The sequence below is a fragment of the Enterobacter cloacae complex sp. IR5384 genome, assembly GCF_049237265.1.
Taxonomy (GTDB): domain Bacteria; phylum Pseudomonadota; class Gammaproteobacteria; order Enterobacterales; family Enterobacteriaceae; genus Enterobacter; species Enterobacter cloacae.
On record NZ_JBMKHJ010000010.1, the window covers coordinates 1 to 114732 of the forward strand.

Genomic DNA, 114732 nt, shown 5'->3' on the forward strand with positions numbered 1-114732 from the left:
TGCAGATAGAACCGGCCGTAACAGGGCGTTCGTGGTTTACGGGACAGGACACCGTAACCCACGCAGACCGGTTGTCCGGTAGCCTCAAGCTCACTGATTTTCATCCACTTTTTATCTCCATCCAGCCGGAAGCTGATGCAGCCCCTGACCCTGCCGGTGAAGCTCCAGCCCAGCTGGCTGACATGCCGGAACCAGTCTGTCCGGAAGCCTGCATCCGTAATGATGGTGACGGCTTTATCTTTCGGGATGGCATCATGCAGGCGGTCAAGGAAGCGGCATTGTACATCGCTGTTCTGCGCCAGCTCTGCGGGGACAACCTCACTCATAAGCGGCAGTGAGCGACCATTACAGACCAGGCTTGCCTGCAGAAGATACCAGTTCCTGTCATGCCAGCCTGTCCAGTCGACAGCAATCACACAGAAGGGCATCAGGGAGGTGATGGTATGTGTGAGCAGATGCTGAATACGGGGAATATCCCGGTGAAGGGCGGTATTACCCAGGGCACGGTCAACACGTTTAATTTTATTTTTGACGTGCGCCCTGCCGGGAAGAGAGCGACCAAGGCTGGTCAGGGTCAGATCCGCACCGTGCGTGAGGGCAACGGCCATGGAAACAAGGACATTAATCCGGAAGCTGTGAACGTCCGGTAAAGACGCGGAGAAAAATTTCTGGCAGACTGTCTGTAAAGGCACGATGAGGTCTCTTCTGATTTGTTAGCGCAACCAGTAGATCACACTTCATCGTGCTTTTCATTTTTCTGGGGAACCCTCAGCCCACAGGGAGAGGGTACAAACCCTAAAAACGGTAACGCCGTTACCGTTTTGCTTTTACCTACGGCTTCGCAACAAACCCAATCGCTTCGTACACCGCTTTCAGGGTTTCTGACGCGCGCGCGCTGGCTTTTTCAGCGCCCTCTTTCATCACCTTCTGCAGGAAGGCTTCATCGTTACGGTAGCGGTGATAACGCTCCTGCAGCTCGGTCAGCATACCGGAAACGGCATCCGCCACTTCGCCTTTCAGGTGGCCGTACATCTTGCCTTCAAAGTGCTGCTCCAGCTCAGGAATGCTCTGGCCGGTCACACCGGAGAGGATATCCAGCAGGTTGGAGACCCCCGCTTTGTTCTGCACATCGTAGCGCACAACAGGCGGCTCGTCGGAGTCGGTCACGGCACGCTTGAGCTTTTTAACCACCGATTTCGGATCTTCCAGCAGGCCGATAACGTTGTTGCGGTTATCGTCAGACTTGGACATCTTTTTGGTCGGCTCCAGCAGCGACATCACGCGTGCACCGGATTTTGGAATAAATGGCTCTGGCACTTTGAACACTTCGCCATACAGGGCGTTAAAGCGCTGGGCGATATCACGGCTCAGCTCCAGGTGTTGCTTCTGGTCTTCACCCACCGGCACCTGGTTAGTCTGATACAGCAGAATGTCAGCCGCCATCAGCACCGGATAGTCAAACAGACCGGCGTTAATGTTCTCGGAATAGCGCGCGGATTTATCCTTAAACTGCGTCATACGGCTCAGTTCACCAAAGTAGGTGTAGCAGTTCAGCGCCCAGCCAAGCTGTGCATGTTCCGGCACGTGAGACTGAACGAAGATGGTGCTCTTTTCAGGATCGATCCCGCAGGCCAGATAGAGCGCCAGGGTGTCCAGCGTGGCTTTACGCAGCTTCTCAGGATCCTGACGGGCGGTAATAGCATGCAGATCCACAATGCAGTAAATGCAATGGTAGTCATCCTGCATGCTAACCCACTGACGTAACGCACCCATGTAGTTACCAATGGTCAATTCACCTGACGGCTGGGCGCCACTAAAAACGATGGGCTTAGTCATTTTTCAATTCCTGATGTTCACTGTATGAAAGCCCGAGTGCGGGCAACAAATCTTTGAAGCGATCGAACACGACGTCCGGCTCACTCAGGGTAATGGCCTCACCGTAGTTGTAGCCATAGGTTAACCCCACGGAGGGACAACCCGCCGCTCTGGCAGCCAGAATATCATTGCGTGAATCACCGACAAAGAGCAGCTCAGCAGGTGTTAAGGATAATTTTTCTGCCACCAGCAACAGCGGTTCCGGGTGCGGCTTTTTATTCTGTACGTCATCACCGCCCACAATCACGGTGAAGTATTTCGCGATATCCAGCGCGTCCAGCAATGGCGCAACAAACGGCGTCGGCTTATTGGTAACCAGCCCCAGCGGAATGCCTTTCGCATGCAGCGCGCTCAGCGTTTCCTTCACGTCCGGGAACAGGAAGCTGCCTTCTTCAACGGTTTCTGCGTAGAAACGGTCAAACAGTTTGCGCAGAATCCGTAGCTGTTCTTCCTGCGGGATATCCGCGTGATCAACGCTCGGTTTACCCTGTGCGGAACGTTGTGACGCACGCTCCTGCCGAGCCCACGTCAGGGCGCGCTCCATCAGGACATCTGCGCCATTACCAATCCACGTCACGACGCGATCTTCGCCCGCGACGGGCAGTTCAAGGGCGTACAGCGCCTGGTCGACGGCGATCGTTAAGCCCGGCGCGCTGTCAACCAGCGTGCCATCGAGGTCAAATGCAATACCCCGGGTTGCCTGCAATTTATCCATGACTTACCTTCGCCAGCTCGCGGCGCATTTCATCTATAACTTTCTTGTAATCCGGTTGGTCGAAAATTGCCGAACCGGCAACGAACATATCCGCGCCCGCAGCCGCAATTTCACCAATGTTATTCACCTTCACGCCACCATCCACTTCCAGACGGATGTCATAACCTGACTCATCAATACGACGGCGCACTTCACGCAGTTTATCGAGCGTATGAGGAATGAATGACTGCCCGCCAAAGCCCGGGTTAACGGACATCAGCAAGATAACGTCCAGCTTATCCATCACATAGTCGAGATAGCTCAGCGGCGTTGCCGGGTTAAAGACCAGGCCCGCTTTACAGCCGTTTTCTTTAATCAGCTGCAGCGTGCGGTCAACATGTTCAGACGCTTCCGGGTGGAAAGTAATGATGCTGGCGCCCGCCGCGGCAAAATCAGGCACGATGCGGTCAACCGGTTTCACCATCAGATGGACGTCAATGGGCGCGGTAATACCGTAGTTACGCAGCGCCTTGAGCACCATGGGGCCAATGGTCAGGTTAGGAACGTAGTGGTTATCCATAACGTCGAAATGGACGACATCCGCACCCGCGGCGAGCGCGTTAGCAGTGTCCTCACCCAGGCGGGCAAAATCGGCCGACAGAATTGAGGGAGCAATCAAAAACTGTTTCATCCGCATCTCCTTGAAATGTGTTTACCGGCGGGCAAAACGGCTCAGGGGCGATAAAGAGCCAGGAGTTCGTCCACCTTTTTACGTGTGCCGCCGTTGCTGCTAATGCTACGCCGCACTTTGACCTGAAAATGCTTCGCGGCTTTGTACCATTCGCGCGTATCAGGGGTATCGTGATTCGAAATTAACACCGGAATTCTTTTGCTGACCAGCTTTTCCGCCATCTCCGCCAGACGGGCCTGCTCGGCCGGACTGAAGCTGTTGGTGTGATAGGCGGTAAAATTCGCCGTCGCAGACAGCGGGGCGTACGGCGGATCGCAGTAAACCACCGAGTCTACGCCCGCCAGTTCCATACACTCTTCATATGAGAGGCAGTGGAATTCTGCATTCTGCGCTTTTTCAGCAAAGTGATACAGCTCGTCCTGCGGGAAGTAAGGGCGCTTATAGCGGCCAAACGGCACGTTGAATTCCCCACGCAGATTATACCGGCACAGGCCGTTGTAACCATGGCGGTTGAGATAGAGGAACAACAGTGCCCGACGGAACGGATCCTGGCTCTGGTTAAACTCAGTGCGCAGCTGGTAGTAAACATCCGGATGATTGTTCTCGGGCGTAAACAGCTTGCGCGCCTCTTCCACATACTCATCGGTACGCAGTTTGACGATGTTATAGAGGCTGATGAGATCGCTGTTGATATCCGCCAGGATATAACGAGAAAAATCGGTGTTCAGGAACACCGATCCTGCGCCCACAAAGGGTTCGATAAGACACTCGCCTTTAGGCAGGTGCTTTTTGATATCATCAAGCAGGGGGTATTTCCCCCCTGCCCATTTCAGAAAAGCGCGATTTTTTTTCATGCTGACTAACTGATTACACCTTCTCCGGCTGTGGAGAAAGCTCCGACAGCATCCTGCGCTTTAAACATTACTTAAGATCGGCCTGAACCTGATGAATGGGCTTCGCCCACGGGTTTTTCGCCTGAACGTCTGCTGGCAGTGTCGCCACGGCACGTTTCGCTTCATCTTTAGAAGCATACACACCGCTCACCAGCACATACCACGGCTGCCCGTTACGGGTCGTCTGATAAACCACGTAGTTTTTCAGATTCGATTTCTTCGCCCAACCGTTGAGGTTGTCATAGTTGGACGAACTGCTCAGCTGCAGCGTGTAGTTACTGGATGGCGCAGATTTCAGTGAACCGACGTTACCCGTCGTTTTACCGGCTGTGCCAGCCGATGCTGTGGCGGTTGCAGCTGGAGCCGTTGTCGCCGCAGGTGCAGTGGTGGTGGCCGTGGCTTTCGGTGCAGTCTGCGTCACTGGCGCTTTTGCAGGCTCGCTTGCCGCAGCGGTTTCAGTCCGTTTCGGCTGCACCGGGGTTGCTTTGACTTCTGGTGCTTTTACCACAGCCTGAGGTTTTGTTTCACGCTTAGGTTCAATGACCGCCTGCTTACGTTCCTGACGTGGTGCAGTCTGAGTCTGACGCGGCTTGCTTTCGGTTGCTGCGGTTTGTGGCTGAGCGTTGCCACCGCGAACAGGCGCAACGGTTGCAGGTTCAGTTGGCAGCGTAGAGTTCACCACGACGTTATCCACCTGCTGCTGGTTTTGCGGCTGCATCAGCGCGTTGTTCAGATCGCCCTGAACTTCTACACGCTGCTGGCCTTCTGGCGTGGCAGGTGCCTGATTCTGAGCGGGGGTAGAAGAGACTGGCGGCAGGGAAACATCCTGCGCCGTCGTTGTGTTACTGGCGGTCTGCTCTGCGGAGGTGGTCCCCGGCGCTGGCTGTGCACCATTTGCCTGATCTGCCGCATCGTTACCGGAGAGGTTGATGCTCTTCTCAGTGGAAGCCGTTTGCTCGCCAGAATTCGTGGAAGGCGCTTTCAGCGCGGAGCCAATGCCGACAATCAGCAGCACAAGCACCAGAACGCCCAGTCCCATCATGATGTACTGGCGGGAGGCCGGTTTCTGCGCGGCCGCTTTTTTACGTTTACGCGGGCGACGCTCTACTGGCTCTTCGTCCATTGAATCTTCTTCGGACTCATAATCCTCTTCTTCTCGCTCATCACGCGCATTGCGGCTACGTGAAGGGCGACGATCGTCTGCATCCAGATCAACATCGTCAAAGTTGATCTGCGGCTCGTTATCACGTTCTGAAGATTGACGAGAACGACCAGTACGACGATCGCTGGGATCGGGTTTCAGCTCGTCTTCTGGTTTGAATTCATCCATTTAACACCCCACTCAAAGGCTTATGCCTACGACTTTGCATTTCGCCTGAAGCTAAACGACCACCGGTAACAGTGGCCTGACCTTTCTAGTTGTTACGCCTGCTGACAATCAGCGATAGCGCCAAGAACGACATCGTGCGGCACTCCGCCGCGCACTTCACTCTTCCCTATTGCAAGCGGGAGTACAAGACGCATCTCACCTGCCAATACTTTTTTATCGCGCATCATGTGGGGTAAATACGCTTGCGCCGACATCTCCTGCGGCCCGGTTACCGGCAAGCCAGCACGTTCCAGCAGTGCGATGATACGTGCCGTCTCTTCCGGTTTGAACTGACCCAGACGTTCGGAGGTACGGGCAGCCATCACCATGCCAGCAGCGACAGCTTCACCGTGGAGCCAGTTTCCGTAACCCATTTCGGCTTCAATCGCGTGGCCAAACGTATGCCCAAGATTCAGTAAAGCACGTAAGCCCGTTTCACGCTCGTCTGCTGCAACAACTTCTGCTTTCAGCTCACAACAACGGCGAATGCAGTATGCCAGTTTAGCCTCATCCAGGCGCAGCAGCGCATCCATATTCTCTTCCAGCCAGTTAAAGAACTCACCGTCGAGAATAATGCCGTATTTGATCACTTCAGCCAGGCCAGAGGCCAGTTCGCGTGCTGGCAGGGTTTTCAGACAGTCGAGATCCACCACCACCGAAGCAGGCTGGTAGAACGCGCCAATCATGTTTTTGCCGAGCGGATGGTTGACCGCGGTTTTGCCGCCAACGGAAGAGTCGACCTGAGACAGTAAGGTGGTCGGAATCTGAATAAAACGGACACCACGTTGATAGCTTGCTGCCGCAAAGCCCGTCAGATCGCCCACAACACCGCCGCCGAGAGCAAGCAGTGTCGTATCGCGACCATGGGGTTTTTGCAGCAATGCGGTAAAGACGGTATCCAGTACCGTCAGGCTTTTATACTGCTCGCCATCGGGCAGAATTACACTGTCGACTTTCACGCCCGCCTGCTCAAGCAGGTGGCGAACGCGGTCAAGATAAAGCGGAGCCAGCGTCTCATTGGTGACCAGCATCGCCTGATCACCCGCTTTCAGTGGTAAAAAGGAAGCTGGGTCGTTAAACAAACCAGCCGCGATGGTGATAGGGTAACTACGTTCCCCGAGAGTAACTGTAATCCTCTCCATGACGCGACATCCACCTTTAATGCTTTTACCCGCAGGCGAGTGTATATAAAGCCAGAATCAGTTGCTTTCCAGCATATGAATAATCTGGTTTGCAACCACTTTAGCGCTCTGATCATCAGTACGAATGGTCACATCAGCAATCTCTTCGTACAGAGGATTGCGTTCATCGGCCAACGCTTCCAGAACTTCGCGTGGTGGCGTTTCAACCTGCAGCAGCGGGCGCTTTTTATCGCGCTGCGTACGTGCCAGCTGTTTTTCAATGGTCGTCTCAAGATAGACCACTACGCCACGGGCGGAGAGACGGTTGCGGGTTTCGCGAGATTTTACAGAACCGCCGCCGGTCGCCAGCACGATGCCCTGTTTTTCCGTGAGTTCGTTGATCACTTTTTCTTCTCGGTCACGGAAACCTTCTTCGCCTTCTACATCGAAGACCCAGCCCACATCAGCTCCGGTTCGTTTCTCAATCTCTTGATCAGAATCGTAAAATTCCATATTGAGTTGTTGAGCTAACTGACGCCCAATAGTGCTTTTGCCGGCACCCATAGGCCCAACCAGAAAGATATTGCGTTTCTCTGCCATTTTTTCGGTACTACTAAGACTATTCGTTAATGGTAATCCCCGCTTCGCAGACACCCGGCGTAGCAGGACATGAACTGAAACCTCATATGCAATAGAGCGAGAGTCAGACTAAAAATTATCTCAATACTCCGGCTTGTTTGGCAACTGATTAAATCACCGCACCAGACGCATAAGACAACAAGACGTCAGTCCAACTCAAATCGGTACTCCTTGTATGCTAATTCATGCCCCACGTCAAACATCTGCAACAAACTGAATGCAAAATCATTGCGGGGATCGTTACCCGTCAGTGAATAGCCACCAGACGTGGTGTTATAAACACCACTAATTCACGCCGTTCGTTGTCTTTACCGTCATGACGAAAAAGCTGCCCAAGCCAGGGGATTTTACCGAGCCCGGGTACGCTATCACTTCCGGTTTTATTCTTTTGCGAGAAAATACCGCCCAGCGCCAGCGTTTCTCCACTTTTTACCTCCACCTGAGTCTCTATTTCTTGTTTGTCGATAGCCAGCGTTTCGCCATCAGCCTGTTGCAACACCTGCCCCGGCATATTTTCACTGATATGTAATTTCAGGCGCACGCGCCCGCCCGGTAGCACCACTGGGGTGACCTCCATACCTAATACCGCCTCTTTGAACTCCACAGAGGTGGCCCCACTCTCCCCGCTGGAGACCTGGTATGGGATCTCACTGCCCTGTTTGATACTGGCTGGCTGCATGTGCGAGGCCAGCAGTCGCGGGCTGGCGATGATATCGACCTGCTGTTTTTGCTCCAGTGCTGACAGCTCCAGATCCAGCAGCCTGCCGTTAATACGCCCGATGTTAAACCCCACATGGCTGGTGGCGCTGGCCACGGACAAATCACTGCCAAGGGTTGTCATTTGCCCAATCTTGCCCGCTTCGCTGGCCTCGGCAAGATTCCATTTCACCCCCAGCTCCCGCAGACTTTTTTCGTTGATGGTGACGATATGCGCCGCCAGTTCGACCTGCTCGACGGGAATATCCATCTGTGTTGCCCAGCGCTGTAGCGTCTCCAGTACGGCTTTATTATCCCTGACCAGCAGCCGGTTGGTGCGTTTATCAAGAGACAGACTGCCCTTCGGACTGAGCAGTTTTTCCGCTGCGTTTTGCAACTCCCCGGCATCAGCGTATGAAAACGAAATGCTTTGCGAGAGCAGCGGAGCCTCAAGCTGCCTGCGGGCCCGGTCCTGTGCGTTACGCTCCTGCTGTTCGCGCTGCCAGGCCGCCGTATGGACATAGAAAATGCCACCCTCCTCGCGCAGAACCAGCCCTGCGCTGGCGATCACCGTCTGTAAGGCCTGTCGCCACGGAACATGCGTCAGACTGAGCGATAAAGTGCCGCTTACGTCGGGTGACACCACCAGATTACGATTCTCCTGCGCCACCAGCGCCTGCAGGACCTGAACCACAGGAACGTCATCCACCACCAGCGTGACCGGCTTCGGTGCGGCGGCCAGCGGAGTGACGATCGTCAGTAACAGCAGCGTTATCCTTAAATTCATATTTTTTCGTTCCTTCTCGTTGCCACGTCCATTGCGCTGGCTCACAGGTTTCACCCACGTCTACGACGAGTTGCGTCTCATTCATTGCGCTGACCCGCCAGCCCGCCGGTAAACGTTCCTCTAAGTGCAGGCGATACCAGCGCTGTTTCCCGTCCTGCAACAGGCCAACCCCGCCGACCATGCCGCGATAGTGCCACTGCGTCAGCTCGCCAACGGCACAGGGATCGTCGGGCGGATGAAACGGATCGCGCATCCCGGTGAGTAACAGCACTGAGCAAACCAGCAGGTAGCGCAGGCTATTTCGCATGGTCTAGCTCCAGTTGCACTCGCAGACGTAACGCCGCGCCCTGAGGCGCAAGCGTAAAGGCGGCAATCCGGACATCTTGCTGCGCCAGCCGGGCGAAAACCGTCAGGATTGCTGGCCACTCGGCATCCAGCGCCAGCTCCCCACCGACCGGAAGGGGGTTCCAGTGCACCAGCGTTGCGCCATCAGCCTGAAAATCCAGCGGGGAAAAGCGCACCACCGGGCGGGCGTCAGGCTCAGGTGTCCGGCGCGGCGCGTTGCTGGCGACAGGCCAGAGCGTCGCATGGCGCTGGACGGCGTCGGTCATTTGCTTCTGAAGCGCAGCAAGCTGTGAATTAAGCGGCCTCAGGAACAGGCCCCATGCGGTTCCCCACAACAAGGCAACGCCCAGCCCACTGCACAGGAGCCGGTACCGGCGACGGCTCTCACACCAGCGTTCAAATATTCTGTTCACACGTTACCCCTGGCCTGTGAGCTGAAAAGTGAACATCCAGCGCCCGTGATTATCCTGCCGTATCTCCCCTTCTGACCCTGGGGTAAAACCCGCTATTTGTCGCAGAGCATCACCCATTGCCGACAGGGCGGGCAGTGCTGAGGCATAGCCGTTAATCATCAAAGAGGGCGGTTGGTAACGAAGCTCAGTGAACCAGGCCTGAGCCGGAATGGCATCGGAGAGTGACGCCAGCACCGGGTGCCACGCCATACGCTGTGGCTGGCGCGTGGGAGCGGGTGTGGCAAGAGGTAGACGAGAAGACAGCGCGCGCTGCACGGTCTGCATGCCCGCCAGTTCAGCCTGCAGGGCGTGCAGTTTCAGGTGGGCGTGCATGCTCAGACTGAAGACCGTTGCCAGCGTCAGAATACAGGTGGCCGCAGACAGCCCTCCCCAGAACCGCACGCGGCGCGCGCGTCGTTGCTGTCGCCACGGAAGAAGATTGGTCATGCTCATTCAGGCACCTCGCTCATGGCCAGCGCCAGCGCGACGGTATAATCGGCACCGCACTCCGGCAGCGGGGGCTGACAGCGAGAGACGAACTCCCACGGGTCGCGCTGGCTATCAAAGAGCGCGATATCGTCCGGCGCGAGAGCCAGCAGTGCCGCCAGTTCAGCCACGCTTTTGGCCTCGGTAGCGAAGCGGCGCCCCCACTGGTGGCGCATTGCCCACAACCACTGATGTTCGTCTCGCCACGCGACACACTGCGCCGGTGCCACCGCAGGAAGAAAATTTGCCAGCGCGCTGGCATCCGGAGTAATCGTCACCAGCCGTAAATGCAGCGTTTTCGCGAGCGTCAGTAGTGTTTCAACCTCTTTGTTTTGCGCAGCGGTGACATGAAATGTGTTGCTGAACGTGTCCTGTGCGTAATCGAAGCACAGCGCATCAGGGGACATCTCCAGCTCACGCGAGAGCGCAGCCCCTAGCCAGGAGAGCTGTTCGCTGTCGCGCAGGGCGATAGCCGGGCGGGGTAACGATCTTTGCAGGGTACGCGCCGCCGGAAATGAGAGAAACACCCGGTGCTGATGCGGCAACGTACGCCGCCAGCCGCGTAATGCGTCAACCAATTGTTCTGGCTGACAAATTTTCCCGTCGAGGATGATGCCTTCCGTCAGCGGTATCGCCCACCAGCGGCGCAGACACCAGCTGAGACGCTCACGAACCAGTGCGACAATCAGCACCCTATCTTGTTGAATATGAACGCCCGTTTGCCATGTTTTGAAAGCCATGCTTCACGATCTCCTTATCGCCCGTCGCCGTGACGGCTATATCAATGAATCAGGCTTGCCTTTATACTACCGCGCGATTGTTTAGAAACTGCCCAAGTGAAACCAGATGGGAAATCTCCGGTGAAGTTCGTAAAGTATTTATTAATCCTTGCAGTGTGTTGCATTCTGCTGGGAGCAGGCTCGATTTATGGTTTGTACAAATATATTGAGCCGCAGCTACCTGATGTCGCTACGCTTCGTGATGTGCGGCTCCAGATCCCAATGCAGGTCTACAGCGCCGACGGCGAGCTGATGGCGCAGTACGGCGAAAAACGCCGTATCCCGCTGACCTTAAACCAAATTCCCCCTGTGATGGTGAAGGCCTTCATCGCCACAGAGGACAGCCGTTTTTACGAGCACCACGGCGTTGACCCGGTGGGGATTTTCCGTGCCGCAAGCGTTGCGCTGTTCTCCGGGCATGCCTCTCAGGGGGCAAGTACCATTACGCAGCAGCTGGCGCGTAACTTCTTCCTCAGCCCTGAAAAGACGCTGATACGTAAGATAAAAGAGGTGTTCCTCGCGATCCGTATTGAGCAGTTGCTGAGTAAAGACGAAATCCTTGAGCTTTACCTCAACAAGATCTATCTCGGTTATCGCGCCTATGGCGTGGGTGCTGCGGCACAGGTGTACTTCGGCAAGCCCGTGGAGCAACTGACCTTAAGCGAAATGGCGACCATTGCCGGCCTGCCTAAAGCCCCGTCCACGTTTAACCCGCTCTACTCGCTCGATCGCGCCACCGCACGTCGCAATGTCGTTCTGTCACGTATGCTGAGCGAAGGCTACATCAGCCAGAGTGAATATGAGCAGGCACGCAACGATGTCATCGACGCCAACTACCATGCGCCGGAGATCGCCTTCTCTGCCCCGTATCTGACCGAAATGGTTCGCCAGGAAATGGTCAGCCGTTATGGGGATAAGGCCTATGAAGATGGTTATCGCGTATACACCACGGTTACCCGTAAAGGGCAGCAGGCGGCACAGGATGCGGTGAGAAATAACGTGATGGACTACGATATGCGTCACGGCTATCGCGGCCCGTCCAACGTGCTGTGGAAGGTGGGCGAAAGCGCCTGGGACAGTAAAAAAATCACCAGTACGCTGAAAGCGCTGCCTACCTACGGCCCGCTGCTGCCTGCGGTGGTGACGCAGGCCACGCCTCAGGAAGCCGTTGCAACGCTTGCGGATGGCACCTCAGTCTCCTTGCGTATGGACGGGATCCGCTGGGCGCGTCCGTACCGCTCTGACACCTTACAGGGACCAACACCACGTAAAGTGACCGATGTCGTACAAACCGGACAACAAATCTGGGTCCGTCAGGTGGGCGATGCCTGGTGGCTGGCGCAGGTGCCAGACGTCAACTCCGCGCTGGTCTCCATTAACCCGCAAAACGGTGCCGTGCTGGCGCTGGTGGGTGGGTTTGATTTCAACCAGAGCAAATTCAACCGCGCGACGCAGGCGCTGCGTCAGGTCGGTTCGAATATCAAACCGTTCCTCTACACGGCGGCGATGGATAAAGGCTTAACGCTTGCCAGTATCCTCAATGACGTGCCGATCTCTCGCTGGGATGCCGGTGCCGGTTCCGACTGGCAGCCGAAGAACTCGCCGGCGGAATACGCAGGTCCTATTCGCCTTCGTCAGGGGCTGGGTCAGTCGAAAAACGTGGTGATGGTGCGTGCAATGCGTGCGATGGGCGTCGATTACGCGGCAGAGTATCTGCAACGTTTTGGCTTCCCGGCACAGAACATCGTGCGCACCGAATCGCTGGCGTTAGGCTCGGCATCGTTCACGCCGCTGCAAGTGGCGCGGGGGTATTCGGTCATGGCCAACGGCGGCTTCCTGATCGACCCGTACTTCATCAGTAAAATCGAAAACGACCAGGGCGGTGTGCTGTTCGAAGCGAAACCGAAAATTGCCTGTGCGGAGTGCGATATCCCGGTGATTTACGGCAATACGCCGAAGTCTGACGTGCTTGAAAACAAGGACATGGAAGATGTCGCCGTGTCGCAGGAGCAGCCGAACGGCGTGGTGCCGCAGCCACAGCTGGAACAGGCAAACCAGGCGCTGGTGGCGCAGAGCGGTGCGCAGGAGTATGCCCCACATGTGATCAACACCCCGCTGTCATTCCTGATCAAGAGCGCGTTGAATACCAACATCTTCGGTGAACCGGGCTGGCAGGGTACCGGCTGGCGTGCCGGGCGTGATTTACAGCGCCACGATATCGGTGGTAAAACCGGGACCACCAACAGCTCGAAAGATGCCTGGTTCTCCGGTTACGGCCCGGGCGTGGTGACCTCGGTCTGGATCGGTTTTGACGATCACCGCCGCGATTTAGGCCGCACCACGGCGTCTGGCGCGATCAAAGATCAGATTTCCGGCTACGAAGGTGGGGCCAAAAGTGCGCAACCGGCCTGGGATGCCTATATGAAATCCGTTCTTGAGGGCGTGCCGGAGCAGCCACTGACGCCACCGCCGGGCGTGGTCACGGTCAATATCGACCGCAGCACCGGGCAGTTAGCCAACGGTGGCAATAGCCGTGAGGAGTATTTCATCGAAGGTACGCAGCCAACCACGCAGGCGGTACATGAGGTGGGTACAGAGATTATTGATAACGGCGAGACGCACGAGCTGTTCTGACAACAAAGCAAAACGGCAACCTCGGGTTGCCGTTTTTGTGTTTGCTCCCTCTCCCGTGGAAGAGGGTTGGGGCATCAGGCCACTACAGCCGCCCCTGCCCCTTCAGCCATTCCCGCACCAGGAACAGCGCGCTCACGTTACGCGCCTCATTGAAGTCAGGATCTTCCAGCAAATCCATCAGGTGCGCCAGTGGCCAGCGAACCTGGGGCAGCGGCTCCGGCTCGTCACCTTCCAGCGATTCAGGGTAGAGATCTTCAGCCACCACAATGTTCATTTTGCTGGAAAAATAGGAGGGAGCCATGCTCAGCTTTTTCAGGAACGATAGCTCTTTCGCGCCAAACCCAACCTCTTCTTTCAGCTCGCGGTTTGCTGCTTCAAAGACCGTTTCACCCGGGTCAATAAGCCCTTTCGAGAAACCCAGTTCATAAGATTCCGTGCCCACTGCATACTCGCGGATCAAAATCAGATGGTCATCAACAATGGGGATGATCATCACCGCTTCACGCGATGAGGGGCGCATACGTTCATAAACGCGACGCACGCCGTTGCTGAACTCCAGGTCCACACTTTCGACATTAAACAGCCGGGATTTCGCGACAGTTTCAACACTCAGAATGGTGGGTTTTTGTAGTGGTTTGCTCATCTTGACGGGTCTTTGAAGTGTGAACTGACTTTATTGTGCGATACGCCGCACGGTTTCGGCAATGTCAATTGTTCTTTATTTACATTTGTGCAACCTGACAGGAATCAATCCTCAAATCAAAACAAATGTCAAGAGGTTGAAATGTTTCCAGGAATTTGCTGATATCGCGCCATGACAGGCTTTGCTATCATCATCGGTCACTGGGATGCGCTGCAGAATGCTCAAGTTCGACTCCATGCTTGCCGATAGCCAACCACAGACTCTCATTCATTGTTAAAGGTGCACTGACTACACCTGTAAGAAGATAAAGTAAGATGGGGAAAGCATGAGCACCATTTTGATCGTTCTCGCTGCTATGCTGGCCGGCGCTTTAGTTGCAGGGTGGGTATACAGGCGTCGCGTACAGCGTCGTTTCAGGCTGCCCTTTTTAACGGCCTTTGCCGGTGCCACAACGCGTAAACTCACGCAAGAAGAGCGCGATGCTGTTGAGAACTATCTCGAAACCCTCAACCGTTCCCAGTTAACGCCCGGGCCAACGGGGGCTACGGCTGCGCCGGTCACCCTCAATCTGAACGCACAAAGCGACACCGTGCTCTGCGTGACGCGCTCCATCACCCGTTATGGCATCACGACTGACGATCCCAATAAATGGCGTTACTACCTCGACTCCGTTGAAGTGCATCTGCCTCCCTCCTGGGAGCAGTACATTAATGACGAAAACAGCGTTGAGCTTATCCATACCGATTCGCTGCCGCTGGTCATCTCCCTGAACGGCCATACGCTGAATGAATATATTCATGAAGCACCGCGCTTTGCGCTGGAACGCGCGAGTTCAAAGCAGGCCTCCATTCGCGGTGAAGAGACCGAGCAAATTGAACTGCTGAACATTCGTCAGGAGACTCATGAAGAGCATGCCCTGAGTCGTCCGGATGGCATTCGCGAGGCGGTCCTGATTGTGGCCGCCTTCCTGCTCTTTTTCTTCTGTCTGCTGACGCCGGATGTGTTTGTCCCGTGGCTCGCGGGCGGTGCGCTGCTGCTGTTGGCCGCCGGGCTGTGGGGGCTGTTTGCGCCTCCAGCCAAAACCTCTTTGCGTGAAATTCACTGCCTGCGCGGCACCCCTAAGCGCTGGGGCCTGTTCGGTGAGAACGATCAGGAACATATCAACAATATCTCCCTCGGGATTATTGACCTTATCTATCCGCGCCACTGGCAGCCATGGATTGCACAGGATTTGGGGCATAAAACCGATATTGATATCTACCTTGACCGCCATGTTGTGCGTCAGGGGCGCTTCCTCTCCCTGCACGATGAAGTGAAAAACTTCCCGCTTCAGCACTGGCTACGCAGTACGGTTATCGCCGGGGGCGCGGCGCTGGTCTTTGCTCTGTTGCTGCTGTTCGTGCCGCTGGATATGCCCATCAAATTCACCCTGTCGTGGATCAAAGGGGCACAAACCGTAGAGGCCACCAGCGTTAAGCAGCTGGATGACGCTGGCGTGCGGGTGGGTGATACGCTCCGTCTGAAGGGTACCGGAATGTGTAACATCCACACCCCAGGGGCCTGGAATACCCGTCAGAACTCGCCGTTCATGCCGTTCGACTGCTCGCAAATCGTCTGGAACGATGCGCCGCCGTTGCCGCTGCCAGAATCGGATGTCGTCAATAAAGCCACTGCGCTCACCCAGACGCTCAACCGCCAGCTGCACCCGAAAACCGATGATGATTCACGCGTCAGCCCTGCCCTGCGTTCTGCCATTCAGAAATCCGGAATGGTACTGCTGGATGACTTTGGCGAAATCGTATTGAAAACGCAGGATTTATGTTCAGCACAGGATGAGTGCGTTCGCCTTAAAAATGCGCTCGTGAACCTGGGTAACAGCAAAGACTGGGACTCGCTGGTGAAGCGCGCCGAAGCGGGTCGTCTGGACGGGGTGAACGTGCTACTGCGCCCGGTGAGTGCCGAATCGCTGGATAACCTGGTGGCGACCTCTACCGCGCCGTTTGTGATGCGTGAAACCACCCGTGCGGCCCAGGCGCTGAATAGCCCGGCGCCTGGCGGTTTTGTGATTGTCAGCGATGAAGGCAGCGACCTGGTCGATCAGCCTTATCCGCAGATTGCCCTGTACGACTACCCGGCTCAGGAACAATGGGGGCAGTTCCAGCGTCTGGCGCAGATGCTGATGCAAACGCCATTCAGTGCCGAAGGGATTGTGACCAGTATCTTTACCGATGCCAACGGTACGCGCCATATCGGCCTGCACCGGATGCCTGACAGCGCGGGTTTATGGCGTTATATCGGTACATCACTGCTGATGATCGCCATGCTGGTGTCTATTTTCTGGAACGGCATTATGGCCCTGCGCCGTTACCAGCGTTCGCGCACCCGGCTTGCTGAGATCCAGCAATACTACGAAAATTGCCTTAATCCTAAGCTGGTCCCCTCCTCTGAGAGCCTGATCGGATAACATCGCTGCGCGACAAGTTGTGCTACCCTGTCGCGCACGTTTCTTCTGGCTGGAGTTCCCCTATGCATCTTGATATCGCCTGGCAGGAGGTTGATACCGTCCTGCTGGATATGGACGGCACGCTGCTCGATCTCGCCTTCGATAATTACTTCTGGCAAAAGCTGGTCCCGGAGACCTATGGCGAACAGCAGGGTATCTCCCCGGCAGAAGCGCAGGAATTCATTCGTTCGCAATATAGCGCGGTGCAACATACGCTAAACTGGTACTGTCTGGACTACTGGAGCGAACGACTCGGTTTGGATATTTGTGCCATGACCACCGCCCAGGGCCCGCGCGCCGTACTGCGTGAGGACACCGTGCCCTTCCTGGATGCGCTGAAAGCAAGCGGCAAGCGCCGTATTTTGCTGACCAACGCCCATCCGCATAATCTGGCCGTGAAGCTGGAACATACGGGTCTTGCGTCACACCTTGATTTATTACTTTCCACCCACACATTTGGTTATCCGAAAGAGGATCAGCGGTTGTGGCATGCGGTGAAGGAAGAGACCGGTTTACAGCCGGAACGCACGCTGTTCATTGATGACAGCGAGCCCATTCTGGATTCCGCCGCGGCGTTTGGCATTCGCTACTGCCTGGGCGTGACCAATCCTGACTCCGGCCTGGCGGACAAAAGCTATCTGCGGCATCCGGGGCTGGGTGACTATCGTCAGATGATCCCCTCACTGACCGTGAAGGAGACGCCATGAAAGAAAAACCCTCAGATGGGGTAAGACTGGATAAATGGCTGTGGGCAGCCCGTTTTTATAAAACGCGCGCCCTTGCCCGCGAGATGATTGACGGTGGAAAGGTACATTACAACGGCCAGCGTAGCAAGCCGAGTAAGCTGGTTGAACTGAATGCCACCTTAACGCTGCGTCAGGGCAACGATGAACGAACGGTGGTGATTAAAGCCATTACCGAACAACGACGGCCCGCATCTGAAGCCGTACAGCTTTATGAAGAGACGGCTGAGAGCATTGAAAAGCGCGAGAAGACCGCGCTGGCGCGCAAAATGAATGCGCTGACCATGCCCCACCCGGACCGGCGACCGGATAAAAAAGAGCGCCGCGATCTGATGAAATTTAAACACGGTGAGACCGAGTAACCCTCACCTGCACGAGAGACTATTATGGCCCAACACGACCAATTACACCGCTATCTGTTTGAACAATTCGCCGTGCGTGGCGAGCTGGTCACCGTATCCGAAACCTGGAAACAGATTCTGGAAAACCACAACTACCCGCTGCCGGTGAAAACCCTGTTGGGCGAACTGCTGGTTGCCACCAGCCTGCTGACCGCCACGCTGAAGTTTGCCGGTGATATCACCGTGCAGCTGCAGGGTGATGGCCCGATGTCGCTGGCCGTGATCAACGGTAACAATCAGCAGCAGATGCGCGGCGTCGCGCGCGTTCAGGGCGACGTTCCTGAAAATGCCGACCTGAAAACGCTGGTGGGCAATGGCTACCTGGTGATCACCATCTCCCCGGAAGAAGGTGAACGCTATCAGGGCGTGGTCGGTCTGGAAGGCGATACCCTGGCCGCCTGCCTGGAAGATTACTTCATGCGTTCAGAACAGCTGCCAACTCGCCTGTTTATCCGTACCGGTGAAGTAGACGGGCAACCCGCTGCAGGCGGTATGCTGCTGCAGGTTCTGCCCGCACAGGATGCGCAGACCAATGATTTTGAGCACCTGGCGACGCTGACCGAAACCATCAAGGCGGAAGAGCTGTTCAACCTGTCGGCGACCGATGTGCTGTGGCGTCTGTATCATGAAGAAGAGGTAACGGTTTACGATCCGCAGGCCGTGGAGTTTAAGTGTACCTGTTCACGTGAACGCTGCGCTGGCGCACTGAAAACCCTGCCGGATGAAGAGATCGACAGCATTATGGCTGAAGACGGTGAAATCGATATGCACTGTGACTACTGCGGTACGCACTATGTGTTCAACTCGATGGATATCGCTGAAATCCGCAACAACGCCTCTCCGGCGGATCCGCAGGTTCACTGATCATAAAGCAACGGCTCCACAAGGAGCCGTTTTGTTAACGCACCAGTGCATTATCGTAGTTTATCTCTACGCGTTCACCGAAGATCTCAATATCCGCCCACGGCTTCACAACGGGTTTCACCTTCCCCTGCTGCACTGCGCGTTCCAGCTCTTCCCGTGATAAACCATCAGGCATTTTCCAGGTATCGCCTGCCAGCTTCCAGCCGGTACCGGTTTGCGTGTACACCACAATCGTGCGGTCGCTAAACTGATAAATCACCGCTTCAGGCTTGCCGTCGCCGTTCAGATCCAGCGACATCAGTAAACAGGTTTTCCGCTCGCGGCTGCAGGAATCAAATCGGTACTGGTTATTCAGCATCGCCTGCCATAACCCCTTGTCGGGGCGAGACGTACCCGGTGCGAGTGTGAACTGCTTCTCAAGCATCCCGGCTGTCATCTTCCCTGCTCCGTCCCGGTTTCCGCTGAGAAGGCCGTACAGCTCACGCTGGCGCTTTGGCTCAGCCATAAACTGCCGATCGTATTGCAGCGTCTGCATGGCCTCGCGTCCCTTACGCCCGCTGTTGCTGAGCATATACAGGCTGACCTGATCCGCGTTGATGCGTCCGTCGTGGTAGCGCGCCATATGGCTTTCAACGCTGATACGCCACGGATCAAGCACCGGCGTATGAATCAGGATCAGGAGAATAAGCGCAAGTGACCCCGTTAGCGGGATAACGGACGCCTGCAGCTTTTGTGCCTGGCGGCGACAGAAGACAACGCTTATGCAAAATCCTACCGCCCAGACCAGCGCCACCAGCGTAATGAGTACGCCATACAGACGCTCCGGCGACCAGCCATATTGCGAAATGCGCAGCCATAACGCCCACCCTGCTAACACCGGATAGGCGGGAACGATAGCGATGGCGAGACGAACCATCCCGTTGAGAAGCGCATAGTAAGGTAGCGTCTGACGCTGCGGATGCCAGACAATCGTCACCAGAAAAAGGAGCAGTAGCGCTAAGGCGGTCAGCAGGCCCGCCGCGGATATCCGTGCTGAAATGGCCTCAAAGCCCATCACGGGCAATGCGCCAATAAACAGCAGTGCTAAGGCCGCCATCAGAGGCAACAGGCCGGTGGCGATCAGGGTAAGCAGGTTCTGTAATGCGCGCATCAAGCGCACCTGCATACGCGCCAGCACGGCGACACTGGCAGAAACCACGCCAATCGCCACTGAAATAAACCAGTCAGACTGGAAGAAAAGGCGATCAAAAAACTGAATGCCAATGAGTTTGAAGAGTTCAGCCCAGAGGAAAAGCACCAGCCAGAAGAGGCCGTTGGAGATAAAAATAGTGAGTATAGTCAGCGCGTTGTGCCAGTGCTTATCGTAAAAATCACTGTAGAACGAGGCCGTCGTCGCAGGCGACAGACACCTTTGCAGCCATGGCAACATCAATAGCATCATCAACAGAAGATGAAAGCCCCAGACAAGCACGGCCTCTTTAATTTCCCAGTGTTCAAGCCCGGACACGCTCCACTTAAGCCAGGCGCCCATACCGGCGACAACAGCGCCAACGATCGCGAGCGCCAGCCAGAGTAACGGTTTTCTGAATGACGTCACGGAAAGCGCGACAGTGGCGGTCATCGCCACCGTTGCAGGCATCACGCACAAAGACCACACCGTATCGGATGGCAATTTCGCATACGCGATGTACTCGCTAATCCCGTAGCAAATCAGCCCCTGTAGAGCGCCCACCAGCACGATGGCCAGGCGCGTTGAAGGGGATAACGTTTCACTGTTTTCCATCTCTCATCCCTTTTCCAGAAAAGCGTATTGTTTCATCAATCCGCGGACGACATGAATCGTTTTCATACTGTAACCCTTACGTAATTTTCTTACGTGTATGCGATTACATTCACATTCTTTCCGATAAAATCACCAGCCATTAACCTTTTCGGAACATTTTCCCCAACAAAAAAGCGATTCCTGCGATAATCCGCCTGCCCTGTGACTGGAGTCGCAGCGTTTTCCGTTAGTAAGGGTTTTGACCAGATACGTAAATCTATGAGCCCCGTCGCGGTTAACAACCTCAGAAAAACCCTACAATTTCAGGCAGTACATATTGGCTAAGGAGCAGTGATATGCGTGTTACTGGTTTAACCCCGCAAGATCTCAAGGCTTATGGTATTCACGACGTCCAGGAAATCGTCTACAACCCCGATTACGATACGCTGTATCAGGAAGAGCTCAATCCAGCACTGGAAGGATACGAGCGAGGTGTGTTGACTAACCTTGGTGCTATCGCCGTCGATACCGGTATCTTTACCGGTCGTTCGCCGAAAGATAAGTATATCGTCCGAGACGAAACCACCCGCGATACGCTGTGGTGGGCTGACAAAGGCAAAGGGAAGAACGATAACAAACCGCTCTCCCCGGAAACCTGGCAGCATCTGAAAGGGCTCGTCACCCAACAACTTTCCGGCAAGCGTCTGTTCATTGTCGACGCTTTCTGCGGCGCTAACGCCGACACCCGTCTTTCCGTGCGTTTTATCACCGAAGTGGCCTGGCAGGCACATTTCGTGAAAAACATGTTTATTCGTCCAACCGACGAAGAGCTGCAGACGTTCAAACCCGATTTCATCGTGATGAACGGTGCCAAATGCACCAACCCACAGTGGCAAGAGCAGGGCCTGAACTCCGAGAACTTTATCGCCTTTAACCTGACCGAGCGTATCCAGCTGATTGGCGGTACCTGGTACGGCGGCGAGATGAAGAAAGGCATGTTCTCGGTCATGAACTACCTGCTGCCGCTGCGCGGTATCGCCTCTATGCACTGCTCAGCGAACGTCGGTGAAAAAGGGGATGTGGCGGTGTTCTTTGGCCTGTCCGGCACCGGTAAAACCACCCTGTCTACCGATCCAAAACGTCGTCTGATTGGGGATGACGAGCACGGCTGGGATGACGACGGCGTGTTTAACTTCGAAGGCGGTTGCTACGCGAAGACCATTCGTCTGTCTGAAGAAGCTGAGCCGGATATCTTCCATGCCATCCGCCGCGATGCGCTGCTGGAAAACGTCACCGTACGTGCCGACGGCTCTATCGACTTCGACGACGCATCCAAAACCGAAAACACCCGCGTTTCCTACCCGATCTACCACATCGACAACATTGTGAAGCCGGTGTCGAAAGCGGGTCATGCGACGAAGGTGATTTTCCTGACGGCGGATGCGTTCGGCGTGCTGCCGCCGGTTTCCCGCCTGACCGCCAGCCAGACGCAGTATCACTTCCTCTCCGGTTTTACCGCCAAACTGGCGGGCACCGAGCGGGGCGTGACGGAGCCAACCCCAACGTTCTCCGCCTGCTTCGGCGCGGCCTTCCTGTCGCTGCACCCGACGCAGTACGCAGAAGTGCTGGTAAAACGCATGCAGGCCTCCGGGGCGCAGGCGTACCTGGTTAACACCGGCTGGAACGGTACCGGCAAGCGTATCTCCATCAAAGATACCCGCGCCATTATCGACGCCATTCTGGATGGTTCTCTGGATAACGCTGAAACCTTCACCCTGCCGATGTTTGATCTGGCTATTCCAACGGCGCTGCCGGGCGTGGATACGCATATCCTTGACCCGCGTAACACCTATGGATCCCCGGAACAGTGGCGTGAGAAAGCGGAAACGCTGGCGAAGCTGTTTATTGAGAACTTCGAGAAGTATACCGATACCCCGGCGGGTGAAGCGCTGGTGAGTGCGGGACCGAAGCTGTAGGTAAAAGCAAAAAGGCAACGAAAGTTGCCTTTTTTAATGGTTTCTCCCTCTCCCCGTGGGAGAGGGCCGGGGTGAGGGCATCAGGCCGCACCCCGATTACCCCTCTTTCACTTGCCCCCGCGTCACCGGCACCGGCAACCAGGCGCGAATGCTCAACCCACCCCGCTCGCTGGTACCAATCTCCAGCAACCCGTTATGGTTATCAACAATACGCTGCACAATCGCCAGGCCTAAACCGGTTCCGCTGGTGCTGCGCGCGCTGTCGCCGCGCACAAACGGCTGGAACAGATGCTTACGCTGCTCGGGCTTGATACCCGGACCGTCATCTTCCACCTGGAACCAGGCGCGGTTGAGTTCCGATCCGCTGCTGACTTTAATCCAGCCATTACCGTAGCGGGCCGCATTCACCACCATGTTTGCCACCGCGCGCTTGATGGAGAGCGGGTGCATACGAACCTGAATTTCACCGGCCTGAAGGTCGGTATCAATCTCACGCTCGTAGCCGCTTTCAGCCGCCACCACTTCGCCCAGCACCGCGTTCAGGTCAGCCATCTCCATCGGCATCTCCTGCCCGGTACGCAGGTAGTCAATGAACTGCTCAATGATGGCGTTACACTCTTCGATATCCTTGTTGATGGACTCGGCGAGATAACCGTCCTCTTCGCCCATCATCTCCGTCGCCAGTCGGATACGCGTGAGTGGCGTACGCAGATCATGGCTGACGCCCGCCATCAGCAGCGTACGGTCATCCGCCAGCTGTTTGACGCCAGCCGCCATATGATTAAACGCGCGCGTCACCGAACGCACCTCCGATGCGCCATATTCACGCAGCGGCGGCGGAATGATCCCTTTACCGACCTGGAGCGCAGCGTGTTCCAGGTCGACCAGCGGTCGGTTCTGTATACGGATAAACAGCCACGCGCCGCCTATCGCCAGCAGCATGATGGCAAGGGTGTAGCGGAACAGCGGCGAGAAGTCGCCCTGGTGGATTTCTGTCAGCGGAACGCGCACCCAGATATTGGGCGACAGCCAGGTTTTCAGCCAGACGACCGGCGAGCTTTTGTTGACCTCAACACGCACCTCCGTCGGGCCACCCAGCTGCTGCGCCATCTGCTGGCTGAGGAATTCATAGTGCTGCGCCCAGCGCAGACCCGCGTCTTCCGCCGCTTCATTCGAATAGAGCGAAATGCCCAGTTCACGGTAGATTTCACGGCGAAACGCCGGAGGAACCACTAACTGCGTGCCGTCCTCCAGCTGCAGTTTATCGGTCATCAGCATACGCACTTCGTACGCCAGGACCTTATTAAACTGCTGAAGGCTCGGCAGGATCGCAAAGTTCAGCACCACCAGGTAGGTTGTCACCAGGCTGACAAACAGCAAGGTGACAATCAAAAGCAGGGTACGGGCAAACGAGCTTCGCGGTGAGAAGCGCATTCGCCTCATGCTTTAGCGCCGTCCGGGACGAACACGTAGCCCAGACCCCATACGGTCTGAATATAACGAGGATGCGCCGGATCTTCTTCCACCATGCGGCGCAGACGAGAGATCTGCACGTCGATAGAACGTTCCATTGCCGAGTATTCACGGCCGCGCGCCAGGTTCATCAGCTTGTCACGGGAGAGCGGCTCACGCGGGTGGCTGACCAGCGCTTTCAGTACCGCGAACTCACCGCTGGTGAGCGGCATTGGCTCGTCTTCACGGAACATCTCACGCGTACCGAGGTTCAGCTTGAACTTCCCGAACGCAATCACCGCTTCTTCCTGCGACGGTGCGCCTGGCAGTTCGTTCGCCTGACGGCGCAGCACGGCACGAATACGCGCCAGCAGTTCACGCGGGTTAAACGGTTTAGGAATGTAGTCGTCAGCGCCAATTTCGAGGCCCACGATACGGTCAACCTCTTCCCCTTTCGCCGTCACCATAATGATTGGCATAGGGTTGCTCTGGCTGCGCAGGCGACGGCAGATAGAGAGCCCGTCTTCGCCCGGCAGCATCAGGTCGAGGACCATCAGATGGAAGGATTCACGGGTCAGCAGGCGGTCCATCTGCTCAGCGTTCGCGACGCTACGAACCTGGAAGCCCTGCTCGGTCAGATAACGTTCCAGCAGCGCACGCAGGCGCATGTCGTCATCCACGACCAGAATTTTGTAGTTCTCTTGCATTGTGTGTACTCCCAAAGGTTCGGATAGTCTAATAACAGCGTATTCTAAAAAAGTGCACGGGTTCGACCAGCGAATTCTGGTATAAATTCTAGTCGAAATTGTTACAAAGCATATTTAACAGCAGCTTATCTGCACAATTCATCACATAAATGATTATTAACGCTGTCTGATAGACTACGTGATACGTAATGTGCGCAATGTTTGCAATGAAGTCGAGTCTGAAGGTCACAGTATGAAAACGCCCCTGATCACCCGCGAAGGGTACGAAAAACTCAAAAAAGAGATGGATTATCTGTGGCGCGAAGAGCGTCCGGAAGTGACCAAAAAAGTTACCTGGGCGGCAAGCCTGGGCGACCGCAGCGAAAATGCTGACTACCAGTACAACAAAAAGCGGCTGCGTGAGATCGACCGTCGGGTACGCTATCTGACCAAATGTCTCGAGAATCTTAAAATTGTCGATTATTCACCGCAGCAGGAGGGCAAAGTCTTCTTCGGCGCGTGGGTAGAGATCGAGAATGATGATGGCAATACCCTGCGCTTTCGCATTGTCGGGTACGACGAAATTTTTGGCCGTAAGGATTACATCTCCATCGACTCGCCGATGGCCCGCGCGCTGCTGAAAAAGGAGGTGGGTGATTTAGCCGTCGTCCAGACGCCTGCCGGAGAAGCGAGCTGGTACGTCAATGAGATCACCTACGTAAAATAGTCCGAGAGCGCCCTCCACGGCTGGCATTTTACCGTGTCAGCCCGTATAACTATCCCCTGATTTTTGACCCACAAGATGATAAAGCCATGATGAAAGATTCGCTCTGCCGCATTATTGCGGGTGAACTTCAGGCCAGAGCCGAACAGGTAGAAGCTGCCGTTCGCCTGCTTGATGAAGGGAACACCGTGCCGTTTATTGCACGTTATCGTAAGGAAGTCACCGGCGGTCTGGATGACACGCAGCTGCGTAACCTGGAGACCCGTCTGGGCTACCTCCGTGAACTGGAAGACCGCCGTCAGGCAATCCTCAAATCCATCGGCGAACAGGGCAAACTGACCAGCGATCTGGAAAAGGCCATTAACGGCACCCTGAGCAAAACTGAACTCGAAGACCTCTATCTGCCCTACAAACCGAAGCGCCGTACGCGCGGGCAGATTGCAATTGAAGCAGGTCTGGAGCCGCTGGCCGAGCTGCTGTGGAACGAACCGTCACACGACCCGGAAACCGAAGCGGCCAAATTTATCGACGCTGACAAAGGCGTGGCAGACACCAAAGCGGCCCTTGATGGCGCACGCTACATTCTGATGGAGCGCTTCTCCGAGGATGCCGCCCTGCTCTCCCGTGTGCGTGATTATCTGTGGAAGAACGCCCACATCGTCTCTACCGTGGTGGCAGGCAAAGAAGAGGAAGGCGCGAAATTCCGCGACTACTTCGATCACCACGAACCGATTTCAACTGTGCCTTCTCACCGTGCGCTGGCCATGTTCCGCGGCCGTAATGAAGGCGTGCTGCAGCTCTCTCTCAACGCAGACCCGCAGTTTGATGAGCCGCCAAAAGAGAGCCACTGCGAGCAGATCATCACCGATCACCTCGGCCTGCGCCTGAATAACGCCCCGGCGGACAGCTGGCGTAAAGGCGTGGTGAGCTGGACATGGCGCATTAAGGTGCTGATGCACCTCGAAACCGAACTGATGGGCACCGTGCGCGAGCGTGCGGAAGACGAAGCAATCAACGTCTTTGCCCGTAACCTGCATGATCTGCTGATGGCCGCACCTGCTGGCCTGCGTGCGACCATGGGTCTCGATCCGGGTCTGCGTACCGGCGTAAAAGTGGCGGTGGTTGACGGTACCGGCAAGCTGGTGGCAACCGACACCATTTACCCGCATACCGGTCAGGCGGCGAAGGCTGCTGTAGTGGTGGCCGCACTGTGCGAGAAATATAACGTTGAGCTGGTGGCTATCGGCAACGGTACGGCCTCCCGCGAAACCGAACGTTTCTACCTCGACGTGCAGAAACAGTTCCCGAAAGTGACGGCGCAGAAAGTGATCGTCAGCGAGGCCGGGGCGTCCGTCTATTCTGCGTCAGAGCTGGCGGCCCAGGAGTTCCCGGACCTGGACGTCTCCCTGCGTGGTGCGGTCTCTATCGCCCGTCGTCTGCAGGATCCGCTGGCGGAACTGGTGAAGATCGACCCGAAATCCATCGGTGTGGGCCAGTATCAGCACGACGTGAGCCAGACGCAGCTGGCGCGTAAGCTGGATGCGGTGGTGGAAGATTGCGTAAACGCCGTGGGCGTGGACCTGAACACCGCCTCCGTTCCTCTGCTGACCCGCGTGGCAGGCTTAACCCGCATGATGGCGCAGAACATCGTTGCCTGGCGTGATGAGAACGGTCAGTTCCAGAACCGCCAGCAGTTGCTGAAGGTAAGCCGTCTGGGGCCGAAAGCGTTTGAGCAGTGTGCGGGCTTCCTGCGCATCAACCACGGCGATAACCCGCTGGATGCCTCAACCGTTCACCCGGAAGCCTACCCGGTGGTTGAGCGCATTCTGGCAGCGACTCAGCAGGCACTCAAAGACCTGATGGGCGACAGCAACGCGCTGCGCAACCTGAAAGCGGTCGATTTCACCGACGAGCAGTTCGGCGTGCCGACCGTGACCGACATCATCAAAGAGCTGGAAAAACCGGGCCGCGATCCGCGTCCTGAGTTCAAAACCGCGACCTTTGCCGACGGCATCGAGACCATGAACGACCTGCTGCCGGGCATGGTGCTGGAAGGCGCCGTCACCAACGTCACTAACTTTGGCGCTTTTGTCGATATCGGCGTGCATCAGGATGGCCTGGTGCATATCTCATCGCTCGCCGATAAGTTCGTTGAAGATCCGCATACGGTGGTCAAAGCGGGCGATATCGTGAAGGTGAAAGTGCTGGAAGTGGACCTGCAGCGCAAGCGAATCGCCCTGACCATGCGTCTGGACGAGCAGCCAGGTGAAACCAATGCGCGCCGCGGCAGTAACGGCGGTAGCCGTGAGCAGCAGCGCCCTGCCGCCAAAGGCGCGAAGCCGCGTGGGCGTGATGCGCAGCCTGCGGGTAACAGCGCAATGATGGATGCGCTGGCGGCCGCGATGGGTAAGAAACGCTAAGGTTGTAAATGCCCCTCACCCTAACCCTCTCCCTGTGGGAGAGGGCCGGGGTGAGGGGACAAATTATATCGCAAGAGATGAAACCGATTGCATATCCATATTTAAACCACCATTTATCACTCCGTTAACAAATACATTTATTATTCCCTGCCCCGTAATTCAGCAAATATTGAGCAAGGTCAAACAGGCCGTAAATTAATACGCTTAACAACATTCCGTCACAGTTTTCATATTGCTGATAAAAACTATTCTCATTATCATCCCATAGTAGATAATTTAACCTTCCGTGGAATCAGGCATTATGCAATTCACTCCAGACAGTGCATGGAAAATTACCGGTTTTACCCGCGAAATTAGCCCGGCCTATCGGCAAAAGCTACTGTCGCTGGGCATGCTCCCCGGCTCGTCATTCCAGGTGGTGCGCGTGGCCCCGTTAGGTGATCCCGTTCATATCGAAACCCGGCGCGTGAATCTGGTACTGCGTAAAAAAGACCTCGCATTAATTGAAGTCGAAGCCTTATCCCAATAACAAGCCAGCGGTTTCAGTGAGTCGAAAACAATGAAAAAATTAACTATTGGCTTAATTGGCAATCCTAATTCCGGCAAGACAACGTTATTTAACCAGCTCACCGGTGCACGCCAGCGTGTGGGTAACTGGGCGGGCGTAACGGTTGAACGTAAAGAAGGCCAGTTCACCACGACAGACAATCAGGTCACCCTGGTGGATCTGCCCGGCACCTACTCCTTAACCACCATTTCGTCACAAACCTCGCTCGATGAGCAGATTGCCTGTCACTATATTCTGAGTGGCGATGCGGACCTGTTAATCAACGTGGTCGATGCATCTAACCTGGAGCGTAACCTCTATCTGACGCTGCAGTTGCTTGAGCTGGGGATCCCCTGCATTGTGGCGCTCAACATGCTCGACATCGCAGAGAAACAAAAGCTGCGTATCGACGTCGACGCCCTCTCCGCGCGTCTGGGCTGCCCGGTAGTGCCGCTGGTTTCTACCCGTGCCCGCGGAATTGACGCACTGAAGCTGGCCATTGACCGCCACGCGGGCAACGCCGACGTTGAGCTGGTGCACTATGCGCAACCGCTTCTGCGCGAAGCCGGTCTGCTGGCGCAGGAGATGGACAACAGCATGCCCGCCAGACAGCGCCTGTGGCTCGGCCTGCAGATGCTGGAAGGCGATATCTACAGCCGCGCCTATGCGGGCCATGCCGCAGACAAACTGGACGTGGCGCTGGCGCGTCTGAGCGATGAGCTCGATGACCCAGCCCTGCACATCGCCGACGCGCGCTATCAGGCCATCGCCGCCATTTGCGACGTGGTCAGTAATGCCCTGACGGCTGAGCCAAGCCGCTTTACGGCCGCCGTGGACAAGATTGTGCTTAACCGCTTCCTCGGTTTGCCGATCTTTTTACTGGTCATGTACCTGATGTTCCTGCTCGCCATTAACATCGGTGGCGCGCTACAGCCTATTTTCGATGCTGGTTCTGTGGCGATATTTGTCCACGGTATTCAGTGGCTGGGCTACACCCTGCACTTCCCGGAATGGCTGACCATTTTCCTCGCCCAGGGGATCGGTGGTGGTATCAACACCGTTCTGCCGCTGGTGCCGCAAATCGGCATGATGTACCTGTTCCTCTCGTTCCTTGAGGACTCCGGTTACATGGCGCGTGCGGCTTTCGTGATGGATCGTCTGATGCAGGCCCTGGGTCTGCCGGGTAAATCCTTCGTCCCGCTGATTGTCGGCTTCGGCTGTAACGTGCCGTCGGTAATGGGTGCGCGCACGCTTGATGCCCCCCGCGAACGTCTGATGACCATCATGATGGCGCCATTTATGTCCTGCGGGGCGCGACTGGCTATCTTTGCGGTCTTTGCCGCGGCCTTCTTTGGTCAGGAAGGGGCACTGGCGGTCTTCTCGCTGTATGTGCTGGGCATCGTGATGGCGATCCTGACCGGGCTCATGCTTAAACACACCATCATGCGCGGGGAAGCGTCGCCGTTTGTGATGGAACTGCCGGTGTATCACGTGCCGCATCTGAAAAGCCTGGCGATCCAGACCTGGCAGCGCCTGAAAGGTTTTGTGCTGCGCGCCGGTAAAGTGATTGTCATCGTCAGCATCTTCCTGAGCGCGCTGAACAGTTTCACCCTGAGCGGGCAGGCGGCGGATAACATCAACGACTCCGCCCTCGCCTCCGTGAGCCGCATCATTACCCCGGTGTTTAAACCGATTGGCGTGCATGAAGACAACTGGCAGGCGACCGTTGGCCTGTTCACCGGCGCGATGGCAAAAGAGGTGGTGGTCGGCACCCTGAACACGCTTTACACCGCTGAGAATATCCAGCAAGAAGAGTTTAACCCGGCGGCGTTCCACCTCGGTGATGAACTGCTCGGCGCGGTGGAAGAGACCTGGCAGAGCCTGAAAGACACTTTCAGCCTGAGCGTACTGGCGAACCCGATTGAAGCCAGCAAAGGCGACGGCGAAATGGCCACCGGTGCCATGGGCGTGATGAGCGAGAAATTTGGCAGCGCGTCAGCAGCCTACAGCTACCTCATCTTTGTCCTGCTCTATATTCCGTGCATCTCGGTGATGGGGGCGATAGCCCGTGAGTCCAGCCGCGGCTGGATGGGGTTCTCCATCCTGTGGGGCTTAAACATCGCCTACTCGCTGGCGACGCTCTTTTACCAGACCGTTAACTTCAGCCAGCATCCGCGCTACAGCCTGGTCTGCATCCTGGCGGTTGTGCTGTTTAACGTGCTCGTTCTCGGTCTGCTACGCCGGGCACGCAGCCGCGTCGATATCAACCTGCTGGCAAACCGTAAAACCGCCGCGACCTGCTGCAACAGCCCGGCGGGCGACTGTCACTAGGGGGAGCCATGGCATCGTTGATTCAGGTTCGTGATTTACTGGCGTTGCAGGGGCGTATGGAGGCAAAACAGCTGAGCCTCAGCCTGCATACGCCGCAGCCGATGATCGATGCCATGCTGGAAAGACTGGAAGCGATGGGGAAAGCCATACGTATTCAGGAAGAGCCGGACGGTTGTCTGTCCGGCAGTTGTAAACATTGCCCGGAAGGGAAAGCCTGTCTCAGGGAGTGGTGGGCACTTCGTGACTGAAGGCGATCAACGCTGAACAAAACTCGGCAGGATGCGAGATAAACGGCGCATGGGCCGCTTTGGCGATTGTCAGCGATTGACTCTCTGGCCACAGTTCATCCAGCAGTGGCACCACTTTGCGTGGAACCAGCCCATCCAGATAACCATAAATGCGCAGGTGCGGCACCGCCAGCGCGGTCAGTGGCTCACGCAGGTCGACCGTTTTCAGTAATTCGAGTCCCCCGTTCAGTACCTCCACATCCGGCATCGGCAGCGACAGCACGGTCTGCTTCAGCAGACGAGCATCCTTACGGGCGCTCTCTGTCCCCATCGTCTGCAGGGCCAGGAAGCGTTCTACCGTTCGCTGGTAATCTTCGCTCAACTGCCGCTGGAAGTTGCTCAGTACGTCCGGCTTAATACCCGGCCACTCCTCCTGCGCACTGAAGTTCGGCGACGAGGCCACCGTTATCAGCGCCTGCACGCGTTCAGGATTCGTTAATGCAACCTCACTTGCCACCAGCCCGCCCAGACTCCAGCCGAGCCAGATAGCCTGTTGCGGTGCGGCGGCCAGAACCTGCTGCGCCATTTCGTCAAGCGACATCGCCCCATAGCCGCGGCTGCGGCCAAAACCGGGTAAATCCACCAGATGCAGCGTGAAATGCGAGGCAAGTTCCTCATTTACGCAATGCCATACTTCCGCATTCAGTCCCCATCCGTGCAGCAGCACAAGATGGCGATTTCCCGTCCCTACGGTCTGCCACCACAGCGTCTTCATCAGTTACTGTTCTCTTTTTTACATGGAGGTTGTCTATGCTAACAGTGCCCGGCTTGTGCTGGCTATGTCGAATGCCACTTGCGCTGAGCGCGTGGGGAGTCTGTTCCGTCTGCACGCGTTCGCTGGCAAGCCGCATCACGACCTGCCCGCAGTGCGGTTTACCGGCGTACAGTCCACAGTTTCCCTGCGGTCGCTGCCTGAAAAAGCCACCACCGTGGAGCGCCCTGGTGGCGATCGATGATTACGTTCCACCGTTAAGCAGGCTTATCCACGCGCTGAAGTTTTCCGGCCAGATTGCGCTGGCTCGCCCTCTCGCCCGCCTGTTATTGCTGGCGGTGTTGCAGGCACGGCGCACGCGCGCGCTGCCGAAAGTGGATATGGTGCTGAATGTGCCCTTATACCGGCGCCGTCACTGGCGACGCGGCTACAACCAGAGCGACCTGCTCTGTCGCCCGCTCGCCCGGTGGCTCGGCTGTCAGTACCCAGCCGCTGCGCTGACGCGCCGCCATGCCACTGCCATTCAGCATCAGCTGAGCGCCCGGCTTCGCAAAAGGAACCTCAAAAACGCCTTTCGCCTTGAATTCGCCGTCAAAGGGCTCCATATCGCGATTGTGGATGATGTCGTCACCACAGGCAGTACCGTTGCTGAACTTTCCCGACTGCTTTTGCAAAGCGGCGCCGCGTCGGTTCAGGTATGGTGTCTGTGCCGTACCTTGTAGCCCTTCTCCAATGGGCGTATGATTATACCCAGGTAATTTAGTCAACTATTAGGCCAAAGCTATGATCCGTATTTCCGATTCTGCACAAGCGCACTTTGCCAAACTGCTGGCAAATCAGGAAGAAGGGACGCAGATCCGCGTGTTTGTGATCAATCCAGGCACTCCGAATGCAGAATGTGGTGTCTCCTATTGTCCGCCAGACGCGGTGGAAGCAACTGACACTGCCCTTAAATTTGACCAGCTCACGGCATATGTTGATGAGCTGAGCGCGCCGTATCTTGAAGATGCGGAGATCGACTTCGTCACCGACCAGCTGGGCTCGCAGCTGACGCTGAAAGCGCCAAACGCCAAAATGCGTAAAGTATCTGACGATGCCCCGTTGATGGAGCGCGTAGAGTATCTGCTGCAATCCCAGATCAACCCGCAGCTGGCCGGTCACGGTGGTCGCGTTTCCCTGATGGAAATCACCGACGAAGGCTACGCAATTCTGCAGTTTGGCGGCGGCTGTAACGGTTGTTCCATGGTCGATGTGACCCTGAAAGAAGGGATCGAGAAGCAGCTGCTGAACGAGTTCCCGGAACTGAAAGGCGTGCGTGACCTGACCGAACACCAGCGCGGCGAGCACTCTTACTACTGATTCATTGCCCGTCTGTATTGCCCGGTGGCGCTGCGCTTACCGGGCCTACAAAAATAGTGCGGTCTGATGCCCTCACCCCGCCCCTCTCCCACGGGAGAGGGTGAAAACATTAAAAACGGTAACCTTGCGGTTACCGTTTTGCGTTTACCTCCATATGTTGACCTGCGTCTCATAATTTAAATTTTGCCCTCCAGGGTGATTCTCAATCACATCATGTTACCCGTATCATTCTCATGGGCACTAAACACACTCATAACAGCCGACTAAACTAAATAGTTTCCAAGGTATCAGTATTAGTGCCGTTAACCACTCTGTTCCCAGTTGGGACAACCGGAACGTGTCGTTGAAACAATGACGTTACCCATAACAATTCAAAGGCCAGGTAAATCATGCCATTAGTCATCGTTGCTATCGGTGTTGTGTTATTACTGCTCTTGATGATCCGTTTCAAAATGAACGGGTTTATCGCTCTGGTTCTGGTGGCACTTGCAGTCGGTCTGATGCAAGGGATGCCGCTGGTCAAAATTATTAGCTCCATTAAAGCGGGTGTCGGCGGCACGCTCGGCAGCCTGGCGTTGATCATGGGCTTTGGCGCCATGCTCGGCAAAATGCTGGCGGACTGCGGTGGTGCACAGCGTATTGCCACCACGCTTATCGACAAGTTTGGTAAGAAGAACATCCAGTGGGCAGTTGTGTTAACCGGTTTTACCGTCGGTTTCGCACTGTTCTATGAAGTGGGCTTCGTGCTGATGCTGCCGCTGGTCTTCACCATTGCGGCGGCGGCGAGCATTCCGCTGCTGTATGTCGGTGTGCCAATGGCGGCGGCGCTGTCCGTGACGCACGGCTTCCTGCCACCGCACCCGGGCCCAACCGCTATCGCCACCATTTTCCACGCCGATATGGGTAAAACCCTGCTGTTCGGTACGATTCTGGCCATCCCAACCGTGATTCTGGCAGGCCCTGTTTATGCCCGCTTCCTGAAAGGCATTGATAAGCCGATTCCGGAAGGTCTGTACAGCGCGAAAACCTTCACCGAAGAAGAAATGCCTGGCTTTGGCGTCAGCGTCTGGACCTCTCTGGTCCCGGTGATCCTGATGGCGATGCGCGCCGTGGCAGAGATGGTTCTGCCGAAAGGTCACGCGTTCCTGTCCGTTGCTGAGTTCCTCGGCGACCCGGTGATGGCCACGCTGATTGCGGTGTTGATCGCGATGTTCACCTTCGGCCTGAACCGCGGTCGTTCCATGGATCAGATCAACGACACGCTGACCTCTTCCATCAAAATCATTGCCATGATGCTGTTGATCATCGGCGGTGGCGGTGCGTTCAAGCAGGTTCTGGTCGATAGCGGTGTGGATAAATACATCGCGGCCATGATGCATGAAACCAACGTGTCGCCGCTTCTGATGGCCTGGTCTATCGCCGCAGTTCTGCGTATCGCGCTGGGTTCTGCAACCGTTGCGGCAATCACCGCGGGCGGTATCGTTGCGCCGCTGATTGCCACCACGGGCGTCAGCCCTGAGCTGATGGTTATTGCCGTCGGTTCCGGTAGCGTGATTTTCTCACACGTGAACGATCCGGGCTTCTGGCTGTTCAAGGAGTACTTCAACCTGACTATCGGTGAAACCATCAAGTCCTGGTCCGCGCTGGAAACCATTATTTCGGTGTGCGGTCTGGTCGGGGTGCTGCTGTTGAATATGGTGGTCTGATGCCATAAGTCGGGTGGCGGCTTCGCCTTACCCGACCTACTCGCTCCATGTAGGCCCGGTAAGCGTAGCGCCACCGGGCAATAAAAAACCCGCCACTGGCGGGTTTTTTTATCACTTCTTCGCGACTGCTTTTCGCCGCTTGTCCAAATCTTTAATCAGCCTGTTCACCCCGTCATCAGCAAACATCGTCTCAAGCGTGGTGGATAACTTGCGGCGCCAGTTCTTGTACTGATAGCTGGTGCCCGGGATGTTCACCGGCTCCGCCATATCAATCCAGTCTTCCGGCTGCAGGCCCAGCAGGGCGCTGTTGCTGTCGGCAATGTAGCGCTGCAATCCGCGGTTGAGCGTCGGCGTCATCGACATCAGCGACGCTTTATGCCCGGCGCGTTTCGGCAGACAGCCGTGCTTATGCAGTGCATCCAGCAAACCCTGCTTCGCCAGCTCGCGATCCTGATACAGGCCGCGAAGGACATCTTCATCCGGATAGAGACCCAGGGTTTTACCGAGCGTCAGATCGCCGCTTTCCCAATAGCCACGAAGCGTAGGAAGGTCATGCGTCGTCGCGACTGCCATTGACTGTTCAGGGTACGCTTGCGGCGCGCGGAAGGTTTTCTCATGGTCGTTTTCAAAATAGAGCACTTTATAGGAGTAAACGCCGCTGTCGCGAAGCTTACTGACGATTTCTACCGGCACGGTACCGAGATCTTCGCCGATCACCATGCACTGATGGCGCTTGCTTTCCAGCGCCAGGATCGACAGCAGATCGTCAACCGGATACTGAACATACGCCCCGTGATCGGCCGTCTCACCGTAGGGGATCCACCACAGGCGCAGCACCGACATCACGTGGTCGATACGCAGCGCGCCGCAGTTCTGCATGTTGGCGCGCAGCAGGTCGATAAACGGCTCGTAGGCACGCGCCGCCATCACGTGCGGATCCATCGGCGGCAGGCCCCAGTTCTGGCCGAGCGGGCCCAGAATATCCGGTGGTGCGCCTACGGAGGCCTTCAGGCAGTACAGCTCACGGTCACACCAGGTTTCCGCCCCGCCTTCTGCCACGCCAACGGCCAGGTCGCGATACAGACCGATCGGCATCTTATAGCCCTGGCTCACCTGCCAGCAGTCGGCAAACTGGCTGTACGCCAGCCACTGCAGCCACAGGTAGAAGTCCACTTCATCGGCGTATTTTTTACAGAACGCTTTGACTTCAGGCGTGTCGACGGATTGATACGCCTCCGGCCAGACCGGCCAGCCCCAGCGCATTTCGTCCTCTTTCACCTGATACGCATGCAGCGCATCGAACGCCGCCTGCCAGTAGAGGCTCTCGCCCTCCTGCGCCACAAACTGACGGAAGGCGGCCATCTCCTCGTCATCACGCTGAGAAAAGCCTTTCCACGCCAGACGCAGGGCAGCCATCTTCAGCGCCGTCACGGTGGAATAGTCCACCCAGTCTGCTTCGCGCGCCTGCTTCAGCGCCTGCTGAGTGGTGCTAAGTGCCCACCACGCCTGCGCTTCCGGGCTGTTTTTGAAATCGTCTAACGCATTCACGTCGATGTAAATCACGTTCAGCCAGCGACGGGACGACGGGCTGTACGGGCTGGCACTCTCCGGGTTAGCCGGATAGAGGGCGTGGATCGGGTTGAGGCCGATAAACGCGCCGCCGCGCTCCCCCACCGATGCCAGCATCTTTTTCAGATCACCAAAATCGCCGATGCCCCAGTTGCTGTCAGAGCGCAGGGTGTAGAGTTGCACGCAGGCACCCCACAGCTTTTTGCCTTCGAGCAACGCCTGCGGCTCATAACAACGTTTTGGCGCCACGATCAACCGGCAGTGAAAGCGCAGCTCGTCCTGGGTGAGCGTTAGGGTGTGGTAACCCTCCGGCAGCTTCGCCGGAAGGGTGAGTGCTTTGCCGCCGGTGGCGTGGCCCTTGTGCTGATGTCCCTCTTCGGTGGTCAGCAGCCAGGTAAACTCGCCGCGTCCTTCCACCGCCAGCGACATCTTTTTGCCCGCGGTGAAGACTTTAACGTTCGGTACCGGCGTGGCCGACGCTTTCGCGTCGGTTTTGTGCATGGCATCCAGCAAACGTCTTTTGGTGTCGGCGCCAATAGACTGTGGTTTGCCGTGAGCATTAATGTAACTGAGGCTGATCCCCGCCGCCTGCGCGGCACTGTCCAGACGTTTACTCTCCATCGCGCTTCCTTAGCGTTTTGCCTGCCAGATACGAGCCTGATAATCACGGATTGAACGGTCAGAGCTGAACATTCCGCAGCGGGCGGTGTTCAGAATACACGCCCGGGTCCACGCTTCCTGGTCACGGTACAGCACGTCGACCTGTTTTTGCGCTTCCACGTAGGCCGTGAAGTCCGCCATCACCAGATACGGGTCGCCGCCGTGTTTATCCATGCTGTGCAGCATCTGGTCAAACGCGTGCTTATCGCCATCGCTGTATTTACCGCTTTCCAGCTCTTTCAGCACCGCATCCAGCACTTTGTCCTTCTTACGCCATTTCACCGGATCGTAGCCTTTGGCCTTGAGGGCTTTCACTTCTTCAACCGTATGACCAAAGATAAAGATGTTCTCTTCTCCAACCTTCTCGGCAATCTCTACGTTCGCACCGTCGAGCGTACCAACAGTCAGCGCGCCGTTCAGCGCCAGCTTCATGTTGCCGGTACCAGACGCTTCTTTACCCGCGGTCGAGATCTGCTCGGAGATATCCGCCGCCGGGATCAGCATCTCTGCGGCAGAGACGCAGTAGTCCGGCAGGAACACCACTTTCAGCTTGTCGCCCACTTTCGGATCGTTGTTGATAGCCTCCGCCACTTTATTGATGGCGAGGATAATGTTTTTCGCCAGGTAGTAGCCCGGTGCCGCCTTCGCGCCGAACAGGAACACGCGCGGCACGCGGTCAGCGTGCGGGTTCTCGCGGATCTCTTTGTACAGCGCGAGGATATGCAGCAGGTTCAGGTGCTGACGTTTATATTCGTGCAGACGCTTAATCTGGATGTCGAAAATGGCGTTCGGGTTAATCTCGATACCGGTACGCGCTTTCACAAACGCCGCCAGACGCACTTTGTTATCCCGCTTGATGGCGCGGTATTGTTCGCGGAACTTCGCGTCGTCCGCGTATTTTTCCAGGTTGATCAGCTGGTCCAGATCGTTGGCCCACTCTTTCTTCAGCGTTTTGTCCAGCAGACCGGCCAGCAGCGGGTTGCACTGTTTGATCCAGCGACGCGGCGTGATGCCGTTGGTCACGTTATGGAATTTGGTCGGCCACAGCTGGTGATATTCCGGGAACAGGTCTTTCACCACCAGATCCGAGTGCAGCGCCGCCACACCGTTCACCGCAAAGCCGCTCACCACGCACATATTTGCCATGCGCACCTGTTTGTCATGCACCACGGCCAGCTTCGCCCAGACCGCTTTGTTGCCCGGCCAGGTTTTATCCACCAGCGTTTTAAACTGGTCGTTAATCTTGTTAATGATCTGCATATGGCGCGGCAGCAGCGTTTTCACCAGCTTCTCGTCCCAGCACTCCAGCGCTTCTGGCATCAGGGTGTGGTTGGTGTAAGCAAAGGTGCGGCTGGTGATCGCCCAGGCATCATCCCAGCTCAGCTGGTGCTCGTCGATCAGCACACGCAGCAGTTCAGGAATAGCGATGGTCGGGTGCGTGTCGTTAAGTTGAATCACTTCAAAGTCAGGCAGCTGTGCCAGCTTGCGGCCCGCCAGGTGGTGACGACGCAGAATATCCGCCACGGAGCAGGCGCACTGGAAGTACTGCTGCATCAGACGCAGTTTCTTGCCCGCCAGATGGTTGTCGTTCGGGTAGAGCACTTTGGTCAGCTTCTCGGCGTCGATGCCCTGTTGTTCAGCACGCAGGAAATCGCCGTCATTGAATTTGGTCAGGTTAAACGGATGCGCATGCTTCGCCTGCCACAGACGCAGCGGTTGCGCCACGCCGTTACGGTAACCCAGCACCGGCAGGTCCCAGGCTTCGCCGATAAACGTAAATGCCGGTTCCCAGAGACCCTGTTTTGATACTTTACCGCCAATGTTCACCTGCACATCCAGCTGCGCGTTGTGGCGGAACCACGGGTAGGTGTTACGGTGCCAGTCGTCCGGCGCTTCCATCTGATGTCCGTCTGCAAATGACTGACGGAACAGACCGTATTGATAGTTCAGGCCGTAACCAATGGCCGACTGCCCAACCGTTGCCATCGAATCGAGGAAACAGGCCGCCAGACGTCCAAGACCACCGTTACCCAGCGCCGGGTCAATCTCTTCTTCCAGCAGGTCGGTCAGGTTAATGTCGTGTTCTTTCAGCACATCCCCAACCTCCTGATACCAGCCGAGGTTCAGCAGGTTGTTGCCGGTCAGACGACCGATCAGGAATTCCATCGAGATATAGTTGACGTGGCGCTGACCTTTTACCGGTTTTGCCAGAGGTTGAGCATCCAGCTGCTCTGCGAGCGCACCGCTCACCGCCTGCCACCACTGGTGAGGCGTCATCTCGTTTGCAGCATGAAGGCCAAAACGCTGCCACTGACGCGTCAGGGCAGCCTGGAACTGAGCTTTGTTGAAGGTAGGCTGTGACATAGGGGATCGGCATCCTTTAGAAAGAAAACACAAGTTGGCGCTAGTGTGCCTGGCTCATTTCTCCTCTTCCTCCTCCCGCAGGGGATTAGGCAGGGAGGAGTAGCGGGGATGAGCATAAAAGTGTGATCGAGGCCACTCTGAGAGCATAGTCGGAGTGTGTCAGGAAGATAAAAAGATAACCGGGAAGCGTGTCAGGAAAATGAAATGCAGTTTCGGGTGAAATTAAAACGCGCTGAAATGATTACTTACGTAGAATAATATTTCCGCAACCGGGTCAGAACGAAGAAGATTATTAATTTCACTAAACTTTACCCCGCGTTTATTAAATTTGACGTCACTATACCTTTCTGAAACCAGTTTCAGCACAGCCATACAAGCCAGCATTGACGCGGCATCACAGCCCTTTCCAGAAAGTTCCATCATCTGTCTGAATGTTTTGTGACAGAGTGCAAATTCAGAGCCACCAAAACCAGACATAACTTGCAATAGTTCTCTTTCTGGCCGACCTTATATCTATTAATTACGAAGCGCAAAAAAATAAATTCTCTCGTTCCCCACAGTGAAGTGAAACCTATGTTGATTCCGTCTAAATTAAGTCGCCCGGTTCGTCTTGACCATACAGTGGTCCGCGAGCGTCTGTTGGCTAAACTTTCCGGCGCGCATAATTTCCGACTGGCGCTGGTTACGAGCCCTGCAGGTTATGGAAAAACAACGCTCATTTCGCAATGGGCCGCAGGTAAAAGCGATCTTGGCTGGTACTCCCTTGATGAGGGCGATAACCAGCAAGAACGTTTTGCCAGCTATCTGATTGCCGCCATTCAGCAGGCCACCAACGGGCACTGCGTGGCCAGCGAAGTGATGGTGCAAAAGCGCCAGTACGCCAGCCTGTCCTCCCTTTTCTCTCAGCTGTTTATTGAACTGGCCGAGTGGCACCGCCCGCTTTACGTGGTCATTGATGATTATCATCTGATCACTAACCCGGTGATCCATGAGTCCATGCGCTTCTTCCTGCGCCATCAGCCGGAAAACCTGACCCTGGTGGTGCTGTCGCGTAACCTGCCGCAGTTGGGCATTGCCAACCTGCGCGTGCGCGATCAACTGCTGGAAGTGGGTAGCCAACAGCTGGCCTTTACCCATCAGGAAGCCAAACAGTTCTTTGACTGCCGCCTGAACTCACCGATTGAGGCCGCTGAAAGCAGCCGCCTGTGCGACGATGTCGCCGGTTGGGCGACAGCGCTGCAGCTGATTGCCCTCTCCGCCCGGCAAAACAACAGCCCGACGCATCAGTCCGCGCGTCGCCTGGCGGGGATCAACGCCAGCCATCTTTCCGATTACCTGGTGGATGAGGTGCTGAACAGCGTCGATCCTTCGACCCGCCATTTCCTGCTGAAGAGCTCCCTGCTGCGTTCCATGAACGACGCGTTGATTGTGCGCGTGACCGGCTGCGAAAACGGTCAGCTGCAGCTTGAAGAGATTGAACGCCAGGGGCTGTTCCTGACGCGGATGGACGATCCCGGTGAATGGTTCAGCTATCACCCGCTGTTTGGCAGTTTCCTGCGCCAGCGTTGCCAGTGGGAGCTGGCGACTGAATTGCCGGACATCCACCGGGCTGCCGCTGAGAGCTGGATGGCGCAAGGCTTCCCGAGCGAGGCTATCCATCATGCGCTCGCCGCCGGTGATGCCGGCATGCTGCGCGATATCCTCCTCAACCACGCGTGGGGGTTGTTTAACCACAGCGAACTGACGCTGCTGGAAGAGTCGCTGAAAGCGCTGCCGTGGGAGAGCCTGCTGGAGAACCCGCGTCTGGTGCTGCTGCAGGCCTGGCTGATGCAGAGCCAGCACCGCTACAGCGAAGTGAATACCCTGCTGGCGCGTGCCGAGCAGGAGATGGAAAGCGATATGGATACCACCCTGCACGGCGAATTTAACGCCTTGCGGGCCCAGGTAGCGATCAACGATGGCGATCCGGAAGAAGCAGAGCGGCTGGCAATGGTCGCGCTGGATGAGCTGCCGCTGGCCAATTTCTACAGCCGCATTGTGGCGACGTCGGTACACGGCGAGGTACTGCACTGCAAGGGTGAGCTGACGCGCTCCCTGTCGCTGATGCAACAGACCGAACAGATGGCCCGCCGTCATGATGTCTGGCATTACGCGCTGTGGAGCCTGATCCAGCAAAGCGAAATTTTATTTGCTCAGGGGTTCCTGCAGGCGGCCTGGGAGAATCAGGAAAAGGCGTTCCAGCTGATTCGCGAACAGCATCTTGAACAGCTGCCAATGCACGAGTTCCTGTTGCGTATTCGCGCCCAGCTTCTGTGGGCGTGGTCACGCCTGGATGAAGCAGAGAGCTGTGCCCGTCAGGGCGTAGAGGTGCTTTCCGGCTTCCAGCCGCAGCAGCAACTGCAGTGCCTGGCCCTGCTGGTGCAATGCTCGCTGGCGCGTGGGGATCTGGATAATGCCCGCAACCACCTGAACCGTCTGGAGAACCTGCTCGGCAATGGTCAGTATCACAGCGACTGGGTTTCGAACGCCGATAAGGTGCGGGTGATATACTGGCAGATGACGGGTGATAAGAAATCCGCCGCCAACTGGCTGCGCCAGACGCCAAAACCTGAATTTGCAAATAACCACTTCCTGCAAAGCCAGTGGCGAAACATTGCCCGTGCGCAGATCCTGCTCGGTGAGTTTGAACCGGCTGAGATTGTGCTGGAAGAGCTGAACGAGAACGCCCGCAGCCTGCGTCTGATGAGCGATCTCAACCGTAACCTGCTGCTGCTTAACCAGCTCTACTGGCAGGCCGGGCGTAAAAATGATGCCCAGCGCGTACTGCTGGAGGCGTTGCAGTTGGCGAACCGTACCGGGTTTATCAGTCACTTTGTGATTGAGGGCGAAGTGATGGCTCAGCAGCTGCGTCAGCTTATTCAGCTCAACACGCTGCCGGAGCTGGATCAGCACCGTGCCCAGCGCATCCTGCGCGAGATTAACCAGCACCATCGCCACAAGTTCGCCCACTTCGACGAGAACTTCGTTGAGCGCCTGCTGAACCATCCGGAAGTGCCTGAACTTATTCGCACCAGCCCGCTGACGCAGCGCGAATGGCAGGTGCTGGGGCTTATCTATTCAGGCTACAGCAATGAGCAGATTGCCGGTGAGCTGGCGGTGGCGGCAACCACCATCAAAACGCATATCCGCAATCTGTATCAGAAGCTGGGCGTGGCGCACCGTCAGGATGCGGTGCAGCATGCGCAGCAGTTGTTGAAGATGATGGGGTATGGGGTGTAGGTTTGTGCGGGCTGATGCCCTCACCCCGGCCCTCTCCCACAGGGAGAGGGAGAAAGGCGTCTCAACATAACTCTAACTGCAAATTATTATCTTTAATCACCTGCATCACGCCCGCCGGTGGCATCACATCGGTATAAACCGCATTTACCATGCTGATGCTGCCCATGTTGACCATCGCGTTACGGCCAAATTTGGAGTGGTCCACCACCAGCATCACGTGACGTGAGTTTTCAATGATCGCGCGCTTGGTGCGCACCTCGTGATAATCAAACTCCAGCAGTGAGCCGTCGCTGTCGATGCCGCTGATCCCCAGAATGCCGAAGTCGAGACGGAACTGAGAGATAAAATCGAGCGTCGCTTCACCAATAATGCCGCCGTCGCGGCTGCGCAGTTCGCCCCCGGCGAGGATGATGCGGAAATCATCTTTCTGCATCAGGGTATTGGCCACGTTCAGGTTGTTGGTCACGATGCGCAGGTTTTCGTGATCCAGCAGCGCATGGGCGACCGCTTCAGGCGTGGTGCCGATATCAATAAACAGCGTCGCCCCGTTGGGGATTTGGCTCGCCACTTTACGGGCAATGCGCTCTTTCTCTGCCGTCTGCGTGGCTTTGCGGTCATGCCACGAGGTGTTAACCGAACTGGACGGCAGCGCCGCCCCGCCGTGATGGCGCAAAATACGGTTTTGATCGGCAAGATCGTTCAGGTCGCGGCGGATGGTTTGAGGGCTGACGGCAAACTGTTCCACCAGCTCTTCGGTGCTGACGTATCCCTGTTTTTTTACCAGTTCGATAATGGCGTCATGACGTTGTGTTTGTTTCATGAAATATCCCTGGGAATTATGTTCGTTTTCGCGCATGGAGCGTGTCGGCAAACGCCATTGCCAGCCCGACGGCCAGCCCGGTGACGTGTGCACCATTGGCGATAGACATACCAAACAGATCAAACCATCCGGCAATTAGCCATATTAACGCAAAGGTTATCAATCCGCGCTGCAGATAGATGCCACTTTCGGGGTCGCGCTCGCCCCTGAGCCAGACATATCCCATCAGGGCATACACCACGCCGGATAAACCACCGAACCACGGGCCGCTGAATTTATGCTGCACATAGCCGCTCAGCAGGGCGCTGATAAGGGTGATAACAATCAGCTTGCCGCTGCCCAGACGCTTCTCCACCGCGCCACCGAGATACCACCACCACAGCAGGTTAAAGAGAATATGCATCACCGAGAAGTGCATCAGCGCGTGGGTGAAATAGCGCCAGACGTCAAAATCGAGAGACGGGTCGTACGGCCACGCAAGCGCGATCATCACGCTCTGGTCACCCACCACGTTCATAATGATGAAGACGATAATGCAGGCCGCCATCAGCAGCAGCGTAAACGGACCTGCGCGCTCGCGAATGGTGGCAAGGAAGGGGAAGCGCCGATAGTGCAGTCCGCTTCCCGTCTGCCCCGACTGCCAGCTCGCGGCCAGATAGCGAGGGTCGCCGGGATTCTCAAGAAAGCGGGCCAGTTCCGCATTCACGCGATCGGCCTGGCTTTCATCCGCAAGCCAGACATCGGTTTTCGTGTGCTGCTGAACGGTCAGGATGATGCCCTGGGTTGCCATATAGTCGACAAACGCCTGGGCGACGCGCGGATTGGTAAAAGAGGTGATCATCAACATGGGCGGCGGTCGCTTATTTCCACACAAAAGGGGACAGTATAGCGGGATCAGCGCTCAAAAGCGTATTCCACTTCTGCCAGGAAATGACGATGCCAGGCATCGAAACCGCCGTCGACGCTGTAGACCGCATCATAGCCCTGCTGAATAAGGTACTGCGCCGCACCTTTGCTGCTGTTGCCGTGATAGCACATCACCATCACCGGCGTATCGAAGTCGTTATCGCGCATAAACGCGCCCAGCGTATCGTTGGTGAGGTGGAACGCACCCGGGGTGTGGCCCATCGCAAAACTCTGCGGATCGCGGATATCCACCAGCACCGCCGTTCCCTGGTGCATCTTCTGGTGGGCTTCTTCTACGTTAATACATTCAAACTGATCCATGGTGTTCTCTTTCTGTTGTTCAGGTTGGGTGCGCTCTGATGCCCTCACCCCAGCCCTCTCCCACGGGGAGAGGGAGAAAAGTTAGTCGCACTATTTTACCCCGTAGTGTACGTCCTGGCGGCGGGTAAACGCCATTATGTTATCCATATCACTCTAAATTGTTTTTTTGATGTTACCAAAAGCGCGTTCCTTTGCTATTATGAGCGATATCGAACATTTCTGAGCTTTAACGAAAGTGCGTGAGGGTGTTATGGAAACCAAAGATCTGATTGTGATAGGCGGTGGCATCAACGGTGCCGGTATTGCGGCAGACGCCGCAGGACGCGGATTATCCGTACTGATGCTGGAAGCTAACGACCTCGCCTGCGCGACGTCGTCCGCCAGCTCCAAACTGATTCACGGTGGCCTGCGCTACCTGGAACACTATGAATTCCGTCTGGTCAGTGAAGCGCTGGCCGAACGTGAAGTGCTGCTGAAGATGGCACCGCACCTGGCCATCCCGATGCGCTTCCGCCTGCCCCATCGCCCGCATCTGCGTCCGGCGTGGATGATTCGAATCGGTCTGTTTATGTACGATCATCTGGGTAAACGCACCAGCCTGCCGGGTTCAAACGGTTTGCGTTTTGGCTCAGAATCGGTCCTTAAGCCTGAAATCGTGCGCGGTTTCGAATATTCCGACTGCTGGGTGGACGATGCGCGTCTGGTGCTGGCTAATGCACAGATGGTTGAGAAGAAAGGCGGCGAAGTGAAAACCCGTACCCGCGCCACCGCTGCGCGCCGTGAAAACGGCCTGTGGATCGTCGAAGCGGAAGACGTAGATACAGGCGAGAAGTTCAGCTGGAAAGCGCGCGGTCTGGTGAACGCCACCGGCCCATGGGTGAAACAGTTCTTCGACGAGGGGATGCATCTGCCATCTCCGTACGGTATCCGCCTGATCAAAGGCAGCCACATTGTGGTACCACGCGTGCACACCCAGAAGCAGGCCTACATTCTGCAGAACGAAGACAAGCGCATTGTGTTTGTGATCCCGTGGATGGACGAATTCTCCATCATCGGCACCACCGACGTGGAGTACAAAGGCGATCCGAAAAACGTCGAGATCGACGAGAGCGAAGTGAACTACCTGCTGAAGGTGTATAACGCGCACTTCAAGAAACAGCTGTCCCGCGATGACGTGGTCTGGACTTACTCCGGCGTGCGTCCGCTGTGCGATGACGAATCTGACTCACCGCAGGCGATTACCCGCGACTATACGCTCGATATTCACGACGTGGACGGTCAGGCACCGCTGCTCTCCGTGTTTGGCGGCAAGCTCACCACCTACCGTAAGCTGGCCGAGCACGCGCTGGAAAAACTGGCGCCTTACTACAAAGGCATTGGCCCGGCATGGACCAAAGGCGCGGTACTGCCTGGCGGTGATATCGGCGACAACCGCGATGATTACGCCGCGAAGCTGCGTCGTCGCTATCCATTCATCACGGAAGGCATGGCGCGCCACTATGCCCGTACCTACGGCAGCAACACGGAATTGATCCTGAGTGACGCGAAAGAGATTGCCGACCTGGGCGAACATTTTGGTCACGAGCTGTACGAAGCCGAACTGCGCTATCTGGTGGAACATGAGTGGGTTCGCCGTCTGGATGATGCCATCTGGCGTCGTACCAAAGAGGGTATGTGGCTGAATGCCGAACAGCAGTCGCGTGTGGCGCAGTGGTTGCTGCAGCATGCGGGGAAGCGTGAGCTGTCGTTGGCGTCGTGATGTAAAAAAGCCGGGTGGCGGCTCCGCCTTACCCGGCCTACTCGATCCCGTAGGCCCGGTAAGCGCAGCGCCACCGGGCTTTGTTTTTACAACCGCACCGGATCAATATGCCAGATATTCTCGGCATACTCCTTAATGGTCCTGTCGGACGAGAAATACCCCATATTGGCGATGTTATGCATCGCGACGCAGGTCCACTTCTCCTGCTGACGATAAAGCTCGTCCACCCTGTCCTGACAATCCACGTAGCTGCGGTAATCCGCCAGCACCTGATAGTGGTCGCCAAAGTTAATCAGCGAATCCACCAGGTCCCGATAGCGCCCTGGCTCGTCTGGGCTAAACACCCCGGTGGCGATTTGCGTCAGCACCTGACGTAGCTCCTCATCCTCTTCGTAATACTCACGCGGCGAGTAGCCTTTCTTGCGCAGCGCCTCCACCTCTTCCGTGGTATTCCCGAAGATAAAGATATTCTCCGCCCCCACGTGCTCCAGCATTTCGACATTGGCCCCGTCCAGCGTGCCGATGGTCAGCGCGCCGTTAAGGGCAAACTTCATGTTACTGGTGCCGGACGCTTCCGTCCCGGCGGTGGAGATCTGCTCAGAGAGATCGGCCGCCGGAATGATCAGCTGCGCCAGGCTGACGCTGTAGTTAGGAACAAAGACCACCTTCAGCTTGTCGCCGATATCCGGATCGTTGTTGACCACCTTCGCCACATCGTTGATGAGGTGAATGATGTGCTTCGCCATGTAGTAAGCGGATGCCGCCTTACCGGCAAAGATCTTCACACGCGGCACCCACTCCGCCGTCGGATCGGCCTTGATTCGGTTATAGTGGGTGATCACATGCAGCACGTTCATCAGCTGGCGCTTGTACTCATGAATACGCTTGATCTGCACGTCGAACAGCGCTTTCGGGTTCGCCACCACGTTCAGATGCAACGCCAGCCAGACTGACAGACGTTTCTTGTTCAGCAGCTTGGCTTCTCGTACGGCTTTGTTCACCGCCGGAAAATCAATGTGCTGTTCAAGCTCGCTCAGCTGGCTGAGATCGGTTCGCCAGGTGCGGCCAATGTGCTCATCCAGCACCTCAGAAAGCGGCTGGTTTGCCAGCGCCAGCCAGCGACGCGGCGTGACGCCATTGGTCACGTTGCAGAAACGCGTCGGGAAGATCTTGGCAAAGTCCGCAAACAGCGACTGCACCATCAGGTTCGAGTGCAGCTCTGAAACCCCGTTCACCTTGTGGCTGATCACCACCGCCAGCCAGGCCATGCGTACGCGACGACCGTTCGATTCATCAATGATAGAAGCGCGGCTCAGCAGGCCGGTATCGTTCGGATACTGCTCCTGCAGCGTCTTGAGGAAGTAGTCATTAATTTCAAAGATGATCTGCAGATGGCGCGGCAAAATTTTGCCGAGCATATCCACCGGCCAGGTTTCCAGCGCTTCGCTCATCAACGTGTGGTTAGTGTAAGAGAAGACCTGACAGGTCACCTCAAACGCATCGTCCCAGCTGAACTTATGCTCGTCGATAAGCAGACGCATCAGCTCCGGGATCGACAGCACCGGATGGGTATCGTTGAGGTGAATGGCGGTTTTTTCCGCCAGATTGGCGTAGGTCTTGTGCAGCTGATAGTGACGGCTGAGGATATCCTGAATCGTCGCGGAGACGAGGAAATACTCCTGACGCAGGCGCAGCTCGCGCCCGGAATAGGTCGAGTCGTCCGGGTAGAGCACGCGGGAGACGTTCTCGGAGTGGTTTTTATCTTCCACCGCCGCGAAGTAGTCGCCCTGGTTAAATTTACCCAGGTTAATCTCGCTACTGGCCTGCGCGTTCCACAGACGCAGCGTATTGGTCGCATCGGTATCGTAGCCCGGGACAATCTGGTCATAGGCGACGGCAAGGATCTCTTCGGTTTCCACCCAGCGGGACTTTTTCCCTTCCTGCTGAATACGTCCGCCAAACCGCACCTTATAGCGCGTATTGTGTCGTTTAAACTCCCACGGGTTACCGTATTCCAGCCAGTAGTCCGGGGACTCTTTCTGACGTCCGTCCACGATGTTCTGCTTGAACATCCCGTAGTCGTAGCGAATGCCGTAGCCACGCCCCGGCAGGGCCAGCGTCGCCAGCGAGTCGAGGAAGCAGGCGGCAAGTCGCCCCAGGCCACCGTTACCGAGCCCCGGGTCGTTCTCTTCGTCAATCAGCTCTTCTAAGTCCAGCCCCATCTCTTCCAGCGCGGTTTTAACGTCATCGTAAATACCGAGCGATAACAGCGCGTTAGAGAGGGTGCGGCCAATCAAAAATTCCATCGACAGGTAGTAAACCTGACGCGTTTCCTGCGACAGCTGGGCGCGGTTGGAGCGCAGCCAGCGTTCAACCATGCGGTCACGCACCGCAAACAGGGTGGCGTTGAGCCACTCGTGTTTGTTGGCGATGACCGGATCTTTCCCGATGGTAAACATCAGCTTATAGGCGATAGAGTGCTTCAACGCCTCAACGCTGAGCGTGGGGGAAGAGTAGCTAAAAGGAGCGTTCATATCAGTAACTTCGCCTCGTTACATCAAGCGTTGATAGAGATCGCGGTATGACTGCGCCGCAACGTGCCAGCTAAAGTCCATGGACATCGCCTGACGTTGGACGTAACGCCACAGCGACGGACGGGACCACAAGACGAAAGCACGCCGAATCGCCCGAAGCAGCGACCAGGCATTACTGTCCTCAAAGACAAACCCGCTGGCGATACCGTCCGCCAGGTTTTCCAGTGAGCTGTCAGATACCGTATCCGCCAGCCCGCCCGTGCGTCGCACCAGTGGCAGGGTGCCGTACTTCAGGCCGTAGAGCTGCGTCAGGCCGCAAGGTTCGAAACGGCTCGGCACCAGAATGACGTCCGCGCCGCCCATGATCCGGTGCGAGAACGCTTCGTGATAGCCAATCTGCACGCCCACCTGCCCCGGGTGTTCCGCCGCTGCCGCCAGGAAGCCTTCCTGCAATACCGGGTCGCCCGCGCCGAGCAGCGCCAGCTGTCCGCCCTGCTCCAGCAGACCCGGCAGGGCCTCCAGCACCAGGTCCAGCCCTTTCTGGCTGGTCAGACGGCTCACCACCGCAAACAGTGGCACTTTGTCGTTGACCTTCAGCCCCATCGCAATTTGTAACTGGCGTTTGTTTTCCGCTTTGTCTTCCACGGAATCACGGCCATAGCGGGCCGCGAGCAGCAGGTCGGTCTCCGGGTTCCAGATCTGTTCATCGACGCCGTTAAGGATCCCCGACAAACGTCCTTCACGATGGCGCTGACGGAGCAACCCTTCCAGGCCGTAGCCGAACTCCGGCTGCGTAATTTCACGGGCGTAGGTCGGGCTCACGGCCGTGATGTGGTCGGCATAGTAAAGCCCGGCCTTCAGGAACGAGATCTGCCCGTTAAACTCCAGCCCGTGCATGTTATAGAACGACCATGGCAGATCGATGTCATTCATATGATGGGCGTAGTACATGCCCTGATACGCCAGGTTATGCACCGTAAAGACCGATTTCGCCGGATGGCCGCGCGCCGCCAGATATGCCGGAGCGAGCCCCGCGTGCCAGTCGTGTGCGTGCACAATGTCCGGGCGCCAGAACGGATCCAGCCCTACCGCCATTTCAGCCCCAACCCAGCCGAGCAGCGCAAAACGCAGCACGTTGTCGGTATAGGCAAACAGGTTCGTATCGTGATACGGGCTACCTGGTCGGTCATATAAGTGCGGCGCGTCAATCAGGTAGATGCCCACGCCATTGTAATGTCCATACAGCAGGGTAATGCGTCCGGCGAAGGTGTCACGGCGCGTCACCACCTTTGCATCGGGAATGCCGCGCCGGATATCCGGGAAGGCAGGCAGCAGGACTCGGGTATCGACTCCGCCGGCGATTTGCGCCGCGGGTAATGCACCAAGAACATCCGCCAGGCCGCCCGTTTTTAACAACGGGAACATCTCAGAACATACGTGTAAAACCTGCATCATCGCTCCTGTTTGATCTGCAGCTTCCGCAACATTTCCCGTGTGACTAACACGATCCCCTCTTCAGAACGGTAGAAGCGACGTGCATCTTCTTCCGCGTTTTCACCAATCACCATTCCTTCAGGAATGACGCAGGCACGGTCGATCACGCAGCGACGCAGACGACACGAACGCCCGACCCAGACATCCGGCAGCAGCACCGCCGAATCGATATTACAGAATGAGTTTATACGCACGCGCGGGAACAGCACCGACTGCACCACCACCGAGCCGGAGATAATGCACCCGCCAGAGACCAGCGAGTTCAGCGTCATGCCGTGGCTGCCGGAGCGGTCCTGAACGAATTTCGCTGGCGGCAGGGATTCCATATGGGTACGGATCGGCCAGTTCTGGTCGTACATATCCAGCTCAGGCGTGACGGAGGCCAGATCGAGGTTGGCTTTCCAGTACGCTTCCAGGGTTCCCACATCGCGCCAGTAAGGTTCCGCATTCGGATCTGACTGCACGCAGGACAGCGGGAAAGGATGTGCATAAGCCATGCCAGCTTTAGTAATTTTCGGAATGATGTCTTTACCGAAGTCGTGGCTGGAGTGTTCGTCTTTGTCGTCTTCTTCCAGCAGCTCATAAAGGTAATCTGCATCAAAGACATAGATCCCCATGCTGGCGAGCGATTTGGTGTCATCTCCCGGCATGGTTGGTGGGTTGGCCGGTTTTTCAACGAAGTCGATAATTTTATCGTCCGCGTCCACGTGCATCACGCCAAACGCCGTCGCCTCGGCAACGGGCACCGGCAGACACGCCACGGTGCAGCGCGCCCCTTTCTCGACGTGGTCGATGAGCATGTGGGAGTAGTCTTGCTTGTAGATGTGATCCCCGGCGAGGATCACGATGTACTCCGCGTTGTAGCGGCGAATGATATCGAGGTTCTGGGTCACCGCATCAGCGGTGCCGCGGTACCAGTTTTCACCGTGAACACGCTGCTGGGCAGGTAGGAGATCGACAAACTCATTCATCTCTTCGCTGAAGAATGACCAGCCGCGCTGAATATGCTGCACCAGGGTGTGCGACTGATACTGCGTAATGACGCCAATGCGGCGAATACCTGAGTTCAGGCAGTTGGACAGTGCAAAATCGATAATTCGGAACTTACCACCAAAGTGAACAGCCGGCTTGGCGCGCTTGATGGTCAAATCTTTAAGACGGGTTCCGCGCCCGCCAGCGAGGATCAGGGCAACCGTTTTTAAGGGGAGCTGGCGTGCCAACATTAAGGGATCGTTCTTCTCTAATCTAACCATGACTAACTCCTTTTTTATCATCTTGGAATACGCACACTCCGTGCGCAGGCCCGTGCCAGACAGCCATTACTACCGGATTATCCGCTCCGGCAAAGGGGGGAACGGCGCGCCATTCCCCGTCAGGTAAAACAATCTCAGCGACGTCATCCGTCGCGTTCAGCGTAACCAGCCAGCGATCCGAAAGCAGGATCTGCAGGCGCGGTACGCCGTGTTGCCACTCTTGCGCGCTTAACGGTTGCGCGTCTTTATTCAGCCAGCGAACGTTGCCGTCGCCCTCCTCCCACCAGCGGTTGGCGGTGAGCGCGGGGATCTGCTGACGAAGGTGGATCAGCGCCGCGGTAAAGTGGATCAGGCCGCTGTTCGCTTCTCCCCAGTCGAGCCAGGTTAAGGTGTTGTCCTGGCAATAGGCGTTGTTGTTACCGTGCTGGCTGTGGCCATGTTCATCCCCTGCCAGCAGCATCGGCGTGCCCTGCGACAACAAAAGCGTCGTCAGCAGCGCATGCACGCTGGCGCGTCGCCGCTCAATAACATCCAGACTTCCGCCTAACCCTTCTATACCATGATTAAAGCTATGGTTATTGTTAGTGCCATCGCGATTCTCCTCGCCATTTGCCTCATTGTGTTTCTGATTGAAACAAACGCAGTCCCGGAGCGTAAAACCGTCATGCGCGGTCACCAGGTTGACGGTAGCAGACGGTCGTTTGCCATCACGTTTAAACAGATCGCTGGAAGCGGCAAAGCGTCCGGCGAACTCCCCCAACGACAGGCTTCTCTCCAGCCAGAAGCGGCGTACGGCATCGCGATAGTGGTCGTTCCATTCGGCAAACAGCGGCGGGAAGTTCCCCACCTGGTAGCCGCCTTCACCAATGTCCCACGGCTCGGCAATCAGTTTCACCCGCGAGAGCACCGGGCAGTTTTTGATCGCCTCAAACAGCGGCGCCTGCTGGCTGAACCCCGGCGTGCGGCCCATCACCGGCGCCAGGTCAAAACGAAAACCGTCGACGTGGAACGTTTCCACCCAATATTTCAGGCATTCATACGCAAAATGCGTCACCGCCGGATGGCTGAGGTTGAGCGTGTTACCGCAACCGGTCCAGTTGTGGTAATCACCATCCTCTCTGATCCAATAATAGCTACGGTTATCAATTCCGCGCATGGAGAGCGTCGGACCGTCGAGATCGCTTTCCGCGCTGTGGTTCAGCACCACGTCCAGAATCACTTCGATACCGGCCGCATGAAGCGCTTTCACCGCATCACGAAACTCGTCCCGCGCCTTGTCCGGGTGGGCGGCGTAGCGGGGGTCGAGCGCAAACATCGCCAGCGGGTTGTAGCCCCAGTAGTTGCTCAGGCCCAGTCGCTGCAGGCGAGGCTCGCTGGCGAAATGGGCGATGGGCAACAACTCCAGCGCGGTGATCCCGAGATGTTTCAGATAGGCGATCATGGTCGGATGGCCGAGCGCCTTATAGGTGCCGCGCATCTCTTTGGGAATAGATGGATGGAGATAGGTCAGCCCTTTAACATGGGCCTCGTAAATCACGGTGTTGCCCCACGGCGTGCCCGGCGGGGCATCGTCTTCCCAGTCGTAGCGATCGCCCACCACCACGCTTTTTGGGGCCACGTGGGCGCTGTCGCGGTGGTCTGGTTCCCCGTAGCCGACGTGGAAAATCGGGTCGTCTTTAAACTCGCCTTCCACGCGGTGGGCACACGGGTCAATCAGCAGCTTTGCCGGGTTAAACCAGTGCCCCTGAGCAGGCGCCCAGGGACCGTGAACGCGAAAACCGTAATGCATCCCTGGCCGCCCACCGGCCAGGTAACCGTGCCAGGTATCCCCGGTGCGCGCCGGTAAATCGTAACGATGTTCGTTACCTTCCCCATCAAACACACAGAGTTCGACCCGCTCCGCGTGAGCAGAAAAGAGGGTGAAATTCACACCCTTTCCGTCAAAGCTCGCCCCGAGCGGTTCGGGTTTACCTGCCGTAAGCTGCGTCATTCGCCCTCCCGCACCAGCCAGATGGTACCGAGCGGTGGCAGCGTCAGGCTCAGGGAGTTGGGGCGCCCGTGGCTTTCGATGGCATCGCTCTGGACCAGTCCGCCGTTACCAGCGTTACTGCCGTGGTAATGCATGGAATCGGTGTTGAGGATTTCGCGCCATTTACCGGCCTGATTAATGCCAAAGCGGTAATGATGACGTGGAACCGGCGTAAAGTTGCTGGCAACGATAATCTCGTTGCCCGCTTTATCCCGGCGCACAAAGACAAATACCGAGCGCTCATGGTCGTCCACCACCAGCCACTCAAAACCGTACGGATCGAAGTCCAGCTCGTGCAGTGCTTTATGGTGGCGGTAGGTCAGGTTCAGATCGCGGACCAGCCGCTGCACGCCGTGGTGCCAGTTGTCAGCGCCCTCCAGCAGATGCCAGTCGAGGCTGGTATCGTGGTTCCACTCGCGCCCCTGGGCGAACTCGTTGCCCATAAACAGCAGTTTTTTGCCCGGGAAGGCGAACATCCAGCCGTAGTAGGCGCGCAGGTTGGCAAACTTCTGCCACGCGTCGCCCGGCATGCGGTCGAGAATGGATTTTTTACCGTGCACCACTTCATCGTGCGACAGCGGCAGCATGAAGTTTTCGGTGTAGTTGTAGAGCAGCCCGAAGGTAAGCTTATCGTGATGATACTGACGATAAACCGGGTCGAGCTTCATGTAATCGAGCGTGTCGTGCATCCAGCCCAGGTTCCACTTGTACCAGAAGCCCAGGCCACCCATTGACGGCGGACGGGAAACGCCCGGGAAGTCGGTGGACTCTTCCGCCATCGTCACCGCGCCCTCAACCTGCTCGCCAATAATGCGGTTGGTGTTGCGCAGAAACTCAATTGCTTCCAGGTTCTCGCGACCGCCATACTCGTTCGGGATCCACTCGCCCTCTTTGCGGCTATAGTCGCGATAGATCATCGACGCCACCGCATCCACGCGCAGGGCATCAATGCCGAAACGCTCGATCCAGTAAAGCGCGTTCCCGACCAGGTAGTTCGCGACTTCACGGCGACCGTAGTTGTAAATCAGCGTATTCCAGTCCTGGTGATAGCCTTCGCGCGGGTCGCTGTGCTCGTACAGTTTTGTGCCGTCGAACTCGGCCAGCGCAAAATCATCCGACGGGAAGTGGCCCGGCACCCAGTCAAGAATGACGTTCAGCCCGGCGGCGTGTGCGGCATCAACGAAATAGCGGAAGTCGTCGCGCGTGCCAAAGCGGCGCGTCGGTGCGTATAACCCGGTGGGCTGATAGCCCCAGCTTCCGTCGAACGGGTGCTCGTTAACCGGCAGCAGCTCCAGATGGGTAAAGCCCATCCATTTGGCGTACGGTACCAGCTGGTCAGCCAGCTCACGATAGCTCAGCCAGAAATTGTCATCGGTGTGGCGACGCCAGGAGCCGAGATGCACCTCATAAACGGAGATTGGCGCGTCGAAGCGGTTAGCCTGCTTGCGCTCTTCCGTCTGGACCACCTTCTCCGGCAGGCCGCAAATAAGCGAGGCAGTATTCGGGCGCAGCTCCGCTTCAAAGGCGTACGGGTCAGCTTTAATGCGCAGCTTGCCGTTGGCATCGATCATCTCAAATTTATAGAGCTGACCGTTATGCGCGCCGGGGATGAACAGCTCCCAGATGCCGGTTTCCCGACGCAGGCGCATGGGGTGACGACGACCGTCCCAGTAGTTGAACTGCCCGACGACGGAGACGCGCTGGGCGTTTGGCGCCCACACGGCAAACCGCGTGCCGGTAATACCATCCATGGTATCCGCATGGGCACCCAGCGTTTCATAAGGCCGCAGATGGGTGCCTTCGGACAGCAGCCAGGCATCCATCTCTTTTAAGAGCGGGCCAAAGCTATAGGGATCGTCAATCAGGTTTTGCTGACCGTGCCAGATGACGGCAAGCTGATAACGAAAGGGGTTTTTACGACGGGGCATGACGCCCGAGAAGAAGCCACGTGAGTCGAGGCATTCCAGATTACCCACCTTGCGGCCGGTTTTGGGTTCGATGACCCACACTTCTGTAGCATCTGGTAACAGCGCGCGAACTTCCAGCCCGGCCTCTGTACGGTGCATCCCTAGCACAGAAAAGGGGTCGGCAAAATGACCCGCAATAAGCGCATTAATCACGTCTCTCGAAATACGATCGGACATGGTATTCATCCTGTTTTTTTATGTCGCCCTTTTTATTCGCTCCGGGACGACTTTTAATGTGACCTAAACGGTGCAGCTCATCCTCTCTGCTCCGCCCTACCCTCAGGTGAGAAATAAATCTTCCTTAAAGCATAGCCAACGACGAGGTTCCTCCTGATAAAAAATAAGACATCTGCGTTTTACTCCATGTAGTACGCAAAAAAAGGGGGTGAAAATCACCCCCGGTAGTTAACAAATTATTACGCCAGCTGGCGCAGCATGCGGCGCAGCGGCTCTGCGGCACCCCACAGGAGCTGGTCACCCACGGTGAACGCGGAGAGGTACTCTGGCCCCATGTTCAGCTTACGCAGACGGCCAACCGGCGTGGTCAGCGTGCCGGTAACGGCCGCAGGCGTCAGTTCGCGCATGGTGATATCGCGATCGTTTGGCACCACTTTCGCCCACGGGTTGTGTGCGGCGAGCAGCTCTTCCACGGTCGGAATAGACACATCTTTTTTCAGTTTAATGGTGAAGGCCTGGCTGTGGCAGCGCAGCGCGCCGATACGCACGCACAGACCGTCAACCGGAATGGTGTTCGCGGTAGCGAGGATTTTGTTGGTCTCCGCCTGACCCTTCCACTCTTCACGGGTCTGGCCGTTATCCAGCTGTTTGTCGATCCACGGGATCAGGCCACCGGCCAGCGGTACGCCAAAGTTATCGACCGGCAGTTCGCCGCTGCGGGTCAGCTCGGTGACTTTACGCTCGATATCGAGGATCGCGGACGCCGGATTTGCCAGCTCGGTCGCAACGCTCTGGTGCAGCTGGCCCATCTGGGTCAGCAGTTCACGCATGTGACGCGCACCGCCGCCGGATGCGGCCTGGTAGGTCGCCACGGAGACCCACTCAACCAGGTCCTGCGCGAACAGGCCACCGAGGGACATCAGCATCAGGCTGACGGTACAGTTACCGCCGACAAAGGTTTTCACGCCGTTGTTCAGGCCGTCGGTGATCACGCCCTGGTTCACCGGGTCGAGGATGATGATGGCATCGTCTTTCATACGCAGCGAAGAGGCCGCGTCAATCCAGTAGCCCTGCCAGCCGCTTTCACGCAGCTTTGGATAGATTTCGTTGGTATAATCGCCGCCCTGGCAGGTCACAATAATGTCGAGTGCCTTCAGCGCTTCCAGATCGTAAGCATCCTGCAACGTCCCTGTGGTACCACCAAAGGACGGTGCAGCCTGGCCGAGCTGGGAAGTGGAGAAGAAGACCGGGCGGATAGCGTCGAAATCGCGCTCTTCAACCATGCGTTGCATGAGTACAGAGCCGACCATACCGCGCCAGCCGATAAAACCAACGTTTTTCATAGCATTTGTTTCCTGCAGAGGGTGTGTGCTGTTTGTGCAAGCCAGTATTGAACTGGGATATGCTTCACATTACAAAATGCTGCCAAAGTCGCAAGCGAAATTAATCGATGATTGCCCGGCAATCAGAAAAAGAGCTAATCATCCTAATAACCATAGAGAAATTCAGGGCTAATTTACATGAGTGAAATCATTTCTGCGGCGGTTTTATTGATCCTGATAATGGATCCACTGGGAAACCTGCCGATTTTCATGTCGGTGCTGAAGCACACCGAACCCAAGCGCCGCCGGGCGATCATGATCCGCGAGCTGCTCATCGCCCTGCTGGTGATGTTTATCTTCCTGTTTGCCGGCGAAAAAATTCTCGCCTTCCTGAATCTGCGTGCCGAAACGGTTTCCATTTCCGGCGGAATTATTCTGTTCCTGATTGCCATTAAGATGATTTTCCCGAGCGCGGAAGGCAGCAGCAGCGGACTGCCTGCGGGTGAAGAGCCGTTTATCGTACCGCTGGCGATCCCGCTGGTCGCCGGGCCGACCATTCTGGCCACATTGATGCTACTGTCGCATCAGTATCCCAACCAGATGAGCCATCTGGTGATTGCTTTGCTGATTGCCTGGGGCGGAACGTTCATCATTCTGCTGCAATCGTCGCTGTTCCTGCGCCTGCTGGGCGAAAAAGGGGTCAATGCGCTGGAACGTTTGATGGGGCTGATTCTGGTGATGATGGCGACGCAGATGTTCCTGGACGGGATACGGGCGTGGATGAAGGGCTAGGTAAAAGCAAAACGGCAATCCTTGATTGCCGTTTTTAGTGTTTGCTCCCTCTCCCCGTGGGAGAGGGCCGGGGTGAGGGCATCAGGCCGCACTCCTCAAAAATAATATTTCGTTTTGCGAGCCGCCTTCCAGAGCCTCACTTGTCACCCCATCCCCAACGCAGTATCTTCTTGCCGCGCCTGCAAAATCAGGCGTCAGGGTTGGTCCTCTGTTATCCTCATCCGTGATAAAATTTCTTTATCGCGTAGTCAGTTACACCTTAATGGTGGGCTGGACGGTGGCGCCGCAAGGCGCGCCGGTAGCTGATGAGGCCGGTAGGACCAACTCCGTTCAGTCCGCCACCAGTGAGGTTGGTCCCTCCTGTGGCGGTCCATTTTACGCATCAGAGGCGGTCTTATGACTACTACCCTTAGCTTTTCTCACTCCTTATTCACCACACCGTTCGATCACACCACCGACTTCACCGAGCTGGCAGACAACTGCGCGCGGTTTGTCGACGTGCTGGTTGAATGTGACGATCCAACCCAGAAGATGGCGCTGTGTGGACGACTTTCCGCCTGCCTCACCCTGCTTCAGCCCACGCTGCTTGAACCTGTACCAGAATATTTAAAAGCCAGCCTGACGGTGGATGACCTGCCGTTGGACGTGCCGGTCTTCAAGCCGGAAGTGGATCAACTGGGGCGATACTGCCAGCTATTAACGCAAATGCTGTTAGCGCATTCGCTGTCAGAAAGCGATGAGAGAGTGGCGGGAGATCTGTTGCAGGAGTTGGTGCGATTTTACAGCGATACGCTAAAAGCGCCGCGCTGGCTGCGCACAACGGAAGGCACAGTGCTGCTGTAAAAAAGCCGGGTGGCGATTGCGCTTACCCGGCCTACGGGAACTGAGTTTTTTTGTAGGTCGGGTAAGGCGAAGCCGCCACCCGACAAAATAAGATCTCTGCGGCCTGATGCCCTCACCCCAACCCTCTCCCACAGGGAGAGGGAGAAAACCGGGGTTAGCTCAGCAGCGTAAACGCAATCATCCCGACAATCGCACCCGTGGTGCCGAGGATAGTTTCCATCAGCGTCCAGGTTTTCAGGGTTTGCGCTTCGGTCGCACCGGTAAATTTACCGAACAGCCAGAAGCCCGCATCGTTCACGTGCGACACCACAATCGAACCACCCGCGATACAGATAGACAGCGCCGCCATCTGCGCACCGGAATAGTTCAGCTGTTCAATCACCGGCATCACCAGGCCAACAGCCGTTAAACAGGCAACGGTCGCGGAGCCCTGAATGATACGCACCGCCGCCGCCAGCACAAAGCAGGTGACCGCGATGGGCAGTCCCATTCCGGTCAGCGCTTCACCCAGCGCCGGACCGACGCCTGAATCCACCAGCACCTGCTTGAACACGCCACCCGCACCGATCACCAGCAGGATAATGCCCGCTGGCTGCAGCGCAGCACCGCAGATTTCCATCACGCGGTCTTTCGGCATCCCCTGACGCATCGCCAGGCCATAAATCGCCACCAGACACGCCACCAGAATTGCCGTGAACGGGTGACCGATAAATTCGAACCATTCGTACGCGGTAGATCCCACCGGTACAAAGCGCGCGGCAATGGTTTTCAGACCCACCAGCACCAGCGGCAGCAGGATCAGAGACAGGCTGAAGCCGAAGGACGGCATTTTACCTTCGCCCAGGTGCGGCTCGGTAATATCATCAGGAATATGCAGTTCAACGTAGCGGCTGATGAAATTGCCCCACAGCGGACCGGCGATAATCATTCCCGGGATTGCCGCGCACAGGCCAATCAGGATCATCCAGCCAAAGTCAGCGTGCATCTGGGAAGCCAGCAGCATCGGTGCAGGCCCCGGCAGCAGAAACGCCGCAGCTGCCGCCACGCCCGCAAACAGCGGAATAACCAGCTTCACAAGGTTAGTACCAGTATGGCGCGCCATGGAGAACGCCACGCTAATCAGCAGCACCACGGCCACTTCAAAGAACAACGGCAGCGCGCAGATCAGACCGGCCAGACCAATCGCATAGTGTGCACGACTGTGACCAAACGATTTCAGCATCTTGACGGCAATCTGGTCGACCGCGCCCGTCTCATGCAGGATCTTGCCAAACATCGCGCCCAGCGCGACCACAATAGCCAGGAAGCCCAGTGTGCCCCCCATCCCTTTTTCCATCGTCGCAGCGATCTTATCGAGCGGCATACCGGAAAAGAGACCTGCACCAATAGAAACCACCATCAAAGCAACAAAAGCATGCATACGCGCTTTCATCACTAAAAACAGCAGCAGCAATACCGAACCCACTGCTGTCAAAACTAGCGTTAATGTACTCAAAACTTACTGCCTTTTATTAATGACCTCGATGGTGCTGGCAACAACACCCTCCAGTGACTGATCGATATCAACCACTAAGACGTCTTTTTCATCTTCACCTGGCTCCTGCAGCGCTTCGAACTGTGTGACCAGCATCTGGGTTTTGAAGAAGTGGCCTTTGCGCGCCTTGAGACGGCTTTCGATGACGTCGAAATCGCCTTTCAGGTAGATGAAAGAGAGGTTCGGGTTGCCGTCACGCAGCAGATCGCGGTAGGTTTTTTTCAGCGCAGAGCAGACGATCAGGGAAACTTTATTGGTGCGCTGCATGGCAAACGCGGCATCGTTCAGCGCCTGTAACCACGGTTTACGGTCGTCGTCGTTCAGCGGCTCGCCGGAGGCCATCTTCATGATGTTGCTGCGCGGATGGAGGAAGTCGCCATCAAGAAACGCCGCATTAAGTTGATGCGCCACTTCGCTTGCCACGGCAGATTTACCGCTACCGGAAACGCCCATCAGGACGTAAACGTGGTGATCATGATTAGTCGTGCTCAAAGGGTGTCCCTCAGTCAATTGTTACGGGTAACAGTTATCGGTAACATTGTCCTGCCGGGGCAAAAGAGAAGCAATATCCAAACGTGCGCGATGTGAATAAGTGTGAGCTACTTCAAATTTGTCGGATTAAATAGATCCACCCGGTGACAAGGTGAAACCTAAATCTAACATTTTTGGCGTAACCGCTTCACCGCGAATGCGCGCCAGCAGGCGTTCTGCGCCAATGCGGCCCATGCGTTCACGCGGTGTCAGGACGCTCGCCAGACGCGGCTCCATCACCTGGCCGATGTCATGACCGTGGAAACCGGCTATCGCCATATCATCGGGGATCTTCAGCCCCAGACGCTGACATTCGAACGCTGCACCGACCGCAAGGTCATCGTTGGTACAGAAAATACCGTCCAGTTGTGGATACTCGCGCCGTGCCTGCCGCATCAGCTCAATACCCGACGTATAGGAAGAGGACTGCTCCACCATCACGCTGTACGGGGTTAAATTTGCGTCAAGCATCGCCTGCTCGTATCCCTTCTGTTTGATGATAGTACGTTCATCAAGACGCGCACCCAGGTAGGCGATATGACGATGACCACGCGCGATGATCGCCGCCGTCATCTGCCGCGCCGCTTCGAAGTTGTCAAAACCCACAGCAATATCAAGGCACGGCGACTGGCTGTCCATCAGTTCCACCACCGGGATCCCGGCCACTTCAATCATCTTCAGCGTACGGGGGGTGTGAGTACGTTCAGTTAAAATCAGGCCATCGATGTTCCAGGAAAGCATCGATTCAAGACGTTCTTCTTCCAGTTCCGGTTTGTAGCCGTAGTGTGCCAGCATGGTCTGGTAACCAAACGCATCCGTGACGCTTTCAATACCGCGCAACACTTCGGCAAAGACCTGGTTAGTTAAAGAAGGCAGGAGGACGCCCACCGCACGACTGGTGGCATTGGAGAGAATATCGGGTGCGCGGTTAGGGATATAACCCAGTTCATCGAGAGCAGCGGCAATCTTGCCACGCAACGCTACGGAAACCTGTTCCGGGTTACGTAAAAAACGGCTGACCGTCATTTTGGTCACACCAACACGATCGGCGACATCCTGAAGTACGGGGCGTTTCTTTTTCATCGTCCTGAGAAATCTTGAAGAGAGAGATTTGCTCAGTTTATCACGGACAAAGCCCATCCTTCCCCTGTCAAAGGGAAGGATGGGCATTTATTTATGATTTATTACACCGGTGGCAGATCAAACAGCAGAATTTCACTTTCGCTGTCGGCATGCACGGAGAGCGCTTGCTCATCCCAGATGGCCAGACCATCTGCCGTTGTCGCTTTGGTGCCGTTGATGGACACTTCACCTTTCACCACCTGGATCCAGACGCGGCGGTTCGCGGCGATCTGGTGTACAGACTGTTCGTCTTTCGCCAGCGCCCAGCGGTACAGTTCCATATCCTGATGCACTTTTAGCGAACCTTCACGCGCATCCGGGGAGAGCACCAGCTGTTTGCCCTGTTTGGCGTCGAAGCGGCGCTGCTCGTAGCGCGGCGTGATGCCGGTTTCTTCTGGAATGATCCAGATTTGATACAGGTGCAGTTTTTCCGTTTTGCTCGGGTTGTACTCCGAGTGACGAACACCGGTACCCGCACTCATGATCTGGAACTCGCCCGCCGGAACCTGCTCCTTGTTGCCCATGCTGTCCTGGTGCTCAACCGCCCCTTCAAGCACATAGGTCAGGATTTCCATGTCTTTATGCGGGTGGGTACCGAAGCCCTGGCCTGCATCAATCACGTCATCGTTAATCACGCGCAGTGCGGAGAAGCCCATGAAGTTCGGGTCGTAGTAGTCGGCAAACGAGAATGAATGCCATGAGTCCAGCCAGCCATGATTCGCGTGACCACGTTCGTTTGCTTTGCGTAAGTAGATCATTGTTTTCACCCTCAGTTCGTTTCGATGGAGTAAGTGTGGACGCAAACCGCCTGGGATCATAGAGGGTGAAAATTGACTCCTCTGTTCAAAAATTATGAACAAGTGCAGAGGAGCCATTTTTGCTTATTTCGCAAGGGTTACCGTGGCAGGAGAAGCCTGTTCGAAGGCCCGTTCGAGGATTTCGAGGTTGGTCAGAACGTCAGATTCCTTGACGTAATTCGCCACGCCGCGGGTCAGGGTTGCATGCAGCGCGTCGTAGACGCGACCATAGTCGCCGGTTTCAGGCGTCAGCTCTTCTCTGACCGTCACACCTTCTGCGTTTACATACTCCAGTACGCCAACCGAATCATCCGCCGCAAAGCCCGGTTCACCCGGCATGATATTGGCCTTCAGGCTGGTCTCCTGCTGATCGATACCGTACTTGATAAACGAACCTTTCGTGCCGTGAACGATAAATTTCGGGTAGTCGATTTTCACCAGATGGCTGGTTTTAACGATGGCTTTCAGGTCGCCGTAGAACAGCTGCGCTTCAAAAGTATCGTCCGGGTTGGCTTTATTACGCAGGCTGCGAATGTCATACGCCACGTGGTCCGGGCGGCCAAACAGGGAGATAATTTGGTCCATGGTATGGACGCCAAGACCATAGAAGGAACCGTCCTGCGGCAGGCCGGGTTTGGTCTCCGCCACCGGGCGGTAATAGTCAAAATGGCTTTCCATTTCGACGATGTCGCCAAGCTTGCCGCTCTCAATCGCCTTTTTCGCCGTCAGGAAGCAGCTGTCGAAGCGACGGTTCTGATACGGAGTGACGGTCAGCCCTTTGCTTTTCGCCAGTGCGAAGAGTGTTTTCGCTTCAGCGATGGTCGGGGTGAAGGGTTTTTCTACCAGCACGTTTTTACCCGCCTCGAGCGCGCGTTTCGCATAGTCGAAATGGCTGTCGGCATGGGTACAGACGATGACCAGTTTAACCTGCGGGTCGCCCAGGACTTCATTGAGATCGCTGGTGAAATGAATATGGGAATACTGCGGAGACTGCTCTTCCGGCTTCGCGCTGCGGCGGTAGATATGCGCCACATGCCAGCTGTCTTTACGGTTGAGAACATACGGAAGGTGATAGCGGGTCGTACTTTTACCAAATCCAATAAATGCGCAATGTAAGGTCATAGCTCAGTCCTTTTGGAAGGTTACTGGGTTTTACCATAGCGCATGTTTTGCCCTCACCCCAGCACTCTCCCACGGGGAGAGGGCGAAAAAGGGCAAAAAAAAAGCCAGCTAAAAGCTGGCTAAAGTAATACTGGAAGCAATGTGAGCAATGTCGTGCTTTCAGGTTCCCGTAGTGGTCTTCCTGAATGCAGAGCAATAATAATCATTCTCATTCGCACTTGTCCAATACTTTTTGCAAAAAATAGCGGTTGACTCAAATTTCAAAGTCACTGATGTTGGAAAGGATGTTTAACTGACTGAGGAATAAGGAATGAGTGAGATAGTGATACGCCATGCGGAACCGAAAGATGCCGAAGCCTTACGCCAGAACTACATGCATCCAGGGGTGTATCACGACACGCTACAGCTACCTCATCCTTCCCTTGAGTACTGGCAAGAACGTCTTATTGTAAAACCCGGGCAAAGACGGCTGGTCGCCTGCATTGATGAGCAAATCGTTGGCGATCTGATGCTTCAGGTGGAAGCCAGCCCTCGACGCAGCCATGTGGCCACGTTCGGTATCAGCGTTGCGGCGCACGCTCAAGGGCGCGGCGTCGGGAGCGCGCTCATGCGCGAGATGATCAACCTGTGCGATAACTGGCTGCGTATCGAACGTATCGAGTTAACGGTTTTTGCCGATAACCCTTCCGCACTGGCGCTGTACCGGAAGTTTGGCTTTGAAATCGAAGGCACCGGCAGAAAATTTGCCCTGCGCAACGGCGAGTATGTGGATGCGTATTATATGGCGCGAATGAAGTAGTTAGTTGCCCTCTCCCACCGGGAGAGGGAATTACACAACAGATTAATACCCCGCCGTTAAATCATCCACCGACCGCGGGTCTGACGCACCAAACAGCGCCCCGTCCGGCCCCACCATAATGCTCTGGGTGCTGCCCATCGCCTCTTTCACCGCTACCTTCTGTCCGCGCTGCTCCAGCAGTTTGAGGGTGTCCGGGCTAAAGCCCTTCTCGACGCGCAGTTCATCCGGCAGCCACTGGTGATGGAAGCGTGGGGCGTTGGTCGCCTCCGCCACGTTCATACCAAAGTCGATACTGTTCACCACAATCTGCAGCACGGTGGTGATAATTCGGCTGCCGCCCGGGCTGCCGGTTACCAGCCAGGTTTTGCCGTCTTTCACCACAATGGTTGGTGACATCGACGACAGCGGACGTTTCTTCGGCCCCACCGCGTTGGCATCCCCACCGACCAACCCGTAGACGTTCGGTACGCCCGGTTTGGCAGAGAAGTCATCCATCTCGTTGTTCAGCAGAATGCCACTATTGCCAGCCACAATCCCGGTTCCAAAGGTGGTATTGAGCGTATAGGTAACCGCCACCGCGTTACCGTCTTTATCCACCACCGAGAAGTGGGTGGTCTGGTTACTTTCATACGGTGCCAGCTTGCCGGGGCGGATTTCGCTCGACGGCTTAGCCTTATTGATGTCGATCTGATCGGCAATGGATTTGGCATACGCTTTGTTGGTCAGCGCCTGCCACGGCACCTTCACAAAGTCCGGGTCGCCAAGGTATTCCGAGCGATCGGCATAGGCGCGTTTTTCCGCCTCGGCCATCACCTGCATGGCATCGGCACTGCCGAAGCCAAACTTGTGCATATCGAAGTTTTCCAGAATATTGAGGATCTGCACGATGTGGATCCCGCCAGAGGACGGCGGCGGCATGGAGAAGACCTCATAGCCACGGTAGGTGCCGCTAATTGGCTCGCGCTCCACCGCCTTATACTCCGCCAGATCCGCTTTGGTGATGAGCCCGCCGTTCTTTTGCATCTCTTCGGCAATCTGGTCGGCAATCGCCCCTTTGTAGAAGGCGTCCGGGCCATGCTCCGCAATCAGCTCCAGGCTTTTGGCAAGGTTCTTCTGTACCAGCTTATCGCCCTTCTTCAGCGGCTCTCCGTCTTTCCAGAAGATCGCCTTGCTGTTTTCATGGTTCGGAATGACTTCGCTGCCGTAGGTTTTAAGGTCATCGGCCAGGGCGTCGTTCACCACAAAGCCGTCGCGCGCCAGCTTAATGGCAGGCTGGACCACTTTGTTCAGCGGCATCGTGCCGTATTTTTCCAGCGCCAGCGAGAAGCCTGCGACGGTGCCCGGCGTACCGGACGCAAGGTGCGAGGTCAGCGATTTTTTACTGTCCGGATTGCCCTGATCGTCAAGGAACATATCGCGGGAGGCCTGAGCTGGCGCCATTTCGCGGAAGTCGATAGCCGTCGTCTTCCCGTCTTTGGTGCGCAGCATCATAAAGCCGCCGCCGCCCAGATTCCCCGCCTGCGGGTGTGTTACCGCCAGCGCATAGCCGACCGCCACCGCGGCATCCACCGCATTACCGCCCTGTTTGAGAATATCGACGCCCACTTTCGTTGCCAGCGCATCCACCGAAGCCACCATCCCGTGCGTGGCCCGCACGGGATGAAACACATCTTCCTCCACCCCATAAGAGACCGGAGGAGCCGCAGGCGGGTTAGCCGCCACGCTAAATGTACCGCCTGCCATCAGCGCAGCGATGGCGACCCAGCGCAAAAGGGTTGGTTTCATCATTATTGTTCTCCAGGTGAAGGGAGCCATATTCCCCGCTTAAGCCTGGTTCACAACTCCTAAAAAATCATCGTCATGGTGAATTCGGGGTAAACTTAAGAGAAACCTCAAAGAAGGAGAAGATCATGAAACGCTTCCTGATCCTTACGGCGTTGCTCCCGTTTGCCGCACTTGCACAGCCACTCAATACGATGAATAACCCTAACCAGCCGGGCTATGTCATTCCGAGCCAGCAGCGTATGCAGACGGAGATGATGAGTCAGCAGCAACAGCAAAAAGGGATGCTGAACCAGCAGTTGAACACGCAGACCCGAATGCAGCAGCAGAGCCTGCAAAATCAGATGAACACTAACACCCAGCGCGTGCAGCAGGGACAAATGCGCGAGCAACCGCTGCCGAATAAAAACGGCGGGATGCTGGGAGAGATGAGTTCGTCAGGCAGCGGACAGCAGCATATGCTGCCGTCGCAGTCGAATGGCAGTATGCTTAATCCGCAGAACTAAAGTCCGGGCCGATCAGGTCAATCGCATCGGTACAGATGCTGTCCACACCCCAGCGCAGCAGCTCAGCCGCACGCTGGGGTTTGTTGACGGTATACACCAGAATATGCAGCCCTGCCGTTTTCAGCATCTTAACCCTCGCCTCATCCAGCAGCTTATGATTGAGATGGATCGACACGCACGCTAAGCGGGTGGTCAGCTCACGCCAGTCCTCGCGCCACTCGTCCAGCAGCAGCCCGCGCGGCAGCTCCGGTACCGCAGCCTGTGCCGCTTCAAGGGCATCAATCTCAAATGACGACAGCAGCGGTGGCGTCATGCCTTCCCACAGCTCGCGCGCGGCCAGCGCAATCACGTTGCCCGTGAGCGGCCCGGTACCGTTCGTCGGTTTGATTTCGATGTTGGCCATCATCCCGTGTTGACGACAACGGTCGGCCACTTCCGCCAGCAGCGGCAACGGTTCGCCTTTGTACTCGCCGCTGAACCAGCTTCCGGCATCCACCTTCAGCAGATCGCGCCACGGCAGTTCCCCCGCCACGCCCCAGCCGTTGCTGGTGCGTTCGAGATTGTCATCATGCAGCAGGAAAATTTCGCCGTCTTTCGACAGCTTGGCGTCGAACTCAATCATCGTGTGGCCGTAGCGTGCGCCAACATCAATTGCCGCCAGGGTATTTTCCGGCGCCAGTTTACCGCCGCCACGGTGGGCGACGATGTGGGGATAAGGCCAGTTGCTCATACTCGTTGTCCTGTTTCACCGTCAAATAAGTGCAGGTGATTTTCCGGCAGGTGCAGCCACAGCGTGCTGCCTGCTTTCGGGCGTTCCTGATGCGGCAGACGCACCACCATTTTTTGCTCGCCCCAGCGTCCATGCGCCAGGTTATCTGCACCCAACATCTCCAGCGTGTCCATCACCAGCGGCACGCCACCGTCCGCCTGAGAGGTTAAACCAATATGCTCCGGGCGAATACCGAGCGTCATCTTACGCCCGGCGTAGCCACGATAGTACCAGTTGATGGGCAATGCCATCCCGCTTTCCAGCTCAAAGTGGGTGCCCGCGCTGCTGATCCGCCCTTCCAGCAGGTTCATTGCCGGGCTGCCGATAAAGCTCGCCACAAAACGGCTGGCCGGTTTTTCGTACACCTCCACCGGCGTGCCAATCTGTTCGGCAACGCCTTTGTTCATCACCATCACCCGCTGGGCAAGGGTCATGGCTTCGACCTGATCGTGCGTCACGTACAGGGAGGTGGTTTTAAGACGGCGATGCAGTTGCTGCAGCTCCAGACGCATCTGCACGCGCAGCTTGGCGTCGAGGTTAGAAAGCGGTTCATCGAACAGGAACACCGCCGGATCGCGCACGATGGCGCGCCCCATCGCCACGCGCTGGCGCTGGCCGCCGGAGAGCTCGCGCGGACGGCGCTTAAGCAGGCCATCCAGCTCCAGAATGCGCGCCGCCTCTTTCACCCGCTCCTCGATATGCCCCTTGCCCATGCCGCGGATTTTCAGCCCCCAGGCCATATTCTCTTCCACGCTCATGTGCGGATAGAGGGCGTAGTTCTGGAACACCATCGCGATGCCGCGATCTTTGGGCTCCATCTCGGTCACGCGCTGGCGGTCAATCCAGATATCGCCGGAGGAGACGCGCTCAAGCCCGGCCACCATGCGCAGCAGCGTGGATTTGCCGCAACCGGACGGGCCGACCATCACGATGAACTCCCCGTCCGCCACGTCGAGGGTGAGCGGCTGAATCACCTGGGTTTTGCCATCCCAGCTTTTGGTCACTGCCTGAAGTTTTAAACCTGCCATCTTATTTCTCACTGTCCACTAAACCACGCACAAACGCACGCTGCATGGCTAAAACGATAACGACCGGGGGGATAAGGGTGAGCAGCATCGCCGCCATCACCTGGTTCCAGAGGGTGGTGCCTTCGCCGGTGGCGATCATGCCCTTGATGCCCGCCACGGCGGTGCCGAGGTTGACGTCCTGAATAATCAGCAGCGGCCACAGGTACTGGTTCCAGCCGTAGATAAAGGTGATCACAAACAGCGCCGCGAGGTTGGTTTTCGACAGCGGCAGCACGATGTCGCGGAAAAAGCGCATCGGTGAGGCGCCGTCAATGCGCGCGGCTTCAATCAGCTCGTCCGGCAGCGTCATAAAGAACTGGCGGAACAGGAAGGTGGCGGTCGCAGATGCCATCAGCGGCAGGGTTAAGCCCGCGTAGCTGTCGAGCATCTTCAGGTTGGCGATCACTTCCACCGTCGGGAAGATACGCACCTCCACCGGCAGCATCAGGGTGATAAAAATCATCCAGAAGAAGAGGTTACGCAGCGGAAAGCGGAACCAGACGATGGCGAAGGCCGAGAGCATCGACACCGTGATTTTGCCCACCGTAATGCCGAACGCCATGATGAAGCTGTTGAGCATCATCAGCCAGAATGGCGCGCTGTTGGCCCCCACGCCCTGGGTCCAGATGGTTTTCATGTTCTCAAAAAGATGCGTGCCTGGGATCAGCGTCATCGGCGTGTCGAACACCGCTTTGGTGTCCAGCGTGGCGGCGACAAACGCCACGTACAGCGGAAAGAGGATGACGATAATCCCCAGAATCAGCATGGTATGGCTGAAAATCGTCAGCCCGCGACGGTTCTCAATCATTGGTAGCGCACCTTACTTTCGACATAGCGGAACTGCACCACCGTGAGGATGATGACGAGGAACATCAGCACGACGGACTGCGCGGCGGAGGCCGAGAGATCCAGCCCGGCAAAACCTTCGCGGTAGATTTTATAAATCAGCGTCGTCGTGGCCTGCACCGGGCCACCGGCGGTGGCCGCGTCGATGACCGGGAAGGTGTCGAAAAAGGCATACACCAGGTTCACCACCAGCAGGAAGAAACTCACCGGGGCAATCAGCGGCAGCGACAGCCTGAAGAAGCGGCGGATCGGGCCTGCGCCGTCAATGGCGGCGGCTTCCACCAGCGAACGCGGAATGGACTGTAGCGCGGCAAAGAAGAACAGGAAGTTGTAACTGATTTGCTTCCACACCGAGGCGAACACCACCAGGAACATCGCCTGGCCGCTGTTCTGGGCGTGGTTCCAGTCGTATCCGAATTCCGCCAGAAAATGGGTAATTAACCCGCGTCCGGGGTTAAACAGGAAGATCCACAGCACGGCGGCGACCGCTGGTGCTACGGCGTAGGGCAGCAGCATCAGGGTCTGATACAGACGGCTGCCACGCACCACGTAATCCACCAGCGCGGCGAAGAACAGCGAGGCAACAAGGCCGCTCACGGTGACCAGCGCGCTGAATTTGATCGTCGTCCAGAAAGAATCCAGGTAGTAGCTGTCGTGGAACAGCGCGGTGAAGTTGTCCAGGCCAACAAACTGGCTGGAAAGCCCAAACGGATCAACGCTTTGCACCGAGTACCAGAGCGCTTCGCCCGCAGGCCAGATAAAGAAGATAACGGTGATGACCAGCTGAGGCGCGACCAGCAGATACGGCAGCCAGCGGGAACGAAACACCGGACGGGATGATGACATTGAGATTTGGTTCCTGAACAGTGCCGGGTGGCGGCTACGCCTTACCCGGCCTACATATGGCACGTCGTAGGCCCGGTAAGCGCAGCGCCACCGGGCATTTTTTTACGATTTGGTGGACTGCTCAAAGCGGCGCAGCAGCTGATTCCCGCGCTCTACCGCTGAATCCAGCGCCTGCTGTGGCGTTTTCTTGCCGGTCCAGACGCTTTCCAGTTCTTCGTCGACAATGGTGCGGATCTGCGGCATGTTGCCCAGACGCAGGCCTTTGGTGAACGGCAACGGCGGCTTGTTCAGCATCTGACGCGTCGCGATATCCGCACCCGGATTCTTGCTGTAGAAGCCCTGCTCGCGGGTCAGGTCATAGGCAGCTTTGGTGATCGGCAGGTAGCCGGTTTTCTGGTGCCATTCGGCCGCGTTTTCAGGTTTCGCCAGGAAGTCGAGGAACTCGGCCACTCCTTTGTAGGTGCCGGCGTCTTTACCCTGCATCACCCACAGGCTTGCTCCGCCGATGATGGCGTTCTGCGGCGCGCCTTTAACGTCTGCGTCGTACGGCATCATGCCCACGCCGTAGTTGAATTTGGCATAGTGACGGATATCCGCCAGCGAGCCGGACGAGGCGGTGGTAATGGCGCAGTCACCGTTGTAGAACTTCTCGGTGGATTCGTCTTTACGTCCGAAGTAGCTGAAATCACCCTTCTTGTTCAACTCTTCCAGCAGCGCGATGTGCTTCACCTGCTCTGGCTTGTTGAACTCCAGTACCGCGTCGGTGCCATCGAAACCGTTGTTTTTGGTGGCCACCGGCAGGCCGTGCCAGGCGCTGAAGTTTTCAATCTGGATCCAGCCCTGCCAGCCGCTGGCGTAGCCGCACTTCATCCCCGCCGCTTTCAGCTTCGCGGTGTACTCCGCCAGATCCTGCCAGGTTTTTGGCGGCTGCTCCGGGTCTAAACCGGCTTTCTTAAAGGCGTCTTTGTTGTAGTACAGCACCGGCGTCGAGCTGTTAAACGGCTGAGACAGCAGATGGCCGGTTTTAGAATCGGTGTAGTAACCCGCTACGGTCGGCACAAACTGGGATTCGTCGAAGTTGATCCCCGCCTCTTTGAACACTTCGTAGACCGGTTTGATGGCTTTGGAGGCCATCATGGTCGCGGTGCCTACTTCGTACACCTGCAAAATGGCAGGCGCATTACCGGTACGGAAGGCGGCAATGCCCGCGCTCAGGCTCTGCTCGTAGTTACCTTTGTACACCGGCACAATTTTGTAATCCGGATGGGTGTCGTTGAAACGCTGCGCCAGGGAGTCAACCTCTTTACCCAACTCCCCTTCCATGGAATGCCAGAACGGAATGGTCGTCACAGCCATTGCGTTCGTCGCAAAAGCCAGACCCAGTGCCAGACCCAAAGCTGTGTGTCGTAACGATGTCATTGTCATCTCTCTTATTGTGCCGGATGCGCGATATCACGCGTTTTATGCTCGCGAGGTAACATGACATGCTCGAATGACAGAAAAATAACTGTTTGTTTACAGATAAGTGACAACAAAAGGTCAGCGGGATGATGGTTGTGTGAAGGGGTTTGGGGTGTGGTTGGGTGCGGTATGGTGCCCTCACCCCGGCCCTCTCCCACGGGGGAGAGGGAGAAAACACTAAAAATGGCAACGTGCGTTGCCATTTTGCTTTTACCTATCCGCCTAAATACGCACTCCGCACCGCTTCATTGGCCAGCAGCGCATCGCCGGTATCCTCAAGCACCACGTGGCCGTTCTCCAGCACGTAACCGCGATCGGCGAGCTTCAGCGCCTGGTTGGCGTTCTGCTCGACGAGGAAGATGGTCATCCCCTCTTTACGCAGCTGTTCAATGGTGTCGAAGATCTGCTGAATGATAATTGGCGCAAGACCCAGCGACGGTTCATCCAGCAGCAGCAGGCGCGGCTGGCTCATCAGGGCGCGGCCGATCGCCAGCATCTGCTGCTCACCGCCGGACATGGTCCCCGCACGCTGAATACGACGCTCCCACAGGCGCGGGAAGAGTTCGTACACCCACTTGATACGGGACTGATACTGGTCGCGGTCAGCGAAGAAGCCGCCCATCGCCAGGTTCTCTTCCACCGTCATGCGCGAGAAGACGCGACGCCCTTCAGGGACTATCGCCACCGCTTCACGCATGATTCTGGCGGTCTGCCAGTCGGTGATGTCTTTGCCATCAAACACAATCCGACCGCTGGTGGCGCGCGGGTCGCCGCACAGGGTACCAAGCAGCGTGGTTTTGCCCGCGCCGTTAGCCCCAATCAGGGTGACGATTTCGCCCTGATTGATATGCAGGCTGACGTCGTGCAGCGCTTGGATCTTGCCGTAGTGGGCACTTACCTTGTCAAACGTTAACATCGCTTTTTCCATCTTATGCCTCACCCAGGTATGCGCGGATCACGTCCGGGTTGTTGCGGATCTCATCCGGCGTGCCGTTTGCCAGCGGCGTCCCCTGGTTCACCACGTAGATACGGTCAGAGATCCCCATTACCAGCTTCATATCGTGCTCAATCAGCAGGATAGTGGTGTCGTGATGATCGCGAAGCTCAGCAATCAGCTCGTCCAGCTCTTTGGTCTCTTTCGGGTTGAGGCCCGCAGCGGGTTCATCGAGCATCAGGATTTCCGGCTGCGTTACCATGCAGCGCACAATCTCAAGGCGACGCTGGTCACCGTACGCAAGGTTACTTGCCTGGCGGTTGGCATGCGGCAGCAGACCGATACGGTCAAGCCATGTTGCCGCACGATCCAGCGCTTCGCTCTGCGCCCGGCGGAAGGCTGGCGTCTTCAGCAGGCCGGAGAACAGACCGGTTTTCAACTGCTGATGCTGTGCCACCAGCAGGTTCTCAATCACCGTCATCTCGCGGAACAGACGCACGTGCTGGAAAGTACGCACTACGCCCATGCGGGCAATCTGCTGGCCCGGCAGCCCTTCCAGGTGCTGGTCGCGCAGCATGATGGTGCCGCCCGTCGGCTTGTAGAAACCGGTCAGGCAGTTAAAGACCGTGGTTTTTCCCGCACCGTTCGGGCCAATCAGAGAGACGATCTCTTTCTTGTGCAGATCCAGATTCACATTGTTGACCGCCAGCAGGCCGCCAAAACGCATCATCAGACCGTTAACGGATAATAATGGCTGACTCATGCCTGCTCTCCTTTTGCTTGCCCGTTCTTCAGCTTCAGCTGTGGACGGGTCATCGGCAGCAGACCCTGCGGACGCCAGATCATCATCAGCACCATCAAACCACCCAGCATCAGCATGCTGTATTCGTTAAAGTCACGCATCAGCTCGCGTGAAACCACCAGCAGAATGGCGGCGAGGATAACGGCAAACTGCGACCCCATCCCGCCGAGCACCACAATCGCCAGCACAAAGGCGGATTCGGCAAAGGTGAACGATTCCGGGCTGACAAAGCCCTGACGCGCGGCAAACAGCGTGCCGGCAAAACCGGCAAACGCGGCGCTGATGGTGAACGCAGTCAGCTTAATGCGGGTCGGGTTGAGGCCCAGGGAGCGGCAGGCGATTTCATCTTCACGCAGCGCTTCCCACGCGCGGCCCAGCGGCATACGCAGCAGGCGGTTAATCACGAACAGGGTGATGACCACCAGCAGCAGCGCCACCAGATAGAGCCAAATCACGCGATCGGACGGATCGTATTTCACGCCGAAGAAGTTGCTGAAGGTATCCCAGCCGCCTTCACGGGCGGTACGGCTGAACTCCAGACCAAAAAAGGTTGGTTTCGGAATCTGGCTGATGCCGTTCGGGCCGCCGGTCACCTCGGTATTGTTGAGCAGCAGGATACGGACGATTTCGCCGAAGCCTAAGGTCACAATCGCCAGGTAGTCACCGCGCAGGCGCAGCACCGGGAAGCCAAGCAGGAAACCTGCCGCGGCAGAGACCAGCCCCGCCAGCGGCAAGCACGTCCAGAAGCCGAGACCGTAATAGTGGTTCAGTAGCGCAAAGGTATACGCGCCAATGGCGTAGAAACCGCCGTAGCCCAGTACCAGCAGGCCAGAGAGCCCCACTACCACGTTTAGGCCCAGACCCAGAATAACGTAGATCATGGTCAGGGTGGCGATATCTACCGTGCCGCGCGAGACCACGAACGGCCACGCCACCGCAGCCACCAGCAGCGCCACGAGGAACAGCTTCTGCTTAACGGTGGAGCCGTCGATAGCTGGCAGGACAAACTTCGGTCCTGAGACGCCTTTCAGCGTTTTCTGGAACAGCGGGCGCAGCAGCTGGAACAGGAACACCACGGCGGTGCCGATAAAGACCCACTGCCAGCGAATGTCAGCGGCGGTGTCTACCACAAGCTTTGTGCCGTTCAGCTCTAACTGAACGCCCATAAAGACGCCCGCCAGCACGAAGAACATGGCGGCAGAGAGCAGCGCCATTGCAAAATGCATCGGTTTCATACTTTCTCTACCTCCGGACGACCCAGAATACCGGTAGGCATCACCAGCAGAACCAGAATCAGCAGGGCAAACGACACCACGTCTTTATACTCGGTACTCAGATACGCTGAGGAGAGCGCTTCTGCCACGCCCAGAATCAGGCCGCCAATCATCGCGCCAGGAATACTGCCGATACCGCCCAGTACCGCCGCGGTAAAGGCTTTCATCCCGGCCATAAAGCCGATGTACGGATTAATTACGCCGTAGAACTGGCCGAGCAGGACGCCTGCGACGGCCGCCATCGCCGCGCCGATCACAAAAGTGAGCGCAATCACGCGGTCAGTGTTGATCCCGAGCAGGCTTGCCATCTTCAAATCTTCCGCGCAGGCGCGGCAGGCGCGTCCCATGCGCGAGTAGCGGATGAAGAGCGTCAGGGCGAGCATCGCAATAAAGGTCACCACCCAGATCACCAGTTGCATGGTGGTGATAGAGGCAGAGAAGTTTTCGCTGGCACCGACAATCCACTGGCCGTTGAACAGGCTTGGCAGCGCCACATCGCGCGAGCCTTCGGTCAGGCTGACGTAGTTTTGCAGGAAGATAGACATCCCAATCGCGGAGATCAGGGCAATCAGGCGCTTGGAGCTGCGTACCGGCCGGTAGGCCACCCGCTCGATGCTCCAGCCGTAGGCGCTGGCAATCACAATCGCGCCGACAAACCCGGCGGCGACCAGCAGCCAGCTGCTGTCGATACCCATCATCATCAGGGCGGCGATAATCATAAAGGAGACGTAGCTACCGATCATGTACACCTCGCCGTGGGCGAAGTTGATCATGCCGATAATGCCGTACACCATCGTATAGCCGATGGCAATCAGCGCGTAGGTGCTTCCCAGCGTGACGCCGTTAAACATCTGCTGCAGGAAATAGAGAAACTGCTCGGACATATGCAAACCTTTTTATACCCGCCCGGCGGTCCGGGCGGCGGGATAATTATTTGGCGGCCGAAGACGAACCGTCGGCGTGCCACTTAAAGACACCAAATTCAAATCCCTTCAGATCGCCTTTCTCATCCCAGTTCAGCGGCCCAATCACGGTGTTCGCCCCGTGTGCTTTTAAATCTTTCACCAGATCCAGCGGTTCTTTGCTGCCAGTACGGTCCAGCGCGGTGGCCAGTGACTGCACGGCGGCGTAGGTGATCCAGACGTATGGACCACTTGGATCTTTCTTCTGCGCCTTGAGCGCATCCACGATAGCCTTGTTCGCCGGATCCTGGTCATAGCGTTTTGGCATCGTCACCAGCATGCCTTCAGCGGCATCCCCGGCGATGTTAGACAGGGAGGCGTTACCCACGCCTTCTGGCCCCATGAACTGGGTTTTCAGACCGACCGAGCGCGCCTGGCGCAGCATCTGGCCCATTTCCGGGTAATAACCACCGTAGTAAACGAAGTCGATATTCTCTTTTTGCAGACGGGCGATCAGCGCAGAGAAATCTTTCTCACCCGCGGTAATCCCGTCGAAGAAGACGATGTTTGCGCCGCCTTTTTTCAGCCCGTCCTGAACGGAACGCGCCAGGCCTTCGCCGTACTGCTGTTTGTCATGAATAATGGCAATGCGCTGCGGTTTAACCGTCTCGAGGATGTATTTCGCCGCGGTTGGCCCCTGGGAGGAGTCCAGACCGGCGGTACGCATAATGTGCTGGTAGCCGCGCTGGGTCAGCTCCGGGTTGGTGGCACCAGGGGTAATCATCAGAATACCTTCGTCTTCGTAGATATCAGACGCAGGCTGAGTGGACGATGAGCACAGATGGCCGATCACATACTGGATGCCATCGTTCACGATTTTGTTCGCCACCGCGACGGCCTGTTTTGGATCGCAGGCGTCGTCGTATTCCACGCCCACCAGCTTGTCGCCTTTGATGCCACCTTTGGCGTTGATGTCTTTAATTGCCTGACGTGCGCCGTTGAACTCCATGTCACCCCACTGGGCAACAGGCCCGGACATGGCACCGACCACCGCAACCTTAATCTCTTCCGCCATGGCTGCATGCGAGAGAGACAATGCAACCATGCCCGCGATTAACGTCTTCGCGTTCCTTTTCATCTCTGAATCCCCATTCGTGATGTCGTGTATATATTTTGTTTTATTATGGTTAAAAAGCATTCTGTACTTTTAATGCACAACGCTATTTTTACCAGTGCCTTTAATGGTTTAGCGCAGGTTTTTATCAAAAACCAGACTAAAATCTCTATTTTTCAGGCGATTAAGCAAAGATAATATTCTGAAATCAGGCAGAGATAAACAAATAAAAGTGCAGTTTGCAGCATAAAATAACGGTACAAAGCGCCGAATAAATCACTGCCATTCAGGTTAAAATTCTGCTTATTTTTCGATCCATGTGTTTTCAGACTGCACTTCGCCCTGGCAAAAAACTAATCACCTGGTAACGGGGAATAAAAAGAGGAAGCCGCTGAGCGAATAAATTGAGTACACTGCCTCTACTCAATTTGATTTGGACAAGCAGCTAATGAAACTGACTATCGTTCGTCTGGTGACCTTTAGCGACCAGGATCATATCGACCTGGGCAAGATCTGGCCGGAATATTCCCCTTCGTCGCTGAGCGTTGACGAAACCCACCGTATTTATGCCGCGCGCTTCAACGAGCGTCTGCTGGCTGCTGTGCGCGTGACGCTGAGCGGCACGGAAGGGGCGCTGGACTCTCTGCGCGTGCGTGACGTCACCCGTCGTCGCGGCGTAGGACAGTACCTGATTGAAGAAGTGCTCCGTGAAAACCCGAGCATTAACTCCTGGTGGATGGCCGACGTAGGCGTGGAGGACCGTAGCGTGATGGCGGCGTTTATGCAGGCGTTAGGGTTTACGGCGCAGAAAAATGGGTGGGAGAAGCGCTAGATTTGTGCGGCCTGATGCCCTCACCCCAGCCCTCTCCCACGGGGAGAGGGGGCAAACATTAAAAAAGGCAACTTACGTTGCCTTTTTGCTTTTATTTGGCGTCAGTAGCAGTACCGTTGGCATGCCAGTCAAACACGCCGAACTCGAAGCCCTTCAGATCGCCCTTCTCATCCCAGGAGAGCGGCCCCATCACGGTATCAACAGAGTTCGCTTTCAGCCAGGTGGCAATCTCAGCCGGATCGGCTGACTGGTTCAGACCCGCCTGCAGAGACTGCAGTGCTGCGTAGGTTGTCCAGACGAACGCGCCGCTTGGATCCTGTTTCTTCGCCTTAATGGCATCTACAATCGGTTTGTTCGCAGGGACCTGGTCGTAGTTCTTCGGCTTGGTCACCAGCAGGCCTTCCGCAGACTCACCGGCAATGTTAGACAGGGAAACGTTCGCCACCCCTTCCGGCCCCATGAACTGGGTTTTCAGACCCGCTGCACGAGCCTGACGCAGGATCTGCCCCATTTCCGGGTGGTAGCCACCGTAGTAAACGAAGTCGATATTCTCTTTCTTCAGACGCGCCACCAGGGTAGAGAAGTCTTTCTCACCGGCGGTGATACCATCAAAGAACACGACGTCAGCATTCGCTTTCTTCAGGTTGTCCTGCACGGAGCGCGCCAGACCTTCACCGTACTGCTGTTTGTCATGAACGATCGCGATACGCTTCGGCTTCACTTTTTCGACAATGTATTTGGCGGCCGTTGGGCCCTGATCGGAGTCCAGACCGGTGGTGCGCAGGATCAGCTTATAGCCGCGCGACGTCAGCTCCGGTGCCGTTGCCGCCGGGGTGATCATCAGGATGCCTTCGTCTTCGTAGATATCAGACGCAGGCTGGGTGGAAGAGGAGCACAGGTGACCGATAACGTATTTGATGCCGTCGTTCACCACTTTGTTCGCCACGGCAACCGCTTGTTTCGGGTCACAGGCATCATCATATTTTACGATCTGCAGTTTTTCGCCTTTGATACCGCCCTTCGCATTAATGTCGGCAACCGCCTGTTCTGCGCCCGTAAATTCCTGGTCGCCATACTGTGCTACCGGACCGGACATCGCGCCCACCACGGCCACTTTAATATCGGCCTGCGCCATGGTGCTGAATGCCAACGCGATACATCCTGCCAGTAACGCTTTACCCTTCATGTTCATCCTGAGATTCCCCATTATTATGGTTATTACGATTGTTGTGATGTTGTTGTGTAGCGCTTTATTTCAGTTATAGGTATGCCAGTCGCGCTTTTTCAGCATACTCTGCTAAAACATACCCCATTTTTATGATTTTGGAATAGCAAATTTGAAATGAATATATGATAAGCCCGGCAGGAATTTCACCGGGCTTCTGGCTTTAACGAGTCAGCGACGCAGAAATAATGTCCAGCGCTTTACGGAACTGCACTTCAGGGATTGTGAGCGGATAGAGGAAACGGATGACGTTACCGTACACGCCGCAACTCAGAAGCAGAAGGCCTTCCTGCAGGGCTCGCTCCTGAACCTGACGGGTGAATTCCGGTGACGGCAGCCCGGATTGCGGATCGTTAAACTCCACCGCCACCATTGAGCCTTGTGCGCGGATATCCGCGATATACGGACAATGTTCCTTCGCTTTGTTCAGTACTTCCACCAGATGATGACCCAGGTGCGCCGAGCGCGTACAAAGATCGTCTTCATCAATCACGTCCAGCACGGCATGTGCGGCGGCGATCGCCAGTGGGTTACCGGCATAGGTACCGCCCAGTCCGCCAGGCGCAGGCGCGTCCATCACCTCGGCGCGGCCCGACACCGCCGAGAGCGGCATGCCACCCGCCAGGCTTTTCGCCATGGTGACCAGATCCGGTTTCACGCAGTGGTGTTCCATCGAGAACAGTTTTCCGGTACGCGCAAAACCGCTTTGCACCTCGTCGGCGATCAGCAAAATACCGTGGGTATCGCACAGGGCGCGCAAGGCCTGCATAAAATCCGCCGGTGCAATGTTGAAACCGCCCTCACCCTGAACCGGTTCAAGAATAATGGCTGCCACCTGGTCCGGGGCAATGTCCGCTTTGAAGATACGCTCCAGGCTTTTTAATGCCTCTGCCGTACTGACACCGTGCAGTTCATTGGGGTATTGGGCGTGATATACCGAGCCAGGAAACGGCCCGAAACCCAGCTTGTAAGGGGCAACTTTCCCCGTCAGCGCCATGGTCATCGAGGTGCGTCCATGAAAAGCACCGCCAAAGGCGATCAGGCCAGGGCGTCTGGTGTATGCGCGGGCAATTTTTACCGCGTTTTCGACGGCTTCAGCCCCCGTTGAGAAGAAGGCGGTTTTGGCCGGGCCGTCAATCGGCACACGCGCGTTGATCCGCTCGGCAAGCGACACATAGCCTTCGTACGGCACAATCTGGTACGCCGTGTGGGTGAAGGCATGAAGTTGTTTTTCAATGGCGGAAATGATTTTTGGATGGCGATGCCCGGTGTTCAGCACCGCTATTCCGGCGGCGAAGTCGATATACTCGTTGCCCTCGACGTCCCACACCGTGGCGTTTTCAGCTTTTTCGGCATAGAAGTTACACATCACGCCGATGCCGCGCGGCGTCGCCTGTAAACGCCGGTCGTTCAGTTCGTTATTTTTCACCCTGTCCCCCTGAGAAAGTCGCCTGCTTAGCGCATCAGTAAGTGTTTGCCAGGGGGGAGAAATTCGCCAGAGCGGGCGCTAAAAAAACAAAACCCCCGGATTCGCATCCAGGGGCTCTCGTCATACTTCGCGGAAATTACGCTTCAATCGCGGCGCGAAGTTTTTTCATGGCGTTCTTTTCAAGCTGACGCACACGTTCAGCGGACACGCCGTAGCGGTCGGCCAGCTCCTGCAGCGTGGACTTGTTGTCTTCGTCCAGCCAGCGGGCACGGATAATATCCTGGCTACGCTCGTCAAGGCCTTCCATCGCATAGCTCAGCTTGTTCGCGGCCTGATCTTCCCAGTTGTCCTCTTCAATGCCGTCAGCAAAGTTAGAGGTCTTATCCTGCAGATACAGTACCGGCGCCATTGGCTGGCTGTCGGACGCATCGTCATCGGAAGACATGTCAAAAGTCATGTCCTGCGCGGCCATACGGGATTCCATCTCACGCACATCTTTGCTGGAAACACCCAGCTCGCGCGCCACCATTTCTACTTCATCCTGATTGAACCAGCCCAGACGCTGCTTGGTTTTACGCAGGTTGAAGAAGAGTTTGCGTTGCGCTTTTGTCGTGGCGACTTTCACGATACGCCAGTTGCGCAGCACGTATTCGTGAATCTCTGCTTTGATCCAGTGCACAGCGAAGGAGACCAGTCGTACACCCACTTCCGGGTTAAAGCGACGTACAGCCTTCATCAGGCCGATGTTACCTTCCTGAATCAAGTCCGCCTGCGGCAGGCCATAGCCCGCATAATTACGAGCAATGTGAACAACAAAGCGCAGGTGAGACAGGATCAGCTTTTTCGCTGCTTCCAGATCGCCCTGGTAATGCAGCTTTTCAGCAAGCTCCTTTTCTTCCTCGGCCGTTAACATCGGCCAAGTGTTCGCAGCCCGGATATACGATTCCAGGTTACCAACAGGGGCTAAAGCTAAAGTTTGCATTTCTTTGGTCATTCATTCCTCTCAATGTTTCTTCTGGTCCAGGTTGTCCCCATCAGGCAACAACCATGCCAAAGCGTTTGAGCAACGAGATTAGCATTCACTCTTTTATCAGACAGTGATTTTATCCACAAGTTCCAGGTGCAACGGTGAATAAATTACGCACAAAATGTGACATGGAGATGATAACAGGGGAAGAGACAACAGGGACGCTTTCCCTGCAGAGCGAACATCTCGGTGCAGGGAAAGATTATATCACGCTTTTCTTAGTCGGGAGTAAAGTGGCGTAAATGTTGAACCGTCGCCAGCCATGCTGCCACCCAGCCAATCATGGAGCAAACCAGCAGCAGAAGAAGGCACTCATCGAACCCTAAACCACTGATATCAAACTTAGTTCCGAAGACCTGCGCCACCTCGGTCACGGCGGAGGAGAGCCGCATCACCAAAATTTCTGACAATATCAGTGAAAGAAATGCGCCGGAAAAACCGAGCAATGCGCCGCCGTAAAGGAACGGACGCAGGATGAAGCCATCCGTCGCACCAATCAGCTTTTGCACGTTGATGGTATCGCGGCGGGCGAAAATGCTCAGACGCACGCTGTTACCGATGACGAGGAACACCGCCGCCACCATCAGCACGCCAATCATCGCCGACACGCGCCCCACCAGCCCGGTCAGTGCGGCAAGACGCGCAAACCAGCTGTCGTCCATACGCACTTCATCAATGCCTTTAATGGTAGAGATGCGGTCGCGCAGCGTATTAAGTGAATCCGTTCCCTGGAAGTCGAGCTTCGGGATCACCACCGCCACGGCCGGCAGCGGGTTCTCTTCGAGCATATCCAGCGCGCCGCCAAAGCCTGACCAGTTACGGAACTCACCCAGCGCTTCTTCGCGGGAAAGGTAGTTCACCTTCTCCACGCCCTTCTCGGCCTGGATTTGCCCCACCACCTGCGCCGCGGCGTTATCGTCGAGCGCTTTGTCCAGATAGACCGTGATCTGCGGAGACGGATAGTACTGCGACGCCGCCTGATTCACGTTCTTATAGACCATATAGCAGACGCTTGGCAGCGTCAGCGAAATGGCGATAACCATCACCGTCAGGAACGTCGCCAGCGGTTTACTTTTCAGATCCTGCAACGCGCCGTGGAAGGCGTAGCGTACCTGTTCATTGAACACGTTGGTTTTGCGGGAGTTTGGCTTCGGCGCGGCTTTCGCCCGCTTCGGCGCATTACGGTTACCGTCACCGCCACCCTGCGGCTTACGGAAACGGTCAAACCGGTTCCCGAACTGCCGAATCTGGTTCATTGCATCACGCTTGTTCACCGTGGCCTCCATGCAAATGCCCGTCGCTCAGGGTCAGCATGCGGTACGAACGGCGGGAAATGAGCCCGATGTCGTGCGTCGCCATCAATACCGTCACCCCAACGCGGTTGAATTCCTCAAACAGACGCAAAATCCCTTCAGAAAGGGCGTCGTCCAGGTTACCGGTCGGTTCATCCGCCAGCAATACCGCAGGCTTGTTCACCACCGCACGGGCAATGCCCACACGCTGCTGTTCACCGCCGGAGAGCTGGATCGGAAAGTTCTTCGCTTTGTCCAGCAGCCCGACCTTATCCAGCGCCGCAGAGACGCGACGGCGGATATCATCATAGCTGGCACCGGCAATAATCAGCGGGATCGCCACGTTATCGAAAACGGTGCGATCCATCAGCAGGTGGTGATCCTGGAAAATCATCCCGATCTGGCGACGCAGGAACGGCACTTCGCGGTTCTTAAGACGGCTAATTTCATGGCCGCTGAACCAGATTTTCCCGGCGCTTGGCCGTTCAATCCCACAGATAAGCTTGAGCAGGGTACTTTTCCCCGCGCCGGAATGGCCGGTCAGGAATGCCATCTCGCCTGGCTGCAGGTGGAAGGTCACCCCCTGCAGCGCTTGTCTCCCACCGAGATAGGCCTTGCTGACGTGTTCAAAGCGAATCATTGTTAGTCCTCTCGGGCAAATAATGCCTCAATAAAGTCGTCCGCCTTAAACGGACGCAAATCCTCAATACGCTCGCCCACACCGATGTAACGAATAGGAATGCCGAACTGATCGGCCACGGAGAAGATCACCCCGCCTTTCGCGGTGCCGTCCAGTTTGGTCAGCGTGATCCCGGTCAGTCCTACCGCTTCATGGAACAGCTTCGCCTGGCTGACGGCGTTCTGTCCGGTGCTGGCATCGATGGTCAGCATAATTTCATGCGGTGCGTCTTCGTCCAGCTTCTTCATGACGCGGACGATTTTCTTCAACTCTTCCATCAGGTGCGATTTGTTCTGCAAACGCCCTGCGGTATCGGCAATCAGGACATCCACATTTCGCGACTTCGCCGCCTGGATGGCGTCAAAGATCACGGACGCGGAATCCGCACCGGTGTGCTGCGCAATCACCGGAATGTTGTTGCGCTGGCCCCACACCTGCAGCTGTTCAACCGCCGCCGCGCGGAAGGTATCACCCGCCGCTAGCATCACCGTTTTACCCTGCTGCTCGAACTGACGCGCCAGTTTGCCGATGGTGGTGGTCTTCCCGACACCGTTAACGCCAACCATCAGAATAACAAATGGCGTTTTGCCTTCAATATTAAGCGGTTCGTCAACTTTTGCGAGAATTTCACCCATCTCGTCTTTCAGCAGGCCGTACAGCGCTTCGGCGTCGCGCAGCTGTTTGCGGCTCGCCCCTTCGGTCAGGTTGGCGATGATCTTACGGGTGGTTTCCACCCCAACGTCCGCAATCAGCAACTGCTCTTCCAGCTCTTCAAACAGATCGTCGTCGATCTTTTTGCCGCGGAACAGACTGATAAATCCGGAACCTAAATTTTCTTTGGTTTTTAACAGGCTGCGTTTCAGGCGGGCAAAGAAACCTTCTTTGGTCGGTTTTTCCTGCTCCTGAACGATCTCCTCTTCGGCCTGCTCTTCCACGGGCACGACGATAACCGCTTCTTCAGCCGCCTGAGCGGCCAGCGCCTGGGCTTCCAGCTCTTCGTCGGTCAGCGCCGGCTCATGTGCCGCTTCTTCTTCCACCGCGTCGACAATTTCCACGGTTTCCGCTTCGGCCTGCCACTCTTCAGGGGAAACGTCCTCCGCTTTTACCTCTTCCGGCAGCGGCAACTCTTCATGTTCGATAACGGCCTGCGGCGCTTCAGTAACCGCTTCAACAACAGGTTCTGGCTTTTCGCTCTCCTGAACCTGTTCGGTGACCTCAACCACCTCTTCAGCAAAGGCTTCAGTCTCTTCTTTGCTGTGCGCATGCTCTTCCGCTTCGACAACCGCGGCGGTTTCTACAGGCGTTTCAGGCTGAGACTGCTCTTCAACGGCTTGTTGTTCTTCGGTTTTCTGTTCTGTTTCTTGCTCTTTTTCACCGAAACCCAGCCAGGAAAAGAAGCCACGTTTTTTTTGTTTTGCCATCTGCGACTACACTCCTCGCGGCGCTATATACATGGAAGCTAAAAAAATGATGAAATAGTCTAACACTTTACTTAATTGACATCACCGCCCGCAATCGCAGGCCAATTGTTAACAGAGCTTTCCTGAGATGAAGAAACCCAACCGCGCCCCAGCCGGTCAAATTCGTATTATCGGTGGCCAGTGGCGAGGCCGGAAACTCCCGGTGCCGGACAGCCCCGGTTTACGCCCAACCACCGACCGCGTGCGTGAAACGCTGTTTAACTGGCTGGCCCCGTCAATGGTAGACGCCCACTGCCTCGACTGCTTTGCTGGCAGCGGCGCATTAGGGCTGGAAGCCCTCTCGCGCTACGCCGCCAGCGCCACGCTGCTGGAGATGGAGCGCGGCGTCGCGCAGACGCTGCAGCAAAATCTGGCGACGCTGAAAGCCACCAACGCCAAAGTGGTGAACACCAATACGCTCAGTTTCCTCGCGCAGCCAGGCACGCCGCACAACGTGGTGTTTGTCGATCCGCCGTTCCGTAAGGGGCTGCTGGAAGAGACGTTATCCCTGCTGGAAAGCAACGGCTGGCTGGCGGATGACGCGCTGATTTACGTTGAAAGCGAAGTGGAAAATGGGCTACCGCCAGTGCCGGTTCACTGGGATTTACACCGCGAAAAAGTGGCGGGTCAGGTCGCTTATCGTCTGTATCATCGTCAGGCACAAGGAGAATCCAATGCCAGTACTGATTAATCTGGGACGTTTGCTGATGCTGTGCGTCTGGGCGTTTTTACTGCTCAATCTGGTGCATCCGTTCCCGCGCCCGATGAATATCTTTGTGAACGTGGCGTTTATCTTTACCACGTTCATGCACGCCCTGCAGATGGTGATGCTGAAAAACGGCCTGCCGAAAGACGGCCCGCAGATGACCGGCTGGCAGCAGCTGCGCGTGTTTATTTTCGGCGTGTTTGAACTGCTGGTGTGGATGAAGAAGTTTAAGGCGCAGGTGAAGAAGTAAGGTGCGGTCTGATGCCCTCACCCTAACCCTCTCCCACAGGGAGAGGGAACCGTATTATTCAGCCCTGAACCCTTCAAACCGCGACCCTTTGTAACTCAGCATCCCTTTCTCACCTACCGTCAGCTGATGGTACTGCTGCGCCTCCAGGCGGAAGGTCATCTCCAGGCCGCCCGTTTCCGGCTTAAAGCTCGCTTCATAGCGCATGGTTGTTCCCGCAGGGGTAACCTGTTGCTGGCGCGAGCGCCGGTCATTAAGGGGTTTTTCGCGTTTATTGCTCACCACCACGCGCTTTTGCATCAACGGCGCGGCGTCGTTATCCGCCTTCTCGCGGCGCTGCTGCACAAAACGGAACGAGGCGGCAATGACGATAATCGCCACCACGATAATGAAAAACAGCGGCATCTTGCTCATTCAACAATCCCATAAGATTATGCGGAATTCAGGATACCCTGACTCCCCTGGCATTGCCAAACGCCTGCCCGCATCACTACACTGAAGATGAAACTGATTATTCAGCCTTAACAGATACAGGGAGTTAATATGCTTTGGTCATTTATCGCTGTCTGTTTTTCCGCATGGCTTTATGTCGATGCGTCATACCGCGGTCCGGCCTGGCAGCGCTGGTTGTTTAAACCCGTCACGCTGTTGCTGCTCCTGCTGCTTGCCTGGCAAGCGCCGATGTTTAACGCCATCAGCTACCTGGTCCTCGCCGGGCTGTGTGCTTCTCTGATTGGCGATGCCTTAACCCTGTTGCCGCGTCAGCGTCTGCTGTATGCCGTGGGGGCGTTCTTCCTGTCGCATCTGCTTTACACCATCTACTTTGCCAGCCAGATGACGCTATCCTTCTTCTGGCCGCTCCCGCTGGTGCTGCTGGTGATCGGCGCGCTGCTGATCGCGGTGATCTGGTCACGCCTGGAAGAGATGCGTCTGCCCGTCTGCACGTTTATTGCCATGACGCTGGTGATGGTGTGGCTGGCCGGTGAACTGTGGTTCTTCCGCCCAACCTCACAGGCGATGTCCGCTTTCTTTGGCGCGGCGCTGCTGTTAATCGGCAATATCGTCTGGCTGGGCAGCCACTATCGCCGTCGTTTCCGGGCTGATAACGCGATTGCCTCCGCCTGTTACTTTGCGGGGCACTTCCTGATTGTGCGTTCGCTGTATATCTAAATAAGCCTTGACTCTGGAGTCGACTCCAGAGTGTATGCTGCGGTTAATGAGAAAATTATCATTACCGGAGAGTGCCATGTCGACTCCAGAAACACCTAAAAAAGCCCCACAATTTTCAGCATTTAAGCTCAGCCCGGTGCCAGCGAAAGATGACTGCTGCTGTGACGGGGCATGCGAAACGCAAAACGCGCAGCCGCTGCCTGAAAGCGGAAACCATTACAGCTGGGTGGTTGACGGCATGGATTGCGCGGCCTGCGCCCGCAAAGTCGAAAATGCGGTAAAACAGATCCCCGGCGTCAGCCACGTGCAGGTGCGCTTTGCGACCGAAAAACTGCTGGTCAGCGCCGAGAGTGACGTTAGCGAGCAGGTTGTGTCCGCGGTCAGCCAGGCCGGTTATTCCCTGCGTAGCGAAACGGCCCCCGCCGAAAAAACCGCTCCGCTGCGAGAAAATCTGCCCCTTATCGCGCTCGTGATGATGATGGCCCTGAGCTGGGGTCTGGAGCAGATCAACCACCCGTTTGGCAATCTGGCGTTTATCGCCACCACGCTTGTCGGGTTGTATCCCATTGCCCGTCAGGCGCTGCGGCTGATGAAAAGCGGCAGCTGGTTCGCCATCGAAACGCTGATGAGCGTGGCAGCTATCGGCGCGCTGTTCATTGGTGCCACAGCGGAAGCGGCCATGGTGCTGCTGCTGTTCTTAATTGGCGAACGTCTTGAAGGCTGGGCGGCAAGCCGGGCGCGTAAAGGGGTCAGCGCCCTGATGGCGCTTAAGCCCGAAACCGCCACACGAGTTGCCGGAAACGAACGCCAGACGGTGGCCATTAACGCGCTGCGTCCAGGCGATGTGATTGAAGTCGCTGCCGGAGGGCGCCTGCCTGCGGACGGTACCCTGCTCACCGCCACCGCGAGCTTCGACGAAAGCGCCCTCACCGGGGAGTCGATTCCGGTTGAACGCGCGGCCGGTGAAAAAGTGCCTGCGGGCGCCACCAGTGTCGACCGTCTGGTCCAGCTCACGGTACTTTCCGAACCCGGTGACAGCGCCATCGACCGTATCCTGAAGCTGATCGAAGAGGCCGAGGAGCGTCGCGCCCCCGTCGAGCGATTTATTGACCGCTTCAGCCGGATTTACACCCCCGCCATCATGCTGGTTGCCCTGCTGGTCACTATCGTTCCGCCGCTGTTCTTTGGTGCGCCGTGGGAAGGCTGGATTTACAAAGGTCTGACCCTGCTGCTGATTGGCTGTCCGTGTGCGCTGGTGATCTCCACCCCGGCGGCCATTACCTCCGGTCTGGCGGCAGCGGCGCGTCGCGGCGCCCTGATAAAAGGCGGCGCGGCGCTGGAACAGTTAAGCCAGGTGCAGCAGGTGGCGTTCGATAAAACCGGCACCCTGACCGTGGGGAAACCGCAGGTCACCGGCGTGTATCCGCAGGATATCGGTGAAGATGAACTGCTTACGCTGGCCGCCGCCGTTGAGCAGGGTTCCACTCACCCGCTGGCGCAGGCGATTGTGCGTGAAGCGCAGTCGCGCGGGCTGGCCATTCCGGCGGCAACGGCGCAGCGGGCGCTGGTTGGGGCCGGGATTGAGGCCGACATCGACGGTAAAAAGGTGCTGATTGTCGCGGCGGGTAAGTTTTCTAACCCAGAGGTTGAGGCGTTAGAACAGACCGGACAAACTGTCGTAACCGTCATGCAGGACGGCGTCGCCAAAGGCATGCTGGCACTGCGCGATACCCTGCGTGATGATGCGAAAGAGGCCGTCGCGGCGCTCCATCAGCTGGGCGTCCAGGGTGTGATCCTCACCGGCGATAACCCGCGTGCCGCCGCCGCGATTGCCGGAGAGCTGGGGCTGGACTTTAAGGCCGGATTACTGCCTGCGGACAAGGTCAGTGCCGTGACGGAGCTGAACAGCCATGCTCCGCTGGCGATGATCGGCGACGGAATCAACGATGCGCCAGCGATGAAAGCATCCACCATCGGGATTGCCATGGGCAGCGGTACCGACGTGGCGCTGGAAACCGCCGATGCCGCGCTCACCCATAACCGCCTGACCGGGCTGGCGCAGATGATTTCCCTGGCACGCGCCACGCGCGCCAATATTCGCCAGAACATCAGTATCGCCCTGGGGCTGAAAGGGATTTTCCTCGTCACCACCCTGCTCGGCATCACCGGGCTGTGGCTGGCGGTGCTGGCGGATACCGGCGCGACGGTGCTGGTGACGGCCAACGCGCTCCGCTTACTGCGACGCAAATAACACGCAATGCACGCCTGGCCGGGTAAAGCGTAACGGCAACCCGGCCTTCCCTTCTCAAAAATCTAAACCAGCGTTTCAGAAATTCACGCTTTTGTGAGGCGCTTCACCTCCGTTTTCCAGGCCATAGTGTAATTTTTAAACGTACAAAACTAAAACACCGTTTTAACACTTACCTCACTACCCTGGAGTTGACTTGATGAAAACGACCCTCAAGCCGTTACTGGCCGCTCTGTGTCTGTCTGCTTTTGCCTGCTCCGTTTCTGCGCAAACCATTAAAGCCGCCGATGTGCATCCTGAAGGCTACCCGAACGTGGTAGCCGTACAGCACATGGGGGAGAAACTCAAACAACAAACCGACGGCAAGCTGGAGATCAAGGTCTTTCCCGGCGGCGTGCTCGGGGATGAAAAGCAGATGATTGAACAGGCGCAGATGGGGGCGATCGACATGATCCGTGTCTCCATGGCTCCGGTGGCGGCGATCCTGCCCGATATCGAAGTCTTTACCCTGCCCTATGTGTTCCGCGATGAAGACCACATGCACAAAGTCATCGACGGCGATATCGGCAAGCAGATTGGCGACAAACTGACCGCCAACCCCAAATCGCGGCTGGTGTTTCTCGGCTGGATGGATTCCGGCACCCGTAACCTGATCACCAAAACGCCGATCGTCAAACCGGAGGATCTGAAAGGCAAAAAAATCCGCGTTCAGGGAAGCCCGGTGGCGCTGGCGACACTGAAAGACATGGGGGCTAACTCGGTGGCAATGGGGGTCAGTGAGGTCTACAGCGGCATGCAGACCGGCGTAATCGACGGCGCTGAGAATAATCCGCCGACCTTCATCGCCCATAACTATATGCCGATCGCCAAAAACTATACCCTCAGCGGCCACTTCATTACCCCGGAAATGCTGCTCTACTCGAAAGTGAAATGGGACAAGCTCAGCGCAGACGAACAGCAGAAAATCCTGACCCTGGCGCGTGAAGCGCAGTTCGAACAGCGCAAGCTGTGGCAGGCCTATAACGCCGAGGCGCTGGCGAAGATGAAAGCCGGTGGCGTGCAGTTCCACGAGATCGACAAATCGGTATTTATCAAAGCCACAGAGCCGGTGCGCGCGCAGTATGGCGAAAAGCATCAGGACCTGATGAAAGCCATTGCTGACGTTCAGTAAACGGAGAACGTATGTCCGAACTCTACCTGAAGTGGATGGACCGGCTGTATCTGCTCGCCATGGGCGTAGCGGGATGCGCGCTGCTGGTCATGACGGTGGTGATCCCGATTGGCATCTTCTCGCGCTATGTGCTGAATCGCGGTGAATCCTGGCCGGAGCCGATTGCCATCATCTGCATGGTGACCTTTACGTTTATCGGCGCGGCGGTGAGCTACCGTGCCGGGTCACACATCGCGGTGAACATGCTGACCGACCGACTGCCAGACATGCTGAAAACAGCGTGTGCGCGCGTGGTGGATCTGCTGATGCTGCTGATCTCGCTGATTATGTTCTGGTACAGCTACTGGCTGTGTGTCGAACTCTGGGAGCAGCCGGTCGCCGAGTTTCCGATCCTGACGTCAGGGGAGAGTTATCTGCCGCTGCCGATTGGTTCTGCGGTGCTGATCCTGTTTGTCATTGAACGTCTGCTGTTTGGCTCACAGGAAAACCGTCCTGTGGTGCTGATCGGCAACCACAGTTAAGGGGTGAACAATGGATGCATTCGTTTTGTTATTCACCCTCGCCATTTTGCTGGCGCTGGGTATGCCGGTGGCGTTTGCCGTCGGCTTAAGCGCCGTCGCGGGCGCGTTGTGGATCGAGTTGCCGCTCGAAGCGCTGATGATCCAGATCACCAGCGGGGTTAACAAATTTACCCTGCTGGCGATCCCGTTTTTCATCCTGGCGGGGGCGATCATGGCGGAAGGCGGCATTGCCCGACGGCTGGTGAATTTCGCGTATGTCTTTGTCGGTTTTATTCGCGGCGGGCTGTCGCTGGTGAATATTGTGGCCTCCACCTTTTTCGGCGCGATTTCCGGTTCATCGGTGGCGGATACGGCCTCCATCGGCAGCGTGATGATCCCGGAGATGGAGAGAAAGGGGTATCCCCGCGAGTATGCGGCGGCGGTCACCGCCAGCGGGTCGGTGCAGGCGATTTTAATCCCGCCCAGCCACAACTCGGTGATCTACTCGCTGGCCGCAGGCGGTACGGTCTCCATTGCCACGCTGTTTATCGCAGGCGTGCTGCCGGGGCTGCTGCTGGGACTGTGCCTGATGACGCTGTGTCTGTGCTTTGCCCATAAGCGCGGCTATCCAAAAGGCGAAAAGATCCCCTTAAAACAGGCGCTGAAGATTTTGCTGGACGCTCTCTGGGGGCTGATGACGGTGGTAATTATCCTCGGCGGGATCATGTCCGGGATATTCACCGCCACCGAATCCGCGGCAGTCGCCTGTCTGTGGGCATTCTTTGTCACCATGTTCATCTATCGCGACTACACGTGGAGCGAACTGCCGAAGCTGATGTGCCGGACGGTGAAAACGGTCACTATCGTGATGATCTTGATTGGATTTGCGGCGGCGTTTGGCGCGGTGATGACCTACATGCAGTTACCTGTGCGCATCACGGCGTTCTTCACCTCGCTCTCGGATAACAAGTACGTGATCCTGATGTACCTCAACATCATGCTGCTGCTGATTGGCACCCTGATGGATATGGCGCCGATCATTCTGATCCTGACGCCGGTGCTGTTGCCGGTGACCCAGTCGCTTGGGATCGACCCGGTCCATTTCGGGATGATCATGATGGTGAATCTGGGGATCGGGCTTATCACGCCGCCAGTGGGTTCGGTGCTGTTTGTGGCCAGTGCGGTAAGCAAGCAGAAAATCGAACATGTGGTGCGCGCGATGCTACCGTTTTACGGCATGCTGCTGCTGGTGCTGGGAATGATAACGTACATCCCGGCGATTTCGCTGTGGCTGCCGGGATTGTTAGGCATGCAGTAAGGGGGTTACCCCTTGCGGATCAAATACCGGTACGGCAGCGCTTCGGTCTGCTGTGCCACCAGTTCATGCTCCATAAAGGTACAAAAACCGGGGATATCGCGGGTGGTTGCCGGATCGTCAGCGATGATCAGCAGCGTTTCGCCGGTTTGCATATTGCGCACGGTTTTGCGCACCATCATTACCGGCTCAGGGCAGCGGAGGCCCTGCGCATCAAGGGTGTGGTCTGGAGTGGAAAACAGATCGGTCATGGTGTTCTCGGTCAGATAAAAACGGCTGTAGTTTACGCCCCGTAGCCAGCAATGCAAACCAGGTTAACGGTTGCGTAAAAACTAACCATTGCATTGTCCTGCCAAAGCAGTATCATGCTGCGGTTTTTATTGGGTTCCCTCACCCCAACGTATAAAAAGGTCACAATATGACGCCGTTTTCTGAATCGCAGCGCGTAAAAGCGTTGTTCTGGCTTTCGCTTTTTCATCTGCTGGTGATCACCTCCAGTAACTATCTGGTGCAGCTGCCGATTGCCATCTTTGGTTTCCATACCACCTGGGGCGCGTTCAGCTTCCCGTTTATTTTTCTCGCCACCGATCTGACCGTGCGTATTTTTGGCGCACCGCTGGCTCGCCGCATTATTTTTGCGGTCATGCTGCCGGCGCTGTTCGTGTCGTACGTTATTTCCTCCCTGTTTTACATGGGGAGCTGGCAGGGCTTTGAGGCGTTAACCCACTTCAACCTGTTTGTTGCCCGAATCGCTACTGCAAGCTTTATGGCCTATGCGCTGGGGCAGATCCTCGACGTGCACGTATTTAACCGCCTGCGTCAGAATCACCGCTGGTGGATGGCCCCCACCGCCTCGACGCTGTTCGGCAACGTCAGCGATACGCTGGCCTTCTTCTTCATTGCCTTCTGGCACAGCCCGGATGCGTTTATGGCCGAACACTGGATGGAAATTGCGCTGGTGGACTACTGCTTCAAGGTGCTTATCAGCATTGTCTTCTTCCTGCCGATGTACGGCGTGCTGCTGAATATGCTGCTGAAAAGACTGGCAGATAAATCTGAAATCACAGCATTGCAGGCTGGTTAAGGGTTCGCTTTATCAGTTGTGATAAGATGGACAAATGAGCCGTTATGGCCGTTTATCGAAAGGAAGAAGTCAATGCGCAATCTGGTTAAATATGTCGGGATTGGCCTGCTGGTTGTCGGCCTTGCAGCCTGTGATAACAGCGACACGAAAACGCCTGCTCAGGGCGCGTCTGCAGAGAGCAACGCAACCGGCCAGCCGGTGAACCTGCTGGACGGTAAACTCAGCTTCTCTCTGCCAGCGGATATGACTGACCAGAGCGGCAAGCTGGGTACCCAGGCGAACAACATGCACGTCTATTCCGATGCAACCGGGCAGAAAGCGGTGATTGTGATTGTGGGCGACGATACCAGCGAAGACCTGGCCGTGCTGTCCAAACGTCTGGAAGATCAGCAGCGCAGCCGCGACCCGCAGCTGCAGGTGGTGACGAACAAGTCCATCGAACTGAAAGGCCACACGCTGCAGCAGCTGGACAGCATTATCTCTGCAAAAGGTCAGACAGCTTACTCTTCCGTAGTGCTGGGTAAGGTTGATAACAAACTGCTGACCCTGCAGATCACCCTGCCAGCGGAAGATCAGCAGAAAGCGCAGACTGCCGCTGAAAACATCATCAACACCATCGTGATTCAGTAACGCGTCAGGATGATGACGTGGCCTCCGGTGCCTGCACCGGGGGCCATTTTTTTAGCCGCCACGTGAGCATCAGGGCCATCACCACCAGACCCGCAGCCGCAAGATAGATAACCGGCACACCTGCCCAGGCCATGATCAGCCCTGCCAGCGGCCCGGTAATGCCCAACGACATATCCATAAACACCGTGTAGGTTGCCAGCGCCGCCCCCTGATTCTGCGGCGGCACGGCTTTCACCGCCACCACACCCAGCGCCGGGAAGACCAGCGAAAAACCGGCTCCGGCGAAGAACACGCCAACTTTTGCCATCCACGGCGCGGTCGCTATACCGGTCAGCAGCAGCCCGACAATCTCAACCGCAAAGCAGATCATCGCCACATTCAGCCCGCCCAGGCGGTTAATACCGTTCGGGAAGAGCAAACGGGCACCCACAAACGCACAGCTGAACAGGGTTAACGCAAAGGCCGCCCCATCCCAGCCTTTGGCGTCATAAAACAGCGTGATAAAGGTGGCGATCACCCCAAAGCCGGTAGTTGCCAGCGCCAGTGCCATACCATACGGCCAGACGCGCCCCAGCACTGCCCGGAACGGCAGCGGTTTACCTTTGCTGGCCTTCACTTTCGGGCGCGGCAGGGCAAACAGGATCGCCACCAGCGCGACCACCATAATGGTGCCCGCCAGCCCGTACAGTCCGCCATACGCATAGCACATCACCCCAAGCGGGGCGCCAAGCGCCATTGCCCCGTAGGTGACAATGCCGTTCCAGGAGATGACCCGGCCAATGTGCGGTGCCCCGACCACGCCTACGCCCCACAGCGTCGAGCCGGTTCCTGCCAGGCTTTGCCCAATACCGAGGATCACCCGGCCCAGGCACAGCAGCACCAGGCTGACCAACGGCCAGTGGCTGGTCGTTGCCGCCAGCAGGTAACTCAGGCCACTGAGAAAACAGCCGCATAATCCTGTGATCACAATGCTCTTCGGCCCGAACAGATCCGCGTAGCGACCCGCATGCGGGCGACTCAACAGCGTAGCGAAGTACTGCAGGCTAATCACCAGCCCCGCCCAGAATGCGCTAAACCCCATCACGTCATGCACGTAGCCCGGCAACACCGCCAGCGGCAGGCCAATCGTCAGATAACTGGCAAAGTTAAAAATCACAACGGAGACAATGCGCAGATTAAGGCGTAATCCGCTTAATGCCGGTTCGGCGGCGGGTTCGGGCATGAGGTTTTACCTGGATTTTTGCAACAGTGTTTCACTATTACCACGACGCCAGCAGAAAATCAGCAGCGACTTTCAGATTAACGGTGCCAGACGAAGCGAAACCCGCGCACTACACTTAACGGGCAATCACATTAAGGAACACGAATGACCCCTAACCCGCCCGACAAAGCAGGACTCCACATCCTGTTAAAACTCGCCTCTCTGGTGGTGATCCTCGCCGGTATCCATGCTGCCGCCGATATTATTGTCCAGCTTCTGCTGGCGCTCTTTTTTGCCATTGTGCTTAACCCGCTGGTGACCTGGTTTTTGCGCCGGGGTATCAGCCGCCCGGTGGCCATAACCATTGTGGTTATCGTGATGCTGATTGCCCTCACCGCCCTTTTCGGCGTGCTGGCCGCCTCGCTGAGCGAATTCTCCACGATGCTGCCGCAATACAACAAAGAGCTGACGCGCAAGATCGTGGCGCTTCAGGAGATGATGCCGTTTCTGAACCTGCATATTTCGCCGGAACGGATGTTGCGCCGGATGGATTCCGAAAAAATCATGACCTACGCCACCACGCTGATGACCGGCCTGTCCGGCGCTATGGCCAGCATTTTGTTGTTGGTCATGACGGTGGTGTTTATGCTGTTCGAAGTGCGCCACGTGCCCTATAAGCTGCGCTTTGCGCTGAATAATCCGCAAATTCACATCGCCGGTTTACACCGCGCGTTAAAGGGCGTCTCCAAATATCTGGCCTTAAAAACCCTGTTGAGCGTCTGGACCGGCGTGATTGTCTGGCTGGGGCTGATGCTGATGGGCGTGCAGTTCGCGCTGATGTGGGGAGTGCTGGCGTTTTTGCTGAACTACGTGCCCAACATTGGCGCGGTACTCTCCGCCGTGCCGCCCATGATTCAGGCGTTTCTGTTTAATGGCTTCTATGAGTGCATGCTGGTGGGGGCGCTGTTCCTCGTGGTGCATATGGTGCTGGGGAATATTCTTGAACCACGGATGATGGGCCACCGGCTGGGCATGTCGACGCTGGTGGTGTTCTTATCCTTACTGATTTGGGGATGGCTGCTGGGCCCGGTTGGGATGCTGCTGTCGGTACCGCTCACAAGCGTCTGTAAAATCTGGATGGAGACCACCAAAGGCGGCAGCAAACTGGCGATACTGCTGGGGCCGGGCCGACCCAAGAGTCGGCTTCCCGGTTAATCGTCTGGGGTGAGACGGAACATGACGCTACGGGAAATTTTTAGGAGAAACGTTATTCGCAAGCCTGCGACAACACTGTACGATGTACGCTGTAACATCGCGCTTGCGAAGTAAAAATCACAGAAACAGGTTTATCGCGGACGCGCGTAGATGAAATTTACTCTCACCATTATCGACTGGCAGGCCAGAGCGCCAGGACTCAGCGATGCCGACGCATGGCAGGCATGGTCGCGCCAGTCTGACGCCATCGATCCCGCCGCGCCGCTTGCAAAACTGACCGATCTGCCGATGATGACCGCCCGCCGCCTCAATTCGGGCAGTAAGCTGGCGGTGGATATTGGCCTTGCGATGCTGCGCAAACATCGTATCGATGCCGTGGTCTACAGCAGCCGCCATGGCGAGCTGGAACGCAACTACCGTATTCTGCAAGCGCTGGCGACGGAGCAACCCGTCTCCCCCACCGATTTTGCAATGTCTGTTCATAACGCCGCGGTCGGCAATCTTACGATCACCGCAGGTCAGCCGATTGTCTCATCCTCGGTCTCCGCCGGGATGGACACCTTCCAGCAAAGTTTGTGCGAAGTGTTGAGTCTGCTTCACGCGGGCTACTCCCGCGTTTTGCTGGTGGATTTTGACGGCGTCCTGCCCGAGTTTTATCACGCCGGGCTCCCGCCGCAGATGCCCGTCTGGCCTTACGCCCTTGCGCTGGTGATTGAAGCCGGGGACGCGCTCTGCTGTGAAACCCATCGCGAAAGCACATGGGAAGAGCCCGCGCTGCCGCAAAGCCTTCAGTTCCTGCGACATTACCTGAGCGACGCGCGGCAATTTGCCCTGGCGGGCGAGCGTTTGCAGTGGCAGTGGACGCGCCAATGAGCCAGATCCTCTCCCGCCTCGATCGGTTATGGCGCATGCTGATGACCGGGTTTTGCTTCGCCCTGTTTGGCCTTGGCGGACTACTGCTGTCGCTGGTCTGGTTTAACCTGCTGCTGATTTTTCAGCGCGATCGCACGGCACGCCGCCGACTGGCGCGACGCAGCATCTCCGCCAGTTTTCGGCTGTTCCTGGCGGTCGTTCGCGGAACCGGCGTGCTGGACTACCGCTTTAACAATCTGGACGTTCTGCGCGCCGAGCGCGGCTGCCTGGTGATAGCCAACCATCCTTCGCTGCTGGACTATGTGATCCTCGCCTCGGTGATGAACGAAACCGACTGTCTGGTGAAAAGCGCGCTGCTGCGTAACCCCTTTGTCAGCGGCGTGATCCGTGCAGCCGATTACCTGATCAACAGCGAAGCAGAAACGCTGCTTCGTGCCAGCCAGCAGCGTCTGGCGCAGGGCGACACCCTGCTGATTTTCCCGGAAGGCACCCGCACCCGCGTGGGCGAAGCCATTACCCTGCAGCGGGGAGCGGCGAATATTGCCGTTCGTTGCAACAGCTCTCTGCGCGTGGTGGTGATCCACTGTAGCGAACGCATGCTGGATAAACAGAGTCGCTGGTACAATGTGCCGCCCAAAAAACCCATTTTTACCGTGGATGTTCGCGAACGCATCAACATTCATGATTTTTACGATGCGAGCCAGCACGAACCTGCGCTGGCGGCAAGGCAGTTAAACCGGCATATGCAGCAGCAATTAACATCCGGTCTTCAATCTTTGTCAGGAATGAAAGATGCAAGCGCTCTATCTTGAAATTAAGAATCTCATTATCTCTACGCTGAATCTGGAAGAACTTACCCCAGAGGATATCGACACCGACGCTCCGCTGTTTGGTGACGGACTGGGTCTGGACTCTATTGATGCCCTGGAGCTGGGGCTGGCTGTGAAAAATCAGTACGGCGTAGTGCTTTCTGCCGAGAGCGACGAGATGCGCCAGCACTTCTATTCCGTTGCCACGCTCGCCGCTTTTATTCATCAACAACGCGCCTGAGAATGACCCGCTATGACAGAACAAGAAACCCTTTATCAGGAAGTCTCTGCGCTTCTTATTAAACTTTTTGAACTCGACCCTGAGCTCATTACGCCGCAGGCCCGGCTTTACGAAGACCTGGATCTCGACAGCATTGATGCCGTAGATATGGTGGTTAACCTGCAGAAGAAGACGGGGCATAAAATTAAGCCTGAAACCTTCAAAGCGGTGCGTACCGTTCAGGACATCGTCGACGTTGTGGAACAACTCCAGCGCGACGCCTGACGTGCCTACCATTCCGCTCATCCCGATACTGACGGGTCTGATGCTGCTGGCCTGGCCGTTTTTGATTGGCTATGGCCTTGCAAGCCACCATTTGCAATGGATATTGCCCCTGATGGCGCTGGTGTTGCTGCTGCGTGTCTGGCAGACGCGCCAGCAGCGCGGCCCCTTGCGCTACGTTTTCCTGAGCGTGACGCTGGCCGGGGCAGTGCTGTGCGTGGCGAGCCTTTTCCACGCTCACCTGTGGGTGCTGTTTTATCCGGTGGTCGTTAATCTGGTGATGCTGGTGGTCTTTGGGGGCTCGCTGTGGACGTCCATGCCGATGGTGGAACGGCTGGCGCGGATACGGGAGCCCCAGCTGTCTCCTGCCGGGGTTCGTTACACGCGTAAAGTGACGAAAGTCTGGTGCGGCTTTTTTATCGGCAATGGCGCAGTCGCGCTGTTTACCGTGCTGTACGCCGACCTGCGCCTGTGGACGCTGTGGAACGGGATGCTTTCCTACATCCTGATGGGAACGTTAATGGCGGGTGAATGGCTGGTGCGACAACGGGTAATAAAAAACGATGGATAAACCGCTTCCTCTGAGCCAGTGGCTAAATGCCCCGCGTCCTGATGAGACGCCTGTCGCCTGGCTTGACGATCGTATCTGGACGCTGGGCGATCTGCGCCACGATGTTACGCAGCTGGTCGACGCGCTGCGTCAGGAAGAGGGCGAGCGCTGGGCGCTCTGTTTTGAAAACGGTTATCTTTTTATCGTCGCCCTGCTGGCGACGCTTCATGCGGGGAAAACCCCCGTGCTCCCCGGGCACAGCCGGGGGGCGCAGCTTAACGAACAGCGGGCCATGTTCAGCGGCGTCCTGAGCGACACCACGCTCGAGTTTTCAGGGCGACTGCGGTTGGTCACCGCCACTGCGCCGACAAACACCCCCTTTTCCCCCTTGCCTGCCATTGACGAGACGCGCGTTATCGAGCTCTTTACCTCTGGCTCCACCGGCACGCCGCAGCGGGTGATTAAGCCGGTGATCGGCCTGGATCGGGAAGCCCGTCTGCTCGCCGATCGGTTTGGCGAACGGCTGACAGGCTGTCACGTCGTGGCCTCCGTGGTGTTGCATCATCTGTATGGCCTGACGTTTCGTGTTGTGTTACCCATGGCGCTTGGCCTGCCGCTGCACGCCTCCCTGCTGCAGTATGCAGAACAGCTGTCAGCGCTGCCGCAGGACAAACGGTATCTCTTTATCAGCAGCCCGGCATTCCTCAAGCGGCTCGACACCTCGCTTGTGCCGCCTCCGGTTGCCCTGCTGCTCTCAGCCGGGGGCGAACTGCCCTGGCGCGACATCATCCCTTGTCATGACTGGCTGAACGTCTGGCCTGATGAAATTTACGGCAGCACCGAAACGGGCGTTATGGCCTGGCGTCACCGTCTGGATGAGACAACGCTCTGGCAGCCGTTTCCCGGCGTAACGTTCCACGGCGATCGGGTGACATCGCCACTGATCCGCGAGGCTGAAGGAGTCGTGCTGGATGATATCCTGCATTTCGCGGCTGACGGGCAGTTCAACATCATCGGACGCCGTGGCCGGGTGGTCAAAATTGAAGACAAACGCATTTCGCTCGATGAGATTGAGCAGCGGTTACTGGCGCTGGACGGCATCTGCGACGCCGCCGCGCTGGCGGTCACTCGCCGTGGTCGTCAGGCCATTGGCGTGCTGCTGGTACTCAGTGACGCGGCGCGCTTGCACAGAGACAACGGGGGTAAAAATGCCCAGGAATCCGCGTGGCGTCGCGCCCTTCGCCCCTGCCTTGAACCGGTTGCCGTGCCCCGCTACTGGCGCATTGTCGATGAAATCCCGGTCAACAGCATGAACAAGCGTGTGACTGCACAGCTACAGGAGTTATTTCATGAAGATTCATGAAATCGAACGCCACCAGACTCATCCGGAGCATCTGGAGATAACGCTTTATCTTGATCCTGACCTGCTCTGGTTTAAGGGGCATTTTGCTGTCCAGCCCCTGCTCCCTGGCGTTGCACAACTCGACTGGGTGATGCATTACGCTACCACCCTGATGGCACCGGGCTACCGTTTTCACAGCATTCAGAATGTGAAGTTTGCGGCCCCGCTGTTGCCGGACAACACGGTGACGCTGATCCTTGACTGGCACCCTGCCCGTCAGATGCTCAGCTTCAGCTACCAGCGCCATGCGGGCAGTGAACGCCATACCGCCAGCAGCGGGAAGATTCGCCTATGTCAGTAACGTTCCGCCCCTGCGTGTTGATCCCCTGCTACAACCACGGTGCGATGATGGCCGAGGTGCTCGCACGTCTGGCACCGTTTGACCTCCCGTGCCTGGTGGTTGACGATGGCAGCGAAGAGAGCACGCGCCACACCCTGGCGCACTTAGCGGAGCAGCATCCGCAGGTTACGCTGCTGCGTCTGGCGAAAAACAGCGGCAAAGGCGCGGCGGTAATGGCGGGGCTGAAAGCCTGCGCAGAGCGCGGCTTCACTCATGCAATCCAGGTGGATGCCGACGGCCAGCACACCATTGAAGATCTCCCCCGCTTTCTGGCGCTAGCGCAACGTCACCCCGAGGCGCTGATTTCCGGTCAGCCCGTTTACGATGACTCCATACCCCGTTCGCGCCTTTACGGACGCTGGATAACGCACGTCTGGGTATGGATTGAAACGTTGTCCCTGCAGCTTAAAGACAGCATGTGCGGCTTTCGGGTCTATCCGATCACGCCGGTGATGCAGCTTGCCGCACGTACCCCGCTCGGCAAGCGCATGGACTTTGATACTGAAGTGATGGTCCGCCTCTACTGGCAGGGCACGCCCAGCTATTTTCTGCCCACCCGCGTCACCTACCCGGCAGACGGTGTATCCCACTTCGATGCGCTAAAAGACAACGTGCGCATCTCGCTGATGCATACCCGTCTGTTCCTGGGGATGCTGCCGCGCATCCCTTCCCTGCTGATGCGCCGTCGCCCGCAGCACTGGGCGCAACAGCAGGAGGTCAAAGGGCTATGGGGAATGCGCCTGATGTTACGCGTCTGGCAACTGCTTGGGCGCAAGGCCTTCACCCTCCTGCTGTGGCCGGTCACCGCCGTTTACTGGCTTACCGCCCGTTCGGCGCGTCAGGCGTCGCGGCAATGGCTGAGGCGGGTTAAAGAGGTCATGGCACAGCGACAGATCCCACCGCCCCCCCGGCTGAACAGCTTTTTTCACTTCCTGCGTTTTGGTCATGCCATGCTGAACAAGGTGGCCAGCTGGCGCGGCGAGATGAAGCTGCATCGCGATCTGGTGTTTGCACCGGGTGCCCGCGAGGCGCTGGGGCTGGACGATCCACAGGGTAAACTGCTGCTGGCCTCGCATCTTGGCGACGTGGAAGCCTGCCGGGCGCTGGCACAGCGTGAAGGGGGGAAAACCATCAACGCCCTGGTCTTTAGCGATAACGCCCAACGCTTTAAGCAGATTATGGAAGAGATGGCTCCGCAGGCGGGCATTCACCTGATGCCCGTCACTGACATCGGCCCGGAGACCGCTATCCTGATCAAAGAAAAGCTGGATCGCGGCGAATGGGTGGCCATCGTGGGCGATCGTATCGCCGTCACACCGCAGCGCGGCGGCAGCTGGCGCGTGATCTGGAGCGCGTTTATGGGCCAGCCCGCGCCGTTCCCGCAGGGGCCGTTTATCCTGGCCTCCATTCTGCGCTGTCCGGTGGTGCTGATTTTTGCCCTCAGCCAGCAGGGGACGCTGACCCTGCACTGCGAACCGTTCGCCGACCCGCTGCTGCTGCCGCGCGGTGAACGTCAGCAGGCGCTGCAACATACCGTCGATCGCTACGCGCAGCGGCTGGAACATTACGCCTTACTGTCACCGCTCGACTGGTTTAATTTTTTCGATTTCTGGCAACTGCCCGAAATCAGCGAGAAGGAGTAAAGGGTGCTGACCGATCCCCGCTTTACGACGGAAGTTGAAATCACCGTCCCGTTCCACGACGTCGACATGATGGGCGTGGTCTGGCACGGCAACTATTTCCGCTACTTTGAAATAGCCCGCGAAGCGCTGCTCAATCAGTTCGACTACGGCTATCGCCAGATGAAAGCCTCCGGCTATGTCTGGCCGGTGGTCGATACGCGGGTGAAATACCGCGATGCGGTGACCTTTGAACAACGCATCCGTGTCCGGGCGCAGATCGAAGAGTATGAAAACCGTCTGCGCATTGCCTATCAAATCTTCGACGCGCAGACTGGTAAACGCACCACCACCGGTTACACCATCCAGGTGGCGGTCGACGAAGCCACCCGCGAAATGTGCTTTGTCAGCCCGGGGATCTTGTTTGAACGTATGGGAGTCACGCCATGAAATGGTTGCCTTTGCTGGCACTGATGTTTAGCCCGCTGGTCAGCGCCGTGACGCTGGATGAACTGCAGCAGCGGTTTACGCAACAGCCCGTGGTGCGCGCTCACTTCGAGCAGGTTCGTACGATCAAAGACATGCCGCAGCCGCTGCGTTCGCAGGGCGAGATGGTGATCGCCCGTGACAGCGGCCTGCTGTGGGATCAAAAAGCCCCGTTCCCCATGACGCTGCTGCTGGATGACAAACGGATGGTGCAGACCATCAACGGCCAGCCGCCGCAGACCATTACCGCCGACAATAATCCGCAGATGTTCCAGTTCAACCACCTGCTGCGGGCGTTGTTCCAGGCCGACCGCAAGGTGCTGGAAGAGAATTTCCGCATCGATTTTCAAGACCTGGGGGAAGGCCGCTGGTCGCTGGTGCTCACGCCCACCACGACGCCGCTGAACACCATTTTCGCCACCCTCGATTTGGGCGGTGCGACCTTTCTGGAGTCTATTCGTCTTAACGACAAACAGGGCGACCGTACGGATATCACCCTCTCCAGTCACCGACTGACACCCGCCAGCCTGACCGATGACGAACGCCAACGCTTTGCCGCACCGTAAATCGCTGCGCCCGGCGCTGCTGTGGGCCGCGGGATGCCTGATTATGCTGGGCCTGCTGGTATCGCTGCTGCCCGGCGCGCGCCTGAACAGCAGCGTGCTGGCCATGTTGCCGACACAGACGCTGGGGGCGATCCCTCCGGCGCTCAACGACGGCTTTATGCAGCGGCTCGACCGTCAGCTGGTCTGGCTGGTCAGCCCCGGCAAAAAACCCGATCCGCGCGTGGCGCAGCAGTGGCTGACGCTGCTGCAACGCAGCGGAGCACTGAGCGAGGTCAAAGGGCCCATGGACGCCCCCGGGCAACAAGCCTGGGGCGAGTTTTTCTGGCAGCACCGCAACGGGATGATTGACCCCGCCACCCACGCCCGCCTGCAAAACGGCGGAGAAGCGCAGGCGCAGTGGGTTTTATCTCAGCTTTACTCGGCCTTTTCCGGCGTGAGCGGCAAGGAGCTGCAAAACGATCCGCTAATGCTGACGCGCGGCGCGCAGCTCGCGCTGGCGCAAAACGGCCAGAAGCTGCGGCTGATGGACGGCTGGCTGGTGACGCAGGATGACGCCGGAAACTACTGGTATCTGCTGCACGGCGAGCTGGCCGGTTCCTCTTTTGATATGCAGCAAACCCACCGGCTGGTGACCACCCTGAACGCGCTGCAGGCGACGCTGAAAACGCATTACCCACAGGCGCAACTGCTGTCTCGCGGCACGGTGTTTTACAGCGATTACGCCAGCCAGCAGGCCAAACGGGATATCTCCACGCTGGGTGTCGCCACACTTCTGGGTGTACTCCTGCTGATTGTGGCAACATTCCGCTCCCTGCGTCCGCTGCTGCTGTGCGCGATCTCCATTGGCATCGGCGCGCTGGCGGGCACGGTCGCCACCCTGCTGTTCTTTGGCGAGCTGCATCTGATGACGCTGGTGATGAGCATGAGCATCATCGGTATTTCGGCCGATTACACCCTCTACTACCTGACCGAACGGCTGGTGCACGGTGGCGAAAACTCGCCGTGGCAAAGTCTGGATAAAGTGCGTAATGCCCTGCTGCTGGCGCTTCTGACGACCGTCGTGGCGTACCTGATTATGATGCTGGCCCCCTTCCCCGGGATCCGCCAGATGGCGCTGTTTGCCGCCGTGGGGCTGAGCGCCTCGTGCCTGACGGTGATATTCTGGCACCCCTGGCTGTGCCGTGGATTGCCGGTACGCCCGGTTCCGGCCAGCAGAGCGATGTCGCGCTGGCTGACCGCCTGGCGACGTAATAAAACACTCGCGGTTGGCCTGCCCGTCACGCTGGCACTCCTTTCCGCCGCAGGTATTGCCACCCTGAAGGTGGACGACGATATCGCCCAGCTGCAGGCGCTGCCGAAAACGATTCTGGCGCAGGAGAAGACCATTACCGCCCTGACCGGCCAGCGCGTCGATCAGAAATGGTTTGTGGTTTACGGCACGTCAGCCCAGCAGACGCTGGAGCGGCTGGAGGCCTTTACCCCTGCGCTGGCGCAGGCGCAAAAAGCGGGTGAACTGGCAAGCTGGCGAACCCTGCCGCTGAACTCCATGAAGCGTCAAAAAAGCGATCTGGCGCTGCTGCACCACGCTGCGCCTGCAGTAATGAACGTGCTGCACAGCGCCGGACTGAACACCGTCTCACCGGATCTGACGCCTATGCCTGTCAGCGTGGACACCTGGCTTACCAGCCCGGCCAGCGAAGGCTGGCGTCTGCTCTGGCTGACCCTGCCGGGCGGCGAAAGCGGCGTGCTCGTCCCGGTGGACGGCGTCAAAAACAGTACGGCGCTAAGTGAACGGGCGGCACAGCATGAAGGGGTCGTCTGGATCGATCGTAAGGCCAGTTTTGACAGCCTGTTTGCCCTCTACCGCACCCTGCTGACGGGGCTACTTTGCGTAGCGCTGGCGGCGATTGCCTGCGGCGCCATAATCCGACTTGGCTGGCGTCAGGGGCTTATCAGCCTGGTGCCGTCGGTACTGTCGCTCAGCTGCGGGCTGGCGGCGCTGGCCGTCGCCGGGCATTCTGTCAATCTGTTTTCACTGCTGGCGCTGGTGCTGGTGCTCGGCATTGGCATCAACTACACGCTGTTTTTCAGCAACCCGCGCGGCACGCCGCTGACGTCGATGCTGGCTATCACCCTGGCGATGATGACCACGCTGCTGACGCTGGGCATGCTGGTGTTCAGCGCGACGCAGGCCATCAGCAGCTTTGGAATTGTGCTGGTAAGCGGTATTTTCACCGCCTTCCTGCTGGCCCCGCTGGCGATGCCAGCCAGGAACGAGAGAAAACCATGATGAACGCTTTTTACCGCGTCGCCGCGCTGGCTGCGACGCTGCTGCTGGCAGGCTGCAGCCATTCGACCGATACTGAAGAAACTCGCCCGCAGGCCTGGCTTCAGCCGGGCACGCAGGTGACGCTGCCACCGCCGGGCATTACGCCAGCCATCCGTTCTCAGCAGCTGCTGACCGGCCGGTTTAACGGTCAGACTCAGTCGCTGCTGGTTCTGCTGAACGCTGACGGGCAAAAAGTGACGCTTGCCGGGCTCTCGTCGGTGGGGATCCGCCTGTTTCTCGCGACCTATGACAACACCGGGATCCATACCGAGCAGTCGGTCGTTATGCCCCAGCTACCGCCCGCCAGCCAGGTGCTGGCGGATGTGATGCTTAGCCACTGGCCGCTCAGCGCCTGGCAGCCGCAGTTGCCGAAGGGATGGACGCTAAAGGATACTGACACCCGACGCGAACTGCGTAACCCTGACGGCAAGCTGGTCACCGAGATTGTCTACCTGCAACGCAACGGTAAGCGCGAGCCGATCAGCATTGCGCAGCACGTCTTTAAATACCACATCACCATTCAATATCTGGGTGACTGAGATGATTTACATTTCCGCTGTTGGCATGGTCAACGCGCTGGGCAACTCGGCCGATGAGATCGCGGCCAACCTGAACGCCGGGATTGCGCCGGGTATGCGTCATCGCGCCGGATGGCTGCAAGGATTACCTGATGCCATGCTGGGCGGCGTTGAGGGTGAACTGCCGCCGATACCGGATAGCCTGGCAGCACACCGCAGCCGTAATAATCAGCTGTTGCTGGCGGCGCTGGCACAGATTCAGCCTGCCGTTGAGGCAGCCATCGCCCGCGTGGGCTGCGACCGCGTGGCGGTGGTGCTGGGCACCAGCACCTCAGGGCTGGATGAAGGCGATGAGTACGTGCGCCTCTCCCTGAACGGCGAACGCAGCCCGCAATGGCAGTACCCGCAGCAGGAACTGGGCGATCCCTCCCGCTTCCTCACCAACTGGCTGCAGCTGGATGGCCCGGCGTATACCATTTCGACTGCCTGCTCCTCCAGCGCCCGGGCGATCATCAGCGGACAGCGTCTGATTGAGGCCGGACTGGTGGACGTCGCCCTTGTAGGCGGGGCAGACAGCTTAAGCCGTATGCCGGTCAATGGTTTTAACAGCCTTGAATCGCTCTCGCCCACGCAGTGCGAACCGTTTGGCCGAGACCGCCGGGGGATCACCATCGGTGAAGCGGCGGCCCTCATGGTGCTGACGCGCGAACCGGATCAGGTTGCGCTGCTGGGGGCGGGTGAATCGAGCGATGCGTACCATATCTCTGCCCCACATCCCGAGGGAGAAGGCGCCATTCGCGCCATTACCCAGGCGCTGAAGGAGGCAGGCATGATGGCAGATGACGTGGGCTATATTAATTTGCACGGCACCGCCACTCCCCTCAACGATCGGATTGAGGCGCACGTGATTAATGCCCTCTTTGGCGACCGGGTACCGTGCAGCTCCACCAAACACCTCACCGGCCATACGCTTGGCGCGGCCGGGATCACTGAAGCCGCATTAAGCTGGCTGATCCTGACCCGTGACCTGCCGCTGCCGCCGCAGGATTTTTCCCGCTACGCGCCTGACGACACGCTGCCGCCCTGCGGCCTGCTGCATCAGCGTGCGCCGCTGACAAAACCGGTGATTTTATCGAACTCATTCGCTTTTGGCGGTAACAACGCCAGCCTTCTGCTGGGGAGAGTGTCATGAGTTATTTATCCCCCGCCGACTACCTGCCCCACGACGCACCGATGATGCTGCTGGAGCGCGTTGAGCGTGTCACCGACAGCAGCGCGGTGTGCAGCGTCACGGTCGACGGGCACGGTGTGCTTGCGCCGTTCCTGAACGTTGACGGCGATCTGCCGGGCTGGTTTGCGCTGGAACTGATGGCCCAGACCGTGGGCGTCTGGTCTGAATGGCACCGTCTGCAAAAAGGCCTGCCCCACAGCCCGCTGGGCATGGTGCTGGGCGCGCGCGAGCTGGTGTGCAGCACGGGCCGCTTTGCTGCAGGCACTACGTTAACCATTACCATTGAGCGCCTGATGCAGGACGAACGCTTTGGCAGCTTTGAATGCACAATCCAGACGGATAACGCCCCCCTTGCCACGGGCCGTGTGAATACGTTCCAGCCCAGCGAGGACGAATTAACCTCACTTTTCTCTCAGGGAGCTTCATCATGACACGTTCCGTACTGGTCACGGGCGCCAGCAAAGGCATTGGCCGCGCCATCGCCTGTCAGCTTGCCGCTGACGGTTTCACCGTAGGCGTGCATTACCATCGCGATGCTGATGGGGCGCATGAGACGCTGGAGGCCATTGTTCAGGCTGGCGGAACGGGTCGTTTACTGACCTTTGACGTGGGCAACCGCGAGCAGTGCCGCGAGGTTCTGGAACAGGAAATCAGCACCTTTGGCGCATGGTATGGCGTGGTCAGCAATGCCGGGATAACCCGCGATGGCGCGTTTCCGGCGCTCAGCGACGAGGACTGGGATAGCGTCATCCACACCAACCTCGACAGTTTCTATAATGTTATTCATCCCTGCATCATGCCGATGATCGCAACCCGCAAGGGCGGGCGGATTATCACCCTGTCGTCCGTGTCAGGCGTGATGGGCAACCGCGGACAGGTGAACTACAGTGCCGCCAAGGCCGGTATCATCGGCGCCACCAAAGCGCTGGCCATTGAACTGGCAAAACGCAAAATTACCGTCAACTGCATCGCGCCCGGGCTGATTGATACCGGCATGATCGAGATGGAAGAGGCCGCGCTGAAAGAGGCCATGTCCATGATCCCGATGCAGCGCATGGGTCAGACGGACGAGGTGGCCGGTCTGGCGAGTTATCTGATGTCAGACCGGGCAGGCTATGTAACACGCCAGGTGATCTCGATCAACGGGGGGATGTTATGACGCGTCGGGTGGTGATTACGGGAATGGGAGGCGTGACCGCCTTTGGCGAGGACTGGCCGACCATTTCACAGCGGCTGCTCGGCTACGAAAACGCCGTGCGCATCATGACGGAGTGGCAAGAGTATGCCGGTCTGCAAACGCTGCTGGCCGCCCCCATCGAGGATTTCACCCTTCCGGCACACTATACCCGCAAGCGCATTCGCGCCATGGGCCGCGTGTCGCTGCTCTCCACCCGCGCCACCGAACTGGCGCTTGAGCAGGCGGGCCTGATCGATGACCCGGTACTGACGCAGGGGCAAACCGGCATCGCCTATGGGTCGTCCACGGGCAGCACGGGCCCGGTAAGCGACTTTGCCTCCATGCTGATGGAAAAACACACCAACAACATCACCGGCACCACCTATGTGCAGATGATGCCGCACACCACCGCGGTCAATACCGGCCTGTTCTTTGGTCTACGGGGGCGCGTCATTCCCACGTCGAGTGCCTGTACTTCCGGCAGCCAGGCGATTGGTTACGCCTGGGAAGCCATTCGCCATGGTTATCAGACCGTTATGGTCGCCGGGGGCGCCGAGGAGCTTTGTCCTTCAGAGGCGGCGGTATTTGATACGCTGTTCGCCACCAGCCAGCGCAACGACGCGCCGAAAACCACGCCGTCGCCCTTCGATACCGCGCGCGATGGTCTGGTCATCGGCGAAGGGGCAGGCACGCTGATTCTGGAAGAACTGGAGCACGCCAAAGCGCGCGGGGCGACCATCTACGGCGAAATCGTGGGCTTTGCCACCAACTGCGATGCGGCGCATATCACCCAGCCGCAGCGTGAAACCATGCAGATTTGCATGGAGCAATCGCTGGCAATGGCCGGTTTAGGCGCCACGGACATCGGGTATATTTCCGCCCACGGCACCGCCACCGATCGGGGTGATATCGCCGAAAGCCAGGCCACTGCGGCCATCTTTGGCGACAGGGTCCCCCTCTCCTCGCTGAAGAGCTATTTTGGCCATACGTTAGGTGCCTGCGGTGCGCTGGAAGCGTGGATGAGCGTGCAGATGATGCGTGAAGGCTGGTTTGCCCCGACGCTCAATTTAAGACAACCGGATGAGCAATGTGGTGCTTTAGATTATATTATGGGGGAAGCCCGTCAGATTGATTGCGAGTATCTGCAAAGCAATAACTTCGCGTTTGGCGGCATCAATACCTCAATCATTATCAAACGCTGGGCGTAACTATGTACCAGTTTATACTGGGAAAAATCTCCACTCTTTGCGCGGACCCGCTGGCGTCAACGCTCGCAGATATGGCACCTCAGGGTGCGCGAAACCGTTCCTGGCTGGCAGGCAGGACGCTGCTCGCCCGGACATTATCCCCGTCTCCGCTGCCCGATATCGTGTACGGTGAACAGGGAAAACCCGCCTTTGCGAAAGATCATCGGCTCTGGTTTAACCTGAGCCACAGCGGGGACGACATTGCCCTGCTGGTGAGCGATGAAGGTGAAGTAGGCTGCGATATCGAAGTGATACGCCCGCGTGATAACTGGCAGGCACTGGCGAACGCGGTTTTCAGCGTGGCGGAGCATGCAGAGCTGGAACGCGAAGCGCAGGAGGCGAAGCTCCCCGCTTTCTGGGGGATCTGGACGCGTAAAGAGGCGATTGTGAAGCAACGAGGCGGCAGCGCCTGGCAGATTGTCAGCATCGACAGTACCTCTGAGGCCCACTCGGTCAGCCAGCTTCAGTTTGGCTCGCTGAGTCTCGCCGTCTGCACACCCACTCCGTTCACCCTTACCCCCGGGGCGATTTTTCACCACGAGATGTCCGGGGCAGGAATATCACCAGCACGCCCAGCATAATCAACCCGACACCCGCCAGCCCCTGCCACGAGAACGACTCGCCCCAGCCGGGCAGCAGGATCGCCGCGCCCCACACCAGAATATAACTGAGGCTCAGCAAGGCGTACGCTTTGCTGAGCGCCATGCGATGCAGCGCCAGATACCAGCAGCCCATAGAGGCCACATAGCCCATCAGCCCCAGCAGCAGCGCGCCGGTACCGGACGAAAAATGCCAGAGGGCCCTGAAAAATGCCAGCGCTTCGCCGACGGGCGGAAGCGCCTGCATGGCACTGCGCAGCAGCAGCTGCGCGGCACTGACTAACGCCACGCTGCATAACGCCCAGCACGCCCCTTTCACAGGCTTCCTCCCAGCAAAACAATCCCGATCATAATCAACCCTACGCCCAGCCAGTGATGTCGGGCCACCTTCTCATGCCAGAGCCCCTTCGCTGCCAGCGTCACCCAGACAAAATTAAGGCTCAGCATGGGATAGGCGACCCCGACGGGAAGACGCTGCAATACCACCAGCCAGACCAGCATGCCGCAGCCCAGCGCCAGCAAGGCGAGCCCCAGCCACAGCACAATATGCGCGCCACGCCGCCCGGTTTTCGCCGGACGAGTCGCTTGTTTCTGACAGAGCTGTCCGGCGCAGGTCAGCAGACTAGCCAGCACCAGCCAAAGCCAGGTCATCATTGCGGCAGATACTGCAGGTAAGCCAGCCGCCCCTGGATATACAGGTAGTCCGGCTTTGGCAGGTTATCCCGGTTCAGATCGTCGTTCTTCGACAGCAGGATCACCAGCGACACGCTCCCCTGCTGGCGATGCCTCGCCAGCCACTGCGCAAAGTCATCTTTAGTGATAAAGCGGTCTTTCACGTCCGGATAATCCAGCCCGTAACGCAGTTCACCGCTCTGACCAAACATGATGATGTCATTACGTTTAAGCTCCCACGCCAGCCCTGCCGCCACGCCGACGTTATCGGCCAGCACGAACCGGCTCTGCTGGAGCGGGTCGCGCACGGTATCCACCAGCGACTGCGGCTGTTTGGAGTCCACCACCAGGTTGGGAATGGCAAAACCAATCAGTAACGCCAGCCCGGCAGGGCACAGCGCCGCCAGCCACCAGCGCTGCTGGCTCCGTCTGAAGCTAAACCAGCCCACCACGGCCCAGACGAGGAAGGCCACCACCGCGCAGAAGACTTTATACAGCTCGACCGATGTCCAGACCGGGTGCTTAGCCAGCCCCCACGGCGACACGACTAACGCCGCGATGACACCGAGGGTACCGAACGCCAGGTTGATCCCGGCATTGATGCGTAACACGCTGGCCCCCTTTTCCGCAGCGAGGCAGGCATAGCGCGCCATCAGGATCGCCAGCGGGGCAAAACACGGCAGGATGTAGGTAGGCAGCTTGCCTTTGGCAATGCTGAAGAATAAAAGCGGCATCACCACCCAACCGAGCAGATAAAGCCCGCCGCCTGCCGGATGTTTTTCACGCCAGCCCAGACGCAGCGCACCGGGCAACAGCGCCAGCCACGGCAAACTGCCCGCGACCAGGAATGGCAGGTAATACCAGAACGGGGCTTTGTGCTGGGCGTCGCTCTGGGCAAAACGCTGAATGTGTTCAACCCAGAAGAAGTAGCGCCAGAAATCGGGTTCACGCTGGGCAATCGCCAGCCCCCAGGGCAAGACAATAAGCACGCAGCTCAGGATCGCAAGCCCGCCAAAACTCAACACCTCTTTCCAGCGCTTTTGGGCAATCACCCACGGCAGGACGCCAAGGACCGGCACCGCCAGAGCGAGAAAGCCTTTGGTCATCACCCCCATGCCGCAGGCCAGCCCCAGCACGATGTAGCCCCCCGCTTTGCCAGCCAGGGTCTGCGCCTGCGAGGCCAGCCAGAAACTGCACATCGCCGCCGCCAGCCACAGGGAGATGATGGGGTCGAGCACGGCATAGGTGCCAATGCCATAGACCAGAAACAGCGTCAGGAAGATAAGGCCGGAGAACAGGGCAACGCGTTTATCGCGCCAGAGTTGCCAGGCCATCCAGATAACCAGTAGCGCCGTCAGGCCGGTGGAAAAGATGGCCCCGGCGCGCACGGCAAAGTTTGTATGGCCAAACAACAGTTGCCCGAGGCTGTTGACCCAGTAGCCAGCAATCGGCTTTTCAAAGTAACGCAGCCCCAGAAAATGCGGCACAATCCAGTTGCCGGAGGCGAGCATTTCACGGCTGATTTCCGCATAGCGCGTTTCATCAGGCTGCCATAACAGACGGATATCAACCGGAATGAGATAGTAAACAATAAACAGGGCGAAAAGCCCTAAGCCATAACGGGCGACTTTCATGGTACCGGACTCACGGTTTGTTGATAGCCAAGCCAGCCTTCCCGGCCAGCCATTTCACTTCGCACAATTTTGCCGACGGGCAGCGTACTGAGATCGTCTGGCAGCAGGTCGATCAACGGGCAGAACTGAATCCCCTCCTGCGCCGCCAGCGTCAACAGCGCATCGAAATCATGTTGATACGCAATCCCTTCCACCTCGGCGTGGATGGTGTAGACCGGGGTGCCGGTGTCGCGATGTATACGGTCCAGAATGTAGCGGTTGAAGCCGTCGGCGGTCACCTCGCGCCCCACCACTTCATCCCAGGTGGGCAGTGTGACCGGGATTTGCACCGTGCCAACGCGGTTTTCACCGAGCTGCGGTAAAAACGGTCCGCTGCCCCGGCAATCGCTGTTGTAGCGAAACGCGAACGGCTCTTTGGCTTTCACGACGCGTTGATCCGCACGCCATCCGGCCACGGCAGAGCAGCGCACCGACTGACCGATAATGGCCTCCAGCTCCCGCAGACCACGCTCGATTTCCCGGGCCAGGCGAGGAATGTCCCAGACGCCCGCCCAGGCCTGCCAGGCATGGTGATCCCAGGCATGCAGGCCGACCTCATGGTGCTGCGCCGCTTCACGGATGATGGCTTCGTTACCCGCGCCAATACGCCTGCCGGGCCATGCGGTACCGGCCAGCAAAATATCCCAGCCGTAGAGCGATGCTGCGCGCGAGCGCAGCATTTTGAACAGAAATGCCGGTTTAACCAGACGCCATAAATGACGTCCCATGTTGTCTGGCCCCACGCTGAAGAAGATGCTGGCACGCACATCGTGCTTGCTCAGCAGCCTCAGCAGTCCGGGAACGCCGTCACGCGTTCCCCTGAAGGTATCGACATCAATGCGTAAACCGACTTTTTTCATGAGGCCTGTTCCGACAGCTCCACGGTGCGCAGGAAGAAATCGAGCGTCTCATCAATGGTCTGCTCCATCTTCACCGTTGGCGTCCAGTTCAGGCAGCGCTTCGCATTGCGAATGCTCGGCTTGCGGTGCTCAACGTCCTGGTAGCCTTTGCCATAGTAGCTGCTGCTTTCCACTTCGCGGAATCCTGCAAACGGCGGGAACTGGTTACGCAGCGGATGGCGCTCAAAGCTTGCCAGCAGCATTTCGGCCAGTTCACGAATGCTCGCTTCGTTATCCGGGTTGCCGATGTTGATGATCTCCCCGTTGCAGCGGCCATCCTTGTTTTCAATGATGCGGAACAGGGCTTCGATGCCGTCGCTGATGTCGGTGAAGCAGCGTTTTTGTTTACCGCCTTCAATGAGCTTAATGGGCGAGCCTTCCACCAGGTTCAGGATCAGCTGGGTAATGGCGCGGGAGCTACCAATGCGCGCCGCGTTCAGGTTATCCAGACGTGGCCCCATCCAGTTGAACGGCCGGAACAGGGTAAAGCGCAACCCTTCTTTCTCGCCGTAGGCCCAAATTACGCGGTCCAGCAGCTGTTTAGAGACGGAGTAAATCCAGCGCTGCTTGTTGATCGGCCCAACCACCAGGTTAGAGGTATCTTCATCGAAGTTTTTATCGGTACACATGCCGTACACTTCGGAGGTGGACGGGAAGATGATGCGCTTATCGTATTTCACGCAGTCGCGGATAATCTTCAGGTTCTCTTCAAAGTCCAGCTCGAACACACGCAGCGGGTTGCGGGTGTACTCAATCGGCGTGGCAATGGCGACCAGCGGCAGCACCACGTCGCATTTTTTGATGTGGTACTCGATCCACTCGGAGTGGATGCTGATATCCCCTTCCACGAAATGGAAGCGCGGGCAGTCAAGGAAACGGCTGATGGCATCGGAGCCAATGTCGAGGCCATAAATTTCGTAGTTATCGTCTTTCAG

Annotated in this window: 107 protein-coding genes and 1 pseudogene (1 of these 108 only partly in view); 48 read left to right on the forward strand and 60 right to left on the reverse strand. The window is 57.2% G+C overall.

What is annotated here, in order from left to right; all coding sequences use genetic code 11:
- The 13 genes from ACOTX3_RS10560 to ACOTX3_RS10620 form a co-directional block, all read right to left on the reverse strand.
- Positions 1–692, reverse strand: a 692-nt coding sequence (locus ACOTX3_RS10560; RefSeq protein WP_421634977.1) for an IS4 family transposase, incomplete at its 3' end; no start/stop codon positions are given.
- 139 nt (positions 693–831) lie between these two features.
- Positions 832–1836: a tryptophan--tRNA ligase gene (gene trpS / locus ACOTX3_RS10565; RefSeq protein WP_020687783.1), complete on the reverse strand. Its 1005-nt coding sequence runs from the start codon at positions 1834–1836 to the stop codon at positions 832–834.
- Positions 1829–2590: a phosphoglycolate phosphatase gene (gene gph / locus ACOTX3_RS10570; RefSeq protein WP_058678213.1), complete on the reverse strand. Its 762-nt coding sequence runs from the start codon at positions 2588–2590 to the stop codon at positions 1829–1831. Before gph ends, trpS begins: the two co-directional genes overlap by 8 nt.
- Positions 2583–3260 carry a ribulose-phosphate 3-epimerase gene (gene rpe / locus ACOTX3_RS10575; RefSeq protein ID WP_008503032.1) on the reverse strand — a complete coding sequence of 226 codons (678 nt, stop codon included), beginning with the start codon at positions 3258–3260 and terminating at the stop codon, positions 2583–2585. The genes gph and rpe overlap by 8 nt, the downstream gene beginning before the upstream one ends.
- A gap of 41 nt (positions 3261–3301) precedes the next feature.
- Positions 3302–4114: an adenine-specific DNA-methyltransferase gene (gene dam / locus ACOTX3_RS10580; protein WP_013099069.1), complete on the reverse strand. Its 813-nt coding sequence runs from the start codon at positions 4112–4114 to the stop codon at positions 3302–3304.
- Positions 4115–4181: 67 nt separating this feature from the next.
- On the reverse strand, positions 4182–5483 hold the full coding sequence (damX, locus tag ACOTX3_RS10585; RefSeq protein WP_048972491.1) for a cell division protein DamX: 1302 nt from the start codon (positions 5481–5483) through the stop codon (positions 4182–4184).
- Between the two features lie 92 nt (positions 5484–5575).
- Entirely contained in the window at positions 5576–6664 is a 1089-nt protein-coding gene (aroB, locus tag ACOTX3_RS10590) for a 3-dehydroquinate synthase (RefSeq protein WP_029882162.1), read from the reverse strand.
- Positions 6665–6721: 57 nt separating this feature from the next.
- Positions 6722–7243: a shikimate kinase AroK gene (aroK, locus tag ACOTX3_RS10595; protein WP_003861630.1), complete on the reverse strand. Its 522-nt coding sequence runs from the start codon at positions 7241–7243 to the stop codon at positions 6722–6724.
- Positions 7244–7529: 286 nt separating this feature from the next.
- Positions 7530–8765, reverse strand: coding sequence for a DNA uptake porin HofQ (hofQ, locus tag ACOTX3_RS10600; RefSeq protein ID WP_058678214.1), 1236 nt, complete (start codon positions 8763–8765; stop codon positions 7530–7532).
- Positions 8680–9072: a HofP DNA utilization family protein gene (locus ACOTX3_RS10605; RefSeq protein WP_029882164.1), complete on the reverse strand. Its 393-nt coding sequence runs from the start codon at positions 9070–9072 to the stop codon at positions 8680–8682. Before ACOTX3_RS10605 ends, hofQ begins: the two co-directional genes overlap by 86 nt.
- Positions 9062–9523 carry a hypothetical protein gene (locus tag ACOTX3_RS10610; RefSeq protein WP_058678215.1) on the reverse strand — a complete coding sequence of 154 codons (462 nt, stop codon included), beginning with the start codon at positions 9521–9523 and terminating at the stop codon, positions 9062–9064. The genes ACOTX3_RS10605 and ACOTX3_RS10610 overlap by 11 nt, the downstream gene beginning before the upstream one ends.
- A 3-nt stretch (positions 9524–9526) precedes the next feature.
- Complete coding sequence (locus ACOTX3_RS10615) at positions 9527–10015, reverse strand: PilN domain-containing protein (protein WP_058678216.1); 489 nt, start codon at positions 10013–10015, stop codon at positions 9527–9529.
- Positions 10012–10788, reverse strand: coding sequence for a hypothetical protein (locus tag ACOTX3_RS10620; RefSeq protein WP_058678217.1), 777 nt, complete (start codon positions 10786–10788; stop codon positions 10012–10014). The genes ACOTX3_RS10615 and ACOTX3_RS10620 overlap by 4 nt, the downstream gene beginning before the upstream one ends.
- 120 nt (positions 10789–10908) lie before the next feature.
- Here ACOTX3_RS10620 and mrcA point away from each other — a divergent pair, with 120 nt between their 5' ends.
- The gene (mrcA, locus tag ACOTX3_RS10625; protein ID WP_013099079.1) at positions 10909–13461 is read left to right on the forward strand and encodes a peptidoglycan glycosyltransferase/peptidoglycan DD-transpeptidase MrcA; all 2553 of its coding nucleotides are present in this window, start codon (positions 10909–10911) and stop codon (positions 13459–13461) included.
- A gap of 82 nt (positions 13462–13543) precedes the next feature.
- Here mrcA and nudE read toward each other — a convergent pair whose 3' ends face one another.
- Positions 13544–14104, reverse strand: a complete 561-nt coding sequence (gene nudE, locus ACOTX3_RS10630) for an ADP compounds hydrolase NudE (protein ID WP_029882167.1) — start codon at positions 14102–14104, stop codon at positions 13544–13546.
- 325 nt (positions 14105–14429) lie between these two features.
- Here nudE and ACOTX3_RS10635 point away from each other — a divergent pair, with 325 nt between their 5' ends.
- The 4 genes from ACOTX3_RS10635 (at position 14430) to hslO (ending at position 18615) form a co-directional block, all read left to right on the forward strand.
- The gene (locus tag ACOTX3_RS10635; RefSeq protein WP_013099081.1) at positions 14430–16568 is read left to right on the forward strand and encodes an intracellular growth attenuator family protein; all 2139 of its coding nucleotides are present in this window, start codon (positions 14430–14432) and stop codon (positions 16566–16568) included.
- Positions 16569–16630: 62 nt separating this feature from the next.
- Positions 16631–17314 carry a GMP/IMP nucleotidase gene (yrfG, locus tag ACOTX3_RS10640; protein WP_013099082.1) on the forward strand — a complete coding sequence of 228 codons (684 nt, stop codon included), beginning with the start codon at positions 16631–16633 and terminating at the stop codon, positions 17312–17314.
- Positions 17311–17712 (forward strand): ribosome-associated heat shock protein Hsp15, encoded by a 402-nt coding sequence (gene hslR / locus ACOTX3_RS10645; protein ID WP_013099083.1) that lies wholly within the window; start codon positions 17311–17313, stop codon positions 17710–17712. Before yrfG ends, hslR begins: the two co-directional genes overlap by 4 nt.
- Positions 17713–17736: 24 nt before the next feature.
- A complete protein-coding gene (gene hslO, locus ACOTX3_RS10650) occupies positions 17737–18615 on the forward strand; it encodes an Hsp33 family molecular chaperone HslO (RefSeq protein ID WP_013099084.1) in 879 nt (292 codons plus the stop codon).
- Between the two features lie 34 nt (positions 18616–18649).
- Here hslO and ACOTX3_RS10655 read toward each other — a convergent pair whose 3' ends face one another.
- Positions 18650–20398 carry a DUF4153 domain-containing protein gene (locus ACOTX3_RS10655; protein WP_058678218.1) on the reverse strand — a complete coding sequence of 583 codons (1749 nt, stop codon included), beginning with the start codon at positions 20396–20398 and terminating at the stop codon, positions 18650–18652.
- A 335-nt stretch (positions 20399–20733) separates the two neighbouring features.
- On the opposite strand from ACOTX3_RS10655, the gene pckA reads away from it, so the two are divergent.
- Complete coding sequence (gene pckA, locus ACOTX3_RS10660; protein ID WP_014833557.1) at positions 20734–22353, forward strand: phosphoenolpyruvate carboxykinase (ATP); 1620 nt, start codon at positions 20734–20736, stop codon at positions 22351–22353.
- A gap of 96 nt (positions 22354–22449) precedes the next feature.
- Here pckA and envZ read toward each other — a convergent pair whose 3' ends face one another.
- Complete coding sequence (gene envZ / locus ACOTX3_RS10665) at positions 22450–23796, reverse strand: two-component system sensor histidine kinase EnvZ (RefSeq protein ID WP_029882169.1); 1347 nt, start codon at positions 23794–23796, stop codon at positions 22450–22452.
- Positions 23793–24512, reverse strand: coding sequence for a two-component system response regulator OmpR (ompR, locus tag ACOTX3_RS10670; RefSeq protein ID WP_006177890.1), 720 nt, complete (start codon positions 24510–24512; stop codon positions 23793–23795). The genes envZ and ompR overlap by 4 nt, the downstream gene beginning before the upstream one ends.
- A 232-nt stretch (positions 24513–24744) precedes the next feature.
- On the opposite strand from ompR, the gene greB reads away from it, so the two are divergent.
- The 5 genes from greB (at position 24745) to feoC (ending at position 30761) form a co-directional block, all read left to right on the forward strand.
- Positions 24745–25218 carry a transcription elongation factor GreB gene (gene greB / locus ACOTX3_RS10675; RefSeq protein ID WP_013099090.1) on the forward strand — a complete coding sequence of 158 codons (474 nt, stop codon included), beginning with the start codon at positions 24745–24747 and terminating at the stop codon, positions 25216–25218.
- Positions 25219–25304: 86 nt separating this feature from the next.
- Positions 25305–27635, forward strand: a complete 2331-nt coding sequence (locus ACOTX3_RS10680) for a Tex family protein (RefSeq protein ID WP_013099091.1) — start codon at positions 25305–25307, stop codon at positions 27633–27635.
- A 301-nt stretch (positions 27636–27936) separates the two neighbouring features.
- Entirely contained in the window at positions 27937–28164 is a 228-nt protein-coding gene (gene feoA / locus ACOTX3_RS10685; protein WP_010436417.1) for a ferrous iron transporter A, read from the forward strand.
- A gap of 30 nt (positions 28165–28194) precedes the next feature.
- Positions 28195–30513, forward strand: a complete 2319-nt coding sequence (gene feoB, locus ACOTX3_RS10690) for a Fe(2+) transporter permease subunit FeoB (RefSeq protein ID WP_038420749.1) — start codon at positions 28195–28197, stop codon at positions 30511–30513.
- A gap of 8 nt (positions 30514–30521) precedes the next feature.
- Positions 30522–30761 carry a [Fe-S]-dependent transcriptional repressor FeoC gene (gene feoC, locus ACOTX3_RS10695; RefSeq protein WP_013099093.1) on the forward strand — a complete coding sequence of 80 codons (240 nt, stop codon included), beginning with the start codon at positions 30522–30524 and terminating at the stop codon, positions 30759–30761.
- Here feoC and bioH read toward each other — a convergent pair.
- Complete coding sequence (gene bioH, locus ACOTX3_RS10700; protein WP_058678219.1) at positions 30733–31515, reverse strand: pimeloyl-ACP methyl ester esterase BioH; 783 nt, start codon at positions 31513–31515, stop codon at positions 30733–30735. The two genes, feoC and bioH, sit on opposite strands and share 29 nt — an antisense overlap.
- A gap of 35 nt (positions 31516–31550) precedes the next feature.
- Between bioH and gntX the strand changes: the two genes are divergently transcribed.
- From gntX to gntT, 3 genes are all read left to right on the forward strand, one after another.
- Entirely contained in the window at positions 31551–32234 is a 684-nt protein-coding gene (gntX, locus tag ACOTX3_RS10705) for a DNA utilization protein GntX (RefSeq protein WP_038420751.1), read from the forward strand.
- Positions 32235–32295: 61 nt separating this feature from the next.
- Positions 32296–32871 carry a Fe-S biogenesis protein NfuA gene (gene nfuA, locus ACOTX3_RS10710; protein WP_013099096.1) on the forward strand — a complete coding sequence of 192 codons (576 nt, stop codon included), beginning with the start codon at positions 32296–32298 and terminating at the stop codon, positions 32869–32871.
- Between the two features lie 389 nt (positions 32872–33260).
- Positions 33261–34577, forward strand: a complete 1317-nt coding sequence (gene gntT / locus ACOTX3_RS10715; protein ID WP_058678220.1) for a gluconate transporter — start codon at positions 33261–33263, stop codon at positions 34575–34577.
- 111 nt (positions 34578–34688) lie between these two features.
- On the opposite strand, the gene malQ is transcribed toward gntT, so the two are convergent.
- The 3 genes from malQ to ACOTX3_RS10730 all read right to left on the reverse strand — a co-directional run bounded on the left by malQ (position 34689) and on the right by ACOTX3_RS10730 (position 39647).
- Complete coding sequence (gene malQ / locus ACOTX3_RS10720; protein WP_023619865.1) at positions 34689–36767, reverse strand: 4-alpha-glucanotransferase; 2079 nt, start codon at positions 36765–36767, stop codon at positions 34689–34691.
- A 9-nt stretch (positions 36768–36776) separates the two neighbouring features.
- On the reverse strand, positions 36777–39170 hold the full coding sequence (malP, locus tag ACOTX3_RS10725) for a maltodextrin phosphorylase (protein ID WP_058678221.1): 2394 nt from the start codon (positions 39168–39170) through the stop codon (positions 36777–36779).
- Positions 39171–39392: 222 nt separating this feature from the next.
- On the reverse strand, positions 39393–39647 hold the full coding sequence (locus ACOTX3_RS10730) for a hypothetical protein (RefSeq protein ID WP_218033883.1): 255 nt from the start codon (positions 39645–39647) through the stop codon (positions 39393–39395).
- 96 nt (positions 39648–39743) lie between these two features.
- Here ACOTX3_RS10730 and malT point away from each other — a divergent pair, with 96 nt between their 5' ends.
- Positions 39744–42449: an HTH-type transcriptional regulator MalT gene (malT, locus tag ACOTX3_RS10735; protein WP_038420753.1), complete on the forward strand. Its 2706-nt coding sequence runs from the start codon at positions 39744–39746 to the stop codon at positions 42447–42449.
- 61 nt (positions 42450–42510) lie between these two features.
- On the opposite strand, the gene ACOTX3_RS10740 is transcribed toward malT, so the two are convergent.
- From ACOTX3_RS10740 to glpE, 3 genes are read right to left on the reverse strand one after another with little or no spacing between them, the layout of a single operon-like run.
- Positions 42511–43269, reverse strand: a complete 759-nt coding sequence (locus tag ACOTX3_RS10740) for a DeoR/GlpR family transcriptional regulator (RefSeq protein ID WP_057072379.1) — start codon at positions 43267–43269, stop codon at positions 42511–42513.
- Between the two features lie 16 nt (positions 43270–43285).
- Positions 43286–44116: a rhomboid family intramembrane serine protease GlpG gene (glpG, locus tag ACOTX3_RS10745; protein ID WP_013099104.1), complete on the reverse strand. Its 831-nt coding sequence runs from the start codon at positions 44114–44116 to the stop codon at positions 43286–43288.
- A 47-nt stretch (positions 44117–44163) separates the two neighbouring features.
- The gene (glpE, locus tag ACOTX3_RS10750) at positions 44164–44496 is read right to left on the reverse strand and encodes a thiosulfate sulfurtransferase GlpE (protein ID WP_127869090.1); all 333 of its coding nucleotides are present in this window, start codon (positions 44494–44496) and stop codon (positions 44164–44166) included.
- A 250-nt stretch (positions 44497–44746) separates the two neighbouring features.
- Here glpE and glpD point away from each other — a divergent pair, with 250 nt between their 5' ends.
- Complete coding sequence (gene glpD, locus ACOTX3_RS10755) at positions 44747–46255, forward strand: glycerol-3-phosphate dehydrogenase (RefSeq protein WP_040020737.1); 1509 nt, start codon at positions 44747–44749, stop codon at positions 46253–46255.
- 86 nt (positions 46256–46341) lie between these two features.
- On the opposite strand, the gene glgP is transcribed toward glpD, so the two are convergent.
- From glgP to asd, 6 genes are all read right to left on the reverse strand, one after another.
- Entirely contained in the window at positions 46342–48789 is a 2448-nt protein-coding gene (gene glgP / locus ACOTX3_RS10760; RefSeq protein WP_013099108.1) for a glycogen phosphorylase, read from the reverse strand.
- Between the two features lie 18 nt (positions 48790–48807).
- Positions 48808–50241 carry a glycogen synthase GlgA gene (gene glgA, locus ACOTX3_RS10765; protein WP_013099109.1) on the reverse strand — a complete coding sequence of 478 codons (1434 nt, stop codon included), beginning with the start codon at positions 50239–50241 and terminating at the stop codon, positions 48808–48810.
- A complete protein-coding gene (glgC, locus tag ACOTX3_RS10770) occupies positions 50241–51536 on the reverse strand; it encodes a glucose-1-phosphate adenylyltransferase (protein ID WP_013099110.1) in 1296 nt (431 codons plus the stop codon). The genes glgA and glgC overlap by 1 nt, the downstream gene beginning before the upstream one ends.
- Positions 51529–53526, reverse strand: coding sequence for a glycogen debranching protein GlgX (gene glgX, locus ACOTX3_RS10775; protein WP_058678223.1), 1998 nt, complete (start codon positions 53524–53526; stop codon positions 51529–51531). Before glgX ends, glgC begins: the two co-directional genes overlap by 8 nt.
- Positions 53523–55709, reverse strand: a complete 2187-nt coding sequence (gene glgB, locus ACOTX3_RS10780) for a 1,4-alpha-glucan branching enzyme (RefSeq protein ID WP_023621440.1) — start codon at positions 55707–55709, stop codon at positions 53523–53525. The genes glgX and glgB overlap by 4 nt, the downstream gene beginning before the upstream one ends.
- Positions 55710–55948: 239 nt before the next feature.
- The gene (gene asd, locus ACOTX3_RS10785; protein WP_029883894.1) at positions 55949–57052 is read right to left on the reverse strand and encodes an aspartate-semialdehyde dehydrogenase; all 1104 of its coding nucleotides are present in this window, start codon (positions 57050–57052) and stop codon (positions 55949–55951) included.
- Positions 57053–57229: 177 nt separating this feature from the next.
- Between asd and yhgN the strand changes: the two genes are divergently transcribed.
- Positions 57230–57823: an NAAT family transporter YhgN gene (gene yhgN, locus ACOTX3_RS10790; RefSeq protein ID WP_003861574.1), complete on the forward strand. Its 594-nt coding sequence runs from the start codon at positions 57230–57232 to the stop codon at positions 57821–57823.
- Between the two features lie 396 nt (positions 57824–58219).
- Positions 58220–58666: a hypothetical protein gene (locus ACOTX3_RS10795; protein ID WP_058678224.1), complete on the forward strand. Its 447-nt coding sequence runs from the start codon at positions 58220–58222 to the stop codon at positions 58664–58666.
- A gap of 154 nt (positions 58667–58820) precedes the next feature.
- Here the strand turns inward: ACOTX3_RS10795 and gntU are convergent, their stop codons facing one another.
- The 5 genes from gntU to ACOTX3_RS10820 form a co-directional block, all read right to left on the reverse strand.
- Positions 58821–60161, reverse strand: a complete 1341-nt coding sequence (gene gntU, locus ACOTX3_RS10800) for a gluconate transporter (RefSeq protein WP_014833577.1) — start codon at positions 60159–60161, stop codon at positions 58821–58823.
- A gap of 3 nt (positions 60162–60164) precedes the next feature.
- Positions 60165–60692 carry a gluconokinase gene (gntK, locus tag ACOTX3_RS10805; RefSeq protein ID WP_038420757.1) on the reverse strand — a complete coding sequence of 176 codons (528 nt, stop codon included), beginning with the start codon at positions 60690–60692 and terminating at the stop codon, positions 60165–60167.
- A gap of 126 nt (positions 60693–60818) precedes the next feature.
- Positions 60819–61814 (reverse strand): gluconate operon transcriptional repressor GntR, encoded by a 996-nt coding sequence (gene gntR, locus ACOTX3_RS10810; protein WP_014833579.1) that lies wholly within the window; start codon positions 61812–61814, stop codon positions 60819–60821.
- Between the two features lie 101 nt (positions 61815–61915).
- Positions 61916–62611, reverse strand: a complete 696-nt coding sequence (locus ACOTX3_RS10815) for a pirin family protein (RefSeq protein WP_000639796.1) — start codon at positions 62609–62611, stop codon at positions 61916–61918.
- 123 nt (positions 62612–62734) lie between these two features.
- A complete protein-coding gene (locus tag ACOTX3_RS10820; RefSeq protein ID WP_023621444.1) occupies positions 62735–63772 on the reverse strand; it encodes an oxidoreductase in 1038 nt (345 codons plus the stop codon).
- A gap of 310 nt (positions 63773–64082) precedes the next feature.
- Here ACOTX3_RS10820 and yhhY point away from each other — a divergent pair, with 310 nt between their 5' ends.
- Complete coding sequence (yhhY, locus tag ACOTX3_RS10825; RefSeq protein ID WP_058678226.1) at positions 64083–64571, forward strand: N-acetyltransferase; 489 nt, start codon at positions 64083–64085, stop codon at positions 64569–64571.
- A gap of 42 nt (positions 64572–64613) precedes the next feature.
- Here yhhY and ggt read toward each other — a convergent pair whose 3' ends face one another.
- Positions 64614–66359, reverse strand: coding sequence for a gamma-glutamyltransferase (gene ggt, locus ACOTX3_RS10830; protein WP_072205049.1), 1746 nt, complete (start codon positions 66357–66359; stop codon positions 64614–64616).
- A gap of 122 nt (positions 66360–66481) precedes the next feature.
- On the opposite strand from ggt, the gene ACOTX3_RS10835 reads away from it, so the two are divergent.
- On the forward strand, positions 66482–66859 hold the full coding sequence (locus ACOTX3_RS10835) for a DUF2756 family protein (RefSeq protein ID WP_058678227.1): 378 nt from the start codon (positions 66482–66484) through the stop codon (positions 66857–66859).
- On the opposite strand, the gene ugpQ is transcribed toward ACOTX3_RS10835, so the two are convergent.
- The 10 genes from ugpQ to livK form a co-directional block, all read right to left on the reverse strand.
- Entirely contained in the window at positions 66843–67589 is a 747-nt protein-coding gene (gene ugpQ, locus ACOTX3_RS10840) for a glycerophosphodiester phosphodiesterase (RefSeq protein WP_127869089.1), read from the reverse strand. The two genes, ACOTX3_RS10835 and ugpQ, sit on opposite strands and share 17 nt — an antisense overlap.
- Positions 67586–68656 carry a sn-glycerol-3-phosphate import ATP-binding protein UgpC gene (locus ACOTX3_RS10845; RefSeq protein WP_020687753.1) on the reverse strand — a complete coding sequence of 357 codons (1071 nt, stop codon included), beginning with the start codon at positions 68654–68656 and terminating at the stop codon, positions 67586–67588. The genes ugpQ and ACOTX3_RS10845 overlap by 4 nt, the downstream gene beginning before the upstream one ends.
- A 1-nt stretch (position 68657) precedes the next feature.
- A complete protein-coding gene (gene ugpE, locus ACOTX3_RS10850) occupies positions 68658–69503 on the reverse strand; it encodes a sn-glycerol-3-phosphate ABC transporter permease UgpE (protein ID WP_013099125.1) in 846 nt (281 codons plus the stop codon).
- Entirely contained in the window at positions 69500–70387 is an 888-nt protein-coding gene (gene ugpA / locus ACOTX3_RS10855; RefSeq protein WP_013099126.1) for a sn-glycerol-3-phosphate ABC transporter permease UgpA, read from the reverse strand. Before ugpA ends, ugpE begins: the two co-directional genes overlap by 4 nt.
- A gap of 102 nt (positions 70388–70489) precedes the next feature.
- Positions 70490–71806, reverse strand: coding sequence for a sn-glycerol-3-phosphate ABC transporter substrate-binding protein UgpB (gene ugpB / locus ACOTX3_RS10860; protein WP_028028113.1), 1317 nt, complete (start codon positions 71804–71806; stop codon positions 70490–70492).
- Between the two features lie 256 nt (positions 71807–72062).
- On the reverse strand, positions 72063–72776 hold the full coding sequence (gene livF, locus ACOTX3_RS10865; protein ID WP_013099128.1) for a high-affinity branched-chain amino acid ABC transporter ATP-binding protein LivF: 714 nt from the start codon (positions 72774–72776) through the stop codon (positions 72063–72065).
- Between the two features lies 1 nt (position 72777).
- On the reverse strand, positions 72778–73545 hold the full coding sequence (gene livG / locus ACOTX3_RS10870) for a high-affinity branched-chain amino acid ABC transporter ATP-binding protein LivG (protein WP_013099129.1): 768 nt from the start codon (positions 73543–73545) through the stop codon (positions 72778–72780).
- On the reverse strand, positions 73542–74819 hold the full coding sequence (gene livM / locus ACOTX3_RS10875) for a branched chain amino acid ABC transporter permease LivM (RefSeq protein WP_013099130.1): 1278 nt from the start codon (positions 74817–74819) through the stop codon (positions 73542–73544). The genes livG and livM overlap by 4 nt, the downstream gene beginning before the upstream one ends.
- Entirely contained in the window at positions 74816–75742 is a 927-nt protein-coding gene (gene livH / locus ACOTX3_RS10880) for a high-affinity branched-chain amino acid ABC transporter permease LivH (RefSeq protein WP_013099131.1), read from the reverse strand. The genes livM and livH overlap by 4 nt, the downstream gene beginning before the upstream one ends.
- Before the next feature lie 46 nt (positions 75743–75788).
- A complete protein-coding gene (livK, locus tag ACOTX3_RS10885) occupies positions 75789–76898 on the reverse strand; it encodes a high-affinity branched-chain amino acid ABC transporter substrate-binding protein LivK (protein WP_028028112.1) in 1110 nt (369 codons plus the stop codon).
- Between the two features lie 424 nt (positions 76899–77322).
- Between livK and panM the strand changes: the two genes are divergently transcribed.
- Entirely contained in the window at positions 77323–77706 is a 384-nt protein-coding gene (panM, locus tag ACOTX3_RS10890; protein ID WP_058678229.1) for an aspartate 1-decarboxylase autocleavage activator PanM, read from the forward strand.
- A gap of 91 nt (positions 77707–77797) precedes the next feature.
- Here the strand turns inward: panM and livJ are convergent, their stop codons facing one another.
- From livJ to ftsY, 6 genes are all read right to left on the reverse strand, one after another.
- Positions 77798–78898 (reverse strand): branched chain amino acid ABC transporter substrate-binding protein LivJ, encoded by a 1101-nt coding sequence (gene livJ / locus ACOTX3_RS10895; protein WP_014833593.1) that lies wholly within the window; start codon positions 78896–78898, stop codon positions 77798–77800.
- A 196-nt stretch (positions 78899–79094) separates the two neighbouring features.
- The gene (locus ACOTX3_RS10900) at positions 79095–80360 is read right to left on the reverse strand and encodes a 4-aminobutyrate--2-oxoglutarate transaminase (protein WP_058678230.1); all 1266 of its coding nucleotides are present in this window, start codon (positions 80358–80360) and stop codon (positions 79095–79097) included.
- Between the two features lie 136 nt (positions 80361–80496).
- Positions 80497–81354, reverse strand: a complete 858-nt coding sequence (gene rpoH, locus ACOTX3_RS10905; protein ID WP_008500093.1) for an RNA polymerase sigma factor RpoH — start codon at positions 81352–81354, stop codon at positions 80497–80499.
- A 251-nt stretch (positions 81355–81605) separates the two neighbouring features.
- Positions 81606–82661, reverse strand: coding sequence for a permease-like cell division protein FtsX (ftsX, locus tag ACOTX3_RS10910; protein WP_013099139.1), 1056 nt, complete (start codon positions 82659–82661; stop codon positions 81606–81608).
- Positions 82648–83319, reverse strand: coding sequence for a cell division ATP-binding protein FtsE (ftsE, locus tag ACOTX3_RS10915; protein WP_013099140.1), 672 nt, complete (start codon positions 83317–83319; stop codon positions 82648–82650). Before ftsE ends, ftsX begins: the two co-directional genes overlap by 14 nt.
- Positions 83320–83321: 2 nt before the next feature.
- Positions 83322–84779: a signal recognition particle-docking protein FtsY gene (gene ftsY, locus ACOTX3_RS10920; protein WP_023621804.1), complete on the reverse strand. Its 1458-nt coding sequence runs from the start codon at positions 84777–84779 to the stop codon at positions 83322–83324.
- A 127-nt stretch (positions 84780–84906) separates the two neighbouring features.
- Between ftsY and rsmD the strand changes: the two genes are divergently transcribed.
- Positions 84907–85509 (forward strand): 16S rRNA (guanine(966)-N(2))-methyltransferase, encoded by a 603-nt coding sequence (gene rsmD / locus ACOTX3_RS10925; RefSeq protein WP_029883606.1) that lies wholly within the window; start codon positions 84907–84909, stop codon positions 85507–85509.
- The gene (locus tag ACOTX3_RS10930) at positions 85493–85774 is read left to right on the forward strand and encodes a DUF1145 family protein (protein ID WP_013099143.1); all 282 of its coding nucleotides are present in this window, start codon (positions 85493–85495) and stop codon (positions 85772–85774) included. The genes rsmD and ACOTX3_RS10930 overlap by 17 nt, the downstream gene beginning before the upstream one ends.
- Before the next feature lie 54 nt (positions 85775–85828).
- Here the strand turns inward: ACOTX3_RS10930 and ACOTX3_RS10935 are convergent, their stop codons facing one another.
- Complete coding sequence (locus ACOTX3_RS10935) at positions 85829–86185, reverse strand: DUF2500 domain-containing protein (RefSeq protein WP_029883607.1); 357 nt, start codon at positions 86183–86185, stop codon at positions 85829–85831.
- 129 nt (positions 86186–86314) lie between these two features.
- On the opposite strand from ACOTX3_RS10935, the gene ACOTX3_RS10940 reads away from it, so the two are divergent.
- The 5 genes from ACOTX3_RS10940 to ACOTX3_RS10960 all read left to right on the forward strand — a co-directional run bounded on the left by ACOTX3_RS10940 (position 86315) and on the right by ACOTX3_RS10960 (position 92178).
- Complete coding sequence (locus tag ACOTX3_RS10940) at positions 86315–86941, forward strand: lysoplasmalogenase (RefSeq protein ID WP_013099145.1); 627 nt, start codon at positions 86315–86317, stop codon at positions 86939–86941.
- A 76-nt stretch (positions 86942–87017) separates the two neighbouring features.
- Positions 87018–89192: a Zn(II)/Cd(II)/Pb(II) translocating P-type ATPase ZntA gene (zntA, locus tag ACOTX3_RS10945; protein ID WP_038420765.1), complete on the forward strand. Its 2175-nt coding sequence runs from the start codon at positions 87018–87020 to the stop codon at positions 89190–89192.
- 196 nt (positions 89193–89388) lie between these two features.
- Positions 89389–90360 (forward strand): TRAP transporter substrate-binding protein, encoded by a 972-nt coding sequence (locus ACOTX3_RS10950; RefSeq protein WP_013099147.1) that lies wholly within the window; start codon positions 89389–89391, stop codon positions 90358–90360.
- Positions 90361–90371: 11 nt separating this feature from the next.
- Positions 90372–90881, forward strand: coding sequence for a TRAP transporter small permease (locus ACOTX3_RS10955; RefSeq protein ID WP_013099148.1), 510 nt, complete (start codon positions 90372–90374; stop codon positions 90879–90881).
- A 10-nt stretch (positions 90882–90891) separates the two neighbouring features.
- Complete coding sequence (locus tag ACOTX3_RS10960) at positions 90892–92178, forward strand: TRAP transporter large permease (protein ID WP_029883609.1); 1287 nt, start codon at positions 90892–90894, stop codon at positions 92176–92178.
- Positions 92179–92183: 5 nt separating this feature from the next.
- Here ACOTX3_RS10960 and tusA read toward each other — a convergent pair whose 3' ends face one another.
- Complete coding sequence (tusA, locus tag ACOTX3_RS10965) at positions 92184–92426, reverse strand: sulfurtransferase TusA (RefSeq protein WP_014833603.1); 243 nt, start codon at positions 92424–92426, stop codon at positions 92184–92186.
- 167 nt (positions 92427–92593) lie between these two features.
- Between tusA and ACOTX3_RS10970 the strand changes: the two genes are divergently transcribed.
- On the forward strand, positions 92594–93259 hold the full coding sequence (locus tag ACOTX3_RS10970) for a 7-cyano-7-deazaguanine/7-aminomethyl-7-deazaguanine transporter (RefSeq protein WP_013099151.1): 666 nt from the start codon (positions 92594–92596) through the stop codon (positions 93257–93259).
- Positions 93260–93331: 72 nt separating this feature from the next.
- Positions 93332–93889: a DcrB family lipoprotein gene (locus ACOTX3_RS10975; RefSeq protein ID WP_013099152.1), complete on the forward strand. Its 558-nt coding sequence runs from the start codon at positions 93332–93334 to the stop codon at positions 93887–93889.
- A 4-nt stretch (positions 93890–93893) separates the two neighbouring features.
- On the opposite strand, the pseudogene ACOTX3_RS10980 reads toward ACOTX3_RS10975, so the two are convergent.
- Positions 93894–95146 (reverse strand): annotated as a pseudogene (locus ACOTX3_RS10980) (MFS transporter).
- Positions 95147–95255: 109 nt separating this feature from the next.
- On the opposite strand from ACOTX3_RS10980, the gene ACOTX3_RS10985 reads away from it, so the two are divergent.
- The 18 genes from ACOTX3_RS10985 to acpT all read left to right on the forward strand — a co-directional run bounded on the left by ACOTX3_RS10985 (position 95256) and on the right by acpT (position 110535).
- Positions 95256–96305 carry an AI-2E family transporter gene (locus ACOTX3_RS10985; RefSeq protein ID WP_013099154.1) on the forward strand — a complete coding sequence of 350 codons (1050 nt, stop codon included), beginning with the start codon at positions 95256–95258 and terminating at the stop codon, positions 96303–96305.
- A 150-nt stretch (positions 96306–96455) separates the two neighbouring features.
- Positions 96456–97178 carry a beta-ketoacyl synthase chain length factor gene (locus ACOTX3_RS10990; RefSeq protein ID WP_058678231.1) on the forward strand — a complete coding sequence of 241 codons (723 nt, stop codon included), beginning with the start codon at positions 96456–96458 and terminating at the stop codon, positions 97176–97178.
- Positions 97175–97990 carry a lysophospholipid acyltransferase family protein gene (locus ACOTX3_RS10995; protein WP_013099156.1) on the forward strand — a complete coding sequence of 272 codons (816 nt, stop codon included), beginning with the start codon at positions 97175–97177 and terminating at the stop codon, positions 97988–97990. Before ACOTX3_RS10990 ends, ACOTX3_RS10995 begins: the two co-directional genes overlap by 4 nt.
- On the forward strand, positions 97971–98228 hold the full coding sequence (locus ACOTX3_RS11000; RefSeq protein ID WP_010436544.1) for a phosphopantetheine-binding protein: 258 nt from the start codon (positions 97971–97973) through the stop codon (positions 98226–98228). The genes ACOTX3_RS10995 and ACOTX3_RS11000 overlap by 20 nt, the downstream gene beginning before the upstream one ends.
- A 12-nt stretch (positions 98229–98240) precedes the next feature.
- Positions 98241–98492: an acyl carrier protein gene (locus ACOTX3_RS11005; protein WP_020687737.1), complete on the forward strand. Its 252-nt coding sequence runs from the start codon at positions 98241–98243 to the stop codon at positions 98490–98492.
- On the forward strand, positions 98464–99060 hold the full coding sequence (locus tag ACOTX3_RS11010) for a hypothetical protein (protein WP_421631610.1): 597 nt from the start codon (positions 98464–98466) through the stop codon (positions 99058–99060). The genes ACOTX3_RS11005 and ACOTX3_RS11010 overlap by 29 nt, the downstream gene beginning before the upstream one ends.
- Positions 99053–100402 carry an AMP-binding protein gene (locus ACOTX3_RS11015; protein WP_058678232.1) on the forward strand — a complete coding sequence of 450 codons (1350 nt, stop codon included), beginning with the start codon at positions 99053–99055 and terminating at the stop codon, positions 100400–100402. Before ACOTX3_RS11010 ends, ACOTX3_RS11015 begins: the two co-directional genes overlap by 8 nt.
- Positions 100389–100742: a hydroxymyristoyl-ACP dehydratase gene (locus ACOTX3_RS11020; RefSeq protein ID WP_013099160.1), complete on the forward strand. Its 354-nt coding sequence runs from the start codon at positions 100389–100391 to the stop codon at positions 100740–100742. Before ACOTX3_RS11015 ends, ACOTX3_RS11020 begins: the two co-directional genes overlap by 14 nt.
- Positions 100733–102424 carry a glycosyltransferase family 2 protein gene (locus ACOTX3_RS11025; protein WP_058678233.1) on the forward strand — a complete coding sequence of 564 codons (1692 nt, stop codon included), beginning with the start codon at positions 100733–100735 and terminating at the stop codon, positions 102422–102424. Before ACOTX3_RS11020 ends, ACOTX3_RS11025 begins: the two co-directional genes overlap by 10 nt.
- Positions 102425–102427: 3 nt before the next feature.
- A complete protein-coding gene (locus tag ACOTX3_RS11030; RefSeq protein WP_023620066.1) occupies positions 102428–102850 on the forward strand; it encodes an acyl-CoA thioesterase in 423 nt (140 codons plus the stop codon).
- On the forward strand, positions 102847–103452 hold the full coding sequence (locus tag ACOTX3_RS11035; protein WP_020687731.1) for a LolA family protein: 606 nt from the start codon (positions 102847–102849) through the stop codon (positions 103450–103452). The genes ACOTX3_RS11030 and ACOTX3_RS11035 overlap by 4 nt, the downstream gene beginning before the upstream one ends.
- A complete protein-coding gene (locus ACOTX3_RS11040; RefSeq protein WP_127869087.1) occupies positions 103421–105742 on the forward strand; it encodes an MMPL family transporter in 2322 nt (773 codons plus the stop codon). The genes ACOTX3_RS11035 and ACOTX3_RS11040 overlap by 32 nt, the downstream gene beginning before the upstream one ends.
- Positions 105742–106320, forward strand: a complete 579-nt coding sequence (locus ACOTX3_RS11045; RefSeq protein ID WP_032618696.1) for a DUF3261 domain-containing protein — start codon at positions 105742–105744, stop codon at positions 106318–106320. The genes ACOTX3_RS11040 and ACOTX3_RS11045 overlap by 1 nt, the downstream gene beginning before the upstream one ends.
- A 1-nt stretch (position 106321) precedes the next feature.
- Positions 106322–107491 (forward strand): beta-ketoacyl-[acyl-carrier-protein] synthase family protein, encoded by a 1170-nt coding sequence (locus ACOTX3_RS11050; RefSeq protein WP_058678235.1) that lies wholly within the window; start codon positions 106322–106324, stop codon positions 107489–107491.
- Complete coding sequence (locus tag ACOTX3_RS11055; protein ID WP_023620062.1) at positions 107488–107961, forward strand: 3-hydroxy-fatty acyl-ACP dehydratase; 474 nt, start codon at positions 107488–107490, stop codon at positions 107959–107961. Before ACOTX3_RS11050 ends, ACOTX3_RS11055 begins: the two co-directional genes overlap by 4 nt.
- Complete coding sequence (locus ACOTX3_RS11060) at positions 107958–108689, forward strand: 3-ketoacyl-ACP reductase FabG2 (RefSeq protein ID WP_058678236.1); 732 nt, start codon at positions 107958–107960, stop codon at positions 108687–108689. The genes ACOTX3_RS11055 and ACOTX3_RS11060 overlap by 4 nt, the downstream gene beginning before the upstream one ends.
- Positions 108686–109915 (forward strand): beta-ketoacyl-ACP synthase, encoded by a 1230-nt coding sequence (locus tag ACOTX3_RS11065; RefSeq protein ID WP_013099169.1) that lies wholly within the window; start codon positions 108686–108688, stop codon positions 109913–109915. The genes ACOTX3_RS11060 and ACOTX3_RS11065 overlap by 4 nt, the downstream gene beginning before the upstream one ends.
- A gap of 2 nt (positions 109916–109917) precedes the next feature.
- The gene (gene acpT / locus ACOTX3_RS11070; protein ID WP_058678237.1) at positions 109918–110535 is read left to right on the forward strand and encodes a 4'-phosphopantetheinyl transferase AcpT; all 618 of its coding nucleotides are present in this window, start codon (positions 109918–109920) and stop codon (positions 110533–110535) included.
- Here acpT and arnF read toward each other — a convergent pair.
- The 5 genes in view from arnF to arnA are tightly spaced (each overlapping or abutting the next) and all read right to left on the reverse strand, a layout consistent with a single transcriptional unit that may run on beyond the window.
- Complete coding sequence (arnF, locus tag ACOTX3_RS11075) at positions 110468–110872, reverse strand: 4-amino-4-deoxy-L-arabinose-phosphoundecaprenol flippase subunit ArnF (protein WP_013099171.1); 405 nt, start codon at positions 110870–110872, stop codon at positions 110468–110470. The two genes, acpT and arnF, sit on opposite strands and share 68 nt — an antisense overlap.
- Complete coding sequence (gene arnE / locus ACOTX3_RS11080; protein WP_013099172.1) at positions 110869–111207, reverse strand: 4-amino-4-deoxy-L-arabinose-phosphoundecaprenol flippase subunit ArnE; 339 nt, start codon at positions 111205–111207, stop codon at positions 110869–110871. Before arnE ends, arnF begins: the two co-directional genes overlap by 4 nt.
- Positions 111204–112859: a lipid IV(A) 4-amino-4-deoxy-L-arabinosyltransferase gene (gene arnT, locus ACOTX3_RS11085; RefSeq protein ID WP_045294886.1), complete on the reverse strand. Its 1656-nt coding sequence runs from the start codon at positions 112857–112859 to the stop codon at positions 111204–111206. The genes arnE and arnT overlap by 4 nt, the downstream gene beginning before the upstream one ends.
- Positions 112856–113758 (reverse strand): 4-deoxy-4-formamido-L-arabinose-phosphoundecaprenol deformylase, encoded by a 903-nt coding sequence (arnD, locus tag ACOTX3_RS11090; protein ID WP_038420770.1) that lies wholly within the window; start codon positions 113756–113758, stop codon positions 112856–112858. Before arnD ends, arnT begins: the two co-directional genes overlap by 4 nt.
- Positions 113755–114732 carry the final stretch of a bifunctional UDP-4-amino-4-deoxy-L-arabinose formyltransferase/UDP-glucuronic acid oxidase ArnA gene (gene arnA, locus ACOTX3_RS11095; protein ID WP_127869085.1) on the reverse strand. The gene runs 1005 nt beyond the window's last position, so 978 of the gene's 1983 nt are visible here — the last part of the coding sequence; its start codon lies off the right edge, out of view; its stop codon occupies positions 113755–113757. The genes arnD and arnA overlap by 4 nt, the downstream gene beginning before the upstream one ends.

Excerpts from the sequence above, each read along its gene's own strand:
- acpT (WP_058678237.1), top strand. The coding sequence starts at position 109,918 with ATGTACCAGTTTATACTGGGAAAAATCTCCACTCTTTGCGCGGACCCG.
- hofQ (WP_058678214.1), bottom strand. The coding sequence starts at position 8,765 with ATGAATTTAAGGATAACGCTGCTGTTACTGACGATCGTCACTCCGCTG.
- glgB (WP_023621440.1), bottom strand. The coding sequence starts at position 55,709 with ATGTCCGATCGTATTTCGAGAGACGTGATTAATGCGCTTATTGCGGGT.
- ACOTX3_RS10975 (WP_013099152.1), top strand. The coding sequence starts at position 93,332 with ATGCGCAATCTGGTTAAATATGTCGGGATTGGCCTGCTGGTTGTCGGC.
- glgX (WP_058678223.1), bottom strand. The coding sequence starts at position 53,526 with ATGACGCAGCTTACGGCAGGTAAACCCGAACCGCTCGGGGCGAGCTTT.
- rsmD (WP_029883606.1), top strand. The coding sequence starts at position 84,907 with ATGAAGAAACCCAACCGCGCCCCAGCCGGTCAAATTCGTATTATCGGT.
- ACOTX3_RS10990 (WP_058678231.1), top strand. The coding sequence starts at position 96,456 with ATGAAATTTACTCTCACCATTATCGACTGGCAGGCCAGAGCGCCAGGA.
- ACOTX3_RS11055 (WP_023620062.1), top strand. The coding sequence starts at position 107,488 with ATGAGTTATTTATCCCCCGCCGACTACCTGCCCCACGACGCACCGATG.
- malT (WP_038420753.1), top strand. The coding sequence starts at position 39,744 with ATGTTGATTCCGTCTAAATTAAGTCGCCCGGTTCGTCTTGACCATACA.
- ugpE (WP_013099125.1), bottom strand. The coding sequence starts at position 69,503 with ATGATTGAGAACCGTCGCGGGCTGACGATTTTCAGCCATACCATGCTG.
- aroB (WP_029882162.1), bottom strand. The coding sequence starts at position 6,664 with ATGGAGAGGATTACAGTTACTCTCGGGGAACGTAGTTACCCTATCACC.
- tusA (WP_014833603.1), bottom strand. The coding sequence starts at position 92,426 with ATGACCGATCTGTTTTCCACTCCAGACCACACCCTTGATGCGCAGGGC.
- malQ (WP_023619865.1), bottom strand. The coding sequence starts at position 36,767 with ATGGAGAGTAAACGTCTGGACAGTGCCGCGCAGGCGGCGGGGATCAGC.
- ACOTX3_RS10655 (WP_058678218.1), bottom strand. The coding sequence starts at position 20,398 with ATGGAAAACAGTGAAACGTTATCCCCTTCAACGCGCCTGGCCATCGTG.
- ACOTX3_RS11050 (WP_058678235.1), top strand. The coding sequence starts at position 106,322 with ATGATTTACATTTCCGCTGTTGGCATGGTCAACGCGCTGGGCAACTCG.
- yhgN (WP_003861574.1), top strand. The coding sequence starts at position 57,230 with ATGAGTGAAATCATTTCTGCGGCGGTTTTATTGATCCTGATAATGGAT.
- ACOTX3_RS10835 (WP_058678227.1), top strand. The coding sequence starts at position 66,482 with ATGAAACGCTTCCTGATCCTTACGGCGTTGCTCCCGTTTGCCGCACTT.
- ACOTX3_RS10620 (WP_058678217.1), bottom strand. The coding sequence starts at position 10,788 with ATGGCTTTCAAAACATGGCAAACGGGCGTTCATATTCAACAAGATAGG.
- gntR (WP_014833579.1), bottom strand. The coding sequence starts at position 61,814 with ATGAAAAAGAAACGCCCCGTACTTCAGGATGTCGCCGATCGTGTTGGT.
- pckA (WP_014833557.1), top strand. The coding sequence starts at position 20,734 with ATGCGTGTTACTGGTTTAACCCCGCAAGATCTCAAGGCTTATGGTATT.
- livM (WP_013099130.1), bottom strand. The coding sequence starts at position 74,819 with ATGAAACCGATGCATTTTGCAATGGCGCTGCTCTCTGCCGCCATGTTC.
- trpS (WP_020687783.1), bottom strand. The coding sequence starts at position 1,836 with ATGACTAAGCCCATCGTTTTTAGTGGCGCCCAGCCGTCAGGTGAATTG.
- feoA (WP_010436417.1), top strand. The coding sequence starts at position 27,937 with ATGCAATTCACTCCAGACAGTGCATGGAAAATTACCGGTTTTACCCGC.
- panM (WP_058678229.1), top strand. The coding sequence starts at position 77,323 with ATGAAACTGACTATCGTTCGTCTGGTGACCTTTAGCGACCAGGATCAT.
- arnD (WP_038420770.1), bottom strand. The coding sequence starts at position 113,758 with ATGAAAAAAGTCGGTTTACGCATTGATGTCGATACCTTCAGGGGAACG.
- yrfG (WP_013099082.1), top strand. The coding sequence starts at position 16,631 with ATGCATCTTGATATCGCCTGGCAGGAGGTTGATACCGTCCTGCTGGAT.
- ACOTX3_RS10970 (WP_013099151.1), top strand. The coding sequence starts at position 92,594 with ATGACGCCGTTTTCTGAATCGCAGCGCGTAAAAGCGTTGTTCTGGCTT.
- ACOTX3_RS10960 (WP_029883609.1), top strand. The coding sequence starts at position 90,892 with ATGGATGCATTCGTTTTGTTATTCACCCTCGCCATTTTGCTGGCGCTG.
- ugpB (WP_028028113.1), bottom strand. The coding sequence starts at position 71,806 with ATGACATCGTTACGACACACAGCTTTGGGTCTGGCACTGGGTCTGGCT.
- ACOTX3_RS10605 (WP_029882164.1), bottom strand. The coding sequence starts at position 9,072 with ATGCGAAATAGCCTGCGCTACCTGCTGGTTTGCTCAGTGCTGTTACTC.
- feoC (WP_013099093.1), top strand. The coding sequence starts at position 30,522 with ATGGCATCGTTGATTCAGGTTCGTGATTTACTGGCGTTGCAGGGGCGT.
- ftsE (WP_013099140.1), bottom strand. The coding sequence starts at position 83,319 with ATGATTCGCTTTGAACACGTCAGCAAGGCCTATCTCGGTGGGAGACAA.
- ACOTX3_RS11025 (WP_058678233.1), top strand. The coding sequence starts at position 100,733 with ATGTCAGTAACGTTCCGCCCCTGCGTGTTGATCCCCTGCTACAACCAC.
- ACOTX3_RS10740 (WP_057072379.1), bottom strand. The coding sequence starts at position 43,269 with ATGAAACAAACACAACGTCATGACGCCATTATCGAACTGGTAAAAAAA.
- ACOTX3_RS10940 (WP_013099145.1), top strand. The coding sequence starts at position 86,315 with ATGCTTTGGTCATTTATCGCTGTCTGTTTTTCCGCATGGCTTTATGTC.
- ACOTX3_RS10995 (WP_013099156.1), top strand. The coding sequence starts at position 97,175 with ATGAGCCAGATCCTCTCCCGCCTCGATCGGTTATGGCGCATGCTGATG.
- livG (WP_013099129.1), bottom strand. The coding sequence starts at position 73,545 with ATGAGTCAGCCATTATTATCCGTTAACGGTCTGATGATGCGTTTTGGC.
- zntA (WP_038420765.1), top strand. The coding sequence starts at position 87,018 with ATGTCGACTCCAGAAACACCTAAAAAAGCCCCACAATTTTCAGCATTT.
- dam (WP_013099069.1), bottom strand. The coding sequence starts at position 4,114 with ATGAAAAAAAATCGCGCTTTTCTGAAATGGGCAGGGGGGAAATACCCC.
- ACOTX3_RS10635 (WP_013099081.1), top strand. The coding sequence starts at position 14,430 with ATGAGCACCATTTTGATCGTTCTCGCTGCTATGCTGGCCGGCGCTTTA.
- livJ (WP_014833593.1), bottom strand. The coding sequence starts at position 78,898 with ATGAACATGAAGGGTAAAGCGTTACTGGCAGGATGTATCGCGTTGGCA.
- ACOTX3_RS11005 (WP_020687737.1), top strand. The coding sequence starts at position 98,241 with ATGACAGAACAAGAAACCCTTTATCAGGAAGTCTCTGCGCTTCTTATT.
- ACOTX3_RS10955 (WP_013099148.1), top strand. The coding sequence starts at position 90,372 with ATGTCCGAACTCTACCTGAAGTGGATGGACCGGCTGTATCTGCTCGCC.
- ACOTX3_RS11040 (WP_127869087.1), top strand. The coding sequence starts at position 103,421 with ATGACGAACGCCAACGCTTTGCCGCACCGTAAATCGCTGCGCCCGGCG.
- ACOTX3_RS11060 (WP_058678236.1), top strand. The coding sequence starts at position 107,958 with ATGACACGTTCCGTACTGGTCACGGGCGCCAGCAAAGGCATTGGCCGC.
- ACOTX3_RS10815 (WP_000639796.1), bottom strand. The coding sequence starts at position 62,611 with ATGATCTACTTACGCAAAGCAAACGAACGTGGTCACGCGAATCATGGC.
- ompR (WP_006177890.1), bottom strand. The coding sequence starts at position 24,512 with ATGCAAGAGAACTACAAAATTCTGGTCGTGGATGACGACATGCGCCTG.
- bioH (WP_058678219.1), bottom strand. The coding sequence starts at position 31,515 with ATGAAGACGCTGTGGTGGCAGACCGTAGGGACGGGAAATCGCCATCTT.
- damX (WP_048972491.1), bottom strand. The coding sequence starts at position 5,483 with ATGGATGAATTCAAACCAGAAGACGAGCTGAAACCCGATCCCAGCGAT.
- ACOTX3_RS10615 (WP_058678216.1), bottom strand. The coding sequence starts at position 10,015 with ATGAGCATGACCAATCTTCTTCCGTGGCGACAGCAACGACGCGCGCGC.
- glgC (WP_013099110.1), bottom strand. The coding sequence starts at position 51,536 with ATGGTTAGATTAGAGAAGAACGATCCCTTAATGTTGGCACGCCAGCTC.
- ACOTX3_RS10820 (WP_023621444.1), bottom strand. The coding sequence starts at position 63,772 with ATGACCTTACATTGCGCATTTATTGGATTTGGTAAAAGTACGACCCGC.
- gntX (WP_038420751.1), top strand. The coding sequence starts at position 31,551 with ATGCTAACAGTGCCCGGCTTGTGCTGGCTATGTCGAATGCCACTTGCG.
- gph (WP_058678213.1), bottom strand. The coding sequence starts at position 2,590 with ATGGATAAATTGCAGGCAACCCGGGGTATTGCATTTGACCTCGATGGC.
- asd (WP_029883894.1), bottom strand. The coding sequence starts at position 57,052 with ATGAAAAACGTTGGTTTTATCGGCTGGCGCGGTATGGTCGGCTCTGTA.
- glgP (WP_013099108.1), bottom strand. The coding sequence starts at position 48,789 with ATGAACGCTCCTTTTAGCTACTCTTCCCCCACGCTCAGCGTTGAGGCG.
- ACOTX3_RS10950 (WP_013099147.1), top strand. The coding sequence starts at position 89,389 with ATGAAAACGACCCTCAAGCCGTTACTGGCCGCTCTGTGTCTGTCTGCT.
- glpG (WP_013099104.1), bottom strand. The coding sequence starts at position 44,116 with ATGTTGATGATCACCTCTTTTACCAATCCGCGCGTCGCCCAGGCGTTT.
- rpoH (WP_008500093.1), bottom strand. The coding sequence starts at position 81,354 with ATGACCAAAGAAATGCAAACTTTAGCTTTAGCCCCTGTTGGTAACCTG.
- ACOTX3_RS11000 (WP_010436544.1), top strand. The coding sequence starts at position 97,971 with ATGCAAGCGCTCTATCTTGAAATTAAGAATCTCATTATCTCTACGCTG.
- glgA (WP_013099109.1), bottom strand. The coding sequence starts at position 50,241 with ATGCAGGTTTTACACGTATGTTCTGAGATGTTCCCGTTGTTAAAAACG.
- envZ (WP_029882169.1), bottom strand. The coding sequence starts at position 23,796 with ATGAGGCGAATGCGCTTCTCACCGCGAAGCTCGTTTGCCCGTACCCTG.
- nfuA (WP_013099096.1), top strand. The coding sequence starts at position 32,296 with ATGATCCGTATTTCCGATTCTGCACAAGCGCACTTTGCCAAACTGCTG.
- ACOTX3_RS11015 (WP_058678232.1), top strand. The coding sequence starts at position 99,053 with ATGGATAAACCGCTTCCTCTGAGCCAGTGGCTAAATGCCCCGCGTCCT.
- glpD (WP_040020737.1), top strand. The coding sequence starts at position 44,747 with ATGGAAACCAAAGATCTGATTGTGATAGGCGGTGGCATCAACGGTGCC.
- ACOTX3_RS10845 (WP_020687753.1), bottom strand. The coding sequence starts at position 68,656 with ATGGCAGGTTTAAAACTTCAGGCAGTGACCAAAAGCTGGGATGGCAAA.
- ACOTX3_RS11020 (WP_013099160.1), top strand. The coding sequence starts at position 100,389 with ATGAAGATTCATGAAATCGAACGCCACCAGACTCATCCGGAGCATCTG.
- arnE (WP_013099172.1), bottom strand. The coding sequence starts at position 111,207 with ATGATGACCTGGCTTTGGCTGGTGCTGGCTAGTCTGCTGACCTGCGCC.
- ACOTX3_RS11045 (WP_032618696.1), top strand. The coding sequence starts at position 105,742 with ATGAACGCTTTTTACCGCGTCGCCGCGCTGGCTGCGACGCTGCTGCTG.
- ggt (WP_072205049.1), bottom strand. The coding sequence starts at position 66,359 with ATGATGAAACCAACCCTTTTGCGCTGGGTCGCCATCGCTGCGCTGATG.
- aroK (WP_003861630.1), bottom strand. The coding sequence starts at position 7,243 with ATGGCAGAGAAACGCAATATCTTTCTGGTTGGGCCTATGGGTGCCGGC.
- glpE (WP_127869090.1), bottom strand. The coding sequence starts at position 44,496 with ATGGATCAGTTTGAATGTATTAACGTAGAAGAAGCCCACCAGAAGATG.
- ACOTX3_RS10680 (WP_013099091.1), top strand. The coding sequence starts at position 25,305 with ATGATGAAAGATTCGCTCTGCCGCATTATTGCGGGTGAACTTCAGGCC.
- hslO (WP_013099084.1), top strand. The coding sequence starts at position 17,737 with ATGGCCCAACACGACCAATTACACCGCTATCTGTTTGAACAATTCGCC.
- ugpQ (WP_127869089.1), bottom strand. The coding sequence starts at position 67,589 with ATGAGCAACTGGCCTTATCCCCACATCGTCGCCCACCGTGGCGGCGGT.
- ftsY (WP_023621804.1), bottom strand. The coding sequence starts at position 84,779 with ATGGCAAAACAAAAAAAACGTGGCTTCTTTTCCTGGCTGGGTTTCGGT.
- ACOTX3_RS10930 (WP_013099143.1), top strand. The coding sequence starts at position 85,493 with ATGCCAGTACTGATTAATCTGGGACGTTTGCTGATGCTGTGCGTCTGG.
- nudE (WP_029882167.1), bottom strand. The coding sequence starts at position 14,104 with ATGAGCAAACCACTACAAAAACCCACCATTCTGAGTGTTGAAACTGTC.
- feoB (WP_038420749.1), top strand. The coding sequence starts at position 28,195 with ATGAAAAAATTAACTATTGGCTTAATTGGCAATCCTAATTCCGGCAAG.
- greB (WP_013099090.1), top strand. The coding sequence starts at position 24,745 with ATGAAAACGCCCCTGATCACCCGCGAAGGGTACGAAAAACTCAAAAAA.
- ACOTX3_RS10985 (WP_013099154.1), top strand. The coding sequence starts at position 95,256 with ATGACCCCTAACCCGCCCGACAAAGCAGGACTCCACATCCTGTTAAAA.
- livK (WP_028028112.1), bottom strand. The coding sequence starts at position 76,898 with ATGAAAAGGAACGCGAAGACGTTAATCGCGGGCATGGTTGCATTGTCT.
- rpe (WP_008503032.1), bottom strand. The coding sequence starts at position 3,260 with ATGAAACAGTTTTTGATTGCTCCCTCAATTCTGTCGGCCGATTTTGCC.
- ACOTX3_RS10730 (WP_218033883.1), bottom strand. The coding sequence starts at position 39,647 with ATGTCTGGTTTTGGTGGCTCTGAATTTGCACTCTGTCACAAAACATTC.
- ugpA (WP_013099126.1), bottom strand. The coding sequence starts at position 70,387 with ATGTCATCATCCCGTCCGGTGTTTCGTTCCCGCTGGCTGCCGTATCTG.
- yhhY (WP_058678226.1), top strand. The coding sequence starts at position 64,083 with ATGAGTGAGATAGTGATACGCCATGCGGAACCGAAAGATGCCGAAGCC.
- ACOTX3_RS11035 (WP_020687731.1), top strand. The coding sequence starts at position 102,847 with ATGAAATGGTTGCCTTTGCTGGCACTGATGTTTAGCCCGCTGGTCAGC.
- livH (WP_013099131.1), bottom strand. The coding sequence starts at position 75,742 with ATGTCCGAGCAGTTTCTCTATTTCCTGCAGCAGATGTTTAACGGCGTC.
- ACOTX3_RS10935 (WP_029883607.1), bottom strand. The coding sequence starts at position 86,185 with ATGAGCAAGATGCCGCTGTTTTTCATTATCGTGGTGGCGATTATCGTC.
- arnT (WP_045294886.1), bottom strand. The coding sequence starts at position 112,859 with ATGAAAGTCGCCCGTTATGGCTTAGGGCTTTTCGCCCTGTTTATTGTT.
- hslR (WP_013099083.1), top strand. The coding sequence starts at position 17,311 with ATGAAAGAAAAACCCTCAGATGGGGTAAGACTGGATAAATGGCTGTGG.
- livF (WP_013099128.1), bottom strand. The coding sequence starts at position 72,776 with ATGGAAAAAGCGATGTTAACGTTTGACAAGGTAAGTGCCCACTACGGC.
- malP (WP_058678221.1), bottom strand. The coding sequence starts at position 39,170 with ATGTCACAGCCTACCTTCAACAAAGCTCAGTTCCAGGCTGCCCTGACG.
- ACOTX3_RS11065 (WP_013099169.1), top strand. The coding sequence starts at position 108,686 with ATGACGCGTCGGGTGGTGATTACGGGAATGGGAGGCGTGACCGCCTTT.
- gntT (WP_058678220.1), top strand. The coding sequence starts at position 33,261 with ATGCCATTAGTCATCGTTGCTATCGGTGTTGTGTTATTACTGCTCTTG.
- ACOTX3_RS10795 (WP_058678224.1), top strand. The coding sequence starts at position 58,220 with ATGACTACTACCCTTAGCTTTTCTCACTCCTTATTCACCACACCGTTC.